Genomic DNA, 115,343 nt, shown 5'->3' on the forward strand with positions numbered 1-115,343 from the left:
AAATGTTAAAGTGATACTATCGTCATTAACGGGTGGTTTTTCTCGCTCTACTTTTACAAACGATTTTGGCTGTTGCTTGCGTTTCAGCTTTGAACGTACTGCATAGAAATACTTGGCACTAAAATCACGCTCACGACAAAACTCGGTAATCGATTGTTTACTGTCTTCGAATTCATCATTAATGGTTTGCCAGTCAGCTAAGGTTTTTCGGCTCATTGGATATCTCCTGGTAAGTTAATCAGGAGGAAAGAGTAAAGCCCCTTAACGTTGAGCACTAGGTGTGGTTTACTGGACGTTCACAGACTTCGCTGCAACCTCTCATCGCCTCGTGAAGCAATAGATTCTAAATGGCTATCAATCTCCTCGAAAATATCCCACCTATCTTTTAGTAGATTTTCTGCTATTTTATCAATTACCATTAGCTCCAACTTATTGTTCCTTTTTCCTTTCCATAGCTTATCTGCAAGAGCTATGATCAGCTCTTCTAAGGAACATTCCATATCGCTCCATCGGCTATGAGATAAACAACAACGTGCCAACTTAGCTTCAACTCCCATTCTAGCTAATAACTTCTCACCTTCAGCCTCATGCAAGCTCCCAGGTTTATACATTTCTTCTATATGAAAAACCTTACCCACATCATGCAAGACAACTCCAGCTCTTATAAATTCTTTATCGATATTAATTTTTAACTGATGACACATTTCAATAATAGACTCTGCGGCTTCACCGACCAACTTTACATGTGTCTTTAAATGCTCTGGAGCATTCAATTGTTCAAGCAGTTTGAACGCATCTTCTTTAGTTCGAACCATAAAATAACAACATTAAAATGTGTAACAAAAAATCCAACTAATGTTATTTCACAACATTAATTGGAAACTCCCAAACAAAAACTGCTTCGAAATCTCGGTGTACTTTGACTGTATAAGCACCTATAAGGTATGGGTGTCACGACTTAACCCATTCTTACAATTTTCTTTGCTTGTAAGTTAGAAGTAAATTAAGTAGAGATATCACCATTAAAAATAGAAATACAAGGATCATAACTTTTTCTATTAACCCCTTTTCTATACTTTCACTAAGAAATACAAAAAATGCAACAACACTAAAAAGCAACATTATCGCATTGGTTATCATTCCTAAAACACTCCAAAGCTTTTTCCACCCATAATTTAATGTTTTAATAGTACCTAAAGCAGCCAGCATCAAAATAAGTGACAACACCACATTTAATATTTGGAAATGTAACTCACCTTCTATTGTAAATAAAATCAGTGAGAAAATAAGAAGTAGAGCTATCCCAACAAACATGATGATATAGTTTAAATTAATATAAATACCAAAGCCTTTTTGCGTACTCGCAAGCTCAGACTTTGGCGTAGTGTATACATCGTCGTTCATATCTTAGTTTATGGTTTGTAGGAAAATTTTAAAACTAATTTACACTTTCGTTCATCTAACAACTATTGAAATCACATTAACTTTCCCTGTCCTGGTAAAGTGTTTTCCCAGTCACACGCAGCTACAACTTTCGCGCAGTTAACATGGAGCGATTGCATTAACTTACTGGTAAACTCAAGATAATCATTGAAAGCTATATCTTCCACGTTAACAACTTCCACAGTAAATGGAAAAGCCAAGAAGTCACCTGTATTAGTGATTTCATTGTCCATCACATCAATCTCTATAACTCTTGACTCAACGGTCATCATATCAATAGTACCATTGCAAGACTTAGCAACCAGCTCAAGTAATTCTTGTTGTGAACTATCAATTTGAACAAATAGTTTTGTGTAATACTCGGTCATAAATTTGCTCTACAAAATTGGAATATACGGCCCTTTGTCAAAAGCTCCGCCTGTTCTAATAATGGAAATATCCACAGGCATATTTAACTCTTTTGAAAGTGTACGCCTCAACCCTCTCATTCCGGCTTCATTCAGACTTAACCTTTTACCCTTCCTCCTGTTACGCCAAATAGAAAAATTCATCTTCCTCTATCAGATAGCCAGAGTCCTTTAACTTAGTTAAACATTCTAATACTATTTCACTTAAAGGGACGTTATTGCCATTACCCAAAATTTCAACTATTACTTTGTTTCCTTGGGAGCAAATGAAATCAGTCAAACTCCATGCACTAAAAAATAATGGGCAATCATAAAGCTTATAGACATCTACTTTTGTTTTAGTTTTGTCATTAACAAAGCAAACGCCTACTCCATGTTTTTTAAAACTCCATGTATCTTTCATGCAAGTAATCTGCCCCTGCTTTGGGACACTCAAGAGAAACGGATCTAACTCAATCCTCAATTGATCTACAAGCGAATCACTTAAAGTAGACTGTAACGCAGTAAGTTCTTTAATTTTGTCAATTAGCATGATTTCGATTACCACCTATGAGAAAGGCCCAATGAGTGAGCAGCTTCTGCAGCTTCTTGTTCTAACCGAGTAGCTGTATTCGAGTCGACTTTATGTATTTTTATCGGAACAAAGTCAAGTTTAAGCCCTCCAGCTGCCCTTGCTCGATGATGTCCATCTATTATTATTTTTCGTCCATTTACAATAGCTACCTCAATAGGAGGTAGGTCATAGCCGTTTTGTTTAATATGCTTTTTCAACCTTTTGATTTGCTTGCTTGTAAACTCATGCCTCGTTTGTCTTCCAAAAAGTTCCCAAGTTTTTGCTGTGTCATTAATAATATCGGAAGTATTTCCAGCACTCCGGCCAACTGTCGCAACTCGAAGCGCCGCAAATAGTACTGTCAATCCCTCTGTTACAGCTGCTCCACCAAGTTCAGTATCTTCATAAGTAATTTTAGACGCAAGTGTTCTGCCTGCCATTGAGTCAGTGATAAGAGTTCCCGCACCTCCAGGTCCCTAGACGCTCACGATCGAGAGGTATTGAGAACCCCAACGATTGCGCTAGTGCTCTGCTTCTCTTCTATAAATTAAAGCAATGTTTCAGTTTTTTCGTGGGTTAGCTCCCATGCTACGCTGGCTTCTCATTCCAATTCAGATCATACTTTCCATTGGCGTCAAAATATTTTTGCTCATGAGGTACTGGAGGCCCTAAAACATGGAAAGGTGCGCGACCTTCATTTGCATGATACATATGCTCTTTATTGTTCGAGAACCGGCCACAACATTCTAACTTCAGATAAGTGAACTCACCATCTTCAGAACTTACTGATATATTAATCCACTCAGGAACCATTCCATTCCTCCATAGTAATGGAACAAGTTCATCTATATCAACAAACTCTTGAGTACTCAGTTCATTACATCCAGCAAAAGTCGTTTCACCTTCTTCTAACTTACCTTCATCAAACGATTTATTTAAATAAACAATAAACTTAATTCTGTCTGGTAATGAATTAAAAACAAGACTTTTTGCAAACTCCAACGCATGTTCACTGGCGCTACTCAAGTTTTTTCTAAACGCATCGAAACTCAAGTCAACCTTATCTATTGAATTTTTCAAAGGCTTTACAAGTTTTATATCATTTGTAGAATATTTTTTTTCGTTCATATTTGCACTCTATAACTATTGGGCTGGTGTTGCGATAATTTGACCAGCTCGTCGCTGATTATCAAAAGTAGGGAAAGCTGTTGGTAATACTATTAACTCTGCACCAGGAGACTGATTTGATCTTCCAAATGCAGGAATAGGCTGATATACAACACCCGAAGCAACAACCTGCTCTAGTGCATTTAAAGTAAAAGCAAATTGAATAACTCCACCATTTCGTCTTGCACCAAATGCGGCAGCAGCCTCATATGATGGTGTTAAGTAAAAGCCAACTTGAGAAACACCTTGTTCTGATGGATATTTGTTCTCCATTGCTACAGCTGCGCTTAATGGAGCACCGTTAAGTAAACTTACTAAAGACTCAACATCCGAACCATGATACAAAATAATTCTTCCATCTTTAGTTTGACTCGCTTGAGATAAAAGAGAGTCAATAGTCGCTTGTCTAATAATCGATTGTTCTGCGGTAGACATTTGTGCATACATGCGAGCACTAACAGCTTCAGGAGAAGTATCTGCTGCTTCTGTTGGCAACAAAGCTCCTACTATTGTACCTAAAACTCTACCTAATACTGATGCGACACTTTTTACTTCCTGTTTAATAATTTCTTTCGCAATGCCATTCCCACCAGAGCCTTTAATTGCTGTAGATCCAGCTCCTATTGCAATCGTTCCCGCACCCACGCTTCCACCACTGGTGGACTCTGTACTTCCAGTACTAATCGAATATAATTCAGCTGTTGCTGTTCCATCCGAACTGCTTCCAGTCGACTCCAATTTGAAGCCGGCCTCTTGCAATAACGCTCCTATCTCTTCGACATTTTTGGATTGACCAGTAACCAGAACTTTAACTTGGTCATCCTTCCCATTAGCCATAGCGGCTTTCTTAGCTGCATTTGAATTGCCATTATACCCGGCACCGCCTCGATAGCTAGCACACTTACTCTTCATTCTCGATACATGGCACCCGATATACCCACTCGGATCGGTCCCAGAAAGCGGATTGTTCATTAAGTAAGCGTAAGGGTTCATACTCTGAGAATTCCCTGGCTCCTGTATAAATGGGTCCACACTCAGAAATCGTCCCAGATTATAATCGTACGCTCGCCCATTCATATGAATCAGCTGTGCATCGTCCATATGCTCGTGGTCAGTAAAGCCGCGAGTGGAGGTATCGGAATCTAAAATGGCGTTGAATTTATTCTGCAGTCGTCCCGTTCGAGGTTTACCAAAGGGGTCGAAACTGTGGGCCTCAAGTACATTCCCGGCGTTATCGAACGCCGCACTCATCGAACCTAAACGGTCACGATGGAAGTATTTGGTATTGTGGGTGGTAACGCCGTTTTCCGTGGTTTCGGTAACGACAGCAATGTCACCGATGTAACTTTTCTTAACGGTTTTGTTGTCGGTTTTGATTTCTTCATACAACTTGTCGATGTATATCGTCGTTTCGCCGGTGCTTTTGAATTGCTTGTAGCGCATTTGGTCAGCGCCGTAATAGAAGTTCAGCGTAATGTCAGCGGTAACTTGCGTGTCCCAAGGGCCTAAATAATGCCCCGGGGTTAAATCAATCACCGTGGGTTTATTAAAGGCGTTGTACGCAATGTTGCGAATGCTGTCTGACGTTAAGTTGCCGTTGTTATCGTAGCTGTAATAGCGATAGCCCTTGTTATTGGCAAGATTCACCCGTCGCACCGCATTCGGCCCAGCGTTTCCACCAGCACTTTTATTAGAATTGCCGTAAATGTAATTGACGGCGGATTGGGTAAAGTCAGACTTGTAAGTGAAATTACCGACGGCATCGTAACCGTAGCTTACTTGGTCATTCTCTCCGCTGTGAAAGGTACGCGTGCTGCGTATTAAACGATGCAGACCATCGTAAAGGAATTGCTCTCGGTCGGTGTAAATGCTGCCGTTGCTTTGACGATTCTCAACGTACAGGTTCTTAAGGTTGCCGAATTCATCAAAACCGGTGTAATCGAGGCGTTGTTGTTTGCTGCTCCCCTTTTGCAACTGAGAAAACAGCATTTGCCCGCTGGCTGGGTCAAAACCGCGGCTGATGCTGGCGGTGGAGGTACCGTAGCTGGCTTCTGTCCAGTTACCGAGCGCATCCATTTCCTCGATGGTGCGATAAGTCGCACCACTTTGCGCGTTCTTTACGGTTTTGGTGAGGCCGGTGGCGTCATACTCATACGCAACCGTAAGGTCAGACGGATACGTCAGCCCTTTGACTCGTCCATAACGGCTGTCCCAATGGGTAAGCACATCGTATTCTTTGCCATCGATGGTGGTGGTGGTTTTACTGGCTCGACACTTCTCGTTATAGCGGTATTGCTTCAAATAGTTTTCACCGACCTTGTTTTCACTGGCCGGCAAGCCATAGCATTGCCCGCTTGTGCCTTGTAAAGCGGTATCGTATTTAAACTCCGCTTCCAAGACCGTGTTCACTTTACGCTCAATCACACGACCCAAGGTATCGTAGTTGTAATCGGTGGTTTGGCCTTTGGCATCGGTTTCGGTATCCACTTCACCAAAGCCGGTGTAGGTGAAGGTTTTGTTGCCCATGTTGGGGTCGTTCACCCACAGCTTTTGACCCAGTGCGTTATAAGCGGCGGTGATGCGATTGTTTTTCGCATCTTCCAGCACGATGGGGTTGCCTGCGCCGTCATACGCGTACTGGGTAATGCCACCCAGTGCATCGGTGGTTTGCATCAACTGACCGATGCTGTTGTAAGTGCGCCACATATTGAGGCTGCCCGCCCGCACATAGGTGCGGTAAGGGTTATTACCATAAGCGTAATCGTAAGTGGTGACGAGCGTTTGGTTGCTCACTTGTGAACTGCGTTTTTCGGTTAAACGACCCAACGCATCGTAAGCCACGTAATGAACACCATCGCTGTTGGTGTTTAAGTAGCTGTCGGTGTACGACGGGATGGACTCAAACACGGTTCGACCCAGACCATCGAACTGCGTCCATTGGTACAGAGTGTTGGCGTTTTCAAAGCCCTGGCTTTCGGTTTTAATGACGCGGTTGAAGGCGTCTTTGTAGACGACGCTGGTGGGCGCACCCACTTGACGGGTTTCCACAAAATACGCCGCGCGTGCCGGACAGTTCGAGTAACACTTCTGATAGCCGGAGTAGGCTTTGGGACTGCCCGTGGTTTGCGCTTCAATGACTCGGCCGAACGCATCGTAAGTGTAGCTGGTGCGATTGCCATTGGCGTCTTCGGTCCATTCCGGTTGACCGTGCTCAGGGTGAATGCGGGTTTGACTCGCTGTGAACAGGTTGTTCTTAACCAGCGTGGGGAAGTAGCCATCGGTGCTGTAATCGGTATCGACCCAACGCGCGGTTTCGCCTGAGCTTGAGGTGGTGACTCTATCGGGCAATCCGTATGTGGTGTAACTGGTGCTGGTGGTCACACTTTTCCCCCCACCCTGTGTCGCCGAAACCGTAACACTCGACGGTTTACGATGGGTGGCATTCCAGCTGTAGCTGGTTTTCACTTTTTTAGGGGTATCGGTGTTGGCTTCAATGCCGGTGGTGTTCTGCCGGTACTTCACCGGATTGGTGGTGACTTCACTGGAGGCCAGCCTATCTATCCACCAGTTCGCCACTTGTGAGTAATCGTAAACGTTCACCGTGCTGCTGGTCACCACACCAAAGCCGGTATCCACTTGGCTACTCGATTCGAGCACATTGCCGTAATGGTCGGTACTGAGCACGTTGCTTTTGCTGTACTGCGTTTGGCTGCGGGTTTCCAAATCGTACTGCCAGCTTTCGGTTTGACTTGGATACACCCAGGTGACATCGCTGTTGCCACTGACGGTGTGTTGGCTGGTGTAGGCGTAACGAGTTTTGGTCAAAGGGTTCACCGAGCAGGTCTCGCCACTGTCACTGATTAAACAGCTGCGCACTTCCTGTGGCTGTCCTGCATAAGGAAACTTCTGATGAAAATCGGTGACCGCTCGGGTACCGTCGGGGTTATCGACTATGATGCTGCGAAACCCTTGGAAGCCTCGGCCTTTGTTGTTAAACATCGCTTCGCGATACGAATAACGCGTGCTGTTAGTTCCGCCAATGCCATTGCTTTGTTTGAAGCTCGACACCACAAACATCGACGAGGTGAAGTAGAAATGATCGTCATCGACGTAACGGTTGGGATCGTTAATGTCTTTTACTGCATACAGCGCGGGTTCGCTTGCACTGCGACCTGCTTTGGAAGTGAGTGGCGCATAATCCCACTCGCTTTCTATCGATAAACCGTTGGTGACTTTTTTCAGTAAATCGGGCGCTTTGGCGTATGCGTCATTGCTGCTGGCAGTGCCTTTGTTTCGATAAACGTATACGCCTAAGTCGGATACGCCCGCCGGCAAATTAATACGGCTCATCCCGACTTCGTAGCTAAACATCAGCTCTGACAAGCCGTCCCCGTATAGGTCGCCGTTCCAGCTAGCGTAATACGCTTTGCCTTTACGCTTTAACAAAGTGTGAGTATTTCGCTGTTGTAATTCGTATTTTTGCGTCGACGCGTTGTACTGAAATTCAAAAGCTTTGACGTTATAAATACTGGCGTCTACCGCTCCAAATCCTTTCTGATAGAGTTCACCATCGCCGCCAGAATAGGCACAAAATTCCATATCGTTCGGCAAATGGTTGGCGCGATTTTCGACATCGCTGTTAAACCCAAACGACATGCCGTTAATCGATGTCCACAAAGTACGACTGATACAGTATTTGATTGCCGGCACTTCGCTAATAGGCAGCATCAACTCCTGATGGCCGTCGCTGTCAATGTCCGACGCTTCAATCAATCCGGCAAACTTGGGTACGTGCGTACTTACGTTCTCACCACAGGCATCGGTGGGGTATTGAATGGATTGTTTTTTATCGATAAAACCCGCACTACTGCCGGTGTTCACCATAGAGCCAAAACGGCCACCCTGGTTCAATTGATAATACCAGGTTTTGCTGCCGCTTCGCGGAATGAACACGTAATCAGTCAGCCCATCGCTGTTGATGTCTATCCATTGATGGAATACATACTTGGGGTGGTACGTGTCACTGATACCGAGCGTTGCGTACGATGTTTCCGTAAAGTTGCCCGCAGCGTCTTGCAACAACACCCCATGCAAATTGCTGTAGCATGTTGTGTCATTGAGCATGATGTCCAGTCGGCCATCGCCATTGATGTCTATCACATCTTGCATTGAAACGGTTTCGCTGGTTTTGCTGTAGCTGTAGGTTTTCTTGATGGTGCCAGCAGAAAAGTTGGGCGACTTTTCCGTACCGATGTTTTGCCAGAAAGTGATGTTCACTTTCTTATTCACTTTATCCCAGTTATTCGCTACATAATCGATGAGTCCGTCGTTATTAAAATCGGCGTAATGACCACCCATAATGTAGTTTTCAGCATGGCCGTCATTAATAGCATGACGCCAGGTAATGCCCGTTCGATGTTCCAGTTCCAGCGAAATTTGGCCGTTGTTGTTCACCAGTTTGTGGAAAGTATTTTCTTTTAATTGATTGGCGTTGTTGGGATCACCTTCCACACGACCAATTTCCGGTACCCCATCGTTATCGATGTCAATCTGCCAGTCACCCCACAAACTTTGCGCAAGGTCGCGCTCATCATCATCAAACTCGTAAGCCCACAACTCATTGCCATCGGCATCGAGCGAAAATAAGCGATAAGCCACCCCACCTAAGTAAAACTCCAGCGTCATCGACTCTTTGATCCCATCGCCGTCCAAATCACTTAAAGTTCGAAATAGGGTCTTGCCTGGTGTGCCAGTGTGATTGTCCAATTTCACCAACTCAAACGACTGCGCATTGTCCTGCCAATCGAATTCCGTTTTCGGCAAACAGGTTTCGGTACCGGTAACGTATGAGCACTCCTGCACGCTGCGCAGCACACTGCGACCCGTGGCATTACTGACCGAGCCGTACTCCAATTCGTAACGGCGTACGCGGTCAGTGGAATGAATAAAGGTTTCAATGGTTGTTAAGCGCTGAGAATTTTCGGTTTTACCACCGGCCAAAAATGCCACGCTGGCATCGGGGCGGGTTTCGTAAGTGAAGCTGACTTTGCGGGTGCCTGGCGTGTTGCCTTCGCCGGTATAATAAATGGCCGATATTAAATGTTCACCAGCGCCATAAGAGCGGTATTCGTAAAGAATGGAATTTTTATGTGAGGCATCGTCCACCCGGCGAATGGCCCAAGTTAAAACCTCATTGCGACCATTGGCCTGATGGCGACTGTTGCTGGTATCACCATACCAGGCGGTGCGACCGTCTTTGTATTCCACTTTAAACGAACTGGACGTGGAATTAATGTCGTAGTTTTGGGTGACTCTAACGAAGCTGTCGAGCTCAGTACGATACACGTTACCGTTTTGGCCATAGCCGCCGTTGATGGCAATCAATCGCTGACCGTCCAAACACAATCGGTCGTCGCTGGCGGAATAAGTCACCGCTACGTTTTTACCGTCTTGCGCCACGGTTTGCCCACAACGATGGATGGATGAAGTGCTGGCGTTTAAACTCCAGCCGACTCCGGCAATGCCATTACCACTGCGCGAAGAATAACTGAGGGAAACCGCCGGCTGCATGCCCGCTCTTCCTGGCGCAATCGCAATCGGAATGGAGTAAGTGGCAGCACCACCGGAAACGCCAGCGCCACCTTCGAGTGCACCAACAGTAGCATCGTGGTTGGGAATGGAGTCGCTTGGCAATGTGGCATCAGGGATTAGGCTGCCCGCATCAATGGTCACCGTCACACGCAAATAGCTGCTGTACGCCGAACACATCGCATCCGAACCGTTACAAGCACGCACGCGATAATCGTAAGTACCACTGGTTTTATTACTGAACGCCATGCTGGTCGTGCTGTGCTTGCTGGAAATCTGCACCCAAGCGCCGGAGTTTTTACGCTCTTGCACGCTGTAGTAAGTCACGGTGCCGGCCGGTTTACTCCAAGAAACCGTGTAATTGCCGCTGCTACTGCTGGAAGGTCCAGTGGGTTTAGCGGGTACATTCGGCGACGACGCCACCGTCACCACATTGCTCGGTGATGACATGCTGCACTCAAGTCCGCGGAAGGGACTGAGGTTACAGGCCTCTACTTTATAGAGGTAGCTAGCATCAACCCGGTCGGTTACCGTAAACGAACTGCTTTTATCCGAACGCGCTTCAACAAACGCGTAACTGCCCCCATTTTTGCTTTCGTATAAGCGATGCATGTAACCGTTCGAACGCGTGTACGTAATGGTGTAGGTGCCATCGGCATCCGTAGCCGGCCCTTTTACATTCGTCGCAGGATAAGGCGCAGCGGCCGACAAAGTGGTAGCAAAAAACGCGGCCAAAAACAGACCGAGCGCAGATAAAACGCGGTGCATAAGTCCCCTGAAAAATCGGTGTGATACTTTTTTCGTTTGCGAAGTGTTTTTATTGGCGCAAACGGTTATTCATTTGGTGTCCCTGTGAAGCAACAACTCCCTGATGAGACGGCGCGAAGTATCGCAAAAGTGGAAAGTTGGCTCAAGTGAGAAATGTCTCAAATGACACTCATACATTCACCATTCTAGGTAAATATTCACATGTGAGATACATCAAAAATCAAACGGAATAATACGCTGTTTTAAGAAACTTTCTATTGCTGTCGCTCAACTATCCATCGTTGCTTATGGCATCCATAAACGCCACCAACGATGACAAGCAAATACTTCCGGGTGGGTATTCCATTTCGCTTTCATTGTTGTAATGCGAAATTATCACGCCGTGGCAACCGGCATGTTTGGCAGCCTGGTAATCGTATTTAATGCTATCTCCCACATAAAGCATTTGTTCGGGATCAATAGCAAAGTGCTCACACGTTTTTAATAACATATCGCCATTGGGCTTGGCTTTACCGTGAACCCCTGCCCGCCAATGAAATTTAAAGTATTGCTTTAAACGAGTATGAGACAGCTCCGCATTGCCATTACTAATAGCAACCAAAGAATATTTTTCGTTGAGTGCTTTTAATAATGACTCGGCTTCTGGGTAAGGCGTAAATTTTTGACGCTCAGTAAAAAAAACGTCGAACGCCTCATGCGCAATAGAACTGGGTAATTGAAAATGTTGACACAAACCCAGCAATGCTTCTTTTCGAAGCAAACTCATGTCATGAAACTGCTCGGGTTGGTCAGTCACCCGCTGCTCAACTTCGTAAGTATAAACCGCTTCAATATGATTCAAAGACTGCTGCGGCAATTGCTGATGCAAAAACTGAAACTGCGCTTCAACCGCTGCACTGATCACGGGACGATTGTCCCATAAGGTGTCATCGAGATCGAACCCGATGACTTTAATACGTTTTAAAACTTCGTTTATTGTTTGGAGTGAATGATCGTTCATGATTTTTTTCGGGCCCGTGGATGTGCGGCATCGTACACTTTCGCCAAATGTTGAAAATCGAGATGGGTATAAACTTGTGTTGTTGCTAAATTTACATGGCCGAGTAGTTCTTGTACGGCACGTAAATCAGAAGAAGACTCTAAAAAATGTGACGCACAGGAATGTCGCAATTTATGTGGGTGCAAACGACTGCTTAATCCGAAACGTTTTCCCCAATAACTTAAACGAGCTTGAATACTGCGTGTTTTTAACGGCTCACCTTTTACCGTAACAAATAAAGCGGATTGCTCTAAATCAACGTGAGCGTAACGAATTTTTAACCACGCACGCAACGCTTTGATAGCCACTTTACCGACTGGTACAACTCGAGTTTTATTGCCTTTACCCGTAACACGCAACGTTGCATCATTTAAATCGATCGCATTTAACGTTAAATTTTGCAACTCACTTAAACGAATACCCGACGAGTAAAACAATTCCATAATGGCACGATCACGGCAACTGATAAAATCGTCCGCTTGCATTTGATCAAGAAACACCGAAACTTCATCGACCTCTAACACTTTTGGTAAGGGCTTAGAAACTTTAGGTCCTTTTAATCCTTTCACCGGGTTAACGGTCATGATCTTTTGTTGATTTAAAAAATCAAAATAACGGCGCAGTGCAGACAATTTTTGTGCAATGGATCGCGGCGACACACCTTCCTTATGTAATGCAACAATAAAAGCGCGAACGGTATAATGAGAAACTTGCGACCAATCGCTTACTTGAAACGATTCAAACCGCTGTAAAAAATTGTGCAAGGTGTGCAAATAGCTTTCTACGGTTCGCGGTGACAGCTGCTTTTCCGATTGCATGTATTCAGCAAACTGTCGGATAAGCAACTCATTATTCACGGTAAAATATCTTCACAATTAAAAATCCTTAAATTTAACCAACATTTGTGTCGTCACCGCTGCAATTAATTCCAAAAACAAACTGCCCATGTCGGGTGAAAAGTGAGCCGCATCATCACTGAGCAAAGCAAGAATTCCGTACTGCCCTTTTTTGCCTAGTGGAACCAACGCCACCGATCCGGCAGGCTGGTCGTAATGCGGAAACAATTGATCTCTGGTTTTACGATCCATGCGACCACAAATGGGTTCGTCATCGGGAAACTGACAATCAATGGTCGAAAACAATCGCTGGCCGTCCGCATAAATTCGCGCTTTATCAACCCGAGGCCAACGACCAATCAAATTGACGGATACATCCGTTAATTCAAACTCACGTCGCAATACATCGTTTAATGTATTAATCAATTGGGCGAAGTTTTTGCAGTCGATCAAACATAACACCAGTCGCACGCATTTCGTCAGCAACTGTTCGTTGGTTTGCGCAGCACTGAGCATTTCAATTAATTTACCTTGCAGTTCGCGATTTTTTTCTCGCAATACTTTTACTTGTCGTTCCACCAGTGAAACACCACCTTCAACTTCATGCGGCACACTGATGTGCGATAACAATTGCGGATGACGTTGCAAAAAGTCAGGATGCATCGACAGGTAATCAAACACCTGTTGATCGCTCAACATTAATTCGTCAGTATTTAGATTCATATTTCCAATTGTCCTTCAAACACAAATTCAGCAGGGCCAGTCATCGACAAAATTTCGCCTTCGCCTTGCCACTCCACCGTCAACTGTCCACCAGGCAAGTCAACTTTCACTTTATTGCCCAATTTGCCTTGCAGTATACCGATCACTACAGCCGCACAGGCTCCACTTCCACAGGCTAAAGTTTCTCCGACCCCGCGCTCAAATACCCGTAACCGTATTTCATTGCGATCAATCATTTGCATAAACCCAACATTGGCTTGTTCCGGAAACAGATTATGCTGGCAAATGCTGGCGCCTAACTCAGCAACCGGTGCGGTGTCGACATCGTCAACCGTTAACACACAATGGGGATTGCCCATGGATACGGCTCCAAATTTGTGGCGAATGCCACCAACTTCGAGACTGTATTCCGTATCGCGTTGCGCATACCGCATGGGTATTTTTGCTGGTTCGAGTTGCGGTACCCCCATTTCAACACTCACGTTGCCATCTTTGTGCATACGCATACCAATCACACCTTTTAAAGTACTGACTCGAAGTTTGTACTTCCAGGTTAACCCCATTATTTTGACGAAGCGTGCTAAACAACGAGCGCCATTGCCGCATTGCTCGACTTCTTTGCCATCGGCATTAAAAATCCGGTAGTGAAAGTCGACGTCGGGTTGTTGAGGTGCTTCAACTAAAAGCAACTGATCGAAACCAACACCGTAATGCCGATCAGCCAAGCGTCGAATTTGCGACTCGTTAAAAAAAACCGGTTGTGAAATGGTATCGACCACCATAAAGTCATTGCCGAGCCCCTGCATTTTGGCAAAGCTGATCAACATATTTCGATTCCAATATTATTGTATAAGATCATGATTGTGAGTGATCCACCTGAGCCGCCGATGGTGGTTTCTGCGCCGGTTTCAATGGGCCTTTCTGGCCACAGGCGGATAGGAGAAGCAGCAAGCTGCCAAGGATCAGAGTTATTCGTATTCTTTTCATGTCGCAAGTATAACCAGAGAGTTATACCGACATAAAGCGCGGCGTGTAAAACCGGTTATTCACACAGCAGCTGATGTAACCGATTTCGCTCCATGAGTAATTTGGCTTCGGTGATCAATTCATCTGGCAAATCGAGCGACATTTGACCAATTTGAACTTCATTGACGGTTTTACCGAATGCGCGATCCAACCACGCGAGCACCTTATCGCGAAATCCCGCATCGTCGAGGTCAAACTGAAAGCTGCGTTTGCCACTGCTCAATGTCAGAAGCCGTTTGTCGTTTTGCTGATTTAAATGAGCATTGATATACACAGACGCTTCATCGAGCTCCAGATTTGGCTCAAAAATAGATAAGCTGAAGTCGGGGTTGAGGCTGTACCATTGCCAGGGTGTTTCCTTAAAACGCAACGAACTGGCTTTCAGAAAATGATAGACATTTGCAATGTCGGCATCCGGCGACGACTGGTTAAACGGTTGGTAAACCAAACCACCGTAAGCGTCTACGTAACTGTAAGAGACTTTCGAACCCAACACTTGATTAACCACCAACAGTTGTTGGCCAGGTTGTGACTTTTGTACCGCTGACCGGATCACCGGATCGCTGAAGCATCGACTGTCAAAGTCCAGCTTTTGATATTTATCGTATTGATTGAGCAATAACTCTGAAAGCTGACTTTCATTATTCGCTTTATGGATCACAAACCGCTCGTTCTGTTTTTCCAGCATTCGGTAGCTGGTACCCAATCGGAAAAAATATTTGCTGATATCACCCTCTGGCGATAAAAATATTGGGAGAACTTGACGAATAAAGCTCTTTACTCGCGTCACGATGCTTTCTGCTCGCATTGATGAAAAACTATAAAACTGCATCTCCGGTTGATAGGCCTGTCGATTGATCAGTTCAAGCAACGCAATTAAAGACTCCGATAAGGCATCTTCTCCTTGAAAATGCACCACAAACTGCTCTCCCCAGTTGTTCACATAATAAAAATCGATGGTCTCGATCATATTGATGCATTCGTCACCATAGCAAAAGGGATCGTTTTTGCTGGTAATGATATGGACACCTTGTTTGGCGATTTCGGTAAGCTTGTCACTCGCCGTATTGATAAAACAGCTTAGCTCTAATACCTTAGGTTTCTTTTGGTAAGCTTCATCCACAATGGGCATCGTGTTGTAGCGATTACGCAGTAATGCTTGGATCAATCGCTCCAGTTCATCGTACTGCAACTGTTGTTTCGCATCACGGTACTGCACCGATGTGCCTTCGTTTAGCAGGCCATTCACTTTGGCCCACACCAGTAATTCAAGTAGCGAACTACACTGATACACGGGTTCCGCTGAGTTGGTTTCTTGCTGACTGATGGCGCGATCGTAAAAGCTCCATAGCTCTAAGTCGCGCCCCTTAAATTGGCGCACCAATGACAGATGTTTATCCATCATTTGAGGCACAAAATTAATATTAACCTTTTCAATTTTACTTTGAGTCAGTTCAAGATGAGCGCTTATTTTATGGCTCAAACTGAGCAGTTGCGCCTTGTATTTGTCAAAATGATCCGGTTGCTGCCGAACAAATTGTGCAATGGTACGAAACGAGGTGATCAACTGCTTAATGTACAGGCGTTTTTCGTTGCCGATTTGGTTGATGTCCCAGTTTGACTTGTGATCGAACAACTGACGTTTACTGTCACTCCATTGCCACTCTTTGACCAATTGCTCGACAATACTCTGGCTCGATAATTGACCATCGCCACTTCGTGAAACCCGTCCGCGAATTTTATGGTAAAGACAGCGGCGCACAAACTCGAGCCGATCCAGCTGATCGTTCAAAATCAAATACTCTTCTACCTTTCGGTGCATTAAAAGATAAGAATCAACGACCGTTGCGTTATCCAGCAAATTGTGAACAAAGGCTTTGTAATCACTACTGAGCGGACGCACATCGGGAAACTGGCTCATGTAAGACTCCATCAACACCAACTTCAATGCCGTTTTGTAAGGTGAAGTGAGCGCCTTATTAATGTACCAGAGCGCATTGTTGATAAACTCTTCCAATTCAATGTTCTCTATCGGACCGAAATCGATCCAGTCTTCCGGTTGAACAAAACGTTTTTCCAATAAATGCGCAGCGTATTGCCGGTAATGAGATTCTCGTTGAGCCGGTATCAACCACCACAAAAGGTAACGTCCGGCCAGGTGGATTTGAGTTCGATAGAACTCGTCGAGCAACAAACCTGGCTGAATGGTGTGCTCTTCTTTCTCGGCGCTCGCATCAAGAATGGATTTTTCATCGACCAGGTATAAACTGCAGTCAATGGCTTGCTGAGTAGCCGCCCAACGCTGAATTTTATCGCGTTTTTGTCGTAGCATTTGTCGCTCATGCTCTGGCATATCGCTGCGAACGCAGAGCCAAACATCCAGATCACTTTGTCCGGAATGTGCAACGGAACTGGCGCTCCCCATCAAATAAACACCCAAAATATTAATTTTATGAACCGCACGCGGCTTATAGTCGAGACTGCGCGCGTATTTTTTGGCTAATTGGATGGTGGATCGATCCGGCTGATAGTTGGCGATTCCACAAGGCACTTCTGACCCTAAATAACCGGGTAGTGTTGGGTGGTTGATATGAAACAATAGCGGCAACAGCTGGATAAAGTTTTCTGCTTTTTCACTTAAATTTTGAGTCAAAAGCGCTTTGCGTTGTTCATTAAGCTCAAGAAACCGACGCTCTAGCTGTTTCAATTGCTTGCGATCGACTTCCTGCGCGATGAAAGGATCAGATGATGAATTGTGCCCCATAAGCGTGGTTACAGGCTCCGGCTGGCTATCAACAGTGCTCACCGGCCAGAATCCAGAAAATCCAAACCGATTTTAACGCTGTAAGTGATGCTTTTAATATGCACAAGATGCTGATTATATTGGCAATTATTTGAGAATGATTTATGGTTAAAGATTCTAGGGAAGCTATACAACTAAATCGATAGCTGACTCAATTTCTCTAACCTTTCAGTCCCAAATATGCAAAAGACAGCACGCTTTGATTACCAAAAATCGATATTTGAGATACTCAATGTCTCTGAGCTCGGTCTGTTAATTCTAGACGAAAATCAACAGGTAATTTGGGGTAACGGCGAATTTGCCCGTTGGATAGGTTGTGAACAACACCAGCTTGAAGGCAAAAGCTGGTCGGCTTTACCACTGGAAGCCGCCGATGAAAGAGCCGATCACTATTGTTTGCTTTGCCGGGAACGTGCCCAAATTTTGCACCTGCAACATTGGCAAGCGTTACTGCCGAGTCATCCGGGTTTAACCGTTCATTATTTTCGTGCGTTTAGTGTTAATCAGCCCGATAAAAACCTGTCTCCCGGTTTTTCCGGCCTACCACAAAGGCCCAACTGGTCGCAGTTTCTAGATTACGAAGTCAGTCGCAGCCGCCGTTATGACAATCCGTTGTCGTTACTGAAAGTGAAGTTGGTGGTGTTCAAAGATGAACATTCGCCATTGCACAATAACGAAGTGAATCAAATTGTCGCCGAAGTGCTGCGTGATGAGCTCCGTTGGGCCGATATGATAGGCCACTCACAAACCGGTGAGTTTTTACTGGTGCTACCGGAAACCAGCGCCACCGCCACCGATGCCTTAAAACGCAAAGTCGAGGCGGCAATCCGCAATCGCATCAGCGCGCATTTTCCACAACGGGACTTTAATATCGTGTTCGGGCAGGCGCATTGGCAAAAAGGCGATTCCAGCGGTTCGTTATTGGATCGAGCACGCACCGATCTCATCCAGCAAATGCAAGCCCTCATGAAAGCCTATTCCTGAGTTATGCAGTCACACACAGATACCTTTATTCGGCCTGAAGGGATCCTTCCCGACTTTTGTCAATTACCCAGGGTATTTATGCTGGTATTGCTGTCGGTATTGCTGGCCGTACTTTTCACTTTACTGACTTTTGAGCTTGATCAGTCGCTGTGGTTTAACTTGGGTCTCAATAGCCTGTTCATCCTTTGGATCAGCCTGGCTTCTGGTGCGATTTTTTGCTTGCTGCGCCATGCGCTGAACAAACAGGTCATATGGAAACTCACCGCTCTCTGTGCGCTCATTGTCACTCTGGTCACGCTGGTCACCAGCTTATTGGCGTTGTCTCAGTTCTACAATCTCGTAATTGACCTCAACAACAGTGGCCAACGTTGGTTCCTGTTTCGCAACGCATTGGTTGCGTTGATGATCACGTTGGTCTGGGTTCGGTACCTGTATTTAAGTCATCAAGTACTAACGGGCATTGTTGCCGAAGGAGAAGCGCGATTTCGCTCATTACAGGCGCGCATTCAACCGCACTTTTTGTTTAACACACTGAATACCATTGCCAGTTTGATCACCATCAACCCCAATGCGGCGGAGTCTACACTCGAACACTTTGCCAGTTTGTTGCGTTCCAGCCTCAAGCCGGCTGCTGACAGCGTCAGCCTAAAAGATGAAATTACCCTCTGCCAACACTATCTGGAAGTTGAGCAACAGCGCCTGGGCGAAAAGTTGACCGTCGATTGGCAAATCGACCTGGAACCCGAAAACTACCAGCTACCCCCGTTAACTTTGCAACCGCTGGTAGAAAATGCGGTTTATCACGGCATTCAGCGATTGAGCGAAGGTGGTACCATCAAAATTCGATTGTTTACCGAAACCGACTATTTATGTCTGTTGGTTGAAAATCCCGTACCGCGAACGTTATCAGCCCACGGCAACCAGGTCGCACAATCCAACATTCAACAGCGCTTGTCGATCCGTTACGGAGAAAAGGCTACCATGTCGGTTCGACACGAATTAGACCATTATCAGGTCAATATTCAGATCCCTTTGGAGGCTTCGCTTGAACATAGTGATCACCGATGATGAACCCCTTGCCCGTCAACGATTGCTGCGACTGTTGAAGCAGTGCGGAGACCACCAGCTTGCGGAAGCGAGCAACGGCGTAGAGGTGGTAAAGCACTGCCACCAAACACCGCAAGATTTGGTGTTACTGGATATCCGAATGCCAGAAATGGATGGGCTTGAAGCCGCTTGGCATTTAGCGCAAATGGAAACGCCTCCGGCGGTGGTATTTATCAGTGCCTACGACGATTATGCGTTAAAAGCCTTTGCAGTAAACGCCATCGACTACCTGCTGAAACCGGTAAAACTTGAGCAATTAAAACAAGTGTTACAAAAAGCAACCCGACTCAATCGTGCGCAACTCAATAAAGTGATTGATGACGTCCCGGAAACACCTCAACGTCAGCACATTTCGGCACGGTTGCGAGGCGAAATTCAGTTAATACCAATTCACGATATTTACTATTTCCAAGCGGATCAGAAATACGTTAACGTCAAACACAAAAAAGGCGAAGCATTAATTGAAGATTCCTTAAAACAACTGGAACAGGAATTGGGCGACGCCTTTGTACGTATTCACCGCAATGCGCTGGTCAATAAACACTTCATTCACGGTTTAAGCAAAGACAATGATGGCCACCTTTTAATGACCGTACGGCATTGTGAGCAACCGCTTGAAGTCAGTCGACGCCACGCTTCGGAAATTCGTAAACTGATAAAATCACTTTAAGCCTTCGTCACGTGATTTTGCGAATTAGCATGACAGTGAAATTCAAAAAAAATCTTTCTCAAACTCATTAAAATGCTAGCGATGTGTTAGGATAATCATAGGTTTTCCTAATTATTCAGTCATTGCTATGTCGTTGATCCGCATTGCTACACGTCGCAGTCCATTAGCACTTTGGCAGGCCGAGTACGTGAAATCGCAACTCGAACTGCACCACCCAGAACTAGAGGTGGAATTGGTACCCATGGTGACCCGCGGCGATAAAATTCTCGATACACCGCTTGCCAAAATTGGCGGTAAAGGTTTGTTCGTCAAAGAGCTGGAGCTGGCGTTAATGGAAGGCCAAGCCGATATTGCCGTGCACTCAATGAAAGATGTTCCCGCCGAATTTCCTGAAGGCTTGGGCATGAGTGTGATTATGGAGCGCGAGAATCCATCGGATGCATTGGTTTCCAATATTTACGCAAGTTTGAATGAAATTCCTTCGGGTGCCATAGTGGGTACTTCCAGTTTGCGTCGTCAATGCCAACTGAAGGCACTGCGCCCGGATCTTTCCATTAAGACCCTACGTGGCAATGTTGGTACGCGTTTGCAAAAACTCGATAACGACGAATACGATGCCATTATTCTCGCCACCGCCGGGCTATTACGCCTCGATTTAAAATATCGCATTCGCGATGAAATCAGCTTTGACCTTATGTTGCCCGCTGCAGGCCAAGGCGCTATCGGCATAGAGTGCCGTTTAAATGATGAAGCAACCATTGAATATCTGGCACCACTGAACCACCCGCTAACGGCCGCGCGCGTAACGGCAGAGCGAGCACTCAGCCATCACCTGGAAGGTGGATGTCAGATACCGATAGCGGCGTTTGCAGAAAAACACAGCGGCAAAGACAACTGGCTGAAGCTACGAGGTCTCGTAGGTGAGGTTGATGGCAGCCGGCTGTTAAAGTTTGAACACGAAGCCCCGATCAATGAAGCCCGAAGCCTTGGCATTCAAGTCGCTGAAGCGCTGCGCGAACAAGGCGCCGATGCCATTATTCAAGCCCTATACAAAAAAGAAGACTGAGTGCCCTACCACGAGGTAAGGCACCTTTACCGCTGATGCAACTTATTGTCACTCGGCCGCAACATCAAGCTGCCAATTTAGTTACAGCCATTCAAGCCCTTGGATTGAAAGTAAGCGCCATTCCACTGCTTAATATTGAACCCGCTTCAACAAACTGGCCGATGCATAACTTCCAGAAAACCGTATTCATTAGTCCCAATGCCGTGGAGTATGCCTACCGTTCAACCACACCGGAGCAGTGGCAAAAATTGCTTTTGACCGAAGTATTCGCAATTGGTGAAGCGACCGCTCAGCAATTGATTCAGAAAGGAGCCAATCAAGTCATCACACCAAAGCAGGCCAACAGCGAAGAGTTGTTAAAGCTATCAGCACTAGAGTCAGTGGCAAAACAACGTATAATGCTGGTTTGCGGAAACGACGGACGCCCTTTACTAGAAGACGTTTTAACACAAAGAGGGGCAACGGTTGAACGGACTGAAGTGTATCGACGTGTGCCCGCCGATCCGCTAACCATTAAACGCTTAAGTGCTCAGTTAAACTCGAAAAGAGTTTGGGTGATATCCAGCGAACAAGCATTGAATGTTTTACAGCGGGCATTTTGTGAACCGCAAACCGTGATCGTCACCAGTGAACGATTGGCTCGAATTGCTGAAAATCAAGGGTTTCACTTAAAGGCCGTTGCAGCTGGGGCGCTCGAGCACAACATTACCGAATGTCTGCAACAGTTTATTTCGAGATCATAACATGACAGAAAAAGAAAACTCCGCCGAGTCAAAAAGCAAAAGCGAAAATAAATCAGAAACGGCTTCGAAAAACGCAAAACTCAGTGATCCGACACCCGCCTCAAAAAACATTTCCAAAGAAGCGCCAAGTAGCGAGGACGCAACTGAAAGCAAAAAAGACACCGATAGACAAGCATCACGCGGTGGAATAATTCTGTTTCTATTACTGATATTGGCTTTAGCCGCGTTGTCACTCAGTGGTTGGTTGGCTTATCAGCAATGGCAGCAAAGCCAAGCACTGAGTGACAACTTGAGCGAACACCAACAACGTATGGCCCAACAAGAGCAACACGTTGCCGATCTTCAAAAAGCCCTGCAACAACGACAAACAGAGTTTGCCGAATTGCAACAACAACAAAACACCAACAGCGAACAGCAAGCCGCTCTTCGGCAACAAATTACCGTTACCCAAGACAAGTTGCGACTATTGTCCAGTCAGGGCAAACAAGAGTGGATGCTGGAGCAAACGCTTTATTACTTAAATTTGGCGCAACAAAAACTCATGTTTGAGAATAATGTGGAAACCGCATTAGCGCTTCTGGCTCAAGCAGACTCAGCTTTAATTGAAGGAGCCGATTTAAACCTCACCCAAGTGCGGCAAGCCATCAATGACGATATTAGCGCGTTAACAGCAATTCCTAAGCACGATACTCAAGGGTTATTGTTACGCCTTACATCGCTCGAAAAGCAGGTGTTAAAGTTACAGCCCAATGCGATTCAATTGCCCGATCAAATCAATGAGCCTGCGGTTCAAAATCAGGCCTGGTTTGATCGATTAATGTCGACTCTCGACAAGTTTGGTGAAGATGCTTTTAAATTTCGTACCCACGAAGACAAAATCCAACCTTTGCTTACCAATGAACAAAAATCGGTACTGCATGCGGTATTACAGCTTGCAATGACGCAAATGCAAACGGCCGTATTGCGCAGTGACGAGAGTTATTATCAGTCTCGAATCGAATTTACCCAAGCCTTATTAAAACAGTTCTTTCAATTGAATGAACAAAGCCAAGCATTGATTGATCAACTTGCTCAACTTCAACAACAGCCTTTGGCGCAACCGGTGCAGTATCAATTAACAGCCTTACCGATTATGAAGGCCTATAAAGAACAACGTCGAATGCAATGGTATAGCGATCAATTTAACAATGGATCGCCAACCACAACTGAGGAAGGTGATCAGCCATGAAATTGCGTCACCTGTTTTTAATTGCCACCATCGCTGGCGCTCTACTTGCTTGGTTTATTAAAGAACAACGCGGTTTTGTGCTCATAGCCTGGGACAACCACACACTGGAAGTGCGGCTTTGGATTGCATCGACCTTGCTGTTATTGCTGCTTTTGGCCGTTATTATTATGACCGGTGTGTTTTTTTGGTTGAAACGAAGCGGTCACACGCTATCGCATTGGCGTAAAGATCGCGGCGCATTTAAATCACGCAGTCAAACCATTTCGGGGATCATAGCTCTGACAGAAGGTCATTGGCAGAAAGCCGAAAACCTGTTCAACAAAGCCATCGAAAAAAGCGACAGTCGATTGCTCAATTACCTACTTGCAGCGAAAGCCGCCCAAGAGCAGAAAGACTACGCCGGACGAGACAACTATCTGAAACAAGCGTCGAGCTATGAACCCGACGCCAACATTGCAGTCAGCGTCACGCAAGCGGAGCTTCAGTACGACAGCGCGCAATACGAGCAAGCCCTGGCCACCCTCACCCAGCTGTGGGAAAAAAGCAAACGCCACCCTTACGTACTTAAATTGCTGACAAAGTGCTATTACCAATTGAAAGACTGGGACAATTTGTACGTTTTACTGCCTTATCTGAAACGCATGCAAGTATTGGAAAAGTCGCAGTTTGTCACTATTGAACAAGAATGCATTCAACAACTGATGATCGCTAAAGCCCATTGTGGCGCTGAAGCCTTGCAACAATGCTGGCAGAGCTTTTCCAATGAATACAATAAACAACACAGGCATATCATCAGCTACGCGCGCTTGCTGATCGAGCTGTCGGCGCTGGCCGAAGCCGAAGTGGTATTGCGATCAGCTTTAAAGCGTGGATATCACCCTGAACTCATTTTCTGGTATGGACAAGCAGCAGGCCGCGATAATCATACGCAATTAAATTTCGCTGAAAGTTTCGCGAGCGAGGGCGGAAACGATTGGCAATACTTCGCAGCCGTTGGTCGCTTGAGTTACAATAATGAGCTCTGGGGTAAAGCCAAAGATTACCTGTTACGATCACTCAAGTTAAATGCCACCATCGAAGCCTACTACTTGCTGGTACGAACCTTGGAAAAATTGCAGGAACCGTTAAGTGCTTTAAACGATACCCTGATGAAAGCCCTGGCTTCAGCAAGCCAGCACAGTCAACAACGATTGATTGCTGACAATTCACAACTGTTGTTAGCATCCGAGTAATATTGCAGTCCTATGAAATCGAACATTCCCAGCGTCGGCTTCGTCAGCCTTGGTTGTCCCAAAAACACCGTTGACTCCGAACGCATCATTACCCAACTTCGCGCCGAAGGTTACGAACTTTCCAACAGTTATCACAACTCCGACCTAGTTGTCGTAAACACTTGTGGCTTTATCGATGCCGCCGTTCAGGAATCGCTCGATACCATTGGCGAAGCATTAAATGAAAACGGTAAAGTTATTGTTACGGGTTGTTTAGGCATTAAAGAGGACACCATTCGCGAGGTGCACCCTAATGTATTGGCTGTGACCGGCCCACACGCTTACGATCAGGTGATGGCGCAAATTCACCAGCATTTACCGCCGCAACACGATCCTTTTATGGACTTGGTTCCTCCTGCTGGTCTTAAACTGACACCGGAGCACTATGCCTATTTAAAAATATCGGAAGGCTGCAACCACAATTGTACGTTTTGCATTATCCCTTCAATGCGCGGTAAATTGGTCAGTCGTGATATTGGCAGCGTATTGCAAGAAGCTGAAAATCTGGTCAACAACGGAGTACAAGAATTACTTGTTGTGTCACAAGACACCAGTGCTTACGGCGTTGATGTGAAATACAAAACCGGTTTTTGGGGCGGCGCTCCTGTAAAAACCCGTTTTAAGGAGCTTTGCCAGGAATTGGGCAAACTCGATGCTTGGGTCAGATTGCATTACGTTTATCCGTACCCACACGTCGACGATGTGATCCCGCTTATGGCGGAAGGAAAAATTCTGCCTTACCTGGACATTCCTTTCCAGCATGCCAGTGAGTCGGTATTACGTAATATGAAGCGTCCAGCCTACAGCGAAAAAGTGTTGGATCGGATAAAGCAATGGCGCACCATCTGCCCAGACATGGCAATTCGCAGCACGTTTATTGTTGGCTTTCCTGGAGAAACCGAAGACGACTTCAAGCAACTCATCGATTTTATGTACGAAGCCGATCTCGATCGGGCTGGCGCTTTTAAATATTCGCCAGTCGATGGTGCCACTGCCAACGCATTACCTAATCACGTCGATCCCGATACCCAACAAGAACGCTGGGAAACGTTTATGCGCGTTCAACAAGAAATCAGCGCCAATAAATTGCAAAAACGAGTGGGTCAAAGACTCGAAGTTTTAATTGATGAAGTCACCGATTCTGGAGCTACTGGTCGCACCCAATACGACGCGCCAGAAATTGATGGCCAAGTACATATTACAACTGACGAAACCTTGGAAAAAGGTGACTTAGTGGAAGTAACGATTACTTCTGCCGACGAGTATGATTTGTTTGCTTAGGTGGTGTGCTATTTACGCCATATCGAAAAAGACGTTTAATAGCGAAGTGTAAAAATTTCTCGATTACCGCCAGAAAAAAGGGAGAGCATTTGCTCTCCCTTTTTTATTATTTTCCGATATGCGTTTCTAAGAATTTCTCCATTTTTGTATAAAGCTCATAGTTGTTTTCTTCATTTCTAAAACCATGACCTTCAAAAGGCTTAACAACCGATTCAAATGGATAGTTGCGATCTTCAAGTGCATCCGCTAACGCGTCATATTGCTCGATAGGGCAACGTTGATCGTCTTTACCATGAACCAGCATAACCGCAGCTTTGAGTTTGTCTAAATGGTATATGGGCGAACGTTCTTTAACGAACTTATCGTCGTAAGCATTCCATGCATCTTCTAAAAACTCTCTACCCCATTTAATGTCTGCTGTATCACTTTCCTCGGTCTGAATTTCTATATCGTAGACACCCACATAAGCAATTGCACATTTATACAAATCAGGCTCTTTAACCACGCCCATCATAGAGGCATAACCACCGTAACTTGCACCATAAATACAGATGCGGTTTTTATCGGCAATGCCTTGCTCGATCGCCCATAATGTTCCATCGGTTAGATCATCTTGCATCTCAGCGCCCATCTTCCGATAAGCATCATATTGAAACGATGAACCTCGGCCTCCGGAGCCACGATAATTCAGCTGTAATACCGCATAACCTCGGTTTGCTAAAAATTGGGTATCACGGTTCGAATAGTTATAGCCCCACTCGTCTTTTGGTCCGTATGGCCCACCGTGTACGTACACCACCATCGGTAAATTTTTCTTTTTGTTTAATGGACGTGTTAAATAACCACGAATCTCTAAACCATCTCTGGCTTTAAAGCTGATGGGCTCCATTGGCGAAAGCTGCTCTGGATTAATCCAAGGAATGGAGTCCAGTAAGTATTCCATATTAAATGTTTCGTTATCAAACAAATAAAACGTGCCAGGACTCACATCGCTCCATGTTCTTACCAAGGTTTTTTTACCATCTCTCGTTGTATTTATCAGGTCGACAACTAGATTAGGAAAAGCCTCTTGTAATGACTTTCTAAGTTTTACACCAGGATGAGTTTCGTCTAGGTAAGTGTCTTCGATGTACCCTGGCATTTGTCTAAACCCAACAACATCATAGACTTTGAGCTCTTTATTATAGTGATAAAGCAACTCTTCTATATCTGCATCGCCAGGAATTTCTTTAATTAACGTATACTCTTTGTTCGCTAAGTTTAACTTGTACAGACCGCGTTTCTTATTTTCATCGCGTACATTAATAATTAAGTTTTTCGAGTCATGGGTGATAAAACTGACTTCCATACCGACATTTTTAGTATCGAACTCTTGAAACAATTCCCACTCATTGTTTTTAGGATTCCGTAAATAGATACGATATTTCTTGTCATCGGGATGATCTTGCTCTATCGCTCGAGCAACACCTTTATGATCCAATACCAATGCGCCGTATTTATAGGGCGACTTCTCGAAAGTGGATTTGGCGCCATTGTAAACATTCAGCTTGTAAATTTTTTGAAATTTGCCATCCCACATAGAAATTAATACGTACTTAGGATCGTCGTAAAGAAAGTTAACAATTCTGAATTCTTCAGGTGTTTCAGAAGCTCTACCTGGACCACTTGGGCGTGGCAAAACTTGCGTTTTCTTTGAACCATCGATATTGCCCGCAAAGAGATAACCGGTTCTTGCGCTTTGAGCAAGAGGGCCAACTTTCTCTACCATTTCAGCATAGACACGCTCATTGTTAAACCAACCAATAGGGCCGATTTCTCGGTGTCCGGATGAAAAGCTGAAAATTTGTTTTATTTTTTTCGTTTTCGCATCCAATACTGCAAGCTTTTTATCGTCTTTAATCTCAACGATTGCCGCATAATGTTTACCATCCGGGGAAATACGCAATGAGGAGATATCCGGATTTTTAAAAAACGTCTCAACTGGCAGCTTGGTTGAAAACCCTGCGCTGCTTGCCAGTAAAATCATGACCGTTAGTAATAGTCTAGTCATTTTTTTCTCCATTAAATTTAGGAACAAAAAAGCCCCTAAAAAAAGGGGCTTTTTTCACTGTTTTACCGATTAGAAAATGTAAGAGGCTTCAAGAGACCACTCACGCCCTAAACCAGCGCCACCGTATGCAAAGTTGTTGTACCAAGGGTACTCATAATACTCAAAGGTATTATCTTTAGGTGCTTTCTCATCCGTCAGGTTACTTACACGTAATGCTAAACGGAAGTCTGCAGTAAAGTCATAAACCGCCGAGTAGTTATAAGTAATGTGTGGTCCTAAACGGTACGCATCACCCGCTTCTTCATCAATATTGTTTTGATTGAACTTAGGTGTTGAACCTAAACGAAGAGCAGTTAATGTGGTGCGGAAATCACCTTTTTCATAACCAAAAGATACATTTGCTCGAGAACGGAAGTTGTATCCAGAAAATCCTCGTGCAGAACGCACATTAAAGTAGTCGTCCGTAGAAGAGGTTTTTGAAACAAACTTCATGATATTGGTGTACTCAACGTAAGTTTTGAAAGTACCAATTTCAGTTTCGATCTTATTATTGAATTTCAAGTCGAACGAAGTAATACGTTGTTCGGCTTGGTTAATTGCAGAACGGTTAAAGTCGCCGATACGAGTAATGTCGTAACCATTAAACTGACCGGTAATACGATTATCAGTGACACGATTGGCTGCTCGAGAACATTCGCTTGCAGAAGGCGTATCGCCTAAGTTAACAATGCTATTGAAAGATGAACACAAATACTCATCGATCAACAACCCTTGTACAGACTCAACCGATGCACGGTCTTTCAAGAATTGCTCATTCCAAGTTAGCTCGACATTGTTGTTTTCATCGAAATCAAACACGATACCAATATGAGAGCTGTAACCGGTCTCGTCTTTCAGTGCTTTTTCACCTAAGTTTTGCGAGCCAGTACGTTCACTGTAGACGCTTTGACCTTCACAAGATGTTTGGAAGTCAGCCAACACAGCATCATCACCAGGTTGCAAGTTATCCAAGTCGATATCGTTATCCGCCGCATATTGTTGGAAACATCCAATGTAGTCCGTAGCGGTAGTGTACGATCCTGAATTGATATGAACCAAAGCCATGTCAGGAGTGATAAATGCGCCAGAGTAGCCACCACGCAATAAGAAAGAGTCCGTAGGACGCCACTCAAAGTCTACACCCGGAGTGAAACGAGTACCGATGGAAGACGATGTATTGTCGTAGCTGTCAAAACGACCCGCTAAGTTAACTGTGAAAGTATCCGTCAAAGGTAATGCTACCTCACCACCGACCGCAGCACGCTGACGATCACCTTCACCGTAAAAGCCGGTAAGTCCCCACCAGCCAGTGCCGTTTACATTTGGATCTGGAGAGTCTTGAAGAATACGAGCGTCTGGAATGTACTCAATTTTCTCGTCTTCGGCTTCAACCACTAATGCGTAGCCGATAGCACCACCACTGAGCTCACCAAGCTCACCCGAAAGAATGAACTGCATTGAAGTCGAGGCACTTTCGTTTTCATACACTTGCTCACCTAACAAGCGATCCAAATATTGTTGCGGAATGGGGCTCCATAAGTTGTCAATAAGACTCCATTCACCTTGGTTATCCCAACCTTCAATCCAACTTAAACCAGAACCACCAGTGATCTCATCAACATTGGTATAGCTGCCTAAGAAAATATCAATAACTTCTTCCGCTTTAAACCATGGTCGCGATTGCTTCAAGTTACTTGCACTGTGCGTTAAGCTCACTTCCCAGTCGTGCTCACCGAACAGACCTGTTAAACCGGTTGACAGACTTAAAGAGTCACTTTCAAACGTGGTGGACACATCACGCCCAAACTCATCATCAGTGATTCGTCGTAATACCGATGACCACTGTGGCAAACCAAATGTTGCATTGGTGTTGTTGGGGTCAACGTAATCCGCGAACATAGTGATCGCACCGTCTTTACTTTCCAGTTCAGATGTATTGTAAAGCATGGTTGCAAACAACTCTAAGTCACCACCTAGCTCTAGGCGGCCATCAAGAAAGATAGAGTGACGTGTTGAAGGGTTACGGAATGAAACGTCTTGCGCCAAATCGTAACCACAGTAAATTCGATCTTCACCGTCGCGAGAGCCGGCACTCGCAGGGCGAGTGGTGAGCACCATACCATTATCGAGCGCTGCACAAGAGCCCGCAGGAGGCGTGATGTAGTTATCATTACCTAACGAAGTATCGCCGTACTGGAAGTAGTTGTTGATGTTGTACATCCCTCGGCCCAAAATAGGTGTGCCGTTATAGGGAAAATCCAACTCTGAATCAAATTCATCGTAATCTGGGCCAAATACACCTTCACGCTCTTGATACTCATATGCGTAAGTGATGTTACCGCCATCGAAGGTGTTTCCACCTAAAAATGAAAAACGATGGGTCTCTTTTCCAGCGCCTTGCTGGCCATACAAATAAGAAGCAACGTGATCGTCAATGTCTTCTTTAAGAATAATATTGATTACACCGGCTACCGCGTCGGCACCGTAGATAGCCGAACCGCCCGTGGTCATCACTTCAATGCGTTGAACCGCAATGGCAGGGATGCCACCGAAGTCAAAAACACTGCCGGTTGACTGATAAGCGGCTGGATAGTCGGATACGCGTCGGCCGTTAATTAAGGTTACGGTTGCACCAACACCAGAACCGTTGAGGTTTAACGTTTCAACCGCCGGCGTGAAACCACTTGAAAACTCAGGACCTTCTATTTGAATCCCAGTATTCTTAGACAGTTCATTCAATGCTTCATGAACTGTGACATAGCCTCGATTTAAAATATCGTCGGCGGTAATCACAGTAATAGGTTTCGCGCCTTCGGCTTGATTTCGTTTAATACGAGTACCAGTAATCGTAATTTTGTCTTGTTCATCAGCTTTGTCTTCTTCGGCTGCCCAAACTTGACTTGTAAACGCCAAACTTGCAGCAGAAGAAGCTAATAAAGCTGTTTTAACCGCATTTGCGATTAAGCTTCTTTTTGTCATCTTGAGTTTCCCCGGTTGGTTGTTACTTAATTTTTACGATCTTTATTTTGTGAGAAAGAATTGAGAATCACGGTTTTTAACTTATCTCAACGAATAATACAAGACTTGATAATATATTGTGACATATTCACACTCACTTCGGCGCTCATTATGCTAATAACGCAACTGATATTCAACAAACCATTCACGTCCAATGGCATCGTATTGACTTCGGTCATAATATGGCCAACGACTTCGCGCTGAGTCAAATGGCGGCTTACTATTGGTTAAATTACGAACGGTAAACAATAAGCTCGACTCATTGAAGTCATAATTAATCGATAAATTCGTTATTATCCAAGGCTTTAATCGTCCTGTACCATTTCCATTGATATGACTGCCTTTACGAAAAAGTGATAGTGCACTCGACCAAGCGCCTTTCGCCCAAGACAGTGTTAAATTGGAACGGGTTCTTATTTCACCATTCAGAGGATTATCGCGATAGTTAGCATCAAAAGTGGTTGGCTCTCCCACTAGCTCTTGTACTTCGGTCGTTAGTATATGCGAATACCGCAAATCAACCCCTAGCGTACTGTGTTCATCGGTCAGATAATAATGACTGAACCCCAAGTCAATTCCTTTTTGTCGCCTAAAAGCTCGATTTACCGGAGAGTTTTCCATTTGCTCAATAAACCCACTGGGTTGATCGTTAAAATGGTAGCGATCAACGGCAGAAATCGCACGTTGACAAAATTCGGAGTTCGCATCTAAAGGTTCATTAGAGACAAAGTTACGACCCATACGACACTGAGCCTCCCACAACATCAATTGAGACTCGAGTTGTAAACCCACTTGGTTTTTGAGTTTAATATCGTAAAAATCGAGAGATAAAGACATTTCATCAAACGGATGAAAAACAACACCGATTGTTTGGCTTACGCCAGTCTCTTCTTCAAGAGCCAATGAGCCTTGCCAGTCGACAGTCACCGACTCGGAAAACTCGTCATTATTTTCACAGCGACTTATATCATTTTCTATTTGCATGCACTCGTAAATATCGACCACACCAATAAAATATCGAGTACGATTAGCAAACAGATAGTGTAAATCTGGGGCTCGAAAGCTGGAGCTTCGAACACCACGAATACTGATCGCATCATTAGGTTTCCATTCCGCCGCAACTTTATGGGTTTTCGCACTGCCGACACTCGAGTCATCGTTATAACGGTCCCAGCGCAAAGCTAAGGTCAAATCGAAATCACCGTATAGCTCATGATTATCGAGTAGCGGAAAGTACCACTCTGTACCCACTGCAAACCTTTCTCGTTCACCACCACCTGAAGAGCCGCCAACATTGTACCAACCAAAATTTTCTGAAACGTCATCAACATTAATGCGATACGACGTTTTGTTCCATTCGGCCACGAGTGCGTAAGTTGATGGTCTTTGGCCAACGGAAAATCCTTCTCCCGACATCCAATACGATAAACTGGATGATTTTGATGTTGCCTGATGCGAACTCTCACCCACAATCGCTGATAACTGTTGCGGAGTAAAAAATTCAAAAATATTTCCTTGTGGCTGCCCCATAATAGGCGTTCCAACTCCAGAGTAACTGTCTAAATCAATGAAGTTTTCGTCATCATCCAAATAACCTATCGGCTCAACAAAAAACCGCATGACTTCATCAGCATCTAATTGGAGCTTTGTGCGACGATAATCGTACTGGCTGAATACCGATTGAACGCGATAATCAAAATAAGACGTTACACCTTCAAAAGCAGTGCTTATCGAAACCGTATCTTCATCAAACAACTGATCCTGATTGCCTGTTTCTAAAGGACTAAACTCTCGATAAAACTCATTCGGTAAGTCACCGTTCCAATTGCCATTGTTATCACTTTCATAATAAAATTCTCGCCAGAAAAGACGGAAATTTCTGGAGGCAACTTCGCTATTCCAATACAACAAGTCAACATTCAACTGTCCATTAAATAAATCGACCTCACCATGACTGTAAATGGACATCCTTTCTCTGGCATTTCTTAAGTTTTCATCACCAATATCGATTCGAGAGCAATACCCATACACGGACAAACTTAACTCTGGATGCGCATCACACGCTTCAATATTTGGCAGTAAACCGGTCGTGTATAAATCGCCTTGGTCATAGAAATAATCGAGATTCGCAATGGTGAGCGGCGGAAAAAAACGATCCTTTACGTTGAGCTGGTAATAATGATTAATGGAATTTCGTTGATAACCATAAATCGGTTTTCGCTTCTCCCACTGATAACCCAATGTGAAGAGCGAAGAAGCCGAACGAAAACTATTACCACCGGTAATTTTTTGCGACTCGCCGCCGCCTTGTGTGGTATTTCCATAAGTGACGGAAAACTCATGGCTGTCGAACTCTTCTCGCAAGATCACATTGATCACACCTGCAATAGCATCGGAGCCATAAATGGATGACGCACCATCGGTAAGAACATCGACACGTTCAATAGCTACCGTGGGAATGGTGGCAAAATTAAAAAAGTTAGCTTCGCTCTGATAAGGTGTGGGGTTCAATGCCAATCGCTGTCCATTCACCAAAACCAGAGTTCGACCCGGTCCAAACCCGCGCAAATTAATTGCCTGCGCGGCAGAAGTAAAACCATTCGGAAATTGATCGCCTTCAAGTAAAGAGCCAGTTTGCGCAGTGAGTGAAACCAGGGCTTCGTATAAATTGGTGTGACCGAGTCGCGCAAGATCTTCTGAGGTGAGCGTGAGTATAGGCGCAGGTCCCTGTTGATCACTTTTTTTGATCATCGAGCCTGTAACGGTTATTTTTTGTTCTTCGGTAGAAGTGTTTGGTTTGGCCGCCTGTAACGCGTTGGTGGTTATGGTTGCCGAAATGCAGGCCCACAGCCAGGCTCGTTGCATTGAATATTCCCCGATTTTGTCTTGCTTTAGTTTTATTGATCACCGATCAAAGCTATTTCAGGCTTGATACCTCTACTACAATAACCTTATCCGGCGTGCAATCCTTAACAAAATTTTTGTGAATATGTCACAATTTTTTCGATTATATAAGAATTATTGACCGCTCAACAGCGGCACAGGTCAACAAAGATACGATTTTTTAAATGTTATTGGGTATTGAACTGCATTTTATGAGGTAAAAGGCACACTGAAACTCGAAGTTTCGGCTGCCAATCGAAGTTGCGGTACACGACTTAAAAGGTATTGCTGCAACTCCATCGCTTTGTCTTTCGGAGTGTCAATCATAATCAAATAACAGCCATAACGTAATGCGTCATCAAACTGGCGCAGTCGATAATGTTGCATACGGCTACCCCACAACCCACCAATCCAGGCAAAAAGCAGCATCGGCGTTAAAATATAGGCCAACCAGCTGGAAAGCGGCAGAGGTAACAAGTGTGGATTGAAAGCCGCGTAAAAGCCAGCACCAATCACTCCTGCAATAATGCCAATTAATGCACCTTGTTCTGCCTGACGCACAACATCCGTTTTGTGCCAGCTTCGAGCAGACCGAATATTATGTTGCAGCAATCCCGATTCATCATAACTGAGCACATGATAATGCCAACTACTGTCACTGTATCGGGTAAGGCATTGCGCGGCTTGTTCGCTGGTCGCTAAATCGTCAGCTAAAAAATAAAGTCGTTTCATAAATAAAGTCACTCCCTGAAATTTTCAATTTGCGATATCAAAAGGTGTTCTTTATTTTATAGGGCGCGATGCTAACGAACTCAAGTTTTCAACCACGATCAGTTAGATCGTTTATTTGCTTAAACAATTGTTTTTATGAGCTTTATTTCAATCCCGTTGAACTACAAATACAATTTTGCCAAGGATTCAATGTAAGGTCTTACTTGATCATTTAACGGCAACTGACGGGCTTTTTCCAGAATCGATGTCAATACCCGTTGTTCATCGGCATCAACCTCACCGTCTTCCAGCGCGATGGTGATGATACGCTCCAACTCGTCCACTGAATACCGTCCGTCTTTGGCGTAGGATTTAATGGACTCCATGATCATCTTTACGTGGCTGGGAATATCTTCCAGCTGATGTTTTCTGATTTTGCTTAAGAGCTCATTGTCATTCATTTACTTTTCTCTCAACTCAGCTAACGTACCGTTTTTACAAACCTTTAACGGCGAAAATCCCTGGTGCATTTCGCCAATACTCTTTGTAATCCATGCCGTAGCCAAACACGTAACGATCCGGAACCGTTAAACCAACATAGTCCGCCTGATAATCCGGATCCGCTTTACGATCATGCCGCTTTTCAACGAGGACCGCCGAATACACTTGACTGGCTCCCTGTGCTCGGATCGCCTTTAAAATGGCCAACAGTGTATGACCTTCATCAAGAATATCGTCCACCACCAAAACTTCGCGCCCACCAAAATGGAGTTGCGGCAAGGCTTTCCAATGTAACTCACCGCCGCTGGTAGCACCGCGATATCGCGTTGCATGGCAATAATCAACCTGCAAAGGAAAATCGAGTTGCGCCAACAACTGACCAGCGAAAACCATACCGCCATTCATGATGGTCAATACGATTGGATTTTTATCGGCCAATGACTGGTTTATTTTACCGGCCATGGAGGAAATCGCCTGATCCACCTGTGGCTTTTCAAAAAGACAGTCGGCCTCACTCAAAACCCGACGCAATAGGGCTTGATCTGGACCTTGATCGTTTTCTTTTTCATTGCTATTCATTTTTTTCGGATCCATCTTTAATGGTGAGCCATTGGATCATGTTATCAGATTTTCTGGGAGCGGCCGAAGGCGAAACTGGCTCATCGCCATTTGCTAACATTTCCTGCTGATAGCCACACTTCACACACTCAAACATTTTGCTATTGTTTTCTGTGTACATCACCAAGGTATCCATCGCATCACACGTGGGGCAAGTCGCTCCAGCAATAAAGCGCTTTCGCATAGCTAAATCCCACCTCGCATGGCTTGTTCTGCTTGCTGCGTTTGCATTTCTAACGCTTCTTGCTGTTCAAACCACTGTAACTCCACATCCTGCAAACGACTTTTCAACTCACTTTGCCGATTCAGTAATTGACTCAGCTCACCCTTTCGCTCGGGTTGGTACAAATCATTGTCGGTCATTGCTTGCTCAATGTCGCTCAATTCACTTTGTATTTTGCTCATCAAATCTTCCGTTTTTTGCAGCTTCTTTTTCAAAGGGGCCAGTTGCTGCCGAATTTTAGCTTCAATCTGCTTCTGCTGCTTGCGATCAATAGCTGGGTTCGCTGAAGATTCGCCACCGCGCTCATTATCCTGCTTACCCCAACGGTTTTGACGCAACCATTGATGATAAGTCTGTGTATCTCCAGAAAAAGGTTGCACCTGACCACTGTCTATCAGGTAAAGTTCATCCACGGTAGCATCAAGCAAAAAGCGATCATGTGAGATCAACACCACCGCCCCAGAAAAGTTTTGTATTGCCAATGTTAATGCGTCGCGCATTTCCATATCCAGGTGATTGGTTGGCTCATCCAGTAAAATCAGGTTTGGCTTTTGATAGATCATCAAGGCCAATACCAGTCGAGCCTTTTCGCCTCCTGAAAACTGTTTTACCGCATCAAACACCTTATCTCCGTGAAACGCATAACCACCAAGGTAATTCCTTACCTCTTGTTCGGTTAGGCTTGGATCCAGAGCTTGCATTTGGTCAAAGGCGCTCTGTTCGCCGTTCAGTTGTTCTAGCTGATGCTGCGCAAAATAACCAATATGTAAGTGTTTACTTGCTTCACGCAATCCATCAGTTTCGACTTCGCTGTTAGCAATCGTTTTTAACAGTGTGGATTTACCTGCACCGTTTCGCCCCAGTAGGCCAATACGGCTGTCGCAACGGATAGAGAGGTTAATATCGTTCAGTATCGGTTGCGCTCCATATCCGGAATGCATATTTTCAAATCGCAATAGTGGATCCGGCTTATGTTTTGGCTCAAAAAAATCAAACGATAAACTTTCACGTACGCTGACATTTTCTACCGTTGCCATTCGCTCCAAAGCCTTTACCCGACTCTGCGCCTGCTTGGCTTTACTCGCCTTGGCTTTAAAGCGATCGATAAACGACTGCAGATGCTTAATTTTTGCTTGCTGCTTTTCAAATTGTTTCGCCTGCAAATTCTGTTGCTCGGCGCGTGTTTTTAAAAACTGACTGTAGTTGCCACTGTAACAATGGATCTGGCCGCTATCGAAATGCATCACTCGGGTAACCAGTGCATCAAGAAAGTCACGGTCATGCGAAATCACCAGTAAAGTTCCAGCATACGATCGTAAATAAGATTCGAGCCAAAAAACAGCATCAAGATCCAGGTGGTTGGTGGGTTCATCAAGCAGCATCAAGTCAGATGGTTGAATCAATGCCTGTGCCAGATTAAGTCGAACTCGCCACCCACCTGACAACTCGGAAACCAGAACCCGCATTTGTTGTTCACTAAAGCCTAACCCGTACAACAAACGCGCTGCTCGCGACTCTGCATCGTAAGCGCCCAAAGTTTCCAACTGGTGATGCGCTTCGGCAATGGCTTCACCGTCATTTTTTTGTTCCGCGAGTTGAAGCAATTTTTGCGAGCGCCTTAACGCTTGATCACCGTCGAGCACGTAATCCAGAGCGGTTTGCGCTATGCCTGGTGTTTCCTGCTTTACGTGAGCAATGCGCAACTTTTCAGACATCACCAGTTCGCCGGAATCGCAGTGCAACTCTTTGAGGATGAGTTGAAATAGGGTTGACTTACCACAGCCATTGGCGCCGACAATGCCAATTTTTTCACCATTGAATAAAGTGGTATCAAAATCCCGCACCAGTGTCTGAGCACCGCGCGAATAACTAATCTGGTTAAATGTGATCATTGAGTCTTCGGTTTTATGCGTTTAGTTTAACAAACGCAGAATGTGTAAGTTGGGGAATAGTAAAGCGATGGCCGCTTATTGTAGGGAGTTCAGAGAGAATTTACAAAATGAAAAAACCCACTCGTTCCTTGTGTGGGCTGTGGAGAGAGAAAAAAGCTAGCTGGATGGTGCTGCTTTGTGATCGTTTGTTTCGTTAACCACTTCACCATCTACTACATTACCGGACTTTTTCGTATTATTTTTGGACGACCACTCCGTCACTTTCGCTTTGCATTTATCGAACAATTCTTTCCAAAATTCATGGAAAGCCGCACCCAACACAATACCTATAATCAATTCCAACATGAGTTTCTCCTGTGTTTTAACCCTGTGTCGATACACTTAAAGCGAAACACATGCCAATAGGTATCTTATTGTTTTTATTGCATTTATATTAGGTTGAAAGCGTTACTTTGGCTGACTCTACCAAAATGTAGTGAATTTGAAACTTGCATACTGACGCGATCCGATTAGTATCGAGCCTCACAAACAGAAAGAATAAAGAGAATAACCATGCAATGGTGGACCCTATTACCGCCGGTGTTGGCAATCATCATCGCGGTTTGGAAAAAAGAAGTGATCTTGGCCTTATTAATCGCCATTTTCAGTGCTGAACTCTTATTAGCAAACTTTCATCCCGGTGTTGGTTTTATTACCACTATTGAACGACTGGTGTCGGTGTTGGGCGACGCTGGAAATACTCGGATTTTATTATTCAGTTTATTGGTTGGCGCATTATTAACCTTGATCCAGAAGTCTGGCGGTGTCTCCGCTTTTGTTCATTGGATCAGCCACAAGGGTCTGGCCAATACGCCGCGAAAAGTCGGTTTATTGCCAACGATGATGGGCATATTTATTTTTATCGAAACCAACCTAAGCGTACTCACTTCAGGAATTCTGTCGCGCAACTTATTTGACCGGTTCAATATGAGTCGCGAGCGATTGGCTTACATCATCGACTCCACGTGCGCACCGGTTTCTGTACTGATTGTAATGAACGCCTGGGGAGCTTATATCCTGGGCTTGATAGGAGACTTTTCAGAAGAGCAAAGCAATGCTGTACTGTTGGGCTCGCTTGGCCTTAACTTTTACGCGTTGCTAACACTGGCGTTGGTGTTCTATACCGTACTGAGTAATCGGGTGCATGGCCCGATGAAGCACAGTGAACAAAAGCTGGTTGATAACGCATTGGAAGTTATGGAGCCGCCAAGCAAAAAGCGTTTTATGTTGCTTCCACTAGCGACCATGATTATCGGTATTGTGTTTTTTATGTGGTTTACCGGCCGCCAAAGCTTACTCAGTAATGGCGTAATGTCTTTCGGCTTTGGAGATGCCTTATTAAAAGGTTCCGGTTCTCGCTCGGTACTTTGGGCGACCTTCAGCGCCTTGTTGGTCGCTTATCTGCTTCTCAAGCTGCAACATGGCGAAAAACACAAAGTGCTGATCCAGTGGGGTTTCGAAGGCATGAGTAAGTTACTAGGCCTAGTGACAACGGTATTGCTCGCATTATCTCTGGGAGCCAGTATGAAAGCGTTAGGGACGGGTGATTTTGTCGCACAAATGATCAGTGAAAACTTACCTTTGGTCTTAGTAACGCCGCTGCTGTTTTTGGCTGCCAGCGTTATTTCGTTTACGACAGGCACTTCCTGGGGCACTTTTGGGATCTTGATTCCAATAGGTATGCCCATTGCGCACACACTGGGGATTCCACCGGAATTAATTTTGGCCGCAATTCTGGGCGGTGGCGTTTTTGGTGACCACTGCTCACCGATTTCGGATACCACCATTGTCTCGTCACTGGCAGCTGGTTGCGACCACCTGGATCATGTCAAAACCCAGCTACCCTACGCACTGACGGCCGGTGGAACAACTTTATTACTCTATTTGTTTGCTGGATTTATGATTTGATAACAACGATATTGCAGAGCTTATTGTGATAATTTTTGTTCCAGTTCAGCCACTTGCGCTTCAAGCTCGGTTAACTTCTGCCGGGTTTTCTGCAAAACCTTAGTTTGAACGTCAAATTCATCACGCGTGACCAAATCCATTTTACCCAGTTGACTCTGCAATAATTGCTTAAATTGGGTCTGCATTTGGTGGTGCATATTTTTCATTTCCGGTGGAATTAATTGTGACAATTTCACCGCCAGATCATCTATAATCTTCGCATCTATCATCTTTCACCTAAGGGTCGAATTGCAATGGCCCACACTATAACCGAAGAGCTATGAATTTCAATCAAAGGAACCTTTTTTCGCTGGTTATCTGCTTGCTATTACTACCGGCAATGTCCGAGGCCAAAATTTACAAATGGGTGGATGAAAACGGCAAAGTTCATTACAGTGATAAACCACCTACCGATCAGCAATCGGTCAACACTGTGGATATCGAACACCCCAAAGTAACACCCAGTGAAGATGACGGAGCAAACCACAAACCTCAGGTTTCTGCACAAGAACGTATTCGTAAAGCCAATCAATGGATAAACGCCACACGCCAAAAGCAGCAACAAGAAGCAGCGGAAAAAGCACAAGCGGAATCTGATAAGAAAGAGCGTGAGCACCAATGCAAAATTGCTCGCCGTGAATTGCAGGATTTCGAGCGTTCGCAAGCCATTTACGATTACAACGAAAAAGGCGAACGCATTTACCTGGACGATTCTCAACGCGAGAAATTTTTGTCGGACCTGCGAAACGCCATTACCAAAAACTGTCAACCCTAACTACAGAGAACCTTAATGTCAGAGCAAACCCGTACCGCACTGGATAATTACAACATTCCACTTTGGAGTGATGGTTTTTTCGACATCGATCAAGATGGCGATCTGGTTGTGATATCCAAGGATCAACAGCAAACACATGCACACAAAATCCATCGCATTGTTGAAAAGTTGAATCTCGATGAAAAGCCGCTACCTGTATTGATTCGCTTCGGTAATATTTTACGCGAACGCTTCGACCACATTGCCGATGCATTCACTCACGCAATTGACGAACACCAGTATCAAAACCGTTACACCTGTGTGTATCCGATAAAAGTGAACCAACAACGAGCCGTGGTGAATGAATTAGCACAACACGGTGGTGCACGCTTTGGCTTGGAATCGGGTAGCAAACCAGAATTAATGGCCGTACTCGGTACCAACATGCCAAAAGACAGCATGGTCATTTGTAACGGTTACAAAGATCGTGAATATATACGAACCGCTTTAATCGGTCAGAAAATGGGACGCCGTGTTTTCTTGGTCGTGGAAAAAATGCACGAATTAAAGCTGATCTTGGAAGAAGCAGAAAAAATGGAGATTGATCCCATACTGGGAGTACGGGTTCGTATGTATGCGATCAGTAAGGGCAACTGGCAAGACACTGGCGGCGAAAAATCCAAGTTTGGATTGTCACCGAGCCAATTATTAAAGTTGCTCGGTATGCTCGAAGAACACGGCAAAAGTCACTGCCTAAAACTGCTACATTGCCATTTGGGCTCACAAATTTCCAGCATCACCGACATCCGTAAAGGTGTTAAAGAATGCGCTCGTTATTTTGTTGAGCTTAAGCGTATGGGGCTTCCGGTCGAGGTAATTGATGTCGGTGGTGGCCTAGGTGTCGATTATGAAGGCACACAGTCGCCGTCTTATTACTCCATCAATTACTCGGTACAGGAGTACGCCAACACCGTGGTTCAAACCATTTTTGAAGCTCTGGAAGAACAGCAAATGCCACACCCGGAAATTGTCACTGAGTCAGGCCGTGCACTCACGGCACATCATGCGGTATTAGTAACCAATATGTTTGATCGTGAACAAGCTCCGGGGCTAGGCGAACCGGAAGAAGTCACAGATAAAGACACCAATGTACTCCAAAACCTGTGGCGTCATTATCAGAATGTTAATGCCGACAACGCGATCGAAGCCTATCACTCGGCGGTCTTTTATCTGAACGAAGCACTGATGCTATACACCCACGAGTCACTAACGCTTGAAGAATGGGCCCGCAGTGAACAGCTATACTTTGCCATTTGCCGCAAAATTCGACCGTTATTGGATCATTCCATTTCTGGCCACGAAGACATACTCACTGAACTGGATAACAAACTGGCACATAAACTGTTTTGTAACTTCAGCTTATTTCAATCATTGCCTGATGCCTGGGGTGTGTCGCAGATTTTTCCGGTTGTCCCTATCACTCATTTAAACAAACCACTCGACAGCCGTGGTATTATCAAGGACATCACCTGCGACTCAGACGGCCGTATTGAACGCTATGTCAATGGACAAAGTATCGAACGCAGCTTATTGTTACCCACTGTAGACGATGATGAGTCTCCGCTGATCGGTATTTTTCTGGTTGGTGCTTATCAAGAAATTCTTGGTGATTTGCACAACCTGTTTGGAGACACTCATTCGGTGCATATTGATCTTAAAGGTAATGGCGAGTTCGTCGAAAAAGAGCACACCGAAGGTGATACCGTAGCAGAGGTTTTATCCATCGTTCACTTCGATGAAAAACTGCTATCACAACAATACGAACAACAACTTGCCAATGCTGAATTGCCCGCCGATTTACAACAGAGCTATCTTGATGAACTCACTTCCGGCTTGCAAGGCTACACTTACCTCGAAGATTGAGGTAAGTCTCCTCAATTTGGTATAGGCTTCCAATGACTAAAGCCGATCACTGGTTATCGGCTTTTAACTTCAGTTTTTTATTCCAAGTTGAGGTTAAGTAAACAACAGGAAAAAACAATGAAAGTACAATTTGAAATAGACGCAACACCGGAAGAGTGGAGACGTTTTTTCGGTATGCCCGATGTCAGTGAAGTCCACGAAGAGTTGCTAAAACAGGCTAAAGAGCAAATGCAGTCAGCCGACTTTAATGCCGCAGAGATGATGCAGAATTTCATGCCCGACGACTTTAAAAAAATGGCTGATCTGCAAAAAAAATTCTGGGAAAACCTGTTTAATCAAAAGTCTTAAGAGTTCCTCCTTATGTCTGTATTTATTCGCCACATAATTGGCGTTATTGGGTTTGTATTGTTCACGACTAACACCCTTTTCTGGATCATCCCGATATTGTTGTTATCTTTATTAAAGTTATTGATTCCCATTGTGGCGGTTCGCCGGTTAATCAGCGCGATGCTGAATCATTGCGCTAGCTTCTGGATCAGTATCAACAGTTTCATGGCGCAATTTCACTGTAGAATAAATGTCACCTGGCCTAAAGATACCGAGTTTTCTACCGAGCATTGGTACTTGGTCATTGCCAATCATCAATCTTGGGTCGACATTTATGTGCTCCAAAAAATCTTTAACCGTAAAATTCCTTTTTTAAAGTTTTTTCTTAAAAAAGAGCTTATTTTTGTGCCTCTGTTAGGCATGGCTTGGTGGGCACTGGATTTTCCTTTTATGAAGCGGCATTCCAAATCGTATTTAAAAAAATACCCGCACAAAAAGGGTCAAGACTTAAAAACCACACAAGCCGCGTGCGAAAAATTCAAACACATTCCCATTTCCGTGATGAATTTTGTTGAAGGCACACGATTTACTGCGGCGAAAGCGCAAAGACAAAACACACCATATCAACATCTACTAAAACCTAAATCAGGTGGTATTGGAACGGTACTCTCCATCTTAGGGGAACAGATGCATACCGTAGTCGACGTCACTATTCATTATCCTGATGGCATTCCCAGCTTTTGGGACTTTCTTTGCGGCAAAATCAACAACATCGATGTTAAAGTGAACGTATTCGAAATCGATGCGCATTTGATAGGCGATATGACGACGAATGAGACGCGAATTAAGGTACAAAACTGGCTCAACGATATCTGGCAGGCAAAAGATCGCTATTTACAGCAGCAAAAAGCCCCTCAGAAATCCGCACCAGAGTTGGTAAAATCACCCTAAATACTGCTTTTTAAAGAAACTTTTACAGAACACTTATAAAAAGACGTCTTTAATAGCTCGTCGAAGTGAATCCAGCAGGAATTAGGGTATTTTTTTAGATTTTGTATAATCGGCAGATAAGAATAATTTTTTGTCGGTAATTCAAAACGTTACATGTAAATAATTCAGAATCAATCCCTCGTGATTTAACGAATAATGCGATTGTTTTGCTTATTTTTTCAACTTTTCTAGATATTTTTCCACTTTTCTTGTATTATGCCGCGCAAAATTTAAGCAGTAGAGGAGACAGCTATTGGAACAAGCAAGCATTGAAGTTCAACTCCAGGTGTGGAAAGAATTAGCCATCAGCAAACAGGTCCTGATGCAAACCGCCGCCAAAGGTCTGGGCTTACCTGAAGAATACACCACCGAAGAGCTTGAAGCCGCTCTTAACAATACCATCAACCTGGCCAACAATGCCGAAGCTGAAATTAAAGCAGCTCAAGACAAAGCCGAAAAGGCGATTGCCGACATGCAGGCCAAGGTAGAAGCCAGTGAAAAAGCCACTCAAGCCGCTTTAGCAGCAAAAGAGCAAGCCGAAAGTGAAAAAGAAATCGCTGAACAGTCCATGGTTGCTAATAAATCACAAACCGGTGATGAGCTTAAAAAAGTAAAGTCGCAACTGGCAGAGAAGCAAAAAGAAATTAAGCAAATCACAAAAATTTTGGCCGATACGCCAGAAAATGTTGTGAAAAAAATGAAAGCGCTAAAAAAGGAAAAAATGGACGAAGCCAAAGCGCGTAAACAAGCCGAAGACTTAAGCAAAAAGCTGCGTAAAGAAAAGCAGACCGCTGAAGCCACGGTGAAAGAACAAAAGGAGCTTTTGGAAAAGGCCAACGAATTGGCTAAAGAACATCGAGAGCTGAACACATTGGCAAACGAGCAATACAATCAGTTAGCCGAATCAGCCGAAGATAAAGACGCTTTAACCAAAGTACCAGCGCTGAATGAAGAACTGCTGGAGCTACTTGAAAAAGCAGCTGAAGAAAAAGAGAAAAAAGCTAAGAAGTAATCGCGCTTTCCTCTATCGCAAAAACCCGTCTTAAATGACGGGTTTTTTATTGCAGCCCAAATACCCGTTAATTCTTCAATTTAGAATTGGACAACACGACCGTTTTCATCCGTCGCATACTCGTGGTAAATATCCGCAAGATAGTTTGCAATCCCACCTTCATCCAAATCATCAGGAATAATTATGTCGTGAACCAATGTTTTCAACCCAGATGGTGACTCCTGAAACAATAACCATCGCTCCTACTGTCGTCGAACAGCAAATCGCTTACCATACACTTCGACTCGTAACCATTCGCTCATGACGATTACTGCGGTAGAGTATATTTAAACGTATAAAAGTGTTTGCTCTCTTTAATATCGATAACCAATTGCCCGCTCAATCCAATTAATTCATCAGTGCCGGAACCCGGGATCACACTGATGTCTTGATGTTGCTGACCTTTATCCATCACACCTTTGTGTAGTAAAACAAATTGGCCTTGTTTCCCGTTTAACGTAGCCTGTACTTTTTCAATGGCCACATAACCTGCCGAGCCTTCTACCGAAGTTCGATGACTCAGCATTTGTCCTGTCGCAGCGCCCGCCAAGTCGCCGCTGTATGTTTTATCAAGCGTAAAGCGTCCGGCTTCAAAAGACTGATCCTGTTGTGGCTGCAAGCTAACTTCAAATGTACCTTTTGCGATCATATAATTTTCCTGTCCTAAATCTGTTTTTTGTTGAGCTGCGAAAACATTTATTACTATGCTCACTGCGAAAATCACGCATAATATTTTGTTCATAGTGATTGATCGACCAATAACTTAATACTTTGATGAGCATTTTGAAAAATTGGCCAACCGTCGCCAGGCAACACCGCTTCCAAATGATTCAGTACGACAAATCGGCGAATGGATTGAACGGCCGCTGTTTTATCGTTTAATTTTGCATTGGGCAACAAGCACAATTTTCCGGCTTGGTGGCAACGAATCAGATCGCCAGTTACCAGCACTTTATCGTCAATTAAAAAAGCCAACTCTCCGGGTGTTTTCGACCCTTCTAATTCATAAACAGTTAAACCATCAATAATCTCGTCACCTTCACCAATCCATTGATCACATGGATAAGGAAACGAACGTTTCTCTGCTTTCGGCCCCAACACTTTTGCATCAGTAATTTTCGCTAACGATTCAGCGTCTCGAACATGATCAGAATTTGTTAGTAAAATATATTTAACACCACCTAATGCTTGAAGATGTTCCAGATCGTGTAATGAAATTGACAATGGATCGAAAACCACATTGCCTTTTGGGTGTATCCATAAGTAACTGTGAAAGTCGATATTTCGCTCCGGATTAAACTCACTCCAGCAATAAAAATTATCGGATTGACATTGTTTCATAAATAACGTCTTCTATTTAATATTATAGAAATAAACCATTGCTAGTATAAAAACTATTTGCATTATAGAACTTCTTCAACCCATACGTTTCGTAGAACGATTGTATTATTTGGCTTAGTTTTTTTATTTGTGCGATAGATAGCTATACGAATATATTCAACATCACTTCGATCTACCTTAAATGTAGAGCTGTCGGTTGTTACATAATTAAACTCTTTTGTTAGTTCGGTGCCCCATGCAACGCCATTTATATCTTTGGACTCAACAAGTTGGTGCAGTTTATTGTATGCAAGGTATTTAACACCGATTTCACTTTCTTCATTTGCTAACTCTTTTGCTTCAACATAAACTTTATATTCCATATATGGGCTAAAAGTAACTCCATAATTAATATAATAATAAGAGTTCAAATAAATCTCACTAGAAACATCCTCAAGCCAAGCATCATGAATTGTGAGTTCCCCTACTTTATTCTGATGATAAAAGTATATTCTTGCTTTATCAGCTATTGATGAGGAAATAACAAACTCATTACTCACTATATCAATGATTGAAGCACTAAGAGTTGTTTCACTTATACCTATATCTGAAGATATTGTTTGTTCTCCATTATTATAGCCAAACACTCTTGCTTGAAATGTTGCCCCACCGTTTCCACTAACCGACACATGTAATTTATACTTTCTGTCTAGAGTGAACTCTCGCTCCTTAAACAAACCATTAATTACATAATCACCACTACCTCTTAGCGGGCTTGAAGGAAATACTATTCTTTGGTTAGTATAGTCATAATTAGAGTTTGTAGGTAATCTTCCATTAATTTTAAAAGTAGAACTAATTCCTGATAGTCTCCTAATTTTTTCTATACTTTTTTCTGAACCCTTAAAAAGTACTAGACCATCACCTGGCTCAATTTCTACTATATCTTTTGCTCTATATTGTCTTCCTGTCGCAACATCATAAATGCCATCCCCATCCTCGCTTATTGTGACTGTAGTATTTTCCATTATAGGCGGAAAGTCACTTAGACTTAACTCTCCTTTATTATCAAATATAAATGAAGACCCAGTATCCACTCTAGTATGAGTAGATATTTTTTTGTTAACAACTACAAATAGCTTACCATCCGTTATTTCTTCAATATCTAATGACTTCGAGACTATCATCGAGTCCTTATTCATCAAAATTGTATCATCCGATTTTGGATTATTTGTTCTATTGAAGATCCAGCCAAATTTCTGAAGTTTTCTAATTGTGTCAGCATATTCAAAAAGTGTCCTATGACCTCTATTGTCGGGTCCAATCATATTAAATATTTTTACACTATTAGTGCCAAGTTCATCTAATACATTGGCACTCCATGCCATTATTCCATGGCTACTATTAGCAATACTTAGCCAAATCTGAGCACGAATAGAATATTTCGGAGCATAATACAAAAACCCATCAAGAGCATCATCATATTGGCTCGCAGATTCGTTCCACATTAAATGTGAATTACCTGAAATAATTGAAAAAAAAGCTTGAGGCTCAAGTTTTTCTTTTCTAAAAGAGTAAACGTCGTGCGGTGAATTACTAAATAAATTAAGCGCTCGATTAGGGTTAAACAATATACCTGAATCTCGCGACATAAAATATCGATCTGTTCCTGTTAGTTTTGGTACATTTTTTTCGTAACCAGTATAATTGTTTTTGATAAATCTTGCTGTTCCACTATAGTTATGCAATAAGAAAAATGGAGCAACTTCTCCTCCAAGTTGCATTACATTATAATTTATTTTTTCATAGTAGTTCATTAAGTAACTCATTATTACAGGGTCGTCAACCGGCTCTTCCTTAATGCTAAATGCTAAAATATCGATATTTTTTTTCTGCAATGAATATATTTTAGTAGCCGCATATTGCGCACCATTTTCACATTCATCTGTACACCAATTACCTTCGGAAATATCATAATAACTAGGTCTAAAGTACGCACTTCCAATTTGCCATATAATTTGTAAATTGTGTTTTCGAGCTAAGCTTATAAACTTTTCAATATTTTCTTCATCGGTTCCCGAGCTATCACTAAGCCTAATATCATCTACATGAATTAAGTTTATACCTAATTGTGATAGCCATCTAAAATGTGCATTTAAGCTTACTTCGTCCCATCCTTCACCTCCAATCGGTTTATAAATATAAACACCAGACAAAAACATTTCTCCATTACCTTTGGGAGACTCAATTCTGAATTTAGCTTTATCCAATGTAGTTGCAAAGCTACTCATAGAAATAATTAATATAATTAAAAATCTAAATATTGGTTTAAACCCCAGGTCAGTCATATTTATTTTTCCCAAATTTTAAATTCGTTCGTATTTTGTAAATTGCTATTATTTTACATAAATACCACTGAACAATGTATCGAAACTGTAAATCAATAGAATATCCGCTCGTAATCGAGCCGAGGCTTTTCGCAAAGTCGATAATTCAGTTAAGTCAAATGGTAATATCAAGCGGTTGAGAGGTGCTATTGCGCGAATTTGTGGTAACTGTGTTAATTGTTCAAAGTCTTGTTCGCTTTCCACTTCGCGTGTTGTCACTACACTGAAACGACCTTGTCCGTAACTGCTTACATTCAAGTTTTGATAGCCCGAAGACTGTATGCGTACGACAGCAATGTTAGCCGGAAAACGTACAGCGGGTTGCTTTGCCATTAAGTCATTAATGCCTTCATCAGACAGTTGACTCAAATGCACCGAACCACCGGGAGTGGTGTAAGTGGTTGAACAAGCACCTAAGTAAAAAATCAGCAGGATTAAAAAGATTCGAAACACCAGCTTTTACTCTTTAAGATTGAGAATGCGTAAGAGTTTATCGAACTTGATGTCACGAATTGTCATGAAATGGTCACGGTTATAATTTCAAACCATGACTTAAGGGGGCTTTTATTGAATGGATTTACACCAGCGCAAATCCAGAGTCAGTGGCATCGCCGGGTTAGGTGTTTCTACTTTAATAATGAACGTACCAGGTGTATGCCCGAATGGTTTGAACAAGGATTCACGCCGACTTTGTGCCGTGCGTGCGTTGACCGGGAAACTTTCATAACTTCGGCCACCGGGATGAACAACATGCCAGGTACAGCCACCGATACTGCGACCCGACCAGGTATCGACAATATCAAACACTAACGGCCCATCAACTGGCAGTGTTGGGTGCAAACAAGACGGCGGTTGCCACGCTCGATAGCGAACACCGGCCACATACTCCCCGGGTTGTCCCGTGGGTGTAAATGGAATCACGCGTTGATTGCAGGTAACTTGAAATCGTCCCGGAATGAAATTATTCACCTGAACCTGTAACCGCTCCAAAGAGGAATCAACGTATCGTGCAGTGCCGCTACGGGTGGTTTCTTCACCCAAAGTTAGCCAGGGTTCCAATGAACGACGCAAGCCGAGTTTAATATCGCGATAACACACCTCACCCAATTGCGGGCAGCGAAATTCCAGATGCGGCGCAAACCAAGCGTACTGAAAAGGCATACCCGCCTGGTTCAAATCATCGATGACTTGTCGCAAGTCCTGTTCCAAGTAATGCGGTAGCATATAACGGTCGTGCAATGCGTTGCCCCAGGGTGTGAGCGGCTTTGTATAGGGCTCCCGCCAGAACCAGCCGATCAAACCACGCAATAATAATTGCTGCACCAGGCTCATGCGTGGATGCGGCGGCATCTCGAAGGAACGAAACTCCACCAAACCTAAACGTCCACTGCTGCTGTCGGGTGAATAGAGTTTATCGATGCAGATTTCAGCTCGATGGGTGTTCCCGGTAATATCGGTAAGTAAATGCCGCAATACGCGATCAACGTGCCACAATGGAACGGCTTCGCCCTGTTTGGGCAATTGTTGAAGTGCAATTTCCAGTTCATACAACTGATCATCTCGCGCTTCATCCACTCGTGGCGCCTGACTGGTTGGGCCAATAAACTGGCTGGCGAACAGATACGACAGCGCTGGATGATGTTGCCAATAACGCAGCAGGCTGCCCAGCAGATCCGGGCGCCTTAAAAACGGGCTGTCAGCAGGCGTTGCCCCCCCCAAAACCAGATGATTACCGCCACCAGTACCCACATGACGTCCATCCAGATCAAACTTTTCGGTACCCAGTCTACAGCGATGAGCGGCCTCATACAGTTTATAGGTCTGATTGCAAAGGGCTTCCCATGTCGACGCTGGATGAATATTCACTTCGATCACGCCAGGATCCGGGGCTACACATATTTGCTGCAAACGATGATCGAACGGTGGCGGATAACCTTCTATCTGAACCGGTAATTGCAGCGCTTCGCTTGCCTGATTTACCGCCGTGATCAATTGCAAGTAAGCTTCGGCATCAGGCAATGGTGGTAAAAACACACCGAGCGAATCTTTCCTTGCCTCAACACACAGCGCAGTATAAATGATATTACTATTCACAATCCTTGAATTGTCTTCAGATATTGCTCCACGTTGCTGCAATACCGGGTCGGCAGGCATTAATGGCATTAATTTGGGGAAAGGCGTTCGAGGCGCCATAGGATCCTGCTCAAACCAGGGCGGCTGCTCCGCATCACATACTCCCGCCAAGCTTTGCAAAGGCAGGCGCAGCCCCAAGGGTGAATCACCCGGTATCAGCAGTAACCGCTCACTTCGTGTTGCCCAACGACAGCTTTTCCAGGCTCGACCTTGCCAGGGCTGCAGTGGTAAAACAAAGCCGGTAGGCTGATTAAGCCCACGTTGCAAAGCTGCCATTAGCTGTCCTCTCTCACTACCCTCTTCTAACCGGGGATCGTTTTCTTGCCAATCCATCGGTAGCTGTTGTTCCTGATGCAAACAGTGCCAGGGATCTTCGTAAGCCGCAGTGACGTGTTCGGGATTGGCCCCAAGCATCTGGGCAACATTTATCAGCAACTGTTCACCCTGATGTACATCGACAGGTTTGCTTGCCTCTGTCTCTCGCCAAACCGGTTCACCGTCGCAGCGCCAGTAAATATAATCGGCCCAGCGCGGCAGCGGTTCACCGGGATACCACTTGCCCTGCCCTTTAATCACTACCGCTTCAGGAGCGAATGCCTGCTTCAGTTCCTGTACCAATTGACTGGCTCGCTCTCGTTTTTCTTCTCCCAACGCTGCCGTATTCCACTCTTCAGCATCCATATTATCCACGGCAACAAAGGTCGGCTCGCCGCCCATGGTCAGTCGCACATCGTCGTTTTGCAGTCGTTTATCGATCGATTGGCCTAATGCATCAATTTCCGCCCAAACGTTATCGCTGTAGGGTAAAGTTACGCGCGGTGATTCTTTAATACGCATCACCGACATCTGATGCTCAAATTGCGCTTCGCACACATCGGTTGTGCCCGTGATAGGCGCAGCGCTAACAGGACTGGGGGACGCAGCAAGTGGAATATGACCTTCTGCAGCAAATAGCCCGGATGTAGGGTCTAAACCGACCCACCCAGCTCCGGGCAAATACACTTCGCACCAGGCGTGTAAATCGGTGAAATCCTGCTCCGGCCCGGCGGGTCCTTCCAGTGGTTTATTATCCGACTTAAGTTGAATTAAATATCCCGAGGTAAAGCGCGTGGCAAAACCCAAATACCTTAACAATTGTACCAATAGCCAAGCGCTGTCACGACAGGAGCCGGACTGTTTTTCCAACGTTTGCGTGGGTGTTTGTACACCCGGCTCCAACCGGATCAAGTAAGCGATGTGTTCCTGTAATTGATGATTCACTTGGAATAAAAATGGGATCACTTCTCCGGGCGTGCGATCAATCGTCGATAAATACTTCTTAAACACTTCAGAGGCTGGCAGCTTTTCAAAAAAAGGCGCCAGCTCTTTGGCCAACTCCGACGAATATTGGAAAGGATAGTTTTCGGCAGATTCTTCAACGAAAAAATCAAACGGATTGTACGGCGTCAGCTCCGCTACCAAATCCACTGTTACATCAAAGTATTCAACTTTATTCGGAAACACCACACGCGCCTGCCAGTTACCAAACGGATCCTGCAACCAGTTTAAAAAATGCGGTTCCGGAGTAACCTTTAATGAATAGCTGACAATAGGTGTTCGGTTATGTGGTGCTGGCCGCAGTCGAATCACCTGTGGCGAGTGCGATACTTTTTGATCGTAGCGATATCGTGACTGATGATTCAGTGCCACCTGCAGCGTCATGATTGTGCCACCGCTTTGGGCTTTTCTGACACTTTGGCGAGCGGCAAAAAGTAAGTCTGTTCAATCGCTTTATGAATTTCTGCGGCAGCATCCTGCAAATCGTCCACCAGCTTAGCCAATCGTTGGCCATTCAAATTCACCGGATCCGCATCTTGCACCAACCTTCGTGCACGTACGGTTAAACGCAAGCTAACTTCACTGCGTGGCAGTTCAATCAGATCGTTTTCTACCGACACCAGACAATGATGGTATGAGCGCGGAAAACTCGTATCCTGCAACAGAAAATGCAACACTTCGGCGCGTCGAACACGCATCTGCATCCGTCGTCGATACATCTGATAAGCACTGAGCGAATGCAACACACTCATCCACTGAATGTTTTCAAACGGGGTGAGTTCAATGGGCTCTTGTAACAAGCTGGCGCAGCGCACTCCCAGTATCCGCGTAGTCATATCGGCACGCTCCAAATTTCGTCCGCAACGTAACAACCGATAGCCGTGATCGTGGTTCAGAGTTCCGGCCAACATTCCAGTGAGGAGTTGCGCACCGGCGATCACATCGTTTAAAAACTGATAGCGTGTACGTTGCGACAATCCCGCAGCAGGATCGCTTTTAACCTCTAAGTACAAGTTGTTGATCTGCTCCCAAGACTCGCGCGGAATATAATCGCGAATAGTACGAGCATTTTCCCGAGCGTACCCTAACGCGCTCACAATCGAGCCGGGATAAGATTCATCGGCAATCAAAAAGCGCACCGCATTGGTTTGCGTGTATTCGCTATAGCGATCTTTAAACTGTGTTTCGCCACCCGATATGGAAATAAGCGGGCGCCAACCCGGCGACATACCGCGTGGCAAATCTAATAGCAAGTGAGTGTTCACCTTGATTAAACGCGCTGTATTTTCAGCACGCTCAACATAGCGAGCCATCCAATACAGTGATTCAGCAACTCGCGATAACATCAGGAATTTCCTTGCATATCCACTATCCAGGTGTCTTTACTGCCACCTCCCTGAGACGAATTAACAACCAAAGACCCTTTACGTAAGGCCACTCGTGTCAAACCGCCAGTGGTGGTTTGAATGTTTTGTCCGGAAAGAATAAAAGGACGCAGATCAACATGCCTCGGTTCTACCTGGTTACGAATAAACGTCGGTACGGTTGAAAGCGCCAGAGCTGGCTGCGCGACAAAGTTGCGACCGTCTTTTTTAATATGCTCGGCCATCGCCTCTCGCTCTTTTCGAGTTGCGTGAGGACCAATCAGCATGCCATACCCTCCCGACTCATTTGCCGGCTTAACGACTAACTTATCGAGATTTTTCAGCACATGATCTCTCTGCTTCTTATCCATGCACAAGAAAGTCGGCACTTGATCCAGTAGCGGCTCTTCATCCAGATAAAACCGGATCATTTCGGGTACAAATGCGTAAACGACCTTGTCATCGGCAACTCCGGCACCGGGTGCATTGGCAAGCGCTACTTTGCCTTTTTTCCAGGCTCGTACCAGCCCAGGAACGCCTAACATTGAGTCTTTACGAAACACTTCTGGATCCAAAAATAAATCGTCGATACGTCGATAAATTACGTCCACTCGGGTTAACCCTTCCACCGCACGCATGTATACACAATCGTCTTCGGCCACCACCAGATCGCGCCCTTCTACCAACTCCGCGCCCATTTGATGCGCTAAATAAGCGTGCTCAAAATAGGCCGAGTTATAGATGCCCGGCGTAAGCACAACCACCTGAGGGTAATCCGCCGGTCGAGGTGAAATACAGGCTAATGTATCGAACAGTTGAGCGGGATAATCGTCGACCGGCAATATGCTGTAAGCTTCAAACAGTTCTGGAAACACCCGTTTCATGACCATTCGATTTTCGAGCATATAAGACACACCTGACGGAACCCGTAAATTGTCTTCCAGCACGCGAATCACGCCGTCTGCTCCACGCACCAGGTCAGACCCGCAAATATGCGCCCATATGCCCAGCGGAGGGTTGATACCCCGACATTCCGCACGATAATTGGAAGAGCTGGCTAACACTTCTTTGGGGATCACCTTTTCTTTGATGATGCGCTGATCGTGATAAATATCATCAATAAAACGATTCAATGCGGTGACACGTTGCTTTAATCCAGCTTCAACTTTGTTCCATTCTCGTTTATCGATTACTCGAGGAATAATATCAAAGGGCCAAGCTCGATCGATGGAACCATCGCCTTCACTGTATACCGTAAAAGTAATGCCCATAACCCGTATCGCTAGCTCAGCTGCCGATTTTCGTTCTTGCCACTCGTCGTCGCTGAGATCTTGTAAATGACGACACAAGGCGCGTGCGTATTGCCGCGGGCGTCGTTTCTCGGTTAGTAATTCGTCGTGTGTGTGGCTACTCGGATAATGCTTCCATTGTACCGACATAAGGAGGATCCAAATTTATTGTGCTATGTTGTAATCAAAGTGTAGAACATACCGAACAATTGCGAGGGATTTCAGATGACTTATTGTCTTGCCATAACGTTGGATCAAGGGATTGTTTTTGCATCCGATTCTCGAACCAATGCCGGGGTCGACTATGTAACAACATACAGCAAAATGCATACGTTTAAGCCAGCACCTGATCGCTTTTTTGTTTTGCTGGCCGCTGGGAGTTTAGCTACCACACAAGAAGTGGTCAGCCGGGTTCGCATGGATATCGAAACGGGAAACAAACAGCCCAATTTGGCAACGGTGAGTGCATTATTTGAAGCGGCGCATTACATAGGTACTGTGAGTCGAAGTGTACAAGAAAATCACGCACCAGCACTTAACCAGAGGGGAACCAGTGGCGATGCCACATTTATTTTAGGTGGACAAATACAAGGACAACCACACGGCATTTTTATGGTTTATACCGAAGGCAATTACATATCCGCTTCAGAAGAAACACCGTATCTGCAAATTGGTGAATCGAAATATGGAAAACCGATTCTGGATCGAGTCATTAATCCAAATCTCAGCCTTGAGGATGGCGCTCGATGTGCCATAATTTCAATCGACAGCACCATCCAAGCCAATATGACCGTTGGTGCACCGATTGAATTGACCTTATATCGCAAAGATACCTTTAATGAGTCACAACGCTTGTGTCTAAAACGAAACGATCCCATCTATAAAGATATGCGCAAATCCTGGCATCAGGGATTATTGCAAGCCTTTTCACAATTGCCTCGATTTGCATGGGAAAGCTCTCCAGCCAATCAAATCAATAACGAACCGAACAATGGTATTTAAGTACCACAAAAGTATTAACGTAAAATGTAGGCAACCTCTTCCGGGTAGTCGATAATAACTCTTAAATACTGCAACACCGAACCACCAATTGCACCATCAATTTTGGAGTCCATCATTTTCGACATGTATTGATGAAAATTGTGATCGGCTCGACGTGTAAACCAAACCGGACCTACGGTTTTATTACCGATTGATACTTGCGGTACCTGGATCATCGCTTCATTAAGTAATGCATCGGCTTTTTCGATAACGGTCCAGTTAGGATGCTCATTTCGCCATTGTTCAAAAATTGATGCAACAATGTAGGATGTTCCAACTATACTCGATCGACTTTGGATTATCTTTTTTGCTTCATTCGATAAATCAGCCGTGGCTCCGGTATCAAACAACATTGGTAAAACTTGTCCATTCACTTCCATATCAATACGTGGAAAAGCCGTGGTGTATTTTTCGTTATTGTCCTTTTGAAACCCCAGCGCTAACTTTTGCCATTTAGTGACATCCAAACCATCCAGATTTTTATGCACAATCATTTTCTTTTCGAGATAGTTCCACTCAATAATTTTTTCGGCATGCCAACGACCGCCTAAAAACCCATCTATGCTTCTACCATAAGACGACAACTTTTGTTTGTCTTCAACAAACAAATGTCCTTCCATAAAGTTATCAAGGCCACCCAAAGGAATTGAAAACTCAACCTTAAACTTTGGCATTTCACTTAACTGCGAAAATTCATCTCCTACTTGCCGGGTAATGCTAGGCCATTGGTATTGTTGGAACAGTTCCCGACTGATTGCATTCCAACCACCACCGGTATCGGTAAAGAAAATTACGGTAGTACCATCTTCCAATTTCGGTGTAAGAAAAACTTGGTTTTCAATAAATTTGGCGGGCAACTGCTGCGCATTCAGAGATACTAATGAAATGCTAGTTAGGAATATAAAAATGATAAATTTCATAATCTTTCTTGTTTTTAAAGTATAGGAATCAATCAATCAAAAGTTGCTTTTCCGATTCAAACAAATTCGTTAAAAACGAATTATTCAACAACACGTAAGAGTTTCCTGTGTAAAAAAAGCATCCGGAGTTATTGCTGTTATTTTTTCTCTCATCGAACTTTAATACGTGGCGCACTCGCCGTGCAATGGCATTACCCGAATCCAACCAGCGAATTTGCGGCGCCAAATGCTGAAAACGCTGTTTAAACCAAGGAAAATGTGTGCAACCTAATACCACAACATCTGTCTTTTGATCGACAAAGGGTTGAATGATAGGAAGCAGTTGTTGATCGTCAATGGTTTCACCGAGGATCATCCGTTCTGCGTATTGAACAAGTTGTGGCGACGCAACGCGAACGATCTCACAGTCTTCTGCAAACTGTTCAATTAATTGCCCGGTATATTGGCTGGTTACAGTCGCTTCCGTCGCCAACAAACCTACACGTCGACACGTCGATAATTGTGCCGCCGGCTTTATCGCCGGTACGACTCCGACAAAAGGCAATGCAAATTGCTGCCTCAAGTGATCCAATACCAAAGTGCTTGCCGAGTTACAAGCAATGACAATAGCCTGATAATGTTGTTCTACATTGAGTCGGCTCAGCAACTTAGAGAGCCGAAGTTCCAGTTGCACTTCGCTTTTACTGCCATAAGGAAAAAAAGCGTTGTCCGCCAAGTAATCACAATGCAAGGCGGGTAACTGATGTTTGATTTCTTGAAGTACGGTTAATCCGCCAATTCCCGAATCCAAAATTAGAATAGGATCAAACGCACTCATTTTTTGGCCTGCTTAAGAATTATTTCCATTAACAACCGTATCGCGGGGCCAGCTCTTTCCCCTTTTGCATTTACTAAATAAAGATTGACACTGCGACATCGACCTTGCTCTAACGGTAATGGCAAAAACTCCCCACTTTCCAGTTGCGCTTCCACATAGCTGGTGGGCACCCAACCAAAAGCCAAGCCCCTGGCAATAACCTGAGCCGAAGTCGAAAAATGCGACACCGTAATGCGCTGCTCACTACCCAGCCAACCGGCATCTTGCTTACGTTTTACGCCAGTATCACGCATGACGACCTGACGAAAGGTTTCCAGCTCTTTTAAGCTGATGGTGCGATGCAGTTGATGTAACGGATGCTCACGATGCGCGACCGCCATAAACTCAATGCTAAAAAATTGCTCTCCAAGAAATCCGGGCGGTACCCTTGGTGTGATCACTAAGTCTGCCGCACCATCTAATAAAGCTTCATCGGTACCGGATAATGACGTTTCCAATACGCGGACTCGAGTGGATTTACCATGTTGTGAAAAGTCTTCCAGTGCATCCAGAATTTTGGCCATGGGAAATATCACATCCACCGCAAGGCTGACTTCCGACTCCCAGCCTTGAGAAACGCATTGCGCCAGCTGCTCAATACCATCGGCTTGCTCCAGTAGCTTTTTCGCCTTACGCACCATAACGCTGCCGAGATCCGTGAGTTCGGCTTTACGTCCGCTGAGCTTAAGCACTTGGCCACCAAGCTGTTCCTCAATTCGAGAAATGGCATAACTCACCGTCGACTGACTTTTATTCAGCTGTTCCGCCGCTTTGGCATAGCTGCCTTCTTCGACAACAGCCACCAACGAGGCCCATTGTTCAAGGGTGATTTTTGGCGATGTACTCATCAAAATCTCTAAACCATTTTACTTACCATCTAATAATTCGATTATATTTATCGACTTTAAAGCATTTAAAATCGAATAATTGAATCTATCATAGTCTCATCGACAACCCAAATTCAAGGTGAGTTATGAACCTATTACACATCGAATCCAGCATTTTCGCCGAAAGCGGCGTCTCTAGCCAATTGAGCCGTAGCCTAATCAATCAATTGAAGACCCAAAACCCTAGTCTGGAGGTAAAACAAAAAAGTTTTGCGAATGAGCCTGTTCCACACTTTGACGGTGACGTATTGCAAGCATTAATGACACCCGCAGAACAACGCAGCGAAAGCCAACAACAAAAAGTCGCCTATGCCGACCAACAAATCGAAGACATACAATGGGCCGATGTTTTAGTCATTGGCTTGCCTATGTACAACTTTAATATTCCTTCCATGTTGCAGTCTTGGTTTGACTACATCGCGCGGGCAGGCGTTACCTTCCGCTACACTGAAAATGGCCCCGAAGGTTTATTGAAGCATAAAAAAGCCTATGTGATTGCCACTCGTGGTGGAATGCATCAAGGATCTTCTACCGACAGCCAAACGCCTTTGGTAAAAACCTTTTTAAGTTTTTTAGGTATCGAAAACGTAGAATTTATTTATTCCGAAGGTCTAAACATGGGCGAAGAGGGTAAACAACAGGGAATTGCAGCAGCCGAGCAACACATTCAACAATTGGCATTTGCCTGAGGTGCATCATGACACAACGTCTCGTAACAAAAGTCATCAACGCCAAACCCGCATCGGATGGGGCTGGTGTGAAACTCAACCGCTTAATAGGAAGTGAAGGTTTAAAGTCGTTTGATCCCTTTTTAATGCTCGATGAATTTAATAGCGATCAGGCTGAAGATTATCTTGCTGGCTTTCCTGCGCATCCACATCGAGGCTTTGAAACCGTCACCTATATGCTAGAAGGCAATATGCTGCACGAAGATCATCTCGGCAATAAAGGCTTACTGCAATCCGGTGATGTGCAATGGATGACAGCTGCGCGCGGTATCATTCATTCCGAAATGCCACAACAGGTGGATGGATTAATGCGCGGCTTTCAACTGTGGATTAATTTACCCGCCAAAGAAAAAATGAAAGATCCCCATTATCAAGACATTTCATCGAAAAGTATTCCAGTCGTTGAACATGAAAACTATTGGTTAAAAGTGATAGCCGGAAAACTGGAAGTGGATGGTAAAGCAATTACCGGCGCGGTTTCCGGGATCAGTACCGATCCCATTTATCTGGATCTCCATCTCTTTGCCGGTAATGCATTTCATTTACCGGTCCCTGAGGAACATACATTGTTACTCTACGTTTACGAGGGTGAATTAACGGTTGGTGATCAACGCATTAAAACCCATCAAATGGCGCAGACCAGCCACGGAGACAGCATCGCTCTGCGAGCCTCACATGATGGAGCGAAGTTGTTGATACTTGCCGGAAAACCATTAAAAGAACCCATCGCTAATTGGGGTCCTTTTGTTATGAATACTCGCGAAGAAATCGATCAGGCAATGGCGGATTATCGAAATGGAGTATTAACCGACTAGAAATGATCGCCTGGCCATTTTTTTGGCGGTGATTTTTCCATCGATTTCGTTATGCATTATTAACCGTTTCTTTGAGAAAATTCACCTCCAAAGCAATACCGGCAGGCGAACGAAAGAATACCTGTGTCATTCCAATAGTTTCAATATTTGCAATTTTATAATTCACCTTTGCATCGTTTAATCGGTCAAGCAAATCGTGCAATCCTTCGGATTGAAAAGCAATATGATCCAGGTAGTATTTATCTTTCGTTGGATGATGCTCATCACTCACCGTTAAATGCACTAAAGCCTGATCCTCATGATACAACCAGTACCCGAAGCGACTAAAGTTAGGTCGAGATCCTTCTTTCAACTCTAAAACCTGACAAAAGAAGTCACGTTCTTTGTTGAGCACTGCAAGCGGCGCACTGATGTTAATGTGTTCTATTTTCATGATCGTTTTCTGCTTATATTGCTTACATTCAGTCCTGATTCAGCTTTAAGGTGGCACATTGACATTCGGAACTTTTTCATCACGGTTTATTCTAAACTCATCTGCTTATCCACAAGGAAACAACAATGATAAACACTGGTCGAAATCTTATCAGTATTCTGTACGTATTGTTACTGCCTCTCAGCGTATTCGCAGAGACAGACACGAAAAGTCGCAGTATCGAATACGAAGAAATCAATACCATGCTGTATATGATAAAAAAACGAGCCCGCTCACCCTATGTTTATGCCAATGCCTCAGTTAATTTAGCATCGGAAAATTTGAAGTATGAGGATTTGAGTATTTGGGTTAGCAAAGATGATCAGGAATTGCAAAAAATTACCGTTGCGGAGGATGGTTCCATCGAACTACCCATTTTTGATCCCGACGAAGCTGAAGATATTATGCTCAATATTAATCAACCCAAAGGAGCCGCAAGTTTAAATTTATCAATGGGTGTTAAAGCACCAAACAAAACCGAGCACAACTATCAGGAACTTTTCGTACTGTTAGACGACATGAACGAATTCATGAGTGAAATGGGTGGCATGGCTTCTTGGTTTATTCCTGATATGGATGCGATAAAGTTCACTTTCGACCAACCTGCCACCATAAAAATTTACGCAAAAAAGAAAGTTCATCAATTCCAAACCAATGACGAAAATACCATTACCATTGATCATAAATTTCGCTGGATGAAAGAAAATCCAAAAGTAGAATTCAGCATACTTCCTACAGGTATGTCGCCAGAAGATTAATTTACCTAATTAATTTTGGGCTTTAAAAAATTAAAGTGAAATTGGAAAAGATATTTAAAACCTTCAAGGATGAAGACTCTAATCGAACTGACTGCCAACTCAAATCAATGGTCACGATGACTGAAACCAATGCAATTCTTGATAGGGTGCATCTTTTAAGCTTTGTAATCGGGTTTGTAAATTGCCGACATGAATTTCCAGTTTATGACCATCGGGATCGAGTAAATAATAGGAATTTCCTTCACTATTATTGGTTTTCCACTCCGAAACATTCTGAGCCTTCAATCGTTCGACAAATGTTTTAAAATTATTTTCATCAATATCGAATGCAATATGCGTATAATCCAGTTTTTCATCAGGCTTATCAAGTGACAAGCATAACCATAATTCGCCTAGAGTTAAATAGGCACCGGCCGCCCATGCTACCTTTGCCTGAAAACCCAATAATTCACAATAAAAATTTAATGAACGATCCAGATCACTCACTGCAAGAGTAATATGATTCAATCCTTTAAGCATTCGATCAAGGAACCGCTGCCAACAAGTGAGTATTATTTAAGTCAACTGGACTCATCACCAGTTGCATCCGATTTTCTACCGGTGAAGATTCTTTGCCATCAATGATCACGGTCGTTTTTATCGGATAAACACCTTGTGGCATGCCTTTCGGCAAGGTAAATGTAAACTGATTTTCAAAAGCACCACACTTTAATGTGTCCTTATTGACCACTTTTACCAAACTTTTCAGCTCTTTACTGTTATCCTGGTTGTCATATATGGTAATTCGTTCTTGAATTTCAAAGGACTCTTTTACTTTACCTCGCACAACTTCCAGTGAAGATTGAATAGAAATGGTATTACCCGCTTGTACGACAGCCCCAGGTTCAAGACTTGTTTGGTAGGCGAGCAATTGCGGCTCCTCCGGAAGATCGTTGTGTTTTTGTTTGTATTTATTCACGACCTGATTATCGTTTTGAGTTTGTTCCGTGCGATAGTCAATGATCATATCGTATATCACTTTTGCCGCGACCCCCACAGCAACAAGCGCCGCTACCGTTTTAAGGTGTTTTTTCTTACAGCCCGCAACGGATAAAGCAAAGATAATCACAAAGCTGATTACAAAACTACGTGAGTATAATCTATTCATATTATGTCTCCTTGCCATTATTGTATGCTAATGGCTTGTTTCGCTTTTTCGATGGCACGGGTCGCGTCACGTTTAAGTTTTAGTGCCGGTGCGTATTGCGGTACAAATGCAACTGCAGCATCTGCCTTGGCGATGGCGCAACTGTAATCAAACTGTTGAAAACAACGTTGACCTTCGCGAACAATCTTTTTCGCTTGAGTTAACGCCTGTTGCTTTTGCTCCAACTCCAATGATGCTTTTTGTTTTATAGTAATTGCTACTTCATCGTTATACTTTAACTCTAGTGCAGCTTCCGCCTGGTTTATCGCGCAATGAAAGTCACTTTTATCAAAACAAGTTTGAGCATTTTGCATCACTTCCTGATATTGAGCTTCAAGATCACTCTGTATCTGCTGCACCTGAGTGATTAGCTGACTGGCTCTGAATTGTTTGTCATCAAGAGTTAACACTTCTTGCGCGTTTTGTTGTACACAAGCCCATTGCTTTTGTTGCAAGCAATGTTCCGCTTCAATCAGTAGTTTTTCAATTCTGAGTTGTTTTTGTTGCAACTGATAAGCATCGGTTGCACGGGTTAAGAGCTGAATGGCCTTCCCATGTTCAGGCTTGATATTCAACACGGCATCAGCCTGTCGAATAGCGCAATTAAAATCCTTTTGCTGATAACAAGTTTCAGCCTGCAACAGAGTTTGTTCGATCTTTTTATCCAATTCATCGTTTTGAAAATAGAAAACAGCGACGATTGTTGCGGCAACGACTCCCGTACTTGCAACTATAGTGTTCACTAAATTCAGTTTTGGCTTTCCGAAAAAACCTTCAATAAACTCGTTAATGCTTTGCGTACGATCCGATTGTTTGAGCTGCAATGCGGTTAGTAATGCGCGCCATTCTCTTTTCGTTAATCCATCAATAGGTGCGGGCTGCATTTTTAACGCAAGTGCAGTAGGTGCTGACTTGCCTTGATACGGATGCTGGCCGGTTAAAAGTTCATAAGCGATCACAGCGGCAGCAAACACATCGTCACCGGGATGAGGCGCTTCACGATTAAACATTTCTAGACTCGCGTAGGCTGGCGTAAAGGCGCCAATTTTACCCGCATCAAAATGATCTTGAGTGTCGATTGCCAGGCGCGCGATACCAAAATCGAGCACTTTAGCCCCCTCTTTGGTAACAAAAATGTTCGCCGGTTTTAGATCACAATGAATTACGCCCTTTTTATGAGCATAACTGAGCGCCAAGCAATAATCCTTAATGATTTTTATTGCTCGAGCTTTTGCCAAACCCGGCGTTCCCTGATCGCGCAATAAAGAAAACAAGTCGTTACCTTGCAGCAGCTCCATAGTCATATAAACAGTATCACCGTCACGATCAAAGTCGTGCACAGTAACGATGTTCGGGTGAGCCAAACGGGATGATCGACTGGCTTCGCGTTGCAAAGCGATAAAGGCATCAGGGTGTTGTTTAAAGTCTCCACTTAAAACTTTGATGGCAACATAAGGGTTAATATCACTGGCTTCTACCTTACGCAAATCCTGCGCTTTATACACAGTCCCCATTCCACCAGCGCCGAGCGTTGACTCCAGTACAAACCGTTTATTAAGTACGATTTTTTTCTGTGCTAACGCTCTATCAACATCGCGTTTTGCTTTTTGAAATCCAACATTACCCAATTGTGCCTGAAGCTTTTGACCTATTTGAGTGAGTTGAGCTTGAGGTTTTGAAGCGTGTGTATCCTTAACCTCATCATCACGAAGTGGCTGGTCATTATTGGATGTAGGCTGCTTAGAATTATGAATCATTATGGATTGCCGATTGTGTTTGTCCGCACATGCGTCCCTTTACCAGTCAAAACCTATAATCTCAGATCGGCCTTTTCACAACAAGCGGATATTTGATCGGCAAAAAGGAATCTCTATTTACCTCCGAAAATGGCTAGTTTTTACAGAATGTCCCTTTACAATGGGCTTATGAATGCGACTACTCTCGACCCTACAACTTGCCGAAAAGCACGAATGGCGCGTGATAACCGCTTTGACGGTCTGTTTTTCACAGCAGTGAAAACCACCGGCATCTATTGCCGACCCATTTGCCCTGCCAACAGTCCAAAAGAAGCAAACGTCGAATACTACGCCAGCGCTATTGAAGCCGCTAACGCCGGTTATCGACCCTGTTTACGCTGTCGCCCGGATTCAGCACCTCACTCACCAGCTTGGAAAGGCAGTCAAACCACGTTTGAGCGCGCATTGACATTGATCGATCAAGGGGCTTTGCAACAAACCAGTCTTGAGCACCTGGCGAATAGGCTCGGGATCAGCAGTCGCTACTTACGCGATCTGTTTCAACAGCACCTTGGCACCTCTCCCAAACACTACGCTCAGTACCAGCAGTGTTTATTTGCAAAACACCTTTTGCATGAAAGCCAGTTAAGCGTTACCCAAGTCGCATTGGCCAGTGGCTTTAATAGCTTACGTCGCTTTAATGACTGTTTTAAACAAATGTTAGGTCTGACACCTTCAGAAATTCGACGAAAGCGCCATAACGGTAACGATACCTTAGCGTTAACGCTACACTATCGTCCACCTTTGGATTGGACTGCTCTGTTGGATTTTTTGCGACATCGACAAATAGCAAAGTTGGAGTGGATAATTGATGAAAGTTACGGCCGCAGTTTTCAATACAAAGAGACTTGCGGTTGGTTCGAAGTCACACCACAGCGAGATAAACACCAAATGCTACTGACTTTAAAGTTAGACAATTGGTGCTGGCTCAAACCAATCATCAATAACATTCGGCGATTATTTGATCTCGATGCGGATATGCTTTGCATCTCACAACAGCTGGAATCATTGTTTCCGAAAAGCATTACTTTAAATTCGGGTCTGCGATTACCCGGGATCTGGGATCCCTTCGAGGCCGGAATTCGAGCCATATTAGGTCAACAGGTATCGGTTAGCGCGGCTCGTAAATTGGTGACAACATTGGTCTCTCACCTTGGCTCTAATTTGGATGGCGATCGAAAACTTTTTCCTACCGCCAAACAAATCATGACCTCAGACTTGCAGTTTTTAAAAATGCCCAACAGCCGACGCAACACTTTGCGCAATTTTGCGCACTGGTATTTCGAACGTAACGATCTTCCACTGGCTGATATGCTTAACGTTAAGGGCATCGGTCCTTGGACTTACGACTACGTTCGACTCCGCGGGTGCAGTGATCCCGATGTATGGCTGGGATCGGATTTGGGTGTAAAAAACGCACTCAAAAAACATCAACTTGAGATAGATCCTATGCAGGCTCGTCCTTGGCGCAGCTACCTAACTTTTCAACTCTGGCAACTCTTGTGAAACCACTATGAACATTGATTGTTGGCAATCCCCGCTGGGCATGATAGAAATCTCCAGCGATATAAACCCAGATACTGGCGAAGAAGCTTTACTCTCGCTTTATTTTCGAAAATCCGCTAAAGCCACCGGGAGTTCTTACGTATTACAGGAAACCAAACAGCAATTAGCGCAATATTTTTCAGGGAAAAGGACACAGTTCAATTTACCTCTCTGGTTTAAAGGTACTGACTTTCAAATGGAAGTTTGGCAACAACTACAGACCATAGGTTATGGCGACACGGCCAGCTATGGTGATATTGCACGAGCAATTAAAAGGCCTAAAGCGGTACGCGCGGTAGGCGCCGCCAACGGGCGTAACCCACTTTCAATCGTTGTTCCGTGTCATCGCGTCATAGGAAGTAACGGGACGCTTACCGGATACGCTGGTGGGTTAACACGTAAGCAGTGGTTATTGGAGCATGAATCTCTTTTAAAAAGTTGAAGCTATCACGCTTTTTCCGTCACCGTCTATACTGTAATCTGTTTCCATTATTTTTAGCAGCTTATGACGGACCACAAACAGGGATTGGCTCACGCCATTAACTTAAGCAGCAAAGACAGTTTGAGCGCTGTACTTTCGGTACTGGATGCACTGCCAGAACTGGCCTTTTTGTTATCGGACGATGGGCGTTATTTGGAAGTGTTTGGATCACAAGACTCGCTTTTGGTTGCCGATGCACAATATTTAATTGGCAAAACATTACACGAAGTAATGCCCATTGATAAAGCGGACGAAATTCTCGAAGTGATCAAAACGACCTTAGATGATCAGAAAAACCAAATCATTGAATATCAGCTTCAAGTTCAAGAAGGCATGCGTACATTTGAAGGCCGAGTCGCACCACTCATGTTGCATAATGGTACCAGAAATATCGTTTGGTTCGCGCGTGATATTACTGGGCAAAAACAACGGGAGCAAAAACTGGAGTACATGGCCTATCATGACGGCTTAACGCAACTACCCAACCGCTTAGCTTTGTTTAAACGTTTACAAGAAGAAAAGTCTCGCTGTGCCCGCCATGATCAATACAGTGCGGTATTATTTCTCGATCTTGATAACTTTAAAAATGTGAACGATGATTACAACCACCACATTGGGGATCGGTTACTGGTTAAAGTGGCTTTGCTTTTAGGTGATCAAATCCGAGGTGAAGACTTTATTGCTCGCATTGGAGGTGATGAGTTCGTCATCATTCTATCTATGATCAGCCAAGACAAAGCTCAAGCCATTGAATACGCTAAATCCAGAGCAAATATGATATTGAAAGCAATCAATTCAACAAGTTCGGTTGAAGGTAAACTTATCAATATCTCAACCAGTGTCGGCATCAGTCTGTTATCGGGTTTTGATGAAGATGCCGAAGAAATTTTAAAGCAAGCAGACAATGCTATGTATCAAGCAAAGCAGTCTGGCAAAAGCAATGTAATGATCGTTTGCTGAAAACAGGTTTTAGCGAATCGCCATTTTTACTTTTTCTCTTCAGGGTTTCTTCCTGGGTTATTCGATTTAGAATTTATAACAATTACAGAATAAATAACAATACTGAGTACCACACTCACAATTAAAATATAGGGTAACAAATACGGCAAAGCACCATGTGCCATAGCGTATCCAAAAAGCAAAAAACTCAAACAAAATACAGAGCAGCTGGTCGCCAATAATACAACCAAAAAAGTTTTCATAAACTCACCTTTTTAATGTTCCAATAACTATAATATGCCTTTTCAGTATTCCTTAAACTACCCGTCAACGAATTCAATGGAAATTACCATTAACTCGATAAGTCCATTTAATGGCTTTCGTTTTCCTTCAGTGTTATAACGGCGCTTCGTTTTAATCCGCTAAACTAAATATTGGTTTAATAACGCTCGACTCTCTACCGGAGCCATCACTTCAAGCATTATTTCTGCACTTCTAGCAATAACTTCCGTACGACTAAAATACAGGTTTATACACTGCCGCTGCATATATCGCAAAAAATGTTGCGAGAGCCGCAACAAAAGCAACAATTTTAACCGTTTTGGTTTTACCGCGCTTTAGCGCGTAGGTGCCAAGAATAATATAGGCTACTAACAGCAACAATTTTAACGTAACAAAATCCACTTTTAATGGATAAAGACCGGTCACCAAGACCAGCACAACAGCCGAAAGCAACAACACCGTATCGACAATATGCGGCACAATTTTAACGGGCTTGGCATGCAGCAGTTTTGAGCCGCTGATCATCCAGTAACCACGAATAATAAAGCTTAATAGCGATAGACCGGCAAACGTCATGTGAATGTGTTTTGCTATTGGATAGATTTCCATTGTACTTTTTCCCCAAAACGAACGGTGAGTTGTTGTATTAGTTGTTGTTTATTTTTTGCAGGCAAAATTACTGAGTATGTCAGTTGTGATGCATAATCCACAGCGTTTACTTCACCATCCACCTGCTTGAGTTCATGCTCTATATCTTTGCCACAATCGTAAGGTGCATGAATGGACAACGACACTTTTTCAATTTTACTTTCGGTGATCAATTGTTCCAAGGCAAGCTTGACACCGCCACCATACGCACGCGCCAAACCGCCAGTACCTAACTTGGTGCCACCGTAATAACGCGTGCATACTGCAATAAGGTCACCCACACCAGAATGTTGCAATACATTCAACATCGGTTTACCGGCCGTGCCCGAAGGTTCACCATCGTCACTGCACCCAATTAACGTGGTGCTTTGTGGATTTCCAACAATATACGCCCAGCAATGATGGGTGGCATCGGGTTCCATTTCTCGCAATTGTTTTAAATAAGTTTTCGCTTTATCTACGGTATCAACCCATTTAATCCGCGTGATAAAACGGCTGCCTTTGATCACCTCTTCAACTTCGAGCGGTTGTTTTGGTACCCGGTATCCAGACATTATCCGATCAATTATCGATGATTAGATTAAATTTGAGCGAAAGCTTCACGCGTCAGATTGCGATGACCGTCTACTGTTACCACCACGTTATCTTCAATACGAATACCGCCAAAGACTTTAAATTTTTCAACTTTTTCCCAATTGACTTGTTTGCTGTATTCACTCGCTTTTAAATCCGCTAACAAGGAATCGATAAAATAAAGCCCTGGCTCAATGGTCAGCACCTGATTTGTTTCCATTTTTCGTGTGTTTCGTAAAAACGGATGCGCTTCGGGCGGTTGTGTTACGCCGCCTTGCTCATTGGTTTGGTGCCCCCCCATATCGTGAACCTGCAACCCAATTTGATGGCCTAGGCCATGTGGAAAGAAAACACCGGAAACCCCACTGCTGACCTGTTCCTCTGCATCCATTTTGACAAAATCAAACTGTTTTAAAATAGAAGCAATTTGTCGATGTGTTTCGATATGCAGTTCAACATAACTGTCGCCAGGTTTTATCGATTCGATAATACGCAACTGCATTTCATTCATAGTGCTGATCAAGTCAGAGAACTCATCATTTTTATCGAAAGAGTAGGTCCGGGTAATGTCAGACGCGTAACCATTGACCTGAGCACCGGCATCAATCAAAAACGAATGCATCTGATAAGGCACTTCAGCCTGACAATTGGTGTAGTGTAATATCGACGCATGCTGATTCAGCGCGACGATATTGCCGTATGGCATGTCGCTTTCCAGGTTTCCAGCCGCTTTTAAATACGCAAGATTTATCCCCTGTTCACTTTCACCGGCGTAAAAAGCGTCGCGCGCAGCATTATGTGCGCGTGCCGCGATCCGATTGGCTTCAGCGATACAAGCAATTTCATAATCGGATTTGTACGCGCGCTGCCAGTACAAAGGATACACAATAGTTTCTGGATTCTGGGCCGAAAAACTCACCGCATCAAGCACCCCTTCTTTATGACCGAGTAGGATAATGCGCCCGTCTTTGGGTAAATGCTTAATCGCATCGCTGGGCTGACTGATGGTGTGGATCACTACGTGGTTCACCCAGGTTCCAGCGGGATCCGCCGGAACGGTATGCCAAAAGTCCACCGGTTGATAATAAATCACCTCCGGAGCTCCACTTTGAGGGATCACAATATGGCAATGCGGGTGACTGGTTAGTGGCAACACCGCTTTAAAATGCGGGTTGGGTTTGAACGGGTAATCCATATCATCTAAGTATTGACGGATGGGCATTCCGGAAGGGATCACCGCATAATCGTAATGGTGTGCTTTCATTAACGCCTGGTAGCGGCCGATTAGCGCGGTAAAATGGTTATCAAACTGAACTTCCAGGGATTGGCTCATGAGCGTCTCTTTGTAATGAATTCATAACAGGACAGCCATTATTCCAGAAAGCAAGGTGTAGGAAAACACAGAGTTCAGTACCGATATTGCTATTTGATAAGCATCGGCTAAGCTTTGCTGGCCCAGACAGACGCGCTGTGAATATCTTGGCCAGACACTTGTCTGACCAGTCGCTTGTGTTACTATGAAAGCTTTATCGCGCTGCAAAAACGCGCTACAAATCGGCTAGTTAAAATAATACTTAAACCCTAACCCTATGAAATATCTTGATTTTCTGATGTTTCACTGAATTAAGGACGGAGTCAAACCTATGATTTTCGAAGGCCAGTCACTGACCTGTCGAATGCTAGAAGGCGGCATTGCCGAAGTCTGCTTCGACAACAAAAATGAGTCAGTTAATAAATTCGATCAATCCACTCTTAAAGAGCTGAAATCGGTGACCGAAGCGCTTTCCGCGAATACCGACGTAAAAGCCGCCATAGTGACCAGCGCTAAACCAGTATTTATTGTGGGTGCTGACATCACTGAGTTTCTTGGACTTTTCGCCTACCCGCGAGACGAACTCCTTAAATGGACGGCGGAGGCGAACTCGGTGTTCACAGCATTTGAAGATCTCCCGTTTCCAACCGTAGCGGCAATCAATGGATTCGCGTTGGGTGGTGGTATGGAAATGGTGCTTTCCTGCGATCTGCGAGTCGCATCTACCGCAGCTCAAGTGGGCTTGCCAGAAACCAAGCTGGGACTCATCCCTGGCTTTGGCGGAACCACCCGATTGCCAAGAGTGATTGGCAGTGACAATGCTATAGAGTGGATCGCCATGGCCAAACAATACAAGCCCGACGACGCTATAAAAGTCGGCGCTATCGATGCTGTTGCCGACCCCGAAAAACTCAATGACGTTGCCATTCAAATGGCAAAAGACGCCGCTGCCGGAAATTTAAATTGGCAATCGCGTCGAGAACAGAAAAAAGCACCGCTGAACCTGAATAAACTGGAAGCCACCATGGCGTTTACCACCGCTAAAGGTATGGTCGGTGCTAAAGCCGGTAAAAACTACCCAGCTCCAATGGAAGCCATTCGAGTGATCGAAGAAGGCGCCCGTCTGAATCGTGACGAAGCCTTGAAAATAGAGCACGGAGGTTTTGTGAATGTGGCACAAACACCCCAAGCTCGTGCCATGATCCAACTCTTTTTAAGCGATCAACTGCTTAAGAAAAAAGCAAAAATTGCCGCCAAAACCGCTACCAAAGAAATTAAGTCAGCCGGTGTGTTGGGTGCCGGTATTATGGGCGGTGGCATTGCTTACCAGTCGGCCGTTAAAGGTGTTCCCGCAGTAATGAAAGACATTAACCAAGGCGCGCTGGATCTGGGCATGTCGGAAGCCACTAAAATCCTGAACAAAGGCATGCAAATCGGTAAAGTTTCGGCGGAAAAAATGGCTAAAACCATTGCCAGTATTAAGCCAACGTTGAGCTATGAAGAAGTTAAGCCAGTCGATATAGTTGTTGAAGCCGTCGTGGAAAACCCCAAAATTAAAGACGCAGTACTTACAGAAGTTGAGTCTTTAATCGCAGAAGACGCCATTCTAACTTCCAACACTTCAACCATTTCGATTGATCTGTTAGCGAAAAATTTAAAGCGCCCAGAAAAATTCTGCGGGATGCACTTCTTTAACCCAGTGCACAAAATGCCTTTGGTTGAAGTGATCCGTGGCGAAAAAACGTCTGATGAAACCGTTGCCGCAGTGGTCGCTTATGCCAGCGCGATGGGTAAATCGCCTGTTGTTGTAAAAGACTGCCCCGGATTTTTCGTTAACCGTGTGCTCTTCCCATACTTCCGCGGTTTCAGTCAGTTAATTGCCGAAGGTGCCGACTTCCGAACAGTGGATAAAGTTATGGAAGGCTTTGGTTGGCCGATGGGCCCTTCCTATTTAATGGACGTGGTTGGTATTGATACCGGCGTACACTGTTTGGATGTGATGGAGCAGGGCTTCCCCGAGCGAATGAGCAAATTATCGGGCGATCCCGTAATTAAGTTGTACGAAGCGGGTAAATATGGCCAGAAAAACGGTAGCGGATTCTACACTTACAGCAAAGACAAAAAAGGCCGCCCACAAAAAGTGGTGGATGACGCTGTGTTTGAGTTGATTGGAACGCCCGGTAAAGATGTTGATAAGCAAGAAATTGTTGAGCGATTGATGCTGCCGATGATGTTTGAAGTGATCCGCTGCTTTGAAGAAGGCATTGTCGACTCGGCCGCCGAAGCCGATATGGCCCTAATTTACGGATTGGGCTTCCCTCCTTTCCGCGGTGGTGCCTTGAAATACGCCGACGAGCTGGGACTGAATAACCTGCTAAAACTCGCCGATAAGTATGCGCACCTGGGAGCAGCCTATACCGCACCGGAATTGCTGAAATCCATGGCCAGCGAAGGTAAAACCTTTTACTCGGCCAACGCCAAGTAGACTTAGGGAGACAGAACAATGACTGAAGTCGTAATTGTAGATGCTATTCGTACGCCCATGGGTCGCTCCAAAGGCGGTATGTTTCGTAACACTCGAGCTGAACAACTGTCAGCGCACCTAATGGAATCTTTGCTGGATCGTAATCCACAACTGGACCCTGCCGAAATAGAAGACATCATTTGGGGCTGCGTTCAGCAAACCTTGGAGCAAGGTTTTAACATTGCTCGAAATGCACAGTTAATGACGCGTATTCCACGTACCGTATCGGCACAAACCGTCAATCGCTTATGCGGCTCTTCTATGGAAGCCCTGCATCAAGCAGCAAAAGGTATTATGACCGGAAACGGCGACGTGTTTATCGTTGGTGGGGTCGAACATATGGGTCACGTACCAATGACCCATGGTGTCGATTTTGCGCCACAAATGGCCAAGTACGCCGCCAAGGGCTCTGGCTTTATGGGCTTTACTGCCGAACTGCTCGGTAAAATGCATGGCATCAGCCGCCAACAACAAGATGAGTTTGCCTTTGCTTCGCATCAAAAAGCCCACAAAGCGACGGTAGAGGGTCGTTTTAAAAATGAGATCGTTGCCACCGAAGGCCACGATGAAAACGGCGCTTTGAAATTGTTTGATTACGATGAAGTGATCCGTTCTGAGTCTTCCGTTGAAGATCTTGGCAAACTTCGTCCAGCGTTTGATCCTACCGGCACCGTAACGGCGGGTAACGCATCTGCCTTGTCTGACGGAGCATCAGCTATGTTGGTCATGAGCGCAGATAAAGCCAAAGCGCTGGGTATTAAACCCATCGCTAAAATTCGTGCAATGGCTTCCGCCGGTTGTGATGCAGCGATTATGGGTTATGGGCCGGTTCCAGCCGTACAAAAAGCATTAAAGCGTGCGGGACTTAAGGTAGAAGATATCGACTTATTCGAGTTGAATGAAGCTTTTGCCGCTCAAGCATTACCGGTACTGAAAGATTTAGGTTTACTTGATGTAATGGAGCAAAAAGTCAATTTGAACGGTGGCGCAATTGCGCTTGGGCACCCACTGGGTTGTTCCGGTACTCGGATCAGCACAACGTTGTTACGCTTAATGGAGGCTAAAGAGGCTAAGTTGGGAGTAGCGACTATGTGTATTGGTTTGGGGCAGGGGATTGCTACTGTTTTTGAACGGGTTTAGGATTTATCCTTTCTCTTGAAAGCCGCGCTATTTGAGCGCGGCTTTTTTGTTTTATCTTGCTTGCTTTGTTCGCTTAAGTGCAATTTAAATTTGTGGTTTTGGTTTTATTTATCGATTGTTTGTAGGCTCAGGTTTCACACCGCTGCGCTTGCGTGCGAGTCACTTTTGCCAAGCGCTGCAAAAGTAACCAAAAAAGCTTGACGCTAGCCGCTGTGGCACTTGTTCTGAGTGTTTGGATAAATTAAAAGTATTACTGAATTTTTCGTTTAACCGGATGAATGCTGTCGCGTATGATCAAACTGGGTTTCGTAAGCTTTTTTAGCTCTGAGTCTTCTGGAAGCTATGAGCTTAAAGTTTGTTGGGATGGAGTCTTAGCCAGTAGCGAAAGCAGTCGTCAGACAATTCAAAACCTTCTGTAGTGGTGCTATTTTTCAGACAACACAGATCTCTTGCCACAGCGGCTAGCGTCAGGGGCGAAACCTGATATTACAGGCGACCGGTAAACCAAACTAAACAACAAATCAAAAGAAAGAATCCATTCCAAAAAAATCCTTAAAACAAAACCTAACTTCTCCACCGACACTCCCGTCGCAAAAACAAAATCATTAACCCCAGCCAAATCCATATACCTAACGATCCACCTGAACGACTTCGAGATTCCACAGTCACCTTTTTTCCTTCGGAAACTTTTTGTTCAAAGCGATTGAGTGCATGCGCGACGTTTTCAATCATTTGGTCAGATGCCGCCAAAAAGCTATGTAACTTAGCCTCTCGAAGCTCTTTGGCTTCCCCAATTAAAGAGTGGTTTTTATCCACCGAGTGAATGCCAGGTGCTCGAAACAGCAATTGTTCGGAGCGAAGATCCAGTACCGAGAGATCAACGAAAGTATTTACTTCTGTCGTTTCACCATTCACAAGAAAGGCTCCAACAACGGTTAAATAAGACAAAGCCCATTGGTTTTCACTTTGTCGGCTGAGTTGGTCATAAGAAATCAAAGCGATCACATCCAGTTGGTACATCGATGCCAATTGTTTCAGCTGCGTCATCCCTCTGGTGGCGTTTAAGTACATTTGTGGAATGGGTTCGATATCATCAATATAAGGTTTACTTTTCAGTTCGCTGATTACTTTTTGCAACACTTGCTGTTTTTCTGCTTCACTAATAATGACACGTGAAGGCGTGTGCTTTTCTGGTACAAAAGCGATTCCAACCTTTAGAGGGAGTCTTAAGTGAGGCAAGACGGATTCTTTGTGATCGGGCACCTTTCCATTTGGGTACAAGTAATCGATCAAAGAACTTTGTACTTGTTGTTGACGAAAACTGTTCCAGTTGGCACAACCACTTGTTGTTAGAACAACTAATAAAATACTTAACCAAGTCATTCGCATCATTTATCTCCTTTATATCGTTGGGCGTAGTTTTGTTTTTTAGCGATGCAATAACAAGAAGTCTGGATTAAGTATTAAAAAATGATACTTTTGGTGGATTTTGCCCGTTCAAAGCCAGCGGAGAGACAAAAAACTAAATTTTTTCCCGGTGGAGGGAAAAAAAATCTAGGCAATAAGCCAATACTTCGATTATATTTGCGCCGAAACAGTCGGTATGGTCAAAACTCAATCAGCCTGTCCGACTTGTCGCTGTCGCGGCGCAAGCCGGCAAAGCCGGCCCTAGCCACTGTATAGAGGTTTACCATTAATGCTGATTGGGTTTGTTGCTCTTTATTTATTTCTATCCATTGCTCTCGGTGTGTTTGCCGCCACCAAGGTGCATAACTCCAAAGATTACATCACCGCCGGTCGCAGCCTGCCATTGTTTATGGTCATCGCTATGGTTTTTGCTACCTGGTTTGGAGCGGAGACGGTGTTGGGTATACCGGGAACTTTTGTCGACGAAAACCTTGGTGGGTTGATATCCGATCCTTTTGGCGCGTCTTTCTGTTTGATCTTTTTTGCTTTGTTTTTCGCACGAGCGTTATATCGCCGTAATTTGTTGACAATAGGCGACTTTTATCGTGATCGCTTTAGTCAAAAAGTGGAAATCGCGGTAGGCATAGCTATCGCCTTGTCGTACCTAGGGTGGGTTTCCGCACAAATTACTGCACTCGGTCTAGTGATGAATGTTTTGACACAGGGGCTTATTTCGACCAGCACCGGAATCGGTATTGGAGCCACTATCGTTTTGGCTTACACCCTGTTCGGCGGCATGTGGTCGGTTGCGGTAACAACCTTTGTGCAAATGATAGTGATTGTGCTCGGCTTATTGTGGATTGCATACATGGTGTCGAACTTAACGGGAGGCATCGCGCCAGTGGTGGATCACGCCGCCGCAGCCGGTAAGTTTGAGTTCTGGCCAGCTTTGGAATGGACCGCTGTGATCACTTTTATCGCCGGCTTTTTAACCATGGGGCTGGGCTCTATTCCACAGCAAGATGTGTTTCAACGAGCCAACTCATCAAAAAATGAAAATGTCGCGGTTTGGGGAACCTTACTTGGCGGTGTTGCTTATCTATTCTTCGCCGCGGTGCCACTTTACTTGGCTTATTCTGCGTTTATTATTGCACCGGAAATGAGCGCAAGTTTAAGTGCTGTAGATCCGCAGTTAGTACTTCCTAGCTTGATACTCCATCATATGCCGGTATATGCGCAGATTATTTTTTTCGGCGCCCTGCTTTCGGTGATCATGAGCACAGCCAGTGGAACCTTACTGGCACCTTCGGTTACTTTATCAGAAAACGTGATCAGGCCTTTATTGCCCGAACGATTGCGTGATGCCCAGTTTTTGTGGTTGACCCGGGGTAGTGTCGCTTTGTTTGCCATTTTGGTAACGGTTTACGCACTCTGGGCGCAAGTACAACAAACTTCCATTCACCAAATGGTCGAAAACGCCTATAAAGTCACTCTGGTGATGGCAATGGTACCACTTGTTGCTGGAATTTATTGGCGTCGTGCTAACAATACCGGTGCCATGGCGTCCATTATTTGCGGCTTGTTGGTCTGGATCCCTATGGAGTTTATTGCGCCTGAATCGGCACTGCCACCTCACTTTATGGGCTTTTTGGTAGCGATTGTTGGCATGGTCATTGGCTCTTTATGGCCTGTGACGTTGTCGATCCGAGCGGTTGCTGATAAGTAAAGTATTTCGCGACTCAATTTATCCAATAGTACATAGTAAATTTTGAGACCAGAGCTTTCCCACTTGATTGATGGCAACTTAAACCGGCTCTGGCTCAACTCCAATGGACCCAGCTCAACCGTTTCGTTCAGTTTGAAGTAAAGTGACAATGTCGCACTAGAATTGTAGCGTATTTCCCTAATAAGGTTGTTAGGCGGCTTCTATAATGATCAGTATGATGAGCTGAGGTTAATGATGGACTATTTCACCCGACTGGTATTTTGCCTGCTATTTGCGCTTCCCGCCCACAGTATTTCAGAATTCAATGAAGACTTCGTTGATGATGAGTTTGCCAGCTATTTCTCAAGTATTTACGACGGTTCGGTGGACCAAGCGGAGCGTAATTTGGCCTCTTTTGAGAAACACTTAAACCTGACCGAAAATCAGATCGATAATTGGTTTCGCTTTAAAATTACTTTCCTAGAACAATTGGAAAATCGCATTCAGAGACAAAAGCAACTGCAACAGTTTAAACAGGATCATGACTCATTAAACAGTTTGGAAACCTTGAAACTACGAGAAAGACATATGGCCATTCATTTGCGAGAAACCCAACAAATGATTGAAGTTGTCGAAAACCTTTATAACAAGCTCAACGCATCTCAAAAAGCACAGTTTGACCGCGCGATGTCTTTTCTCTGGTTTAAGCGTCACGCTCAATTAAAAAGTACTGTAATCCGTCCTTAACTTTTCATTCACATCGTTATTTGGGTACACTAACCCAACTCCTTTTTCTTGAACATTGCTTGTGACTGACCATACTCTTGATACCTTAGGCCTGCGCTGTCCAGAACCTGTGATGATGATCCGAAAGAAAATGCGCGAACTTGCTTCTGGCGATTTGCTTAAAGTGATTGCGGATGATCCTTCGACTACTCGGGATATTCCAAAGTTTTGTCAGTTTATGGATCATCTTTTATTGGAGCAGAGTGTGGATGGAGAGTTGTTTGTTTTTTTGATTCAGAAAGGTTAAGGGACGTTTATTTAAGTTTTGTTTACCGATAGCTTGTAAAATCAGGTTTCGCCCCCGACGTGCGAGTCACTTTTGTGTCGACTGACAAAAGTGACTCGCACGTAAGCGCAGCAGTGCGAAACCTGCTCCAGAAGACAATCGGTAAATGTATTGTTTTTAGGCGATTGCCACGCTACGCTCGCAATGACATGCTCCATTTAGCTTTAGGTAATTTCTATAAAAAAGGCCAGTCAAAAACCATGATCAACCCAGAAGTCCTAGCCAAACAAATTGAAAGCCAAAAACTCCCACCCGTAGAAAAATGGGATCCCCCTTTTTGTGGAGATATGGATCTCATCATAAAGCGCGATGGCAGCTGGCATTACTTGAGTAGCCCGATCGGTCGTCAAAAATTGGTCAAACTCTTTTCCACTGTTTTACGCAAAGACAACGACGAATACTTTCTGGTAACACCAGTAGAAAAACTGCGTATTCAAGTCGAAGACGCTCCCTTTGTAGCTGTGTTAATGAATGTCGAGCAAGTCAACGGCAAACAATGTTTAGTATTCACCGATAATGTCGAAAACACATTCATCGCCGGCAAAGAGCATCCAATTCACGTTGTGACGGATCCAATAACAGCCGAGCCATCACCCTATATTCGAGTACGTCGCAATCTCGATGCTCTAATCAGCCGCAATGTGTTTTATCAAATGGTGGATATCGCAAAACAACAACAAGTTGATGGAAAAGACTGTTTGGTCATCGAAAGCGAAGGGCACTCCTTTGTATTGGGCGAGTTATAAGACACGAAACTGACTCTCATGAAATTCACCTTTAAAAAACCACCCACCTCATCAATCGTTTGTTATATCATCGGCTTTACCCTAATTGCGATGACTATGATGCATCAAATGTCGAGTTGGCAATGGCTTTCAGCAAAAACCAACTTACAAGTTTTTATTATCGGTGCAATGATTGTCGCTATCGGTAGTTTGCTTAACTGGATACTGCCATTTTTTAAGCAAGAATAAGTTTGGAGGAAACTCATGCATACCTTCGTTTGGATTGATCTGGGTGTTTCGGATCTGGATCGTGCCGTTACATTTTATCAATCGGTACTCGGTCAAGACTTAAGCATCGAGGAATTTGATGGATTTCGCTTTGCCGTATTCCATCATCAAAATAACGATGTGGCTGGATGCTTAGTACCACAGGCCGAATTCACACCACTTCCAATGTCTACGTTAATCTATTTTAATGTCGATAGCCGAATGCAAGATGCTGTTGCAAAAGTGGAGAACAATGGCGGAAAGATTGTCAAACCACCGCACTCGATTGGGCCACACGGTCAACGCGCCATCATTATTGACAGCGAAGGCAATCACATCGCGCTGCACTCCAGTGAAACCATTGAAGAATAATAAAACTTATAAACAGCTGAAGCAAAAACGTCTATTAGTACCCGCACTAATACTGGCACTCGGCGCTTTAATACCGAACGACTGGCGCATTCCAGTGCGAAACGCCGATAGTAATGATTGGCATCACAAAACATTCTGGTACGAACCTTGGGGCAGTTCGGGTACTCACAAAGGTATCGATATTTTTGGCCAACAAAAAACACCTGTGGTCGCCGCCAATCACGGCCTGTTAATTTTTAAAGGCGAGCTGAAAAAAGGTGGCAAAGCACTCGCCTATCTTGGGCCTGAATGGAAAATTCACTACTACGCACACCTGGATTCATTTCATAAAAATGTTAGCTGGTGGGTAACCTCCGGCGACACCCTCGCTTATTTGGGTGACAGTGGTAATGCCAAAGGTAAACCGCCACATTTACACTTCAGTATTTTGAGTTTACTTCCCTATTTCTGGAATGTTGACTTTTCAACTCAGGGTTGGAAAAAAGCGTTTTATCTAGATCCCAATAATTACTTAATGAAAAAAAATAATGAAAACTGACACTGTTATTCTTTTATTACTTCTATCGCTAATGGCCGCCTGTCATCAGACAAACCAAACGATTCATACGGCGACGAAATCAGATTCGATTCAATCTACCGGAATAATGAGCAAGCAATACTTGCTGGAAAACTTTCCCGCATTCCAAAAAAATTATCAAAACAGTCAGGTTAATTTTACACGACTCGACGCTTTAAGAAGTATCAATCAACCAACACAGCTGACTTTAATTTTTGGCACCTGGTGTCACGACAGCGAAAGAGAAGTTCCACAGTTGTTACGATTGCTAGAGGCTGTTGAAAACCCAAATTTACAATTAACAATGATTGCCGTGGGGTACGATAAATCCGTACCTAAAATCAATGGAAAGCACTATTCGATTCTATTTACACCAACGTTAGTTATTGAGCAAAATGGTAAAGAAATTGGTCGCGTTATCGAAAAACCATCGGACAACTGGACGGTATCGATTAGCCAATACGCAATGACTGATTAAAGGGAAGTCTCACTGTTTTGTAATAACTTTCATTGACATATCCGCGTGAAAAGAATAGCACACTGATATTCACAAAATAATCAAAAAAACAATGGGTTACACTAAAATACAATCAGCTTTTGCGCATCATATTCAATGAAGTACTAACAAAGACCCTATCATTTCTACTATTCGGTAAAAGTAACTATGTTATAATCGCGGGCCACAATTTTCGGTGCGCAGAAAAATTACTTATCTTACGAATAACAACGTTTTTTAGCGCTTAAAAGGGAACGCGGTGTAAATCCGCGGCTGTGCCCGCAACTGTTAGCAGAGCGAAGAGCTTTTCCACTGAAATCAGAAGACAGTGTCTAATGCTTTTGGGAAGGTGCTCGGAGGTTACCTCTGCAAGCCAGGAGACCTGCCGATGTTAGTTTGTAGGGCAATTCTAATATTTTAGATATCTAGAAACGCCTTTTCGTGTATTCCGAGCGGGTCACTCGGGGCGCAGCGCATTTTTAGTCTTCTCGAAGCCTGTTTATCGCTTGCCTCATTCGCTCGTTGGAATAAGAGTGCGAATCTCTATGGAGTGCGAGTGTCTGTTGTTTTTCAAGCCAAAAGCCTAAGCTGGCAAGCTAACGGTCGTAACATTCTTGATGATCTCAGCTTTGCCGTAACCACTGGCGAGTTCGTCGGCTTAATCGGACCCAATGGTGCCGGCAAGTCGTCGTTGCTGCGTTGCCTTTACCGTAAAATCACCAACTACTCTGGCGAGTTACAACTTCAGGGCCGACCACTGGACCAATACACTCGTAATGAGCTTGCTCGTCAAATAGCAGTGGTGCTACAAGAACCGCCAAGCCAATTTGAATTAAGCGTGTTTGATGTGATCAGTATGGGATTAACACCCCTCAAACCCTTGTTTACTTTCGACAGTCAAAACGATCGGCGGCGCATTGAAGATGCAGCAACACAAGTTGATCTGGCTGACAAACTGCAACAAAACTTTAACTCTTTATCGGGTGGCGAAAAGCAACGCGCCATGATTGCACGTGCCATTGTTCAGGATCCCAAAATTTTGTTAATGGACGAACCTACAAACCACCTTGACGTTCGGCACCAACAAGAAGTACTGGCCCTGGCGAAAAGTCTTGGTATAACAGTAATGGTCAGCATTCATGATTTGAACTTAGCCGCCGCTTATTGTGATCGTTTTATTTTGCTCGATCGCGGAAAAATTATTGCCAACGGCCAACACAGTGAAGTCTTAACCATACAAAACCTTCAGCAAGTGTTTGGCGTGAAAGTTGCGATCGATCCGCACCCATTTCATTCTGGCCCCAGAATCACTTTTCATCAGGGAGCCAAACCATGAGTTATTTTGCGCAACAACAAGGTTTTAGTGTTCGCTATACACTCCTTTTTGCTAGCAGCTTGCTGTTTTTATTGTTTACCTTTGGCATCGCAGCTGCCAGTGGTAGCGTTGAGCTGACTTTATCACAGGTATGGAACGCTTTGTTGTGCAGTGAGTCTTGTGATGTTTCCAGTATTCATCAAAAGATCATTTGGGACATTCGCCTGCCACGCATTTTAATGGCATTGATCACTGGCAGCGGTTTGGCGATCACCGGTGCAATTTTACAAAGTGTCACACGCAATCCGCTGGCCGACCCTTATTTGTTTGGTATCTCGTCCGGATCGGCTTTAGGTGCTGTGATAGTCATGGCAATTATTCCAACCGCGGTGATCAGTGTAACCTTTGGCGCTTTGGTTGGCGGTGCGTTTTCCGTTGTCTTAATGTTAACGTTAGCTGGACGCAGCGCAACGCATGTAGAACGACTGTTACTGTCCGGTGTTGCGGTTTCTTTTATGCTCAGTGCCTTCACCAGTTTGATCCTTTATTACTCAAAGCCAGAGATCGCTGCGACTTTATTGTTCTGGATGATGGGCAGTTTTTCCAACAGTCAATGGAGTGAGCTATGGATGCCCTACACTATCGTTTCGCTCGGTTTTTTGGTGTTTTTAATTTTTCGTCGATGGCTTTCAGCGATTCAAGCCGGTGATGAAAGCGCGCACACATTGGGCGTACCGGTAAATTCACTGAGGCTATCGATGTTGATCCTATGCTCTGCTATTACCGCAATACTGGTAGCTCATGTTGGTGGAATCGGTTTTGTAGGTTTAATGATCCCACATATTTGTCGATTTATTGTCGGCGCACAAATGAGTCGAATATTAGTCCTCTGCGTTTTGTTAGGTGGGGCTTTCATGATTTGGGTGGATGTCATCGCCCGCTCACTGCTTACCAATCAAGTTTTACCTGTGGGTGTCGTTACATCGGCCGTGGGCAGCTTTTTCTTTTTCGTAATTTTAAAGTCGCGCAGCAAAGAGGTTTAAATGATTACTCACGATACGTTTTCGATCCCCCCCTTAGACCGTACAGACAGCGATTTGATCCAACAACGCATTGATCAAAAAACCAAACCACCGGGCGCATTAGGACAATTGGAAAAACTGGCGTTACAGTTGGCATTGGTTTTGGGTAAAGATCGCATCGATATAAGCAAACCGGTCATGTTAATTTTCGCGGGCGATCACGGCATTGCCGAAGAAGGCGTCAGCATTGCGCCTTCAGCAGTAACTCAACAAATGGTGTTGAACTTTTTACAAGGCGGTGCGGCTATCAATTGTTTTTGCTCTACTAATGAAATGGAATTAAAAGTGATCGATACGGGTATTTTATTACCGATAGAAGATGATCGTTTGATCGTACAACGTTTGGGAAGTGGCACGACTAATTTTTCAAAACAAGCGGCCATGTCGATGGATCAAGCTGTCGAGGGTATTTTATTGGGAAAGCAAATTGCCAAGCAACAAATTGATAACGGCTCGAATGTCATTGGTTTTGGAGAAATGGGGATCGGTAATACCTCATCTGCTTCAGCGATCATGGCCGCCATACTTAAAATTCCTGCCGATGAATGTGTCGGTCGTGGTACCGGTATAAACGACGAAGCACTGCATAAAAAAACGCAGCTGATCGATCAGGCATTACGGCTGCACGCCGATAAACTCGATTGTCCGTTAGATATTCTAGCCTCGGTTGGCGGTTATGAAATTACCCAAATGTGCGGTGCCATGCTTGCCACGGCAGAACAACAGAAAATTATTTTAGTGGATGGCTTTATTGCCACCGCCGCCGCATTGGTGGCTCATAAAATTTGCCCACAAGTTATCGATTATATGGTGTTTTGTCACCAATCCAACGAGCAAGGCCACCAGCGTATGATCCAGCATTTGGGCGGTAACGCGTTATTAAATTTAGATTTGCGACTCGGGGAAGGTACCGGTGCCGCGTTGGCGTTACCGCTGCTTAAAGCTTCGGCCAGCTTTTATAACGATATGGCAAGTTTTGCAAGTGCCGGGATTACGGATGTAAGTGGTAAGTGATTATTCAAATAACAATTGACTATCTCGATATTAACAACTCGCAACTTGAAGCGGTTTTACGATGTCTACAGAAGCCCTAACTTTAAAATTCAAACAAGAATGCAATCTTTTTTGGATCGCACTGGGTTTCTTTACGCGCATTCCCGTTCCAAATAACCTGGATTTTTCACAACACCACTTAAATAAAGCCAGTCGATACTTTTCACTGGTAGGCTGGTTGGTTGGCGTTTGTTGTGCCTGTGTATTCTGGTTATTGGAACCGATCACTTCAAAATCGATTGCCATTTTACTGTCGATGGGATTTGGAATCTTGCTTACCGGTGGTTTTCACGAAGACGGATTAGCCGACACAACTGACGGTCTTGGCGGAGGCTGGACGAAAGAACAAAAGCTTTCCATCATGAAGGATTCGCGTCTTGGCAGTTATGGCGCTTTAGCGATCTGGTTTGTGCTCACTTTAAAATTTGTGTTGTTGTCAGAAGTTTCCCAGCCAGCGGTCGCATTGATAATTGCGCATCCACTCAGTCGAATGATGGCCACTGCATTAATTTATTTTTTACCCTACGTCACTGAATTTGATGTCAGCAAAAGCAAACCCTTAACCGAATCGCAACAACCGCTGGATCTGTTATTCAATGCACTCAGTGGCGGTTTGGCGCTATTGCTCGTTTGGCCATACGCTTTAGTGTTTTTGCTCACATTGCTTGGATTTACCTTTTTAATTGCCGTTTGGTTAAAGCGACAGATTGGTGGTTTTACCGGTGATTCGCTGGGTGCAACACAGCAAGCTAATGAACTTTTCATTTACCTAATCCTTTTAATAACAGGAACCTCTTTATGATCCATTTGGTAGTGGGCGGTGCTCGTTCTGGTAAAAGCCATTTTGCTGAAAAAGAAGCCGAAAAAGCAGAGCGTGACGTTATTTATCTGGCAACAGCAACCGCTGGAGACGAAGAGATGAAACAGCGCATTGCTTATCATCAACAATCGCGACCCCAGCACTGGGAGTTAATTGAAGAGCCTTTCTATCTGTCCAAGCAGCTGAATCAAGTGGATCATAACTCGGTCGTATTGATCGATTGTTTAACCTTGTGGCTCAGTAATTGGTTGTGCACTAATGATGACGAAAACTGGCAACAAGAGAAAGATGACTTTATCGATGCGCTAATGCGAACCCAACACACCATTATTATTGTCAGCAACGAGGTCGGTAGCGGCATTGTACCTATGGGCGAGTTGTCTCGACAATTCGTTGATCACGCCGGCTGGTTGAATCAGGCATTAGCCAATATCGCGGATAAAGTTACTTTGGTGGTCGCTGGCTGTCCGTTATCTTTAAAAGAACCCGCACAACTGTCTGGCTCTTAAACATGAATACCCAAGTTTTTTTGATCCGTCACGGTGAGCCTCAATTAAAAAATGCATTACTGGGCTCAACTGACTCGCCACTGAGCGAGCTCGGCTGGCAGCAACTCGAAAAAAGTTTTCATTCTCTACCCAAACTGGATCAATTGATTTCAAGTTCACTCAGTCGCTGCGCCAATTTTGCTCAACATTATTCCAGTGAAAGAAATATCGCTTTATCCATCAATACGCAATTTAAAGAGTGTCATTTTGGTGACTGGGACGGACGGACCTACGATACTTTGTACCAACACTATCCCGGTAACGTTGAAAAGTTTTTTAATGATCCTGATCAACACACACCACCTAATGCTGAACCATTGCTTGCGTTCAGTGTTCGTATCGAAACAGCCGTGCATCAATTACTCAACCGTCACAAAGGGCAAACAATCGCATTACTCACGCACGCTGGTGTGATCCGAACGTTGGTTGCCTGGTGTTTAAAAATGGACTATCGATCCGGGTTGCAGTTTCGACGGTTTGCTGTTGATTATGCGTCGATCTCAAAAATTGAAATTTATCACGGTGAAAAAGGAAAACTCTTTCCACAATTAATCCAATTAAACCAGACGGAGCAGCTGAATGATCTTGCCTAATGGTTTGATGATTCAGGGCACCACTTCCGATGCCGGAAAAAGCATTGCCGTTGCCGGTTTGTGTCGCGTGTTAAAACGACGCGGCATTTCCGTTGCACCCTTTAAACCGCAAAACATGGCATTAAACAGCGCGGTGACAGTTAGTGGTGGAGAAATTGGTCGTGCACAAGCGTTACAAGCGATGGCCTGTGACCTTGAACCGGAGATCGATTTTAATCCCGTGCTACTAAAGCCCAGCAGTGATCGACATTCACAAGTTATTCTGCATGGTAAAGCGGTAAGCCAGCTTGATGCGAAGCAGTTTGGTAACATAAAAGAGCTCGCATTTGAAGGCGTGATGCAATCCTATCATCGACTGCGAAGTCAATTTGATGTGGTTTTAATAGAAGGTGCTGGCAGCCCTGCAGAAATTAACTTGAGGACCAACGATATTGCTAATATGGGGTTTGCCGAAGCGGCCAATTGCCCAGTGATATTTATCAGTGATATTGATCGTGGTGGTGTGTTTGCGCACCTGGTGGGAACATTACGTCTGCTTTCAGAAACAGAACAGCAACGCACCAAAGGTTTTATAATCAATAAATTCCGAGGATCGCTTAATTTATTGCAATCCGGGCTCGACTGGTTAGAAACACACACTGAAAAACCGGTGTTGGGTGTTTTACCTTATCTCAAACATTTAAAACTCGACGCCGAAGATGCCATTAATGCAGAGACTCATGAAGGCATAGGCAGTATAAACATTAAAGTGCCAGTATTTTCACGCATCAGCAACCATACTGACTTTGACCCTTTGCGTTGGCATCCCGATGTAAATTTGCAGTTTATTCCTCAGGGCGAACCCTTAACCAGTGCAGACTTGATTATTTTGCCAGGCAGTAAGAATGTGCGAGACGATTTAGCATTGCTGAAGCAACAAGGTTGGGATATCGATATCAAACGTCACTTACGTTACGGCGGCAAGTTGTTAGGAATTTGTGGCGGTTATCAGATGTTAGGCCAAAGTATTCACGATCCAAAAGGTATCGAAAGTAACGCAGGTTCAAGTGAAGCCTTAAACCTTCTGGAGTTTTCAACAACACTTTATCCTGAAAAACAATTGAAACAAGTAAAGGGTGAATTTCAAATTCTGGATCATCAAGGTGGCATTAAGGGATATGAAATTCATTGTGGTCAATCACAAGGAGAAGCACTGCAAAAACCCTTTGCCAAGGTCATCGATCAAATGGGTAACCGCTATAACGACGGCGTCGTATCCAGTGATGGACAAATTGTTGGCAGTTACCTGCACGGCTTGTTTGAACATCCCGACACTTTAAAAGCACTGTTACTTTGGGTTACAGGAAAATCAACTCAAACTATCGATTGGCATCAACTTCGACTGCAAGAACTGGATCGATTGGCCGACTGTTTTGAAGAACACTTGAACATCGAGCAAATTCTTTCGCTTAACATGAAAGGTTAAATATGGATAAAAACGAGAAACACAAAATTAAAGCACAAAAGCAAAAAGAAAAAGTGGACGCGAAAGTGGCGCAAGCAACCATAGAACGCGGTATTTTATTAGTCATTACCGGTAATGGAAAAGGTAAATCGACTTCCGGTTTTGGCACCGTCGCACGATGTGTGGGCCACGGATATAAAGCGGCCGTCGTTCAATTTATCAAAGGCAAATGGGATTGCGGAGAACGAAACCTATTGGAAAATCACGGCGTTCCCTTTGCAGTTATGGGTACCGGCTTTACCTGGAATACGCAAGATCGTGAAGGCGATATCGCCGCAGCAACTGAGGTTTGGCAAAAAGCCAAAGCGTTTTTAAATGATCCTGACATTCACCTGGTATTACTGGATGAACTTACCTACATGCTCGGATACGACTACTTGCCGAAAGACGAAGTGCTCAATGCTATTCGGAACCGGCCAGAAAACCAGTCCGTGATCGTAACTGGCCGTGGAGCCATTACCGAACTGCGTGATATGGCTGATACAGTCAGTGAAATTAAAGATGAAAAACACGCGTTTAAAGCGGGCATTAAAGCGCGTAAAGGAGTGGACTGGTGAGGCATTTTACTACACTACTTTTATTCCTACTAATAAGCGAGATCGGGTTCGCGAAACCAGCGAAGCGTATTATTGCCCTGTCCCCTCATTCTGTGGAATTGCTATACGCCATTGGTGCAGGTGAACGCATAATTGCTACCGTGGAATACGCGAATTATCCACCGGCAGCAAACAAGATTCCACGTATCGGAAGTTATACTGGTGTACAACTGGAAAAGGTATTGGCCCTAAAGCCCGACTTAATCGTTGCCTGGCGTACCGGAAACAAATCGGACGATTTAGAAAAATTGAAGTCCTTGGGATTAAACGTTATTTACACAGAACCGCAATCCATCCCGCAGATGTTAGAAGACGTTTTAGAGTTAGGGCAATACACCGGCAATACCGCACAAGCTCAAGCGCTTTACGATTCGGTCAACAAAGAATACAAAGACATCAAAGCTCACTATGCGGATAAACGTAAAGTCGAGGTGTTTTTTCAGTTTTGGCACGATCCCATGCAAACGCTCGGTCCTGATGCGTCGATAGCATCACTGGTGCGTGATTGCAATGGCGTCAACATCTTTGATGATGCCGTAAATGAATATCCGATGGTTTCTATGGAATCGGTACTTGTAAAAAATCCTGAAGTGATTATCATCCCGCACCAAACGGGCGATTTAGCGGCTAAAAAATCCATTTGGAACAATTGGCCGGAAGTAAAAGCGGTAAAACATAAGCACCTGTACGATATTCGTTCCGACTTTTTATACCGTTTCACACCCAGAACGTTAATTGGTTTAAAAGCACTTTGTAAAGCTATTGATTCAGCGCGATGATGCGAGTTGCGAGTTGCGAGTTGCGAGTTGCGAGTTGCGAGTTGCGAGTTGCGAGTTGCGAGTTGCGAGTTGAAAATCAAGACGTTTTGTTTTTTACAGTCAAGTGAAACTTGATGGTATTTGCTCGAAACTCGTCACTCGCTGCTCGTAACTGAATATTACCGCCCGACCGCGGTATATCCATCGGGATTAAAAGAGGTCAAATAACAAGGAAAGTGATTTACCACTGAGTGTTTCGAGTAAGAATTGAAATATAACGGGAAGCTGGTGTGAACCCAGCGCTGCCCCCGCAACGGTGATCATCAAATGATGTCAGCCCGGAGACCGGCTCAGTAATAGATTTAACAAAGAGACAAAAAAGTCTCGATTTACGCGCGGTGGGCGCATTTAGGGGAAACACCATGAAACCTACACTTATTGCCGCTTCGATAGCGGCGGCTTTTACTGCTTCTAGTCAGACTGTTTTGGCTAATAACCATGAAAATAAATTAATTATTACGGCCAATCGAGTTCAACAAGACATTCAAGATACGCTGGCAAACATTGAAGTTATTTCACGTGAAGACATCGAGCTAATTCAACCAGAGTCGATAACTGACCTGTTAGTCTCCGTGGCCGGGCTTGATGTTGTAACCCAAGGTGGAGCAGGACAAACAAGTTCTATCTTTGCTCGCGGTTCAAACTCTGATCACACGCTTATTTTAATCAACGGAGTTCGAGTCGGTTCAGCAACCGATGGCAAAAAAGCGCTTTCATCCATTTCGGTTCATCACATCGAACGAATTGAGATCATTAAAGGACCTCGTGCTTCCATCTGGGGTTCCGATGCAATGGGTGCCGTCATTCAAATATTCACCCGTAAATTTGATAACAGCGTGCACAATACAACTGTTAGTGCTGGCTCTAACCAGTTTCGTTCGGGTAGTTACAGTGTTGGATTCGGAAAAGAAAAGCTTAATCACAGCGTAACACTAAGTAGTGAGTCATCCGAAGGGTTTGACGTTCTTGATACTTCAGACCCTTCAACCACCACCCCAGACTCTCAACCTGACAAAGACGGTTATCGAAGAATGACCTTATCTTTTGTCGGCGATTACCTTCTGAGTGATGAGCTATCACTTAACTGGATCCTCTCTGCTAATCAAGGTAACAATGAGTTTGACAATGACTGGGGTGCAGACGAATCCGATTACAAAGATCATTTATTCAATATTGAATACACTTACGTAAGCGGCCCTTGGCAATCTAAGCTGGGTTACGGACAAAGCAGAGATTGGTCGCAAAGTTACGGCAATCAGACACTCTTAGAAGAAAACTCCAAATATGAAACTCGACGAAGACAACTGAATGCGCTCGTAGGCTACCAATGGACGACGGGGTTTCATCTCTTAGGAGGAGTAGATATAGTCGATGACACGTTGGATAGAACGACTATTGTCAATTGGGATTCGACAATCTATAAGCTAGACAACTCGAGTCGCAAATCCCATGGTGGTTATATTTATTCTTCATACCATAATGAAGCTATCATTTTAGAAACATCTGTTCGTTATGATGATATTGAAAACGGTGACACTGATACTTCTTTTACTACAGCAATAGGGTATCAACCACTGGATTTTCTAAACATCACAGCCAGTCGCGGCAAAGGATTTAAAGCACCTACATTTAATGATCTTTATTACCCTAATGTTGGCTCATTCGCTGGAAACAGTAGCCTGGTATCGGAAGTTTCCTACACAAATGAACTCGGTTTATCGATCCATAATAACAATTACTCCTTTGCTATTGCTCGTTACCAAACAGACTTTAATAATCTTATTGCCTTTGAAAACAACGAATTTGGTGTATTGCAGCCGTTTAATATAGAAAAGGCTTTCGTCAATGGTTATGAAGTTTCATTTCAACAGCGTATAGGATTTTTTAATCATAAAGTAGGCTATCATTATGTACATGCCACTGAAAAAGCAACGGAATTTGATGTTAATACGAATATGGATGTCAGTTTTAAGCGTTCTTTAGTGCGTCGCGCGGAAAAAATCATGAGCTATCAAGCGGGCTTAGAGTTCGAAAAGCTGGCATTAAGAGCGCATTATCAATATGTCGGTGAACGACCTGATACAGATTATAGTACCTGGCCATCAACTCGCATTTCTTTGCAAAGTTATACACAGCTCAATCTTTCAGCCAATATCTTTTTAAATAAAGACTTCACTGTATCACTAAAAATTAGCGATGCTCTTGATAAATCACCGGAAAATGTACTCAACTATCGTTCACCCGGACGACAAAGTTTTATAAGTGCAAATTACCAATTTTAACTTTTAACAATGGGCTAAACCAAGATTTAGCCCGTTTACTATGAAACTTATAACAACTTTCTACCTAGCCCGTCATGGCGAAACCGAATGGAATCGAATAAAACGGTTACAAGGCCAACTCGACAGTCCATTAACACTACAAGGCGAATATCAAGCCCAACAACTCGCGATTAGCTGTAAAGATAAAAAAATAGATAGCATCATCACTTCAACACTAGGTCGAGCGAAAAGTACGGGCATGATCTGTCAAAAGCTTATCAATATTCCGTTATCGGAAGATGTAGACTTACAAGAACGTCACTTTGGTGATTGGCAAAGTAAGTTGTTTGATAGTCTTCATAACGAACCGCATTTTCAGGATATTTTCTTTCGTGTTACGCATCACTCACCTCCCAATGGCGAATCCGCTATCAACGCAGCAACTCGATTCGAACATTCGTTAATTAAGCTGGCGAGTAATAATAAGCAAAAGCGACTTTTAATAATCACCCATGGCGATCTACTGCGCTGCTTTCTTTCTAAACTGAATGGCAAAGATTTTTGTGATGCCTACAGCCAGTACGGCAATGGCTATTATTTCCAGGTAGAGTTTTGTCATCGCACTAACCAATTTAATTTGTCGGATCAGTCGGGTGACTGAAGTTTTGGTTATCGTTAATGCTTTGATGATTGATCACATCTTTGGTGAGCCAAAACGTTTTCATCCTCTGGTAGGTTTCGGCAATCTGGCGAATACAGGTGAAGCCAAATTTAATCGAATCACTTTCTCGCGCTTGCAAATAAAATGGTTAGGTATTTTTTCTTGGTGTTTACTAGTACTCCCTTTCGTATTTCTTACTTACACACTAACTTTATTTCAAACGGTTTCGATGTTTATTGAAGTGACTGTATTGTACTTGGCGATAGGTTTAAAAAGTCTCAATCAACATGCAATGCAGGTTTATCATCCGCTAATTAAAGGAGATGTTAAAACCGCTCAACATTATTGTGGGTATATGGTCAGCCGAAATACTCATGAGCTTTCCTCTCCGGATATTTCACGCGCTGTAACAGAATCAGTGCTAGAAAATGGTCACGACGCCGTAATCGCCAGTTTGTTCTGGTATTTGGTCGGTGGTGCACCCGCTGTGATTTTACACCGACTGGCAAACACTTTAGACGCGATGTGGGGCTACAAAAGCAAACGTTTTTTTGATTTTGGGTGGTTTGCTGCGCGCATGGATGACTTGCTTGGTTGGCCTTCAGCAAAACTCACTGCAATAGTTTATGCCTTACAAGGAAATTTTACGTTATCCATTCACAATGCGATTCACCAAAGTAAACATTATAAAAGTATTAACGGCGGTTGGACTATGGCTGCTGGCGCGACAACTTTGAACATCCAACTAGGTGGAACTTCCATCTACGAAAACGAAGTTGTTCACACACCCATACTGGGTAAAGGTCAAACCGTCAAAATCACCGATATTAGACGCAGTATTTCTCTTCTAAATCGATCGGTTGCCTTGTTTGTCTTTTTATCATTTTTCGTTGTCTCATCCACTTACTAACCTATCGTTGATTAGGGAGAATAAATGAAGGCATCAAACGTTTTACCACACGGTGGTCAATTACTCGAAATTCAACAAACCTTTTCTGATGTTGAGCTGGACTGGATTGATCTTTCGACCGGTATCAGCCCTAATTCTTATCCGGCAACCAATATTCCGAATGATATCTGGCGAACACTACCGCAAGTCTCCCCTTCCTTTATTCAATCAGCAAAAAACTATTATCAAGCGAAACAATTGTTGGTCACTCATGGAAGTCAGGCTGTTATACAAACCTTGCCTCGATTATGGCTACATAAATTTAAGAAAAAGGTACCTGTTTTTTTACCCAAAATCGGATACAAAGAACACGAAAAAGCTTGGTTAGATCAAGGGTTTCCAGTTAGCCACTATCAATCGATTTACAATTTGCGTGCGATAACCAACACCAGTATTGTTATTCTGATCAACCCCAACAATCCCACCGGTGAATTAATCAATTCTACAGATATTCAATATTTGTTAGAGGTGCTTACTAAGTTGAATGGCTGGTTGATTATCGACGAAGCATTTATGGATGTTTTGGATAAATGTTTTTCGATGATCAGGTTTCAAGAGAAGAAAAACCTGTTTGTATTACGGTCTATTGGAAAGTTTTTCGGTCTTGCCGGTTTACGATTGGGGTTTGTAAGCAGCTCACCTGAGCACCTCGTACAATTAGAGAGTTTTCTCGGCCCTTGGTCCGTTAACGGCCCTGCACTTTATGTTGCCGAACAAGCATTAAAAGACAAACCTTGGCAAGCCTTGCAAATAAAATATTTAGCGCGACTTTCACAAAAGTTACAACAGTGGTTACAAATTCGCTACCAAACACAGGTACAAGGAACGTCACTATTTAAAACAGTTAAACTGGCGAATGCAAAACAAGAGTGGGAACAGCTTTGTCGACTGGGTATTTATACACGGCTTTGTGATAATCAAAACGCCTTGCGATTTGGAATACCAACGGATACTCAGTTCATTCAACTGCAACAAAGACTGAATACGCAATACCAGAGATAAATAATGAATAACTACCAAGCAGCCCCGTTTATGAATAGTGAGCTATCCGATCAGGGATTGAATTTGCACCATGTATTTTCTATTGAGCAATTACCTGAAGCGATTTACTTATCAATTAAAGAGCACGTTTGCGACCCAGAAAACTATACGCAACTTATTTTGTTTGGTCATGGTGGTAAGCGCATGTGGCAAACAATAAAAGAGTCAGCCATAGACAGCGAGCATCCAGTTAATGATTTTTCAGTAACGCTGGTAATGGATTACTTTAAAAAGCAATATCCTCAACTAAATTTAAAAGTCGTTTACCCTGGCTGCCAATACATCGGTTTACAACAACTGGGTATACTCGCTGGCTGGCATCAAGACTCTCCATTTAAGGTTGGCATTAACGAAACTTATGGCTCTTGGTTCGCTTATCGTGCTGTGTTATTGGCCAATAGTAATTTTCCAATAACCGAAAAAGTAAACTCGCTAGCGGTGTGCGGAGCTTGCAATAGTCATCCTTGTATTAATGCCTGCCCACCCCGTGCGTTAGATAACAATGTTTTTGATTTTGAGCGATGTATTAACTATCGCCAAGAAGTGGAATCGTTATGTGCGGATCGTTGTGTTGCTCGAATGCAATGTCCCGTTGCTAAAGAACATCAATATACTATGGAACAAATTCAATACCATTATACTTTGTCGCTTAAAACGATTCGTCAGCGGTTTAAATAATATCGGTTTTTACTCAAGATATACTCGCTAAGAATATGTGCTCTGAAGGTTCGTAATTAAATCAACTTATGATATTGTGTTTCATTAATTTCAAAGGATATAGCTATGGTCACCTATTCAGATATAGATGCAGCCCATCAACGAATAATACCTTATGTTCATAAGACACCTATTGTCCGTTCTACCTTATTAAATCAATGGCTAAGTCACGAAGTATTTTTTAAAGCCGAATGCTTGCAAAAAATTGGCGCATTTAAAGCCCGAGGCGGATGTAATTCTGTCGCTTCATTAATTGAGCAAGATGAACGACCGACGCGAATTGTAGCCAACAGTTCAGGCAATCATGCGCAAGCTGTTGCATGGGCTGCAAGACAATTTCAAATACCGACAACAATATTTATGCCTGCCAATAGCTCCAAAGTCAAAATACAAGCTACAATCAATTATGGTGCAGACGTTCAACTAGTAGAGAATAGAATCCAAGTTGACCGTGCCGTTAAAGAAGCTGCTGCTGAAGACGGTGTCTATTGGATTCCGCCATACAATCACCCAGACGTTATTGCCGGGCAAGGTACAGCAACTAAAGAAGCGCTCGATCAGGTTGAAAACATTGATGCGATTTTTGCACCCTGTGGTGGTGGAGGTTTATTGTCCGGGACTTTTATTGCCGCTCGAAATCTCTCTCCAAATACGCAAGTCATCGGTGTTGAACCGTTGGCTGCGAATGACGCCGCGGAATCGCGTCGAAGAGGAGAAATTTTCACATTTAGTGAAACACCCGATACCATCGCAGATGGCGTGCGAACACCTGCGGTAGGAGATTTAACGTTTGAGTATATTCGGCAATTGGATGAATTTTACGAAATAGAAGAAGATGCGATTATTTACTGGACCCAATGGCTCACTCACTTGCTCAAGCTAAATATTGAGCCAACCAGCGCTATGACCATGCAAGGTGTTTATGAATGGTTAAAAACACAAACTCAACCACAGCGGGTATTAGTGATTTTAAGCGGTGGAAATATCGATCAACCAACTCACCACAAAATCTGGCAGCATGATCATTTAAAGAACTCACCTAAACATTTATAAAAACGAAACCTTATGAGTCAAAAAAACAAAACCTCTGATAAAACAATTGTTGAGGCAAAAGCCATCGCAAAAGCAACTCAACGCCCTGGTCAAACTAAAGAGCAAACCAAATTGATTGCACAAGGTATACAAAAAGGCATTGAGCACTACAAGAAACAACATAAAGCAAAGCTTCGTGAACAGGACAAACAAAAGAAAAAAAATTCTAAATTTAAAATGGAAAATACCACGAAAATTTCAGACAATTCCAACGATGGAAACCAAGTTCATTGGTTGCCATGGATACTATTAGCCTTAAGCTGGTTGGTATTTTTAATTTATCTTTACTTTATTAAACAATAAATTTTATTTTTAGTATTTATTATTGCGGAGAAAAAGTATGTATAAAGGTAGCTGTCTTTGTGGGCAAGTTATTATTGAAATAAATGGACCCATTAAAGACATCATACATTGTCATTGCTCGTTATGTCGAAAATCGAGCGGAACGGCTTATGCGACGAATGGTTTTGTAAACACTTCTGATCTCGTTATTCGTCAAGGTGAAGCGGTGATCCGTCAATTTGAGTTACGGCCTGGTAAAAAGCGACATTTTTGTGGCGAATGTGCTTCACCCATTTACAGCTCGAATTCGGAAGATTTAAGCCGAATACGACTTAGGCTAGGAGTTTTAGATTCTGATATAGCAGAACGCCCTATTTCGCATAACTTTGTAACGTCGAAAGCCAACTGGGATGATCTCGACGCCAAACTCCCTCGATATGAACAACATGAACCAGGACGAACTTAATCAGTGAATTATTCGGTTGCTCTTGATTGACCTTGTTGGTCGGTATGAAACAATGGAAGACTAAAAATTAAATCTATTGTTTCTTTCCAATTAGAATTATCCAGTCATACAATCAATATGTTCTATGCTTACTATACTATTGCAAACGCATGGCGAACCAAATATGTCGGGTCAGAACAATAAAAGCAAATGGGATGAATTGCCGATAGTGATTCGAATTCCTGTATTTCTAACAGGCTTAATCGTTGGCATATTCGCAACAAATTACGTATTGGATAAAATAACCAAACCAATCGAAAACAAAAAAGAAGAACGACAGATTCACAAACCCAAAGCGATGCGTATCAATGAAAATCACTTAAAGAGCGCATTAGAAGATTACTACATGCATTACGGTGAATACCCGAGATCGATCGAAGAATTGGTTCCACACAGTTTTAAGCTCGTACCTTTGTCTAGCTGTGGCGAACCTTTTAAATATTCGCGTAATCGAGATGGTCGAGGGTTTCAATTGTCAACCAATTGCTAACGTGTAAATTTCAATTTTAACCACCTTTAAAATGGCAGAAGTCCAAAACTTTCAACGATCTGCTTTCCTTTGCGCGATTTAATAAATCGAATGAACTTTAATTCAATTTTTGTCGCTGTTAGGTTGTTTTTGTTGAAATAAAGATTATAGCTGCGACTTAAAGGATACTTACCAGACACCACCATAACCGGCTCAGCGCTGACCACTTCTTCTTCACCTTGAATTTTCAATGATTTTATTTTCTTTGTATTATACGCTAAAGGAGCAAAGCCAATTGCTAATGAATCATTACTGATTATCGCTTCTATGTCTTCAAAACTGTTTTTAATTTCAGCACTTGTAATAAATTCGCCTTTACATAAGGCCAGTTTTTTAAAGAGTCCGGTTGTACCTGACGAATTATCTCGACCAATTACTCGAATGGGTCCTGAAAATCCCTTTAACAATTGAGACCAATCGGTAATCGCATTAGTAGCACCGCATTTTCTATCCTTTGAAAATATGGCATCAATTTGTTCGATTGTGAGTTTTTCCAAAGGGTTGCTGGAATGAATTAATAGAATAATGGGATCAAAAGCAACGCGAATCGTACTGGGAGCTTCCCCGAACTTTGCAATATATTGATTCAGTTCCTGAGCATTAATACTGCGACTTAATGAAGCAATATGCGCCTCTCCACTAATCAACGCCTTTGGACCAAAACTTGAGCCCTGTTCACCAATAGTAAAGTCGACCCCGGGATAAAAACAGCGAAACTCATCACTGAGTGCTTTCAAAATCGGCGCTAGGCTATCTGAGCCAGCAATAATCAGTGTTTCTTTGAGCTTCGCATCGATTGCCGTGTTTGGCTTACAACTGGCCGCTTCCGATTGACTCAGAAAGAACCAACTAAAGACCAATATTGTCACCCACGTTATACGTCGCATACGGACCCCATTTAATTTAGTACGCTAAGTATAGTCCAATATGACCCAAGGAGATGCAAATTCGGTTCGAAACAAGCCTGTCATACCAGTGCGTTAGACCATCAAAGAACATTAAGAGGCGCGTTGAGTTTGACCAGAAAAAAACAGGTCAGTCGGTAATCACCGTAACAGAACGCCTAACTCTCATTAAATCGAATACGGAATCGAGTCGGTTTATAATGGTGAATGTCGAGCTCTGCACCGATTTGCTCGCTAAGTAACTGCACTAACATCAACCCAAGGGACTTGCTATTTTCAATTGAAAAATCTTCCGGTATGCCACACCCAGCATCGGATACTTCGAGTAGATAACTGCTATTTGCTTGTTGCGTCAGTGAAATAATTAGAGGACCTTTTTCATTGTTTGGGTAAGCGTGCTTAAATACATTGGAACAGAGTTCATTAATTATTAAACCTAAGGGAATGCTGATATTTATTGGGAGACTTATATCCTGAACCTGAATGTGTATATCGATTTTTTCGGAATTTACGGCATAAGAACTGACCAGGTTTTCAATTAACGTATGAATGACTTGTTCGCAATCGACTCGAGAAAAATCTTTAGACTCATATAGGGTTCGGTGAATCACCGCCATAGACTTCACTCGGTTTTGACACTCCTGGAGAACACAAAGAGCCTCGTTGTCACTCACTTTTTCAGATTGAATGCCAATTAAACTATCAATAATTTGAAGGTTGTTTTTGACCCTGTGATGAATTTCGGCTAAAAGCATTTCTTTTTCTTTTAACGCATTGAGAATAACCGATTCGTGCTGTTTACGTTCGGTAATATCAACCACCGACGCCAAAATCATGAGACCTTGATTGGTTTGGATTGGATTTAATCCAATTTCTAACGGAATTTCTCGTCCGCTTTTATGAGTGCCATAGAGATCTCTACCATGGCCCATCGCTCGCGCTTCTGGAAAATCTAAGTAATGTTGACGGAGTCGAGGATGCATATCTCGATAACGTTTTGGTACCAATACATCAATAGGCTTACCGATCAACTCCTTTCTCGAATAACCGAATATTTTTTCAACGGTTGAGTTAACCAGTTCAATGCAACCTAAATCATTAGTGAGAATCACGCCATTAGGTGAAGCTTCTACCGTCAAATGCATCATTTCTTCCGCTCGCTTACGATCGGTAATATCAACGATAGCGGCGAGTACGAAACTACCCTCTTCTGATGAAATCGTATTTAACCCGATTTCGACAGGTATTTCATATCCCTTTTTATGAAGTCCGAACAGATCATGTTCTTTCGTCGAGTCATTTTCAATTGACTTTGAAAAGAATAAGTACAACTTATCGAGCTGCTTTTTTTGTAGTCGTTTAGGAATTAGAATTTCAATTGACTTTCCTAAAAGCTCTTCTCGCTTATAGCCAAACAGTGCTTCGGCGGTTTTATTGACCAGAACAATTAATCCATTTTGATCGATTAAGACGATGCCATTAGGTGATGCCTCCACCGCCAATGTCATCATTTGCGCAGTTTGCCGGATACCGCGCGAGTTCAAGTCATTCATGACTTAAGTATCCCATTTTTAATGAGGTAAAACTTGACCTCGTTTTTGATTTTGTAATAGGTCTTCAATTTCTTCAGTGTTAATAGGTTCGCTAAAATAATATCCTTGAAGGAAGTCACACCCCAATTGACTCATAAACGATAATTGCTTACGTGTTTCTATGCCTTCAGCGATCACTTTTTTATTCAGTTGATGTCCCATAGCAACAATGGCAGCTGCAATTGCGCAATCACCGCTATCATGAGGTATGTCTTGAACAAAGGAACGATCAATCTTTAAGTATTCAATCGGTAAGGTTTTTAAAGAACTTAAACAAGAATACCCGGTGCCAAAATCATCCAAAGCTATCTGAATTCCCATATCATTTAACTGGCGAATGTCCCTTAATACTTGTTCATTTGACTGCAAACAAGATTCTGTCAACTCAATAGTTAACATTTCTGGGCCAATCGAAAATTCATTCATTAAGGATGCTATTAACTCAGGTAAATGATCGTGAGAAAATTGCTTACTGGATGCATTTACAGCAACACGCACAGGCTGTATGCCTTTATCACACCAACTTCGCAATTGTTCGAAAGCTCGACGCAGAACCCAGCGTCCAACATCCACAATCAAATTGCTGCTTTCGGCAACAGGAATAATTTCCAATGCCGACATTAACCCTAGCTTTGGATGACGCCATCTTATTAAAGCCTCAAGTGAGCTAAGAACACCGTTGCGACCATCGCATATGGGTTGATAAAACAATTCAAACTGATGCTTTTGTAATGCTTGACGAATTTCGCGCTCTCGCAACAAATAATGTGTGGCTCGTTGAGTCATTTTGGTGTGATAAAACGAGAAGTTTTTTGCGCCTTTTTTCTTAGCTGAATACATAGCAATATCAGCTTTTTGGATTAAATCGTTGCAATTTTCTGCGTCTTTCGGATACAGGCTAATACCAATACAAGCACTGGGTTGCAACTCATTAGTTCCCAATATCACCGGTTCATCTAAAACTTTTAACAAACTTTTTGCCAATATTTCACAATCTTTTTCATCATCAATATTTTCCATAATCACGATAAATTCGTCACCACCAAAACGTCCCATGGTATCCGACTTTCTGAGTCGTGAGGACAAACGTTTGGCAAGTGTTCGTAACATACAATCACCAAACTGATGTCCCATCGAGTCGTTAACCTGCTTGAAATGATCAAGGTCAATAAAAAGAATGCCAAGCATCGATTTAGCGCGCTCCGCTTTGTTAATGGCTTGATAAAAACGATCCATTAACAAGGTGCGATTCGGTAAATCAGTAAGTGCATCAAAATAAGCAATTTGTGAAAGTTTTTCCTGCGCCTGTTTGAGTGCTGAAATATCCGACACCATCATGACATAACGCGCAGCTTGTTGATCGGAACTGGGTAATCGACCAATATTAATCAGCAAGTGTACAACCTGGTGATCTTTATGATAGGTTTTTATTTCACCTTGCCAGTTTCCATCGTGTTGCAGTTGCCGCCACAACTCTGAAAATTTTTGTCGCCCCATGCTCTGAGGGTTAAAAAAGGGGAGCTCTTTGTGCTCCAGTTCTTTTTGGGAAAATCCAGTAATAGTAGTAAACGCTTGATTGAAAGATTCAATTTTTCGCTCATGATCGAGAATGACGATTCCTTCAGCAGTGCATTCAAACATATTAGTGGCTTGCATCAGCTGTTGTTCAACATCGTGGCGTTCGGTTACATCCTGTATCACTCCAACCAGTCTCATCATTTTGTCACGATGATCAAGATACGATTTACCGTACAATTTATACCAACGTGACTTGTTCTCCTCCTTAATTTGAAATTCCACTTCGATTTGTTTCACTCGTCCTCGACGCAGATCTTCCATTGCACGTTTAATGTTCTCTCCGTCTTCCACCGACACTCGCTTCAACAAACTCGACCAGCCAACCAGCGTTTTCAATTGACCTTCACTGCTTTTTTCAATTAAAACGTCATTAACCGATTGATTGTATTCCCAACTGGTAAGTTTGCCGGCTTCCAGCGCCAACGACAAATGCTTTTCATTTTCACGGGTTTTTGCTTCTTCTCGAAATCGTTCCATAGCTACTTGAATGGAAGCGTTCAGTTCACGCTCGGAAAAAGGTTTTAGCAAATAACCATAAGGATGGGTTTCCTTAGCGCGTTTAATGGTATTGTCTTCAGAATACGCGGTAAGAAAAATCACAGGTAATTGGTAACTTTTATTAATTTGAGAGGCTAAATCGATACCATCAACATCTCCCTGAATATGAATGTCCATAAGAACAATATCAGGAAGATTTTCTTGTAAAAGTGATAAGGCTTTATCTGCGTGGGCAGCAGTTCCAATGACTTGATATCCCAGCTTCGTTAAACGACGCCGAATATCCAGGGCCACAATCTGCTCATCTTCCACGACTAAAACTTTGGCAGCATTCATCCGTTGGTCTCACAGCTTCTTACAGACACCAACCGATTCTTTCAATTCCAACCCCTTCCTGGTTAAAATTTGGAATTTGTCAGTTCCCTCTGTAGAAGAAAGTATCGATTGCTCGACTCTCTTCCTGCAAAACAAATGTCGGGGGCCCCGGATAACCTTGATCATTCAGAGCCACCTTTTTATGTAGTTTTCTTAATTAAAAGATAGACTAAAAAAAATACATCTCTTCTAATTTTATTAAAAAATATACAAATCTGTGATGTCTTACATAAAAATACAACAAAAAGTCAGTTTATTTAGCGCTTTTTGACCATTGCGGCATGATTTTTTATTAGCAAGTCAGGTTATACAACCCGACCTAGAATCACGTTAAGGGAATCTCATCTTAGTTTGATTGACTCGTTCGTATCAGTGCCAAGCTCTCTTCCGCAAATCCAACACCCGCTTCTACGTAAAAATTAAACACTTTATCAATGCCTTCTTCTTTTAATTCTTCTATTTGGTCTTCATACCGGGCAATAGCAACCACTTTTCCTGAAAAGTCGACGCTTTTTAATTGCTGTTGGATATTTTTAATATCGTTTATATAAGGTAACGCTATAAGAACCATTTTAATACGAGAAAGATCAAGGCTTTCCCAAAGATCGGCGTCTTCGCCATCGCCGTAAAATACTCGATATCCGTCACGCTGTAAGGACTGAATGCGTTGTAAATCGGCATCCATCCCCCAAACAGTATCGCCCACCAACTTACATAATGCGTTGTAAGTTCCTTTCCCGACACGCCCCATTCCCAGCACTAAGATTTCGGTACCTTTCGCCAATTTAATCGGGTGTTGATCTCGAACCGCTTCTAACGTTTGCAAGCGACGTTTGTAATTAGCATACAAGGTATGGGCCGATCGATAGACAAAACTCGATATAAGAAAGGAAAAAGACACCGCCAACGCTAGAATCACCAGCCATCGATTATCGAGCCATTCGAGTTTGACGCAAAGGTCGACCACGATGAGTCCAAACTCGCTAAAATTCGATAAAATCAGAGCAGAGAGAAAAGCAGTTCGGATCCGAAGTTTCATCATCCAAAAAATGGCGAAAAATAAGGCGCTTTTCAGCGGCAGCATGACACCGATTAATAGTGCTATCGACAACATTTCCCAGTCGGGTAATGTTGCGAATCCTATTGAAAGGAAAAAGCCGATCAGAAAAAGATCTTTAAAGTCCATCAGCGACTTATACAGCTCGGTGGCCTTACTGTGATTGCTCATTAACATACCAATCACCAAAGCGCCAAGGTCACCTTTAATATCAAGTGCGGCAAACAGTTCGTAACCCCCTAGTGCGAGAAACAAACCGAGTAATGGTATCATCTCGCCATGGCCAGCACTGTCCAACAACCGATCAAGAGCAGGCTTCACGACCAATAGAAGCACCAACCCCAATGCCCAAATGGAGGGGATCACACCAGTGGCTAATACCATAAAAATCACGGCGACTATGTCTTGCATGACCAATACACCAATAGCCAATTTGCCATGATGCGTTCTTAATTCACCACTGTTTTCCAGTATTTTAATGACGCATACCGTGCTACTAAAACTAAGCGCAAACCCGATCAAAGCCAATTCTTTCCACGCCAAATTACCGAATACACTGAAAGCCAATACACTCAGTAAACCAAAAAACAGCAACGTTAACACCACCCAGAGTGACATGTGCGTCAGAGTGCTACCCCACACGGTAGTCTTAAACAAATCTCTTACATTTATTTTTAAACCAATGGTAAACAGCATTAGAGTGATTCCCAAATTGGAAATCAGTTCGAGATTGTTACTGTACTGATAGTCGAGAAAGTTTAATATAAAGCCGGCCGCAAGGTAGCCCACTAACGGCGGCATAGCCACCAACCGGGCCAGCATGCCACAAATAAAAGCAAAAACAATCCAGATAAATTCCATACGCTTAAGTTTTAAGTTTTAAGTTTTAAGTTTTAAGTTATGAGATTACGTATTCACTCTTCAAGCTTCAAACTTTACTCTTACCCTTTTACTAAAAGCTGATCCAATACGCGCGCTGGCAGAAGACGCCGTAAGTAAGCAAATAAGTAAGTTGGAAAAGTGACGTAATAGCGTGTTTTTGGATGCCGGCTGTTTAACGCATGCAATAGCTTTTTTGTTACTGCCGAAGGCGGTAAGGTCAATGGATTGGCAATATCTTTACCCAAACGATCAATCTGATCGCGATAGTTATTATGGTGTACGGAATGTTGCCAGTCGATATTTTGTTTAAACTTAGCCAGAGCATTTGCTCGAAATTCGGTTTTAATCGGACCAGGCTCTATCAAACTGCAATGGATATTGGTGCCTTTCAGTTCCAGTCGTAAGGTATCGGTTATTGCTTCAATCGCGTATTTGCTCGCGTTATAAGCACCACGATACGGCATACAAACCAGCCCAAGTACCGACGAGTTCTGAATAATTCGACCGTATCCCTGCTCGCGCATAACAGGCAGAAGTCTGCGCGTTAAATGATGCCAGCCAAAGACATTGGTTTCAAACTGGTCGCGTAAAACATCGGTTGGTAAATCTTCAATGGCTCCGGGCTGGCCGAAAGCACCATTATTGAACAGTGCGTACAAGGATCCACCGGTTATTGCCAATACCTTGTCTACTGTACCATCGATACTGTCCACATCAGTGAGATCCAGTTGAAATGCGGTTAAGCCCAATTGCGCCAATCGTTCGACATCTTCTGGTTTTCTCGCCGTAGCAAACACTGGAAAGCCACGATCTTTTAAAGTCAACACGGCATCATACCCTATACCTGTTGAGCACCCTGTTATCAGTATGGACTTATTCTTGAGTGGTAATGTAATTGGTCCGACCCTCGGTGTTTTTGAAGTAATATATGATAGCAGCAATAAGAATAAAAGGAGTCAACAATGGTTGAATCGCAAATAACTTACAATATCCGCCAGGATGTGTCAGAGGAAAGGTACTGGGATATTGTACAAGGCATGATCACTACGCTCGTGCGCGATAAAAAAATAAAAGAGTTTCGAGCTTTTGAGAATTTGATGGGTGAACCACACATCAAAGCATCGGTTTACTGGAATGAAGCCACGCATTTTGCCAACTTTGTGAAGTCGCAAGAGTGGCATGACATCCATCGCGAACTCCGTAAAGTCGCTCGCGATATTAAAATCGAACTGTGGGGACCGTCTCGCTATCTTCCTGAACCGGTTATTGTCGACTCGGACTAATTTGCAGTTGAAATTCGAGCAGCGTGCATTGCTTGAATCACTCGATAAAGGTCCCCTTCGTGGAAACGGTATTCTTTTTCAGTATCGACTCGATGCACCATTACCAGTTTGTGTTTAGGATATACACCTAACATATGAACGCCGGTACCTGTATGATAAAACGAATGTCGCTCTTGCTCGTTTTCTTTGGGTACTAATACGCACCACAGCATTCCATAAGCCAAACCGTATTGTTCGTTAGTTATAGAGTAAGGTTGAGTCGATAGGTTGATCCACTGTTTGGGGATAATTTGCTGATCGCCCCACTTTCCATGATTGAGGTAAAGCTGACCGTAAAGCGCCAAGTCATAGGTTGAAAGCCGAAAATGATACGCCGGAATATCCGACAGCTCGGGTTCATATTGGTAGAAACCATCGCTTTCAGGAATTTTTGTTTCATCAGGTGAGTGAATCTGTGAGTATTCGCCTTTATATTGTTGCATGCCTATCGGCTTGGCTATTTGTTCATAAAACGCTTTAAATATTTTCTCGCCCGTTAATTTTTCGTAATACATTCCCGCAATATTAAAGTCCCAGTTGTTGTAGTAAAAATGCTCACCCGGTAAATACGCACCTCTCTCGGGCTTTCGTTGTTGCATCCCGTTTGACTCTGCCGTCGCTGGTAAATAAATACCGGAACGCGACTTGAATATCATACCCAGTGTTGCCTGTTTTTCTCTATCTGTAAGTGCTTTCTTTATTTCTGCAAAAGGCAAGTCATTTATCCGTTGTTCAAGAGAGAACTTGTTTTGTCCCCAAGCTATCCCTAATAATGAATTTAGCAGTGCCTTGCGGATGGAGTGCACGGTGTGTTTTTTGTGGACATCGCCCCATTGAAAAAATAAGTTGCCATCGTACAACAACAGCATGGAACTTGAACCTTTCTGTTCTAATAACTTTTCAAGCTCAAGTAATTTTTCTTTGGAATAACCGGCTTGCTGCGGCGTAATAGTCCTTAGTGAACCTTGTGCTTTAATATTGATACAAAATGATAGCAAGAACACCCATAAGCACTTACTCATAATTTCCCCAACTCAGTTAAATAGAACTTTGTCGAACAATCGCAATAAAAAGTTTCTTCAGTCGATCAACTTAATAATCACGCGTCGATTTTGTTTGCCTTTGTTTTCAATCTTTACCACTTCGGCGCGTCCTATTTCCGAAGTATTATTAAGGTGTGTGCCACCACAGGGTTGTAAGTCGATTCCGGGAATTTCCACCAGTCGAACTTTACCGAACCCCATCGGTGGTTTTACTGACATGGTTTTCACCAGATCCATATTGTTTTGCATTTCTTCATCTGAAATCCATCGTGTTTTAAGTTCAATATTTTTATTGATCAATCGGTTTAATTGCTCGGTAAGTTGTTGCTTGTCAGGGTTTTCCGGCATATCAAAATCCAGTCGTCCTTTGTCGAGGCTGATATTGCCGCCGGTTACCGGAAAAGGCAACAGCGAGCAAAACACATGCAAACAGGTGTGGGTACGCATATAGCGATAACGGTTGTCCCAATCAATTTTCGCTTCGATTGAATCACCAACTTCCAGTCCATGATCTTCATTTGCCGGAATGTGCACTATCGCACCTGGGTGAGTTTTCGATTTTCGAGTGTCTTTTATCCTTACCTCATTTCGTTGACAGGTAATCAACACGCCGGTATCGCCAGGCTGTCCGCCTCCTAGCGGATAGAAGACGGTTTGGTCGAGCAGTATGCCCTCGTCAGTCACACCAACCACATTTGCAGAACACTGTTTAAGGTAGGAATCGTCACGGAACAGCTCTTTGGTCATCGGTTTATCCTTTTTATTTTTAACAATACACGCTTCATGGACTGTATTAGCGATTCATAAGTTCCGACTAGCCGCGGCGGAAGTGTATGACTTATAGAAAAAACTGCGTTTTCATACATCGCTAATGCAAGTAAAAATACATTATAAATCAAACAGATAGAAAAACATCTATCGAGACCAGTCACTTTTTATCAAATATCGCTTGATCGTGTGTATACGTGTATTATAGTATTAATACAGCAGATTGAGCGATGGAGATACTCATCATGAATACAATAATGAAACAAGCAGCACAAAACTGGAAATTCAAGCAACGAGTCAGTCGGTTTAACCAATGGGTATTTGGGCCGGTATTTATCGTCAATATGATCACTTTGATGATGGCAGTGACTTTTACCGAGCTCGGCGATCACTATCACAACGAAAGTTTCTGGGCCGCGACCAAAAAAACGGTGCTAGTGGTATTACAAAGTGTTGGATTGGTCGCTATAGGTTAATCCGAACAAACTAACTCAAGGAGCTTTTTATGGAACAGGTCATTGAAAAACCAACAAAACGTACTTTCTCACAAAAGTTTTGGGGTGAATGGAAAGGCGAGAAATATTTCGCCTGGGTGGTCAGCATTATTTGTATGATTAGCGCAATCGATGGCCATGACGGAGCTCGTCAAGTTTTTGCGTCCGACTTGTTTCAAACCGGCTTGTTATTTGGGTGCCTTGGATATTTAAGTGAATTGCGATACCGTCTGATCCCTGAAACCCGCAATAACTAGCCGGAGCTTGAGTAATTTAATGTCTACCTCCGAGTTTATCTCTCTCGAAATATCGCCCTCTTCGGGTGTTCCTATTTATCGTCAACTGATTGAACAAGTTCGACGAATGGTTGCCAGTGACCACTTGTCTCCTGGCGACCCTTTACCTTCGGTAAGACAACTGGCAACACAACTTGCCGTAAATCCCATGACCATCTCCAAAGCTTACAGCTTGATGGAAGCCGAAGGATTATTAGAGCGCCAGCGTGGTAAAGGCATGATCGTTTCAACTCAACAACCGAGCAGCTTGAATATTGAAGAGCGATTAAATCTATTAAAGCCCTCAATAGAAAAGCTGGTGAGCGATGCCCGCCAACTCGACATTGATGACAACACCGTTATTGAACAATTGAAGCAACAGCTAGAACAATAGAGTTTCACTATGGAAAATATAATTGAAGTTACTGATCTTCACAAAAACTTTAAAAAGCACTCCGTACTTAAAGGATTATCATTTAAAGTTCGCAAAGGGAGTGTAGTCGGCATCTTGGGAAGCAATGGTGCGGGAAAAACGACATTGCTTCAAACACTCATTGGTTATTACAAATCCGATGCGGGTTACTGTAAATTATTTGGTGATACTTCTCCCGAATTATCGGCAAAAACCAAACACAAAATCGGTTATGTACCACAAGAAGCCGAATTGATCTCCTGGATGAAAGTCGGTCAAATTATCGACTACACCCAAAGCTTTTATCAAGATTGGGACAACGAGCTGGTAGCGCGCTTATTAATTGAGTGGGAACTTGGTCGTGATCAAGTTATCGACAAATTATCTGTAGGACAAAAGCAAAAACTGGCGATTATTCTAGCTTTAGGCCATCACCCCGAGTTACTCATACTTGACGAGCCGGTCGCCAGTCTCGACCCTGTTTCACGACGAAACTTTATTAAAAAACTGATCGATATGAATATGGATGAAGAGAAAACGATTCTTTTTTCCACACATATCACTTCCGATTTAGAGCGTGTAGCTGCTGAAGTTTTGATCATGAAAGAGGGTCGAAATTATTTTCAGGGCGATATTGACGAACTCAAGGAAAAAATTGTTCGACTGCATATTCGAAGCGATCATTCTTTACCGCTAGAACTACCCATCAAAGGAATATTAAATTCGCTTCACAATGGCAAAAGTGCGGTAATTTCAGTTGAAGGATTGCAGGATATTGATATTGAGGCACTTTCCCGAAAGCTCAAGGCCACCATTCGAGTCGAGTCATTAAACCTGGAAGATATTTTCGTCGAGTTACACGCGTGATGAATACATTAAAGTTATTTGGATTTATATATAAGCGCACCTTGGTAACTTCTGTGCTAGGTACTTTCCTGTACTTCGGTCTTTTGACGAGCATAATTATCGCTGGGCAATTTAAAGAGCTTAAGAAAGGTAATGAAGTATTCTTAATATTCGTATCAGTCATTCAACTCTTGTTACTAACAGCTTGGAGCAGACAAGTTCAACATTTCATACAGAACTATCAAGCGAAATTACTTCCTAACTTTAAATTAACTGCATGGAAACTCTTTTCATTATTTCTCGTGATCACAGCTATATTGCCGATACTATCTGTGCTAAACCTGGGTTGGGTCAGCTTATCCTCAGGACTCTACATTCTTTTTCTTGCAACTTTACTGATTACATTAACCAGCTATTCACAAAATTTCGGAACCAGCATTGGAATTCTAGTACTAATGTATGTAAACGCCGAAAATAGCCGCATTGAAAAACATATTGAAGCTAATTATTTTGATTATTTACCTTTCGACGTTAACCTGTTTATGCTTATAAGTATTATTTTATGCTTGATAAGTTTTCATTTTTTATTAAATAGACAGGTAAATAGAGCGACAAGTATGCAAATAGAGCAGAGCCAGGAATATGTTGCAAAATGGACAAACCGAACTCGTATCTCGTTATGGATAGGACAACTTATCCTTCAGTTTAAGTACTTAGTTGATAGAGCTTTCGCGAATCAAAGAAAAGACCGACTATCGATCGCATTATGGAGTCAACAAAACTGGGGTATTTGGTTTTTTCGGAGTTTGATTTTATTTTTGGCTATTATTTCTTTATTAGAAGACGGTGAATACATCCGTGGGTTTGTTGATGGCCTTCATAAACGTGAATTACAAATTACGTTTTTAATTGCATTATGGGGCATACTCGGTGGATTTGATCATAGTATTTTTAGCCGCAAAGAGTTTGCTGAGAAATTTCTTTGGCTTCGAGAACCTATCAATGGGTTGACAGAGTTTAAGCGTCGCTTTTTTAATCGAATGTTGGCATCATCCATTTTTGAGGTATGTCTAACTACAGCTACTTATATATTGATATTAATACAAGCGATTGACAATAAATCTCTCATAATTTATTTAACCTTAAGTTTTCTAACCTTAAAGTTTCTTTCGCTAATTATCAGTTATCTTATGGTGCATTATCAGGTAAAAGGATTTGGTTCATTTATAATTGCCATGATTTATATCCTATTTATTACCGTTTGGGTTTTTTATACTATGGGGAACAGCTCGCACGATTCGACCGTTTTATCAGTTTCTTTAACAGCTTTGGTTCTAATAATGTTGTTTGGCTTTAGCTGGTTTAAACAGTCTAATATTAAAAGACAAGCTTAACTTTAATTTTCCTTTTGGTAAAAACGTTAACGAAGTTTAGTTTTAGCACACCCTCGCTTTCCTCTCTTTTTTTGAAAGAGAGGTTTGTTAATACTTAAAACATTCCTGAACATGATCATCCACCAAACCAGCGGCCTGCATAAAAGCATAGCAAATAGTTGAACCGACAAAAGTAAAACCTTTTTTCTTTAAGGCTTTACTCATGGCATCGGATATATCGGTGGATGATGGTAAATCGCTCAGTTGTTTTCGACTATTTTTAATGGGCTTACCATCAACAAAAGACCAAATAAATTCACTGAACTCACCTTTATTCTTAAAGTGCCTAAGGCAAGCCTGCGCATTTTTACGAAATCCGAACACTTTTAATCGATTGCGAATAATACCCGGATCGCCAAGTAATTCTTCGAGCTGCTCATCCGTCATCGCCGCAACTTTTTTAATATTAAAACGGTGATAAACCTTTCGATAATGCTCACGTTTTTTTAGTACCGTAATCCAACTCAGTCCTGCTTGTGCACCTTCCAAACACAGCATTTCGAATAATGCTTTGTCGTCGTAAATGGGCTGTCCCCATTCGTTATCGTGATAATCCATATAAAGTGGATCATTGCCACACCAACTACAACGTTTTATGTTATTTTTCACAGTCATTTCGCTCTCTCTCAATATAGTCCTGCAACCTTTGTCCGTCAGCTTGTTCAAACTTGTGCATCAGTAAATTGAAGTTGTCGAAACGATCCAATCGGAAATTTCGAAAATCATTACGTAATTCACACCAAGCGACCAAGGTCCAGGTTTGACCCCAAAAAATCAAGCCCAACGGTCGTATAATGCGTTCACTCTGGTTGCCGTTTACATCCTGATAGTGAATCGCTACTTTGCGTTGCTCATTAATGGCCTTACGAAGTGTCGACATGGGCAGTACCAATCGCTCTGGAATATGAAAATCGGGTGCCAATAACGCATTGGTTTTCAATTGCTTTCTTAAACTGGCTGGTAATATGTTTTCGATTTTAGCCAATGCATTATCGGCATCTTTTTTTAATTCAGCGTCCATCCAGGCTTTCGCCAGTTTAATACCGCTGAGAATGGCTTCAACTTCACCGGCATTAAACATAAGAGGGGCTAAATCGTAATGCCGCAATTGGTAGCCAACACCCGCTTCACCTTCAATATCAACACCGGAAGTTTGCAAGTCAGCAATATCACGATAAACGGTGCGAGTGCTAACTTCTAATTTTTCAGCAAGTTGCTGCGCAGTAGTCAACCGACGATTTCGCAGTATTTCAATGATCCGAAACAAACGGTCAGCACGACGCATCGTTCAGCTTTTTAATTCACTTTTAATTGACGATCGTCATGGCACCAATCAGTCAATGGATAAAAGTGTTTGGACATCAACGCTTGCTTAAACATGCGAAAGTAGTCGGCGCCTTCAGTCTGCTGTAACCGACGAATGGTTTTTGATGCCTGGCGGGCAAACGCTAGAGACTGCCAAGTAACGATGTCGCAAAACGAATTTTCTTGCTCCACTTCCGATAAGGTTTCGTAAGCAAGACATCCAGGCAATTGAGTAACCCGATTACGAAAACTTGCCAATAAATCGTTATGATATGCGCTGAGAAATTCGTCTCGGATCGAGTAAACGATCAACTCTCTCACCACCGCCATATTAAGGCTGTCCTGGTGCAAAATGAGGATTTTCAATCAATCCAAAATGATTGCCAAAGGGGTCAATAATACTTGCAACTTTGATCCCTTCACCTACCTCTTCTATCGGCTCACCCGCTTCAGCACCACGTTGTTGGTAAAGAGTCACCGCCGACTCAATTTTTTCGACGCGCCAGTAAGCAACAATGTTATTAGAGGCTTCTCTGCTGCCCGGTAGAATGCCAAGCTCGTAACCACCGACGTTATAACCCACATAAAAGGGCTCATCAAAATAAGGATCGATTTCAAAAACCTGCTTCAACCACTGCTTTGCTTTTTCAATATCTTGCACGTAGTAAACACAAGTCGCGAGTTGCTTGATCATATTAATCTCCTTGTTGGATAGCTCACTGACACTATACTGACAGACTACTGACAACATTATGTCAGTAGTCTTCACGCTTCAAGTCCAGTTTTTTAAGTAAATTTAACGAGTCGCTACCTTTTGGATCATAGGATCACCCGCTCGGCCCTGATATAATCGCGCTTTTGCACACAGAATACGGTCACTGGAGGCCCGATTTTGGCAGATCAAATCAGTCATTCAGCAATAAAGGGAGCGCCACAAACCTTTCAAGGTTTAATCATGGCGTTACAAAACTATTGGTCCGAGCAGGGTTGCGTGATCGTGCAACCGTTGGATCTTGAAGTAGGTGCCGGAACTTTTCATCCAGCCACTTTTCTTCGTGCAATTGGTCCAGAACCTTGGAATTCTGCCTATGTGCAACCTTGTCGTCGGCCGACCGACGGACGTTATGGTGAAAACCCCAATCGCCTGCAACATTATTATCAATACCAGGTGGTTTTGAAGCCATCACCCAAAAATATTCAGGAGCTTTACCTAGGATCATTAAAAGCTTTAGGTATCGATCCGTTAGAGCATGACATTCGTTTTGTCGAAGACAACTGGGAGTCGCCTACACTCGGCGCCTGGGGTTTAGGCTGGGAAGTTTGGTTAAACGGAATGGAAGTCACCCAGTTTACCTACTTCCAACAAGTTGGCGGGTTGGAGTGTCGGCCGGTTACCGGTGAAATCACCTATGGGCTGGAAAGGATTGCCATGTACTTGCAAGGGGTTAACAGCATTTTTGATTTGGTGTGGACAAAAGGACCACAAGGGATTGTCACTTACCGCGACGTTTTCCATCAAAATGAAGTAGAACAATCTGCCTACAATTTCGAACACGCTGATGTCGAATACCTTTTCGGTTTTTTTGATTACTGTGAAAAACAAAGCCAACATTTGATTGATAAAAATTTGCCACTTCCTGCTTATGAAATGGTGCTTAAGGCGTCTCATGCTTTTAACTTGCTCGATGCAAGGCACGCCATCTCCGTTACCGAGAGACAACGTTTTATATTAAGAGTAAGAACTCTTTCGCGCGCTGTCGCAGAGGCCTATTACGCTTCACGGGAATCGCTCGGATTTCCAATTTGTAAGCAAGCGTCCGACCTAGGAGGTGCACAATGAGTCCGTTTGCCGATTTTCTGGTGGAATTGGGAACCGAAGAGTTGCCTCCAAAAGCGCTAAAAGCTCTAGCAACGGCCTTTCACGACAATTTGATCACTCGCATTCAAAATGCAGAGCTAACCTTTGAAACAAGCGAATGGTTTGCTACACCTCGTCGATTGGCTGTTCGGGTTAATCAATTACAAGTTAAGCAAGCGGATAAGTGGGTCGAGCGCCAAGGTCCTGCGGTTGCTGCAGCTTTTGATGATCAAGGTAACCCCAAACCTGCAGCAATCGGATTTGCGAAATCTTGCGGTGTTGAAGTCGACCAGCTCGATAAAATCACGACGGATAAAGGTGAACGATTAGCGTACAACGCTCAAGTAACGGGCGCGACTGCGGAAAGCTTGCTACCAGAAATGGTTGAGTTTGCACTTTCAAAACTGCCCATTCCCAAAGCCATGCGCTGGGGCAACAGCAACTCAGAGTTCATTCGTCCTCCACACTGGCTGTTATTATTGTTAGATAATAAATGTGTATCCGCAAATATACTCGAACTAGATGCTAACAATATCAGTTTCGGTCATCGATTCCACGCCCCGGAAGCTATCACAGTCGATCATCCGAGAAATTATGAATCATTACTTTTAGATGCAAAAGTGATGGTCCGCTTTGAAGAGCGTAGAACATCGATACAGAAACAAGTCGTTGCATTAGCCGAACAGCAAGGCGCTACGGCGGTAATCGACGATAGCCTACTTGAAGAAGTATCGGCATTGGTTGAATGGCCTATTGCATTAATCGGTAAGTTTGACGAAGCGTTTTTACAGGTACCTGCTGAAGCTCTGATAGCTACAATGCAATCGGATCAAAAATACTTCCATTTAATAGATAATGAACAACGCTTGTTGCCGCACTTTATAACGATTGCGAACATTGAAAGTTCAAATACTCAGAGTGTGATTGAAGGAAACGAAAGAGTCATTCGACCTCGACTTGCAGACGCCAAGTTTTTTTATGACACCGACAAGAAAATTAAACTGGAAACTTACGTAGAAAAGCTAGGCACCATTGTCTTTCAAAATAAGCTCGGCACTCTTTACGACAAAAGTCAGCGAATTAAAGCCATCGCTCAGTGGATCGCAAATCAGATCGGCGGACCGGTCGAAGATGCCGAGCGAGCTGCTGAACTCTGTAAGTGCGATTTGTTGACCAATATGGTGTATGAATTTCCAGAACTGCAAGGAATCATGGGTCGCTATTATGCTGCGAACGACGGGGAGAGTGAGGCGGTATCCCGGGCGATGGATGAGATTTACATGCCACGTTATTCCGGCGATGAGTTGCCAAAGAGTAAAACGGGGTTAGCGTTATCAATAGCTGATCGCATAGACACCTTAGTCGGTATTTTCGGTATCGGTCAGGCACCCAGTGGAGCTAAAGATCCATTCGCTTTGCGCCGTGCAGCGCTTGGGATCATTAGAACTTTAGTCGAAAAACAATTACCCATCGACTTGAGTCAGTTAATCACTACTGCTATTGAAAGTTTCCAAAATATCGAATTGATGCCAGATACAGCAGATCAGGTAATCCGATTCTTTGAAGCGCGTTTACAAGCCTGGTATTTGGAAAAGGGGTATTCTGCCCAGGTTATTGCGGCAGTAGCCGAACTCGAACTTACTCAACCAACGGATATTGATAAGCGCATTCAAGCTGTGAATGATTTCGATAAATTGGAAGCATCCGCTGCTTTAGCCGCAGCGAACAAAAGAGTACGTAACATATTGTCAAAGACCAATGATTCGATTGATGAAGCGGTTTCTAGCGATCTGCTGCAACAAGAACAGGAGCAACATTTGTTTCATCGGCTATCAGCACTTCGTTCCGATGTTAAACACAAAGTTGAAAAGTCTGAGTATCGTGCTGCATTAATGCAATTGTCAGAACTGCGAGAACCTGTTGATGCTTTTTTCGATTCGGTAATGGTTAATGTTGACGATCCAGCGTTAAAAGCCAATCGACTGGCTTTGTTGAATCAATTGAGAAACTTGTTTGTCTCCATCGCGGATATCAGCTTATTGCAAAAATAAATAACGGAGCTCCCTAACGTTAGGGAGCGCTTTTATTTTTGCATTCTATGTAAGCACTTACTTATCTAATGGATTTAACCACTGACTTTTCACGCAATTTGGTCTAGTTTTAAAGGAAAGGTTCAGGATAGCTCAATCCAGAATGACCAAGGAAATCTCTCAACTCAATGCCAAAGCGATAGGTCGGATTTCGCTGCAATCCATGACCTGGCTTCGAGATCGGCAAATTCCGGCCAGCCCTGTTGCTTACTCCATAGCATTTGAATACAACCTAAACGTCCTTCAACAGTTAGTCGAACAC

General features: G+C 43.6%; 113 protein-coding genes and 2 riboswitches (1 of these 115 running past the window's edge). Of the genes, 58 read left to right on the forward strand and 55 right to left on the reverse strand.

Translation table 11 applies throughout. The features are described 5' to 3' along the window. The 14 genes from tnpA to ACTUJY_RS05945 all read right to left on the reverse strand — a co-directional run. On the reverse strand, positions 1-216 hold a 216-nt coding region (gene tnpA / locus ACTUJY_RS05880), incomplete at its 3' end, for an IS66 family insertion sequence element accessory protein TnpA (protein ID WP_463615134.1). Positions 217-296: 80 nt separating this feature from the next. Next, positions 297-815, reverse strand: a complete 519-nt coding sequence (locus ACTUJY_RS05885) for an HD domain-containing protein (protein ID WP_463615135.1) — start codon at positions 813-815, stop codon at positions 297-299. A 154-nt stretch (positions 816-969) separates the two neighbouring features. Next, positions 970-1,404: a hypothetical protein gene (locus ACTUJY_RS05890; protein WP_463615136.1), complete on the reverse strand. Its 435-nt coding sequence runs from the start codon at positions 1,402-1,404 to the stop codon at positions 970-972. Positions 1,405-1,475: 71 nt separating this feature from the next. Then, positions 1,476-1,811: a hypothetical protein gene (locus ACTUJY_RS05895; RefSeq protein WP_463615137.1), complete on the reverse strand. Its 336-nt coding sequence runs from the start codon at positions 1,809-1,811 to the stop codon at positions 1,476-1,478. Positions 1,812-1,971: 160 nt separating this feature from the next. Next, a complete protein-coding gene (locus ACTUJY_RS05900) occupies positions 1,972-2,382 on the reverse strand; it encodes a DUF6896 domain-containing protein (protein ID WP_463615138.1) in 411 nt (136 codons plus the stop codon). A gap of 8 nt (positions 2,383-2,390) precedes the next feature. Further along, entirely contained in the window at positions 2,391-2,843 is a 453-nt protein-coding gene (locus ACTUJY_RS05905; RefSeq protein ID WP_463615139.1) for a ParB N-terminal domain-containing protein, read from the reverse strand. Between the two features lie 148 nt (positions 2,844-2,991). Continuing rightward, on the reverse strand, positions 2,992-3,531 hold the full coding sequence (locus ACTUJY_RS05910; protein WP_463615140.1) for a hypothetical protein: 540 nt from the start codon (positions 3,529-3,531) through the stop codon (positions 2,992-2,994). A gap of 15 nt (positions 3,532-3,546) precedes the next feature. Next, positions 3,547-10,926, reverse strand: coding sequence for an RHS repeat-associated core domain-containing protein (locus ACTUJY_RS05915; protein ID WP_463615141.1), 7,380 nt, complete (start codon positions 10,924-10,926; stop codon positions 3,547-3,549). 271 nt (positions 10,927-11,197) lie between these two features. Next, on the reverse strand, positions 11,198-11,926 hold the full coding sequence (locus tag ACTUJY_RS05920; RefSeq protein ID WP_463615142.1) for an HAD family hydrolase: 729 nt from the start codon (positions 11,924-11,926) through the stop codon (positions 11,198-11,200). Beyond that, the gene (xerC, locus tag ACTUJY_RS05925; protein ID WP_463615143.1) at positions 11,923-12,822 is read right to left on the reverse strand and encodes a tyrosine recombinase XerC; all 900 of its coding nucleotides are present in this window, start codon (positions 12,820-12,822) and stop codon (positions 11,923-11,925) included. The genes ACTUJY_RS05920 and xerC overlap by 4 nt, the downstream gene beginning before the upstream one ends. A gap of 18 nt (positions 12,823-12,840) precedes the next feature. Next, positions 12,841-13,524, reverse strand: a complete 684-nt coding sequence (locus ACTUJY_RS05930; RefSeq protein ID WP_463615144.1) for a DUF484 family protein — start codon at positions 13,522-13,524, stop codon at positions 12,841-12,843. After that, complete coding sequence (gene dapF / locus ACTUJY_RS05935; protein ID WP_463615145.1) at positions 13,521-14,351, reverse strand: diaminopimelate epimerase; 831 nt, start codon at positions 14,349-14,351, stop codon at positions 13,521-13,523. The genes ACTUJY_RS05930 and dapF overlap by 4 nt, the downstream gene beginning before the upstream one ends. 28 nt (positions 14,352-14,379) lie before the next feature. After that, complete coding sequence (lptM, locus tag ACTUJY_RS05940; RefSeq protein WP_463615146.1) at positions 14,380-14,511, reverse strand: LPS translocon maturation chaperone LptM; 132 nt, start codon at positions 14,509-14,511, stop codon at positions 14,380-14,382. Between the two features lie 55 nt (positions 14,512-14,566). Continuing rightward, entirely contained in the window at positions 14,567-17,356 is a 2,790-nt protein-coding gene (locus ACTUJY_RS05945) for a class I adenylate cyclase (protein WP_463615147.1), read from the reverse strand. 177 nt (positions 17,357-17,533) lie between these two features. Between ACTUJY_RS05945 and ACTUJY_RS05950 the strand changes: the two genes are divergently transcribed. The 8 genes from ACTUJY_RS05950 to rimO all read left to right on the forward strand — a co-directional run bounded on the left by ACTUJY_RS05950 (position 17,534) and on the right by rimO (position 25,703). Beyond that, positions 17,534-18,337, forward strand: a complete 804-nt coding sequence (locus ACTUJY_RS05950) for a sensor domain-containing diguanylate cyclase (RefSeq protein ID WP_463615148.1) — start codon at positions 17,534-17,536, stop codon at positions 18,335-18,337. 3 nt (positions 18,338-18,340) lie between these two features. Next, positions 18,341-19,405 (forward strand): sensor histidine kinase, encoded by a 1,065-nt coding sequence (locus ACTUJY_RS05955; RefSeq protein ID WP_463615149.1) that lies wholly within the window; start codon positions 18,341-18,343, stop codon positions 19,403-19,405. Then, a complete protein-coding gene (locus ACTUJY_RS05960) occupies positions 19,392-20,114 on the forward strand; it encodes a LytR/AlgR family response regulator transcription factor (RefSeq protein ID WP_463615439.1) in 723 nt (240 codons plus the stop codon). The genes ACTUJY_RS05955 and ACTUJY_RS05960 overlap by 14 nt, the downstream gene beginning before the upstream one ends. A 127-nt stretch (positions 20,115-20,241) precedes the next feature. After that, positions 20,242-21,180 (forward strand): hydroxymethylbilane synthase, encoded by a 939-nt coding sequence (hemC, locus tag ACTUJY_RS05965; RefSeq protein ID WP_463615150.1) that lies wholly within the window; start codon positions 20,242-20,244, stop codon positions 21,178-21,180. Positions 21,181-21,215: 35 nt separating this feature from the next. Further along, a complete protein-coding gene (locus ACTUJY_RS05970; RefSeq protein ID WP_463615151.1) occupies positions 21,216-21,923 on the forward strand; it encodes a uroporphyrinogen-III synthase in 708 nt (235 codons plus the stop codon). Between the two features lies 1 nt (position 21,924). Next, positions 21,925-23,151: a uroporphyrinogen-III C-methyltransferase gene (locus tag ACTUJY_RS05975; protein ID WP_463615152.1), complete on the forward strand. Its 1,227-nt coding sequence runs from the start codon at positions 21,925-21,927 to the stop codon at positions 23,149-23,151. Next, complete coding sequence (locus ACTUJY_RS05980; protein WP_463615153.1) at positions 23,148-24,383, forward strand: heme biosynthesis HemY N-terminal domain-containing protein; 1,236 nt, start codon at positions 23,148-23,150, stop codon at positions 24,381-24,383. The genes ACTUJY_RS05975 and ACTUJY_RS05980 overlap by 4 nt, the downstream gene beginning before the upstream one ends. Positions 24,384-24,395: 12 nt before the next feature. Next, a complete protein-coding gene (gene rimO / locus ACTUJY_RS05985; protein WP_463615154.1) occupies positions 24,396-25,703 on the forward strand; it encodes a 30S ribosomal protein S12 methylthiotransferase RimO in 1,308 nt (435 codons plus the stop codon). Positions 25,704-25,809: 106 nt separating this feature from the next. Here the strand turns inward: rimO and ACTUJY_RS05990 are convergent, their stop codons facing one another. The 9 genes from ACTUJY_RS05990 to ACTUJY_RS06030 form a co-directional block, all read right to left on the reverse strand. Further along, positions 25,810-27,753, reverse strand: coding sequence for a S9 family peptidase (locus ACTUJY_RS05990; protein WP_463615155.1), 1,944 nt, complete (start codon positions 27,751-27,753; stop codon positions 25,810-25,812). 69 nt (positions 27,754-27,822) lie between these two features. Then, positions 27,823-30,771, reverse strand: a complete 2,949-nt coding sequence (locus ACTUJY_RS05995) for a TonB-dependent receptor domain-containing protein (RefSeq protein ID WP_463615156.1) — start codon at positions 30,769-30,771, stop codon at positions 27,823-27,825. Between the two features lie 153 nt (positions 30,772-30,924). After that, on the reverse strand, positions 30,925-33,675 hold the full coding sequence (locus tag ACTUJY_RS06000) for a TonB-dependent receptor domain-containing protein (RefSeq protein ID WP_463615157.1): 2,751 nt from the start codon (positions 33,673-33,675) through the stop codon (positions 30,925-30,927). A 228-nt stretch (positions 33,676-33,903) separates the two neighbouring features. Further along, entirely contained in the window at positions 33,904-34,425 is a 522-nt protein-coding gene (locus ACTUJY_RS06005; RefSeq protein ID WP_463615158.1) for a hypothetical protein, read from the reverse strand. A gap of 161 nt (positions 34,426-34,586) precedes the next feature. Then, positions 34,587-34,865, reverse strand: a complete 279-nt coding sequence (locus ACTUJY_RS06010; RefSeq protein WP_463615159.1) for a hypothetical protein — start codon at positions 34,863-34,865, stop codon at positions 34,587-34,589. Positions 34,866-34,899: 34 nt separating this feature from the next. Beyond that, positions 34,900-35,484 carry a hypoxanthine-guanine phosphoribosyltransferase gene (locus ACTUJY_RS06015; RefSeq protein WP_463615160.1) on the reverse strand — a complete coding sequence of 195 codons (585 nt, stop codon included), beginning with the start codon at positions 35,482-35,484 and terminating at the stop codon, positions 34,900-34,902. Beyond that, on the reverse strand, positions 35,477-35,707 hold the full coding sequence (locus ACTUJY_RS06020; protein WP_463615161.1) for a YheV family putative zinc ribbon protein: 231 nt from the start codon (positions 35,705-35,707) through the stop codon (positions 35,477-35,479). The genes ACTUJY_RS06015 and ACTUJY_RS06020 overlap by 8 nt, the downstream gene beginning before the upstream one ends. A gap of 2 nt (positions 35,708-35,709) precedes the next feature. Next, positions 35,710-37,638 carry an ATP-binding cassette domain-containing protein gene (locus ACTUJY_RS06025; protein WP_463615162.1) on the reverse strand — a complete coding sequence of 643 codons (1,929 nt, stop codon included), beginning with the start codon at positions 37,636-37,638 and terminating at the stop codon, positions 35,710-35,712. 156 nt (positions 37,639-37,794) lie between these two features. Continuing rightward, positions 37,795-37,983 carry a hypothetical protein gene (locus ACTUJY_RS06030; protein WP_463615163.1) on the reverse strand — a complete coding sequence of 63 codons (189 nt, stop codon included), beginning with the start codon at positions 37,981-37,983 and terminating at the stop codon, positions 37,795-37,797. A 207-nt stretch (positions 37,984-38,190) separates the two neighbouring features. On the opposite strand from ACTUJY_RS06030, the gene ACTUJY_RS06035 reads away from it, so the two are divergent. Further along, entirely contained in the window at positions 38,191-39,585 is a 1,395-nt protein-coding gene (locus ACTUJY_RS06035; protein WP_463615164.1) for a Na+/H+ antiporter NhaC family protein, read from the forward strand. A 20-nt stretch (positions 39,586-39,605) separates the two neighbouring features. Here the strand turns inward: ACTUJY_RS06035 and ACTUJY_RS06040 are convergent, their stop codons facing one another. Then, positions 39,606-39,854 carry an accessory factor UbiK family protein gene (locus tag ACTUJY_RS06040; protein ID WP_463615165.1) on the reverse strand — a complete coding sequence of 83 codons (249 nt, stop codon included), beginning with the start codon at positions 39,852-39,854 and terminating at the stop codon, positions 39,606-39,608. 50 nt (positions 39,855-39,904) lie between these two features. On the opposite strand from ACTUJY_RS06040, the gene ACTUJY_RS06045 reads away from it, so the two are divergent. From ACTUJY_RS06045 to ACTUJY_RS06065, 5 genes are all read left to right on the forward strand, one after another. Continuing rightward, complete coding sequence (locus ACTUJY_RS06045) at positions 39,905-40,399, forward strand: DUF4124 domain-containing protein (RefSeq protein ID WP_463615166.1); 495 nt, start codon at positions 39,905-39,907, stop codon at positions 40,397-40,399. Between the two features lie 15 nt (positions 40,400-40,414). Beyond that, positions 40,415-42,301: a biosynthetic arginine decarboxylase gene (speA, locus tag ACTUJY_RS06050; RefSeq protein ID WP_463615167.1), complete on the forward strand. Its 1,887-nt coding sequence runs from the start codon at positions 40,415-40,417 to the stop codon at positions 42,299-42,301. A 117-nt stretch (positions 42,302-42,418) separates the two neighbouring features. After that, entirely contained in the window at positions 42,419-42,649 is a 231-nt protein-coding gene (locus ACTUJY_RS06055; protein WP_463615168.1) for a DUF6489 family protein, read from the forward strand. Positions 42,650-42,661: 12 nt separating this feature from the next. Further along, on the forward strand, positions 42,662-43,579 hold the full coding sequence (locus ACTUJY_RS06060; RefSeq protein ID WP_463615169.1) for an acyltransferase: 918 nt from the start codon (positions 42,662-42,664) through the stop codon (positions 43,577-43,579). A 292-nt stretch (positions 43,580-43,871) separates the two neighbouring features. Then, entirely contained in the window at positions 43,872-44,630 is a 759-nt protein-coding gene (locus tag ACTUJY_RS06065) for a hypothetical protein (protein ID WP_463615170.1), read from the forward strand. 80 nt (positions 44,631-44,710) lie between these two features. On the opposite strand, the gene ACTUJY_RS06070 is transcribed toward ACTUJY_RS06065, so the two are convergent. The 8 genes from ACTUJY_RS06070 to ACTUJY_RS06105 form a co-directional block, all read right to left on the reverse strand. Then, a complete protein-coding gene (locus ACTUJY_RS06070; protein ID WP_463615171.1) occupies positions 44,711-44,860 on the reverse strand; it encodes a DUF7661 family protein in 150 nt (49 codons plus the stop codon). A gap of 77 nt (positions 44,861-44,937) precedes the next feature. Next, complete coding sequence (locus tag ACTUJY_RS06075) at positions 44,938-45,318, reverse strand: DUF3224 domain-containing protein (protein ID WP_463615172.1); 381 nt, start codon at positions 45,316-45,318, stop codon at positions 44,938-44,940. 89 nt (positions 45,319-45,407) lie between these two features. Then, positions 45,408-46,010 (reverse strand): MBL fold metallo-hydrolase, encoded by a 603-nt coding sequence (locus ACTUJY_RS06080; protein ID WP_463615173.1) that lies wholly within the window; start codon positions 46,008-46,010, stop codon positions 45,408-45,410. 62 nt (positions 46,011-46,072) lie between these two features. Next, positions 46,073-48,337, reverse strand: a complete 2,265-nt coding sequence (locus ACTUJY_RS06085) for a hypothetical protein (protein WP_463615174.1) — start codon at positions 48,335-48,337, stop codon at positions 46,073-46,075. A gap of 48 nt (positions 48,338-48,385) precedes the next feature. Then, positions 48,386-48,829, reverse strand: a complete 444-nt coding sequence (locus ACTUJY_RS06090; RefSeq protein WP_463615175.1) for a hypothetical protein — start codon at positions 48,827-48,829, stop codon at positions 48,386-48,388. 111 nt (positions 48,830-48,940) lie between these two features. Beyond that, positions 48,941-52,210, reverse strand: coding sequence for a transglutaminase family protein (locus ACTUJY_RS06095; protein ID WP_463615176.1), 3,270 nt, complete (start codon positions 52,208-52,210; stop codon positions 48,941-48,943). Further along, positions 52,207-53,172, reverse strand: coding sequence for an alpha-E domain-containing protein (locus tag ACTUJY_RS06100; RefSeq protein WP_463615177.1), 966 nt, complete (start codon positions 53,170-53,172; stop codon positions 52,207-52,209). The genes ACTUJY_RS06095 and ACTUJY_RS06100 overlap by 4 nt, the downstream gene beginning before the upstream one ends. Continuing rightward, positions 53,172-54,629, reverse strand: coding sequence for a circularly permuted type 2 ATP-grasp protein (locus ACTUJY_RS06105; protein WP_463615178.1), 1,458 nt, complete (start codon positions 54,627-54,629; stop codon positions 53,172-53,174). The genes ACTUJY_RS06100 and ACTUJY_RS06105 overlap by 1 nt, the downstream gene beginning before the upstream one ends. A gap of 75 nt (positions 54,630-54,704) precedes the next feature. Here ACTUJY_RS06105 and ACTUJY_RS06110 point away from each other — a divergent pair, with 75 nt between their 5' ends. Then, positions 54,705-55,481: a peptidase gene (locus ACTUJY_RS06110; protein ID WP_463615179.1), complete on the forward strand. Its 777-nt coding sequence runs from the start codon at positions 54,705-54,707 to the stop codon at positions 55,479-55,481. A gap of 14 nt (positions 55,482-55,495) precedes the next feature. Here the strand turns inward: ACTUJY_RS06110 and ACTUJY_RS06115 are convergent, their stop codons facing one another. Genes ACTUJY_RS06115 through ACTUJY_RS06125 form a run of 3 tightly spaced genes read right to left on the reverse strand, consistent with a single transcriptional unit; the run spans position 55,496 to position 58,144 of the window. After that, positions 55,496-56,440, reverse strand: coding sequence for a hypothetical protein (locus tag ACTUJY_RS06115; protein ID WP_463615180.1), 945 nt, complete (start codon positions 56,438-56,440; stop codon positions 55,496-55,498). A gap of 28 nt (positions 56,441-56,468) precedes the next feature. Next, positions 56,469-57,257: a glutamate racemase gene (gene murI / locus ACTUJY_RS06120; RefSeq protein WP_463615181.1), complete on the reverse strand. Its 789-nt coding sequence runs from the start codon at positions 57,255-57,257 to the stop codon at positions 56,469-56,471. After that, positions 57,254-58,144, reverse strand: coding sequence for a LysR family transcriptional regulator (locus ACTUJY_RS06125; protein WP_463615182.1), 891 nt, complete (start codon positions 58,142-58,144; stop codon positions 57,254-57,256). Before ACTUJY_RS06125 ends, murI begins: the two co-directional genes overlap by 4 nt. Positions 58,145-58,269: 125 nt before the next feature. Here ACTUJY_RS06125 and ACTUJY_RS06130 point away from each other — a divergent pair, with 125 nt between their 5' ends. Together ACTUJY_RS06130 and ACTUJY_RS06135 are read left to right on the forward strand one after the other, a co-directional pair. Then, positions 58,270-58,872: an FMN-dependent NADH-azoreductase gene (locus ACTUJY_RS06130; RefSeq protein WP_463615183.1), complete on the forward strand. Its 603-nt coding sequence runs from the start codon at positions 58,270-58,272 to the stop codon at positions 58,870-58,872. Positions 58,873-58,880: 8 nt separating this feature from the next. Beyond that, positions 58,881-59,726 (forward strand): pirin family protein, encoded by an 846-nt coding sequence (locus ACTUJY_RS06135; RefSeq protein ID WP_463615184.1) that lies wholly within the window; start codon positions 58,881-58,883, stop codon positions 59,724-59,726. A 49-nt stretch (positions 59,727-59,775) separates the two neighbouring features. Here the strand turns inward: ACTUJY_RS06135 and ACTUJY_RS06140 are convergent, their stop codons facing one another. Next, complete coding sequence (locus tag ACTUJY_RS06140; protein WP_463615185.1) at positions 59,776-60,159, reverse strand: VOC family protein; 384 nt, start codon at positions 60,157-60,159, stop codon at positions 59,776-59,778. Positions 60,160-60,284: 125 nt separating this feature from the next. On the opposite strand from ACTUJY_RS06140, the gene ACTUJY_RS06145 reads away from it, so the two are divergent. Next, complete coding sequence (locus ACTUJY_RS06145) at positions 60,285-60,956, forward strand: DUF2987 domain-containing protein (protein ID WP_463615186.1); 672 nt, start codon at positions 60,285-60,287, stop codon at positions 60,954-60,956. Positions 60,957-61,067: 111 nt separating this feature from the next. On the opposite strand, the gene fos is transcribed toward ACTUJY_RS06145, so the two are convergent. Genes fos through ACTUJY_RS06160 form a run of 3 tightly spaced genes read right to left on the reverse strand, consistent with a single transcriptional unit; the run spans position 61,068 to position 63,899 of the window. Continuing rightward, complete coding sequence (fos, locus tag ACTUJY_RS06150; RefSeq protein ID WP_463615187.1) at positions 61,068-61,475, reverse strand: fosfomycin resistance glutathione transferase; 408 nt, start codon at positions 61,473-61,475, stop codon at positions 61,068-61,070. Positions 61,476-61,479: 4 nt separating this feature from the next. Further along, positions 61,480-62,103: a hypothetical protein gene (locus tag ACTUJY_RS06155; protein WP_463615188.1), complete on the reverse strand. Its 624-nt coding sequence runs from the start codon at positions 62,101-62,103 to the stop codon at positions 61,480-61,482. 17 nt (positions 62,104-62,120) lie between these two features. Continuing rightward, on the reverse strand, positions 62,121-63,899 hold the full coding sequence (locus tag ACTUJY_RS06160) for a serine/threonine protein kinase (RefSeq protein ID WP_463615189.1): 1,779 nt from the start codon (positions 63,897-63,899) through the stop codon (positions 62,121-62,123). A gap of 168 nt (positions 63,900-64,067) precedes the next feature. Here ACTUJY_RS06160 and ACTUJY_RS06165 point away from each other — a divergent pair, with 168 nt between their 5' ends. The 3 genes from ACTUJY_RS06165 to ACTUJY_RS06175 all read left to right on the forward strand — a co-directional run bounded on the left by ACTUJY_RS06165 (position 64,068) and on the right by ACTUJY_RS06175 (position 66,924). Beyond that, the gene (locus ACTUJY_RS06165) at positions 64,068-65,444 is read left to right on the forward strand and encodes an AlkA N-terminal domain-containing protein (RefSeq protein WP_463615190.1); all 1,377 of its coding nucleotides are present in this window, start codon (positions 64,068-64,070) and stop codon (positions 65,442-65,444) included. Positions 65,445-65,451: 7 nt separating this feature from the next. Beyond that, a complete protein-coding gene (locus tag ACTUJY_RS06170) occupies positions 65,452-65,925 on the forward strand; it encodes a methylated-DNA--[protein]-cysteine S-methyltransferase (RefSeq protein ID WP_463615191.1) in 474 nt (157 codons plus the stop codon). Between the two features lie 63 nt (positions 65,926-65,988). Beyond that, positions 65,989-66,924 (forward strand): diguanylate cyclase, encoded by a 936-nt coding sequence (locus tag ACTUJY_RS06175; protein ID WP_463615192.1) that lies wholly within the window; start codon positions 65,989-65,991, stop codon positions 66,922-66,924. A gap of 26 nt (positions 66,925-66,950) precedes the next feature. On the opposite strand, the gene ACTUJY_RS06180 is transcribed toward ACTUJY_RS06175, so the two are convergent. The 4 genes from ACTUJY_RS06180 to pepQ all read right to left on the reverse strand — a co-directional run bounded on the left by ACTUJY_RS06180 (position 66,951) and on the right by pepQ (position 69,739). After that, entirely contained in the window at positions 66,951-67,166 is a 216-nt protein-coding gene (locus ACTUJY_RS06180) for a hypothetical protein (RefSeq protein ID WP_463615193.1), read from the reverse strand. A 253-nt stretch (positions 67,167-67,419) separates the two neighbouring features. After that, the gene (locus ACTUJY_RS06185; protein WP_463615194.1) at positions 67,420-67,794 is read right to left on the reverse strand and encodes a SirB2 family protein; all 375 of its coding nucleotides are present in this window, start codon (positions 67,792-67,794) and stop codon (positions 67,420-67,422) included. After that, positions 67,776-68,387 (reverse strand): YigZ family protein, encoded by a 612-nt coding sequence (locus tag ACTUJY_RS06190; RefSeq protein WP_463615195.1) that lies wholly within the window; start codon positions 68,385-68,387, stop codon positions 67,776-67,778. Before ACTUJY_RS06190 ends, ACTUJY_RS06185 begins: the two co-directional genes overlap by 19 nt. 26 nt (positions 68,388-68,413) lie before the next feature. Further along, positions 68,414-69,739, reverse strand: coding sequence for a Xaa-Pro dipeptidase (pepQ, locus tag ACTUJY_RS06195; protein WP_463615196.1), 1,326 nt, complete (start codon positions 69,737-69,739; stop codon positions 68,414-68,416). Positions 69,740-70,049: 310 nt separating this feature from the next. Here pepQ and fadB point away from each other — a divergent pair, with 310 nt between their 5' ends. Together fadB and fadA are read left to right on the forward strand one after the other, a co-directional pair. Continuing rightward, positions 70,050-72,203: a fatty acid oxidation complex subunit alpha FadB gene (gene fadB / locus ACTUJY_RS06200; RefSeq protein ID WP_463615197.1), complete on the forward strand. Its 2,154-nt coding sequence runs from the start codon at positions 70,050-70,052 to the stop codon at positions 72,201-72,203. A gap of 18 nt (positions 72,204-72,221) precedes the next feature. Further along, a complete protein-coding gene (gene fadA / locus ACTUJY_RS06205; RefSeq protein ID WP_463615198.1) occupies positions 72,222-73,382 on the forward strand; it encodes an acetyl-CoA C-acyltransferase FadA in 1,161 nt (386 codons plus the stop codon). 564 nt (positions 73,383-73,946) lie between these two features. Here the strand turns inward: fadA and rhlP are convergent. After that, positions 73,947-74,774: a rhombotarget lipoprotein gene (gene rhlP / locus ACTUJY_RS06210; RefSeq protein WP_463615199.1), complete on the reverse strand. Its 828-nt coding sequence runs from the start codon at positions 74,772-74,774 to the stop codon at positions 73,947-73,949. 304 nt (positions 74,775-75,078) lie between these two features. Between rhlP and ACTUJY_RS06215 the strand changes: the two genes are divergently transcribed. From ACTUJY_RS06215 to ACTUJY_RS06340, 26 genes are all read left to right on the forward strand, one after another. Then, positions 75,079-76,515: a high affinity choline transporter 1 gene (locus tag ACTUJY_RS06215; RefSeq protein ID WP_463615200.1), complete on the forward strand. Its 1,437-nt coding sequence runs from the start codon at positions 75,079-75,081 to the stop codon at positions 76,513-76,515. Positions 76,516-76,746: 231 nt separating this feature from the next. Then, positions 76,747-77,241, forward strand: a complete 495-nt coding sequence (locus ACTUJY_RS06220; protein ID WP_463615201.1) for a Spy/CpxP family protein refolding chaperone — start codon at positions 76,747-76,749, stop codon at positions 77,239-77,241. Positions 77,242-77,302: 61 nt separating this feature from the next. After that, positions 77,303-77,527: a sulfurtransferase TusA gene (tusA, locus tag ACTUJY_RS06225; RefSeq protein WP_463615202.1), complete on the forward strand. Its 225-nt coding sequence runs from the start codon at positions 77,303-77,305 to the stop codon at positions 77,525-77,527. A 74-nt stretch (positions 77,528-77,601) separates the two neighbouring features. Continuing rightward, positions 77,602-78,312, forward strand: coding sequence for a DUF1285 domain-containing protein (locus ACTUJY_RS06230; protein WP_463615203.1), 711 nt, complete (start codon positions 77,602-77,604; stop codon positions 78,310-78,312). A gap of 18 nt (positions 78,313-78,330) precedes the next feature. Further along, on the forward strand, positions 78,331-78,540 hold the full coding sequence (locus ACTUJY_RS06235) for a hypothetical protein (RefSeq protein WP_463615204.1): 210 nt from the start codon (positions 78,331-78,333) through the stop codon (positions 78,538-78,540). A gap of 15 nt (positions 78,541-78,555) precedes the next feature. Next, complete coding sequence (locus ACTUJY_RS06240) at positions 78,556-78,930, forward strand: VOC family protein (RefSeq protein ID WP_463615205.1); 375 nt, start codon at positions 78,556-78,558, stop codon at positions 78,928-78,930. Next, entirely contained in the window at positions 78,920-79,468 is a 549-nt protein-coding gene (locus ACTUJY_RS06245; RefSeq protein WP_463615206.1) for a M23 family metallopeptidase, read from the forward strand. The genes ACTUJY_RS06240 and ACTUJY_RS06245 overlap by 11 nt, the downstream gene beginning before the upstream one ends. Further along, complete coding sequence (locus tag ACTUJY_RS06250) at positions 79,458-79,964, forward strand: TlpA family protein disulfide reductase (RefSeq protein WP_463615207.1); 507 nt, start codon at positions 79,458-79,460, stop codon at positions 79,962-79,964. The genes ACTUJY_RS06245 and ACTUJY_RS06250 overlap by 11 nt, the downstream gene beginning before the upstream one ends. Positions 79,965-80,196: 232 nt before the next feature. Continuing rightward, positions 80,197-80,386, forward strand: a riboswitch (cobalamin riboswitch). Between the two features lie 152 nt (positions 80,387-80,538). Further along, positions 80,539-81,318: an ABC transporter ATP-binding protein gene (locus ACTUJY_RS06255; RefSeq protein ID WP_463615208.1), complete on the forward strand. Its 780-nt coding sequence runs from the start codon at positions 80,539-80,541 to the stop codon at positions 81,316-81,318. Beyond that, complete coding sequence (locus ACTUJY_RS06260) at positions 81,315-82,340, forward strand: FecCD family ABC transporter permease (RefSeq protein WP_463615209.1); 1,026 nt, start codon at positions 81,315-81,317, stop codon at positions 82,338-82,340. Before ACTUJY_RS06255 ends, ACTUJY_RS06260 begins: the two co-directional genes overlap by 4 nt. Further along, positions 82,341-83,393 carry a nicotinate-nucleotide--dimethylbenzimidazole phosphoribosyltransferase gene (cobT, locus tag ACTUJY_RS06265; RefSeq protein WP_463615210.1) on the forward strand — a complete coding sequence of 351 codons (1,053 nt, stop codon included), beginning with the start codon at positions 82,341-82,343 and terminating at the stop codon, positions 83,391-83,393. 61 nt (positions 83,394-83,454) lie between these two features. Then, entirely contained in the window at positions 83,455-84,234 is a 780-nt protein-coding gene (locus ACTUJY_RS06270; RefSeq protein ID WP_463615211.1) for an adenosylcobinamide-GDP ribazoletransferase, read from the forward strand. Beyond that, positions 84,231-84,761 carry a bifunctional adenosylcobinamide kinase/adenosylcobinamide-phosphate guanylyltransferase gene (gene cobU, locus ACTUJY_RS06275; RefSeq protein WP_463615212.1) on the forward strand — a complete coding sequence of 177 codons (531 nt, stop codon included), beginning with the start codon at positions 84,231-84,233 and terminating at the stop codon, positions 84,759-84,761. The genes ACTUJY_RS06270 and cobU overlap by 4 nt, the downstream gene beginning before the upstream one ends. A gap of 2 nt (positions 84,762-84,763) precedes the next feature. Then, positions 84,764-85,393 carry a histidine phosphatase family protein gene (locus ACTUJY_RS06280; RefSeq protein WP_463615213.1) on the forward strand — a complete coding sequence of 210 codons (630 nt, stop codon included), beginning with the start codon at positions 84,764-84,766 and terminating at the stop codon, positions 85,391-85,393. Further along, positions 85,380-86,858, forward strand: coding sequence for a cobyric acid synthase (locus ACTUJY_RS06285; protein ID WP_463615214.1), 1,479 nt, complete (start codon positions 85,380-85,382; stop codon positions 86,856-86,858). The genes ACTUJY_RS06280 and ACTUJY_RS06285 overlap by 14 nt, the downstream gene beginning before the upstream one ends. A 2-nt stretch (positions 86,859-86,860) precedes the next feature. Further along, a complete protein-coding gene (cobO, locus tag ACTUJY_RS06290; RefSeq protein ID WP_463615215.1) occupies positions 86,861-87,454 on the forward strand; it encodes a cob(I)yrinic acid a,c-diamide adenosyltransferase in 594 nt (197 codons plus the stop codon). Next, a complete protein-coding gene (locus ACTUJY_RS06295) occupies positions 87,451-88,272 on the forward strand; it encodes a cobalamin-binding protein (protein WP_463615216.1) in 822 nt (273 codons plus the stop codon). Before cobO ends, ACTUJY_RS06295 begins: the two co-directional genes overlap by 4 nt. 211 nt (positions 88,273-88,483) lie before the next feature. Beyond that, a riboswitch (cobalamin riboswitch) is annotated at positions 88,484-88,619 on the forward strand. A 54-nt stretch (positions 88,620-88,673) separates the two neighbouring features. Continuing rightward, on the forward strand, positions 88,674-90,593 hold the full coding sequence (locus tag ACTUJY_RS06300) for a TonB-dependent receptor domain-containing protein (protein WP_463615217.1): 1,920 nt from the start codon (positions 88,674-88,676) through the stop codon (positions 90,591-90,593). Between the two features lie 40 nt (positions 90,594-90,633). Then, entirely contained in the window at positions 90,634-91,233 is a 600-nt protein-coding gene (locus ACTUJY_RS06305) for a histidine phosphatase family protein (RefSeq protein ID WP_463615218.1), read from the forward strand. Further along, complete coding sequence (cbiB, locus tag ACTUJY_RS06310) at positions 91,226-92,143, forward strand: adenosylcobinamide-phosphate synthase CbiB (RefSeq protein WP_463615219.1); 918 nt, start codon at positions 91,226-91,228, stop codon at positions 92,141-92,143. Before ACTUJY_RS06305 ends, cbiB begins: the two co-directional genes overlap by 8 nt. 24 nt (positions 92,144-92,167) lie before the next feature. Next, positions 92,168-93,184 carry a threonine-phosphate decarboxylase CobD gene (gene cobD / locus ACTUJY_RS06315; RefSeq protein WP_463615220.1) on the forward strand — a complete coding sequence of 339 codons (1,017 nt, stop codon included), beginning with the start codon at positions 92,168-92,170 and terminating at the stop codon, positions 93,182-93,184. A gap of 30 nt (positions 93,185-93,214) precedes the next feature. Further along, complete coding sequence (locus ACTUJY_RS06320; protein ID WP_463615221.1) at positions 93,215-93,901, forward strand: hypothetical protein; 687 nt, start codon at positions 93,215-93,217, stop codon at positions 93,899-93,901. A gap of 105 nt (positions 93,902-94,006) precedes the next feature. Further along, positions 94,007-94,993 (forward strand): serine/threonine dehydratase, encoded by a 987-nt coding sequence (locus tag ACTUJY_RS06325; RefSeq protein ID WP_463615222.1) that lies wholly within the window; start codon positions 94,007-94,009, stop codon positions 94,991-94,993. 12 nt (positions 94,994-95,005) lie between these two features. After that, positions 95,006-95,335: a DUF2956 domain-containing protein gene (locus ACTUJY_RS06330; RefSeq protein ID WP_463615223.1), complete on the forward strand. Its 330-nt coding sequence runs from the start codon at positions 95,006-95,008 to the stop codon at positions 95,333-95,335. Positions 95,336-95,372: 37 nt separating this feature from the next. Then, a complete protein-coding gene (locus ACTUJY_RS06335) occupies positions 95,373-95,780 on the forward strand; it encodes a GFA family protein (RefSeq protein ID WP_463615224.1) in 408 nt (135 codons plus the stop codon). A 163-nt stretch (positions 95,781-95,943) separates the two neighbouring features. Then, complete coding sequence (locus ACTUJY_RS06340) at positions 95,944-96,309, forward strand: hypothetical protein (RefSeq protein WP_463615225.1); 366 nt, start codon at positions 95,944-95,946, stop codon at positions 96,307-96,309. 26 nt (positions 96,310-96,335) lie between these two features. Here the strand turns inward: ACTUJY_RS06340 and ACTUJY_RS06345 are convergent, their stop codons facing one another. The 5 genes from ACTUJY_RS06345 to ACTUJY_RS06365 all read right to left on the reverse strand — a co-directional run bounded on the left by ACTUJY_RS06345 (position 96,336) and on the right by ACTUJY_RS06365 (position 104,176). After that, positions 96,336-97,235, reverse strand: a complete 900-nt coding sequence (locus ACTUJY_RS06345) for a substrate-binding domain-containing protein (protein WP_463615226.1) — start codon at positions 97,233-97,235, stop codon at positions 96,336-96,338. Positions 97,236-97,411: 176 nt separating this feature from the next. Further along, positions 97,412-98,806, reverse strand: a complete 1,395-nt coding sequence (locus tag ACTUJY_RS06350) for a PAS domain S-box protein (protein ID WP_463615227.1) — start codon at positions 98,804-98,806, stop codon at positions 97,412-97,414. An 18-nt stretch (positions 98,807-98,824) separates the two neighbouring features. Further along, on the reverse strand, positions 98,825-101,257 hold the full coding sequence (locus tag ACTUJY_RS06355; RefSeq protein ID WP_463615228.1) for an EAL domain-containing protein: 2,433 nt from the start codon (positions 101,255-101,257) through the stop codon (positions 98,825-98,827). Positions 101,258-101,642: 385 nt separating this feature from the next. Continuing rightward, positions 101,643-103,214, reverse strand: a complete 1,572-nt coding sequence (locus ACTUJY_RS06360; protein ID WP_463615229.1) for a cation:proton antiporter domain-containing protein — start codon at positions 103,212-103,214, stop codon at positions 101,643-101,645. Between the two features lie 80 nt (positions 103,215-103,294). Further along, positions 103,295-104,176, reverse strand: coding sequence for an SDR family oxidoreductase (locus ACTUJY_RS06365; protein WP_463615230.1), 882 nt, complete (start codon positions 104,174-104,176; stop codon positions 103,295-103,297). Positions 104,177-104,197: 21 nt separating this feature from the next. Between ACTUJY_RS06365 and ACTUJY_RS06370 the strand changes: the two genes are divergently transcribed. After that, positions 104,198-104,518, forward strand: coding sequence for a hypothetical protein (locus tag ACTUJY_RS06370; RefSeq protein WP_463615231.1), 321 nt, complete (start codon positions 104,198-104,200; stop codon positions 104,516-104,518). On the opposite strand, the gene ACTUJY_RS06375 is transcribed toward ACTUJY_RS06370, so the two are convergent. After that, positions 104,515-105,579, reverse strand: a complete 1,065-nt coding sequence (locus ACTUJY_RS06375; RefSeq protein WP_463615232.1) for a serine hydrolase domain-containing protein — start codon at positions 105,577-105,579, stop codon at positions 104,515-104,517. The two genes, ACTUJY_RS06370 and ACTUJY_RS06375, sit on opposite strands and share 4 nt — an antisense overlap. Before the next feature lie 57 nt (positions 105,580-105,636). Continuing rightward, positions 105,637-106,347 (reverse strand): alanyl-tRNA editing protein, encoded by a 711-nt coding sequence (locus ACTUJY_RS06380; RefSeq protein WP_463615233.1) that lies wholly within the window; start codon positions 106,345-106,347, stop codon positions 105,637-105,639. Positions 106,348-106,613: 266 nt separating this feature from the next. Here ACTUJY_RS06380 and ACTUJY_RS06385 point away from each other — a divergent pair, with 266 nt between their 5' ends. The 5 genes from ACTUJY_RS06385 to ACTUJY_RS06405 are packed head-to-tail and all read left to right on the forward strand — an operon-like array spanning position 106,614 to position 109,789. Beyond that, complete coding sequence (locus ACTUJY_RS06385; RefSeq protein ID WP_463615234.1) at positions 106,614-106,844, forward strand: hypothetical protein; 231 nt, start codon at positions 106,614-106,616, stop codon at positions 106,842-106,844. Positions 106,845-106,873: 29 nt separating this feature from the next. Beyond that, positions 106,874-107,119, forward strand: a complete 246-nt coding sequence (locus ACTUJY_RS06390) for a hypothetical protein (RefSeq protein ID WP_463615235.1) — start codon at positions 106,874-106,876, stop codon at positions 107,117-107,119. Positions 107,120-107,138: 19 nt separating this feature from the next. Beyond that, positions 107,139-107,531 (forward strand): GntR family transcriptional regulator, encoded by a 393-nt coding sequence (locus ACTUJY_RS06395; RefSeq protein WP_463615236.1) that lies wholly within the window; start codon positions 107,139-107,141, stop codon positions 107,529-107,531. 9 nt (positions 107,532-107,540) lie between these two features. Continuing rightward, on the forward strand, positions 107,541-108,416 hold the full coding sequence (locus ACTUJY_RS06400; RefSeq protein ID WP_463615237.1) for an ABC transporter ATP-binding protein: 876 nt from the start codon (positions 107,541-107,543) through the stop codon (positions 108,414-108,416). Beyond that, complete coding sequence (locus ACTUJY_RS06405; protein WP_463615238.1) at positions 108,413-109,789, forward strand: hypothetical protein; 1,377 nt, start codon at positions 108,413-108,415, stop codon at positions 109,787-109,789. Before ACTUJY_RS06400 ends, ACTUJY_RS06405 begins: the two co-directional genes overlap by 4 nt. Positions 109,790-109,876: 87 nt before the next feature. Here the strand turns inward: ACTUJY_RS06405 and ACTUJY_RS06410 are convergent, their stop codons facing one another. Genes ACTUJY_RS06410 through ACTUJY_RS06425 form a run of 4 tightly spaced genes read right to left on the reverse strand, consistent with a single transcriptional unit; the run spans position 109,877 to position 111,827 of the window. Beyond that, on the reverse strand, positions 109,877-110,443 hold the full coding sequence (locus ACTUJY_RS06410) for a DNA-3-methyladenine glycosylase I (RefSeq protein WP_463615239.1): 567 nt from the start codon (positions 110,441-110,443) through the stop codon (positions 109,877-109,879). Then, positions 110,427-111,113: a helix-turn-helix transcriptional regulator gene (locus tag ACTUJY_RS06415; protein WP_463615240.1), complete on the reverse strand. Its 687-nt coding sequence runs from the start codon at positions 111,111-111,113 to the stop codon at positions 110,427-110,429. Before ACTUJY_RS06415 ends, ACTUJY_RS06410 begins: the two co-directional genes overlap by 17 nt. Before the next feature lie 11 nt (positions 111,114-111,124). Next, a complete protein-coding gene (locus ACTUJY_RS06420) occupies positions 111,125-111,463 on the reverse strand; it encodes an antibiotic biosynthesis monooxygenase family protein (RefSeq protein ID WP_463615241.1) in 339 nt (112 codons plus the stop codon). A gap of 1 nt (position 111,464) precedes the next feature. Next, a complete protein-coding gene (locus tag ACTUJY_RS06425) occupies positions 111,465-111,827 on the reverse strand; it encodes a VOC family protein (protein WP_463615242.1) in 363 nt (120 codons plus the stop codon). Positions 111,828-112,025: 198 nt separating this feature from the next. On the opposite strand from ACTUJY_RS06425, the gene glyQ reads away from it, so the two are divergent. The 3 genes from glyQ to ACTUJY_RS06440 form a co-directional block, all read left to right on the forward strand. After that, entirely contained in the window at positions 112,026-112,973 is a 948-nt protein-coding gene (gene glyQ / locus ACTUJY_RS06430; RefSeq protein WP_463615243.1) for a glycine--tRNA ligase subunit alpha, read from the forward strand. Continuing rightward, positions 112,970-115,042 (forward strand): glycine--tRNA ligase subunit beta, encoded by a 2,073-nt coding sequence (gene glyS, locus ACTUJY_RS06435; protein WP_463615244.1) that lies wholly within the window; start codon positions 112,970-112,972, stop codon positions 115,040-115,042. The genes glyQ and glyS overlap by 4 nt, the downstream gene beginning before the upstream one ends. A gap of 142 nt (positions 115,043-115,184) precedes the next feature. After that, positions 115,185-115,343, forward strand: partial view of a GGDEF domain-containing protein gene (locus ACTUJY_RS06440; protein ID WP_463615245.1) — the beginning only. 858 nt of this gene lie beyond the right edge of the window; only the first 159 of its 1,017 coding nucleotides appear in the window; its start codon is at positions 115,185-115,187; its stop codon lies beyond the right edge, outside the window.

Source organism: Pleionea sp. WD8-19 (assembly GCF_055326765.1).

Excerpts from the sequence above, each read along its gene's own strand:
- ACTUJY_RS05885 (WP_463615135.1), bottom strand. The coding sequence starts at position 815 with ATGGTTCGAACTAAAGAAGATGCGTTCAAACTGCTTGAACAATTGAAT.
- ACTUJY_RS05890 (WP_463615136.1), bottom strand. The coding sequence starts at position 1,404 with ATGAACGACGATGTATACACTACGCCAAAGTCTGAGCTTGCGAGTACG.
- ACTUJY_RS05895 (WP_463615137.1), bottom strand. The coding sequence starts at position 1,811 with ATGACCGAGTATTACACAAAACTATTTGTTCAAATTGATAGTTCACAA.
- ACTUJY_RS05900 (WP_463615138.1), bottom strand. The coding sequence starts at position 2,382 with ATGCTAATTGACAAAATTAAAGAACTTACTGCGTTACAGTCTACTTTA.
- ACTUJY_RS05905 (WP_463615139.1), bottom strand. The coding sequence starts at position 2,843 with ATGGCAGGCAGAACACTTGCGTCTAAAATTACTTATGAAGATACTGAA.
- ACTUJY_RS05910 (WP_463615140.1), bottom strand. The coding sequence starts at position 3,531 with ATGAACGAAAAAAAATATTCTACAAATGATATAAAACTTGTAAAGCCT.
- ACTUJY_RS05915 (WP_463615141.1), bottom strand. The coding sequence starts at position 10,926 with ATGCACCGCGTTTTATCTGCGCTCGGTCTGTTTTTGGCCGCGTTTTTT.
- ACTUJY_RS05920 (WP_463615142.1), bottom strand. The coding sequence starts at position 11,926 with ATGAACGATCATTCACTCCAAACAATAAACGAAGTTTTAAAACGTATT.
- ACTUJY_RS05930 (WP_463615144.1), bottom strand. The coding sequence starts at position 13,524 with ATGAATCTAAATACTGACGAATTAATGTTGAGCGATCAACAGGTGTTT.
- dapF (WP_463615145.1), bottom strand. The coding sequence starts at position 14,351 with ATGTTGATCAGCTTTGCCAAAATGCAGGGGCTCGGCAATGACTTTATG.
- lptM (WP_463615146.1), bottom strand. The coding sequence starts at position 14,511 with ATGAAAAGAATACGAATAACTCTGATCCTTGGCAGCTTGCTGCTTCTC.
- ACTUJY_RS05950 (WP_463615148.1), top strand. The coding sequence starts at position 17,534 with ATGCAAAAGACAGCACGCTTTGATTACCAAAAATCGATATTTGAGATA.
- ACTUJY_RS05955 (WP_463615149.1), top strand. The coding sequence starts at position 18,341 with ATGCAGTCACACACAGATACCTTTATTCGGCCTGAAGGGATCCTTCCC.
- hemC (WP_463615150.1), top strand. The coding sequence starts at position 20,242 with ATGTCGTTGATCCGCATTGCTACACGTCGCAGTCCATTAGCACTTTGG.
- ACTUJY_RS05970 (WP_463615151.1), top strand. The coding sequence starts at position 21,216 with ATGCAACTTATTGTCACTCGGCCGCAACATCAAGCTGCCAATTTAGTT.
- ACTUJY_RS05975 (WP_463615152.1), top strand. The coding sequence starts at position 21,925 with ATGACAGAAAAAGAAAACTCCGCCGAGTCAAAAAGCAAAAGCGAAAAT.
- ACTUJY_RS05980 (WP_463615153.1), top strand. The coding sequence starts at position 23,148 with ATGAAATTGCGTCACCTGTTTTTAATTGCCACCATCGCTGGCGCTCTA.
- rimO (WP_463615154.1), top strand. The coding sequence starts at position 24,396 with ATGAAATCGAACATTCCCAGCGTCGGCTTCGTCAGCCTTGGTTGTCCC.
- ACTUJY_RS05990 (WP_463615155.1), bottom strand. The coding sequence starts at position 27,753 with ATGACTAGACTATTACTAACGGTCATGATTTTACTGGCAAGCAGCGCA.
- ACTUJY_RS05995 (WP_463615156.1), bottom strand. The coding sequence starts at position 30,771 with ATGACAAAAAGAAGCTTAATCGCAAATGCGGTTAAAACAGCTTTATTA.
- ACTUJY_RS06000 (WP_463615157.1), bottom strand. The coding sequence starts at position 33,675 with ATGCAACGAGCCTGGCTGTGGGCCTGCATTTCGGCAACCATAACCACC.
- ACTUJY_RS06005 (WP_463615158.1), bottom strand. The coding sequence starts at position 34,425 with ATGAAACGACTTTATTTTTTAGCTGACGATTTAGCGACCAGCGAACAA.
- ACTUJY_RS06010 (WP_463615159.1), bottom strand. The coding sequence starts at position 34,865 with ATGAATGACAATGAGCTCTTAAGCAAAATCAGAAAACATCAGCTGGAA.
- ACTUJY_RS06015 (WP_463615160.1), bottom strand. The coding sequence starts at position 35,484 with ATGAATAGCAATGAAAAAGAAAACGATCAAGGTCCAGATCAAGCCCTA.
- ACTUJY_RS06020 (WP_463615161.1), bottom strand. The coding sequence starts at position 35,707 with ATGCGAAAGCGCTTTATTGCTGGAGCGACTTGCCCCACGTGTGATGCG.
- ACTUJY_RS06025 (WP_463615162.1), bottom strand. The coding sequence starts at position 37,638 with ATGATCACATTTAACCAGATTAGTTATTCGCGCGGTGCTCAGACACTG.
- ACTUJY_RS06030 (WP_463615163.1), bottom strand. The coding sequence starts at position 37,983 with ATGTTGGAATTGATTATAGGTATTGTGTTGGGTGCGGCTTTCCATGAA.
- ACTUJY_RS06035 (WP_463615164.1), top strand. The coding sequence starts at position 38,191 with ATGCAATGGTGGACCCTATTACCGCCGGTGTTGGCAATCATCATCGCG.
- ACTUJY_RS06040 (WP_463615165.1), bottom strand. The coding sequence starts at position 39,854 with ATGATAGATGCGAAGATTATAGATGATCTGGCGGTGAAATTGTCACAA.
- ACTUJY_RS06045 (WP_463615166.1), top strand. The coding sequence starts at position 39,905 with ATGAATTTCAATCAAAGGAACCTTTTTTCGCTGGTTATCTGCTTGCTA.
- speA (WP_463615167.1), top strand. The coding sequence starts at position 40,415 with ATGTCAGAGCAAACCCGTACCGCACTGGATAATTACAACATTCCACTT.
- ACTUJY_RS06055 (WP_463615168.1), top strand. The coding sequence starts at position 42,419 with ATGAAAGTACAATTTGAAATAGACGCAACACCGGAAGAGTGGAGACGT.
- ACTUJY_RS06060 (WP_463615169.1), top strand. The coding sequence starts at position 42,662 with ATGTCTGTATTTATTCGCCACATAATTGGCGTTATTGGGTTTGTATTG.
- ACTUJY_RS06075 (WP_463615172.1), bottom strand. The coding sequence starts at position 45,318 with ATGATCGCAAAAGGTACATTTGAAGTTAGCTTGCAGCCACAACAGGAT.
- ACTUJY_RS06080 (WP_463615173.1), bottom strand. The coding sequence starts at position 46,010 with ATGAAACAATGTCAATCCGATAATTTTTATTGCTGGAGTGAGTTTAAT.
- ACTUJY_RS06085 (WP_463615174.1), bottom strand. The coding sequence starts at position 48,337 with ATGACTGACCTGGGGTTTAAACCAATATTTAGATTTTTAATTATATTA.
- ACTUJY_RS06095 (WP_463615176.1), bottom strand. The coding sequence starts at position 52,210 with ATGACGCTGCAGGTGGCACTGAATCATCAGTCACGATATCGCTACGAT.
- ACTUJY_RS06100 (WP_463615177.1), bottom strand. The coding sequence starts at position 53,172 with ATGTTATCGCGAGTTGCTGAATCACTGTATTGGATGGCTCGCTATGTT.
- ACTUJY_RS06105 (WP_463615178.1), bottom strand. The coding sequence starts at position 54,629 with ATGTCGGTACAATGGAAGCATTATCCGAGTAGCCACACACACGACGAA.
- ACTUJY_RS06110 (WP_463615179.1), top strand. The coding sequence starts at position 54,705 with ATGACTTATTGTCTTGCCATAACGTTGGATCAAGGGATTGTTTTTGCA.
- ACTUJY_RS06115 (WP_463615180.1), bottom strand. The coding sequence starts at position 56,440 with ATGAAATTTATCATTTTTATATTCCTAACTAGCATTTCATTAGTATCT.
- murI (WP_463615181.1), bottom strand. The coding sequence starts at position 57,257 with ATGAGTGCGTTTGATCCTATTCTAATTTTGGATTCGGGAATTGGCGGA.
- ACTUJY_RS06125 (WP_463615182.1), bottom strand. The coding sequence starts at position 58,144 with ATGAGTACATCGCCAAAAATCACCCTTGAACAATGGGCCTCGTTGGTG.
- ACTUJY_RS06130 (WP_463615183.1), top strand. The coding sequence starts at position 58,270 with ATGAACCTATTACACATCGAATCCAGCATTTTCGCCGAAAGCGGCGTC.
- ACTUJY_RS06135 (WP_463615184.1), top strand. The coding sequence starts at position 58,881 with ATGACACAACGTCTCGTAACAAAAGTCATCAACGCCAAACCCGCATCG.
- ACTUJY_RS06140 (WP_463615185.1), bottom strand. The coding sequence starts at position 60,159 with ATGAAAATAGAACACATTAACATCAGTGCGCCGCTTGCAGTGCTCAAC.
- ACTUJY_RS06145 (WP_463615186.1), top strand. The coding sequence starts at position 60,285 with ATGATAAACACTGGTCGAAATCTTATCAGTATTCTGTACGTATTGTTA.
- fos (WP_463615187.1), bottom strand. The coding sequence starts at position 61,475 with ATGCTTAAAGGATTGAATCATATTACTCTTGCAGTGAGTGATCTGGAT.
- ACTUJY_RS06155 (WP_463615188.1), bottom strand. The coding sequence starts at position 62,103 with ATGAATAGATTATACTCACGTAGTTTTGTAATCAGCTTTGTGATTATC.
- ACTUJY_RS06160 (WP_463615189.1), bottom strand. The coding sequence starts at position 63,899 with ATGATTCATAATTCTAAGCAGCCTACATCCAATAATGACCAGCCACTT.
- ACTUJY_RS06165 (WP_463615190.1), top strand. The coding sequence starts at position 64,068 with ATGAATGCGACTACTCTCGACCCTACAACTTGCCGAAAAGCACGAATG.
- ACTUJY_RS06170 (WP_463615191.1), top strand. The coding sequence starts at position 65,452 with ATGAACATTGATTGTTGGCAATCCCCGCTGGGCATGATAGAAATCTCC.
- ACTUJY_RS06175 (WP_463615192.1), top strand. The coding sequence starts at position 65,989 with ATGACGGACCACAAACAGGGATTGGCTCACGCCATTAACTTAAGCAGC.
- ACTUJY_RS06180 (WP_463615193.1), bottom strand. The coding sequence starts at position 67,166 with ATGAAAACTTTTTTGGTTGTATTATTGGCGACCAGCTGCTCTGTATTT.
- ACTUJY_RS06185 (WP_463615194.1), bottom strand. The coding sequence starts at position 67,794 with ATGGAAATCTATCCAATAGCAAAACACATTCACATGACGTTTGCCGGT.
- ACTUJY_RS06190 (WP_463615195.1), bottom strand. The coding sequence starts at position 68,387 with ATGTCTGGATACCGGGTACCAAAACAACCGCTCGAAGTTGAAGAGGTG.
- pepQ (WP_463615196.1), bottom strand. The coding sequence starts at position 69,739 with ATGAGCCAATCCCTGGAAGTTCAGTTTGATAACCATTTTACCGCGCTA.
- fadB (WP_463615197.1), top strand. The coding sequence starts at position 70,050 with ATGATTTTCGAAGGCCAGTCACTGACCTGTCGAATGCTAGAAGGCGGC.
- fadA (WP_463615198.1), top strand. The coding sequence starts at position 72,222 with ATGACTGAAGTCGTAATTGTAGATGCTATTCGTACGCCCATGGGTCGC.
- rhlP (WP_463615199.1), bottom strand. The coding sequence starts at position 74,774 with ATGATGCGAATGACTTGGTTAAGTATTTTATTAGTTGTTCTAACAACA.
- ACTUJY_RS06215 (WP_463615200.1), top strand. The coding sequence starts at position 75,079 with ATGCTGATTGGGTTTGTTGCTCTTTATTTATTTCTATCCATTGCTCTC.
- ACTUJY_RS06220 (WP_463615201.1), top strand. The coding sequence starts at position 76,747 with ATGATGGACTATTTCACCCGACTGGTATTTTGCCTGCTATTTGCGCTT.
- ACTUJY_RS06235 (WP_463615204.1), top strand. The coding sequence starts at position 78,331 with ATGAAATTCACCTTTAAAAAACCACCCACCTCATCAATCGTTTGTTAT.
- ACTUJY_RS06240 (WP_463615205.1), top strand. The coding sequence starts at position 78,556 with ATGCATACCTTCGTTTGGATTGATCTGGGTGTTTCGGATCTGGATCGT.
- ACTUJY_RS06250 (WP_463615207.1), top strand. The coding sequence starts at position 79,458 with ATGAAAACTGACACTGTTATTCTTTTATTACTTCTATCGCTAATGGCC.
- ACTUJY_RS06260 (WP_463615209.1), top strand. The coding sequence starts at position 81,315 with ATGAGTTATTTTGCGCAACAACAAGGTTTTAGTGTTCGCTATACACTC.
- cobT (WP_463615210.1), top strand. The coding sequence starts at position 82,341 with ATGATTACTCACGATACGTTTTCGATCCCCCCCTTAGACCGTACAGAC.
- ACTUJY_RS06270 (WP_463615211.1), top strand. The coding sequence starts at position 83,455 with ATGTCTACAGAAGCCCTAACTTTAAAATTCAAACAAGAATGCAATCTT.
- cobU (WP_463615212.1), top strand. The coding sequence starts at position 84,231 with ATGATCCATTTGGTAGTGGGCGGTGCTCGTTCTGGTAAAAGCCATTTT.
- ACTUJY_RS06280 (WP_463615213.1), top strand. The coding sequence starts at position 84,764 with ATGAATACCCAAGTTTTTTTGATCCGTCACGGTGAGCCTCAATTAAAA.
- ACTUJY_RS06285 (WP_463615214.1), top strand. The coding sequence starts at position 85,380 with ATGATCTTGCCTAATGGTTTGATGATTCAGGGCACCACTTCCGATGCC.
- cobO (WP_463615215.1), top strand. The coding sequence starts at position 86,861 with ATGGATAAAAACGAGAAACACAAAATTAAAGCACAAAAGCAAAAAGAA.
- ACTUJY_RS06300 (WP_463615217.1), top strand. The coding sequence starts at position 88,674 with ATGAAACCTACACTTATTGCCGCTTCGATAGCGGCGGCTTTTACTGCT.
- ACTUJY_RS06305 (WP_463615218.1), top strand. The coding sequence starts at position 90,634 with ATGAAACTTATAACAACTTTCTACCTAGCCCGTCATGGCGAAACCGAA.
- cobD (WP_463615220.1), top strand. The coding sequence starts at position 92,168 with ATGAAGGCATCAAACGTTTTACCACACGGTGGTCAATTACTCGAAATT.
- ACTUJY_RS06320 (WP_463615221.1), top strand. The coding sequence starts at position 93,215 with ATGAATAGTGAGCTATCCGATCAGGGATTGAATTTGCACCATGTATTT.
- ACTUJY_RS06325 (WP_463615222.1), top strand. The coding sequence starts at position 94,007 with ATGGTCACCTATTCAGATATAGATGCAGCCCATCAACGAATAATACCT.
- ACTUJY_RS06330 (WP_463615223.1), top strand. The coding sequence starts at position 95,006 with ATGAGTCAAAAAAACAAAACCTCTGATAAAACAATTGTTGAGGCAAAA.
- ACTUJY_RS06335 (WP_463615224.1), top strand. The coding sequence starts at position 95,373 with ATGTATAAAGGTAGCTGTCTTTGTGGGCAAGTTATTATTGAAATAAAT.
- ACTUJY_RS06340 (WP_463615225.1), top strand. The coding sequence starts at position 95,944 with ATGTCGGGTCAGAACAATAAAAGCAAATGGGATGAATTGCCGATAGTG.
- ACTUJY_RS06345 (WP_463615226.1), bottom strand. The coding sequence starts at position 97,235 with ATGCGACGTATAACGTGGGTGACAATATTGGTCTTTAGTTGGTTCTTT.
- ACTUJY_RS06350 (WP_463615227.1), bottom strand. The coding sequence starts at position 98,806 with ATGAATGACTTGAACTCGCGCGGTATCCGGCAAACTGCGCAAATGATG.
- ACTUJY_RS06355 (WP_463615228.1), bottom strand. The coding sequence starts at position 101,257 with ATGAATGCTGCCAAAGTTTTAGTCGTGGAAGATGAGCAGATTGTGGCC.
- ACTUJY_RS06360 (WP_463615229.1), bottom strand. The coding sequence starts at position 103,214 with ATGGAATTTATCTGGATTGTTTTTGCTTTTATTTGTGGCATGCTGGCC.
- ACTUJY_RS06370 (WP_463615231.1), top strand. The coding sequence starts at position 104,198 with ATGGTTGAATCGCAAATAACTTACAATATCCGCCAGGATGTGTCAGAG.
- ACTUJY_RS06375 (WP_463615232.1), bottom strand. The coding sequence starts at position 105,579 with ATGAGTAAGTGCTTATGGGTGTTCTTGCTATCATTTTGTATCAATATT.
- ACTUJY_RS06380 (WP_463615233.1), bottom strand. The coding sequence starts at position 106,347 with ATGACCAAAGAGCTGTTCCGTGACGATTCCTACCTTAAACAGTGTTCT.
- ACTUJY_RS06385 (WP_463615234.1), top strand. The coding sequence starts at position 106,614 with ATGAATACAATAATGAAACAAGCAGCACAAAACTGGAAATTCAAGCAA.
- ACTUJY_RS06390 (WP_463615235.1), top strand. The coding sequence starts at position 106,874 with ATGGAACAGGTCATTGAAAAACCAACAAAACGTACTTTCTCACAAAAG.
- ACTUJY_RS06395 (WP_463615236.1), top strand. The coding sequence starts at position 107,139 with ATGTCTACCTCCGAGTTTATCTCTCTCGAAATATCGCCCTCTTCGGGT.
- ACTUJY_RS06400 (WP_463615237.1), top strand. The coding sequence starts at position 107,541 with ATGGAAAATATAATTGAAGTTACTGATCTTCACAAAAACTTTAAAAAG.
- ACTUJY_RS06410 (WP_463615239.1), bottom strand. The coding sequence starts at position 110,443 with ATGACTGTGAAAAATAACATAAAACGTTGTAGTTGGTGTGGCAATGAT.
- ACTUJY_RS06415 (WP_463615240.1), bottom strand. The coding sequence starts at position 111,113 with ATGCGTCGTGCTGACCGTTTGTTTCGGATCATTGAAATACTGCGAAAT.
- ACTUJY_RS06420 (WP_463615241.1), bottom strand. The coding sequence starts at position 111,463 with ATGGCGGTGGTGAGAGAGTTGATCGTTTACTCGATCCGAGACGAATTT.
- ACTUJY_RS06425 (WP_463615242.1), bottom strand. The coding sequence starts at position 111,827 with ATGATCAAGCAACTCGCGACTTGTGTTTACTACGTGCAAGATATTGAA.
- glyS (WP_463615244.1), top strand. The coding sequence starts at position 112,970 with ATGAGTCCGTTTGCCGATTTTCTGGTGGAATTGGGAACCGAAGAGTTG.